Source organism: Marinilabilia rubra, from assembly GCF_003121985.1.
GTDB lineage: Bacteria > Bacteroidota > Bacteroidia > Bacteroidales > Marinilabiliaceae > Marinilabilia > Marinilabilia rubra.
Genome location: NZ_QEWP01000003.1, coordinates 346029 through 441690, shown reverse-complemented (window position 1 = coordinate 441690; position 95662 = coordinate 346029). Strand labels below are relative to the sequence as shown.

70 protein-coding genes (1 of these 70 running past the window's edge) are annotated in these 95662 nt (G+C 43.1%); 41 read left to right on the top strand and 29 right to left on the bottom strand.

The genetic code is table 11. The features are described from left to right. Positions 1 to 416: 416 nt before the first annotated feature. The 5 genes from DDZ16_RS06290 to DDZ16_RS06270 all read right to left on the bottom strand — a co-directional run bounded on the left by DDZ16_RS06290 (position 417) and on the right by DDZ16_RS06270 (position 6582). On the bottom strand, positions 417 to 1751 hold the full coding sequence (locus tag DDZ16_RS06290) for a TolC family protein (RefSeq protein ID WP_109263572.1): 1335 nt from the start codon (positions 1749 to 1751) through the stop codon (positions 417 to 419). 209 nt (positions 1752 to 1960) lie between these two features. Next, positions 1961 to 3043, bottom strand: a complete 1083-nt coding sequence (locus DDZ16_RS06285; RefSeq protein WP_109263571.1) for an efflux RND transporter periplasmic adaptor subunit — start codon at positions 3041 to 3043, stop codon at positions 1961 to 1963. Positions 3044 to 3139: 96 nt separating this feature from the next. Further along, positions 3140 to 4420, bottom strand: coding sequence for an ABC transporter permease (locus tag DDZ16_RS06280; RefSeq protein ID WP_109263570.1), 1281 nt, complete (start codon positions 4418 to 4420; stop codon positions 3140 to 3142). 65 nt (positions 4421 to 4485) lie between these two features. Next, positions 4486 to 5736, bottom strand: a complete 1251-nt coding sequence (locus DDZ16_RS06275; protein ID WP_109263569.1) for an ABC transporter permease — start codon at positions 5734 to 5736, stop codon at positions 4486 to 4488. Positions 5737 to 5850: 114 nt separating this feature from the next. Next, complete coding sequence (locus DDZ16_RS06270) at positions 5851 to 6582, bottom strand: ABC transporter ATP-binding protein (RefSeq protein WP_232526568.1); 732 nt, start codon at positions 6580 to 6582, stop codon at positions 5851 to 5853. Positions 6583 to 6915: 333 nt separating this feature from the next. Between DDZ16_RS06270 and DDZ16_RS06265 the strand changes: the two genes are divergently transcribed. The 3 genes from DDZ16_RS06265 to DDZ16_RS06255 all read left to right on the top strand — a co-directional run bounded on the left by DDZ16_RS06265 (position 6916) and on the right by DDZ16_RS06255 (position 10070). Further along, a complete protein-coding gene (locus DDZ16_RS06265; RefSeq protein WP_109263568.1) occupies positions 6916 to 7644 on the top strand; it encodes a M48 family metallopeptidase in 729 nt (242 codons plus the stop codon). Positions 7645 to 7655: 11 nt separating this feature from the next. Then, positions 7656 to 8987: a dGTP triphosphohydrolase gene (gene dgt, locus DDZ16_RS06260; RefSeq protein WP_109263597.1), complete on the top strand. Its 1332-nt coding sequence runs from the start codon at positions 7656 to 7658 to the stop codon at positions 8985 to 8987. 357 nt (positions 8988 to 9344) lie between these two features. Continuing rightward, positions 9345 to 10070 carry a DUF6261 family protein gene (locus tag DDZ16_RS06255; RefSeq protein ID WP_109263567.1) on the top strand — a complete coding sequence of 242 codons (726 nt, stop codon included), beginning with the start codon at positions 9345 to 9347 and terminating at the stop codon, positions 10068 to 10070. 80 nt (positions 10071 to 10150) lie between these two features. On the opposite strand, the gene DDZ16_RS06250 is transcribed toward DDZ16_RS06255, so the two are convergent. Continuing rightward, positions 10151 to 10954 (bottom strand): hypothetical protein, encoded by an 804-nt coding sequence (locus DDZ16_RS06250; protein ID WP_109263566.1) that lies wholly within the window; start codon positions 10952 to 10954, stop codon positions 10151 to 10153. A gap of 436 nt (positions 10955 to 11390) precedes the next feature. Between DDZ16_RS06250 and DDZ16_RS06245 the strand changes: the two genes are divergently transcribed. From DDZ16_RS06245 to DDZ16_RS06230, 4 genes are all read left to right on the top strand, one after another. Continuing rightward, positions 11391 to 12443 (top strand): glycosyltransferase, encoded by a 1053-nt coding sequence (locus DDZ16_RS06245; protein WP_109263565.1) that lies wholly within the window; start codon positions 11391 to 11393, stop codon positions 12441 to 12443. 27 nt (positions 12444 to 12470) lie between these two features. Continuing rightward, positions 12471 to 12809, top strand: coding sequence for a 30S ribosome-binding factor RbfA (gene rbfA / locus DDZ16_RS06240; RefSeq protein ID WP_109263564.1), 339 nt, complete (start codon positions 12471 to 12473; stop codon positions 12807 to 12809). A 65-nt stretch (positions 12810 to 12874) separates the two neighbouring features. Next, positions 12875 to 13708 carry a class I SAM-dependent methyltransferase gene (locus DDZ16_RS06235; RefSeq protein ID WP_109263563.1) on the top strand — a complete coding sequence of 278 codons (834 nt, stop codon included), beginning with the start codon at positions 12875 to 12877 and terminating at the stop codon, positions 13706 to 13708. A gap of 2 nt (positions 13709 to 13710) precedes the next feature. Beyond that, positions 13711 to 14949 carry an ABC transporter permease gene (locus tag DDZ16_RS06230; protein ID WP_109263562.1) on the top strand — a complete coding sequence of 413 codons (1239 nt, stop codon included), beginning with the start codon at positions 13711 to 13713 and terminating at the stop codon, positions 14947 to 14949. On the opposite strand, the gene dusB is transcribed toward DDZ16_RS06230, so the two are convergent. Continuing rightward, positions 14925 to 15923, bottom strand: coding sequence for a tRNA dihydrouridine synthase DusB (gene dusB / locus DDZ16_RS06225; RefSeq protein ID WP_109263596.1), 999 nt, complete (start codon positions 15921 to 15923; stop codon positions 14925 to 14927). The two genes, DDZ16_RS06230 and dusB, sit on opposite strands and share 25 nt — an antisense overlap. Before the next feature lie 181 nt (positions 15924 to 16104). Between dusB and DDZ16_RS06220 the strand changes: the two genes are divergently transcribed. Then, complete coding sequence (locus DDZ16_RS06220) at positions 16105 to 18117, top strand: tetratricopeptide repeat-containing sensor histidine kinase (protein WP_109263561.1); 2013 nt, start codon at positions 16105 to 16107, stop codon at positions 18115 to 18117. A gap of 75 nt (positions 18118 to 18192) precedes the next feature. Beyond that, positions 18193 to 18942 carry a LytR/AlgR family response regulator transcription factor gene (locus tag DDZ16_RS06215; RefSeq protein WP_109263560.1) on the top strand — a complete coding sequence of 250 codons (750 nt, stop codon included), beginning with the start codon at positions 18193 to 18195 and terminating at the stop codon, positions 18940 to 18942. A gap of 210 nt (positions 18943 to 19152) precedes the next feature. Here the strand turns inward: DDZ16_RS06215 and trpS are convergent, their stop codons facing one another. Next, a complete protein-coding gene (gene trpS, locus DDZ16_RS06210; RefSeq protein ID WP_109263559.1) occupies positions 19153 to 20142 on the bottom strand; it encodes a tryptophan--tRNA ligase in 990 nt (329 codons plus the stop codon). A 1017-nt stretch (positions 20143 to 21159) separates the two neighbouring features. Here trpS and DDZ16_RS06205 point away from each other — a divergent pair. The 5 genes from DDZ16_RS06205 to DDZ16_RS06185 all read left to right on the top strand — a co-directional run bounded on the left by DDZ16_RS06205 (position 21160) and on the right by DDZ16_RS06185 (position 27220). Further along, complete coding sequence (locus tag DDZ16_RS06205; protein ID WP_109263558.1) at positions 21160 to 23814, top strand: sensor histidine kinase; 2655 nt, start codon at positions 21160 to 21162, stop codon at positions 23812 to 23814. Between the two features lie 160 nt (positions 23815 to 23974). Beyond that, complete coding sequence (locus tag DDZ16_RS06200; protein WP_109263595.1) at positions 23975 to 24784, top strand: metallophosphoesterase family protein; 810 nt, start codon at positions 23975 to 23977, stop codon at positions 24782 to 24784. A gap of 213 nt (positions 24785 to 24997) precedes the next feature. Continuing rightward, positions 24998 to 25660, top strand: a complete 663-nt coding sequence (locus DDZ16_RS06195; RefSeq protein WP_232526567.1) for a hypothetical protein — start codon at positions 24998 to 25000, stop codon at positions 25658 to 25660. 102 nt (positions 25661 to 25762) lie between these two features. After that, entirely contained in the window at positions 25763 to 26470 is a 708-nt protein-coding gene (gene tsaB / locus DDZ16_RS06190) for a tRNA (adenosine(37)-N6)-threonylcarbamoyltransferase complex dimerization subunit type 1 TsaB (RefSeq protein ID WP_109263556.1), read from the top strand. A gap of 45 nt (positions 26471 to 26515) precedes the next feature. After that, complete coding sequence (locus tag DDZ16_RS06185) at positions 26516 to 27220, top strand: response regulator transcription factor (protein WP_232526566.1); 705 nt, start codon at positions 26516 to 26518, stop codon at positions 27218 to 27220. A 2-nt stretch (positions 27221 to 27222) separates the two neighbouring features. On the opposite strand, the gene DDZ16_RS06180 is transcribed toward DDZ16_RS06185, so the two are convergent. The 3 genes from DDZ16_RS06180 to DDZ16_RS06170 all read right to left on the bottom strand — a co-directional run bounded on the left by DDZ16_RS06180 (position 27223) and on the right by DDZ16_RS06170 (position 31465). After that, positions 27223 to 29286: a HelD family protein gene (locus DDZ16_RS06180; protein ID WP_109263554.1), complete on the bottom strand. Its 2064-nt coding sequence runs from the start codon at positions 29284 to 29286 to the stop codon at positions 27223 to 27225. Positions 29287 to 29927: 641 nt separating this feature from the next. After that, positions 29928 to 30341, bottom strand: a complete 414-nt coding sequence (locus DDZ16_RS06175; protein ID WP_109263553.1) for a GrpB family protein — start codon at positions 30339 to 30341, stop codon at positions 29928 to 29930. Between the two features lie 113 nt (positions 30342 to 30454). Beyond that, complete coding sequence (locus tag DDZ16_RS06170) at positions 30455 to 31465, bottom strand: aspartate-semialdehyde dehydrogenase (RefSeq protein ID WP_109263552.1); 1011 nt, start codon at positions 31463 to 31465, stop codon at positions 30455 to 30457. 259 nt (positions 31466 to 31724) lie between these two features. Here DDZ16_RS06170 and DDZ16_RS06165 point away from each other — a divergent pair, with 259 nt between their 5' ends. Further along, positions 31725 to 34571, top strand: a complete 2847-nt coding sequence (locus tag DDZ16_RS06165; protein ID WP_109263551.1) for a lamin tail domain-containing protein — start codon at positions 31725 to 31727, stop codon at positions 34569 to 34571. On the opposite strand, the gene amrS is transcribed toward DDZ16_RS06165, so the two are convergent. Continuing rightward, positions 34568 to 35578, bottom strand: coding sequence for an AmmeMemoRadiSam system radical SAM enzyme (amrS, locus tag DDZ16_RS06160; RefSeq protein ID WP_109263550.1), 1011 nt, complete (start codon positions 35576 to 35578; stop codon positions 34568 to 34570). The genes DDZ16_RS06165 and amrS overlap by 4 nt on opposite strands. Positions 35579 to 36542: 964 nt before the next feature. Between amrS and DDZ16_RS06150 the strand changes: the two genes are divergently transcribed. Then, complete coding sequence (locus DDZ16_RS06150; protein ID WP_109263549.1) at positions 36543 to 38063, top strand: TolB family protein; 1521 nt, start codon at positions 36543 to 36545, stop codon at positions 38061 to 38063. Positions 38064 to 38137: 74 nt separating this feature from the next. Here DDZ16_RS06150 and ccsA read toward each other — a convergent pair whose 3' ends face one another. Next, positions 38138 to 41227 (bottom strand): cytochrome c biogenesis protein CcsA, encoded by a 3090-nt coding sequence (ccsA, locus tag DDZ16_RS06145; protein WP_109263548.1) that lies wholly within the window; start codon positions 41225 to 41227, stop codon positions 38138 to 38140. A 438-nt stretch (positions 41228 to 41665) separates the two neighbouring features. Here ccsA and DDZ16_RS06140 point away from each other — a divergent pair, with 438 nt between their 5' ends. From DDZ16_RS06140 to DDZ16_RS06085, 11 genes are all read left to right on the top strand, one after another. Beyond that, a complete protein-coding gene (locus DDZ16_RS06140) occupies positions 41666 to 42853 on the top strand; it encodes a DcaP family trimeric outer membrane transporter (protein WP_109263547.1) in 1188 nt (395 codons plus the stop codon). 151 nt (positions 42854 to 43004) lie between these two features. Continuing rightward, complete coding sequence (locus DDZ16_RS20715; RefSeq protein WP_158275618.1) at positions 43005 to 43172, top strand: hypothetical protein; 168 nt, start codon at positions 43005 to 43007, stop codon at positions 43170 to 43172. Positions 43173 to 43187: 15 nt separating this feature from the next. Then, positions 43188 to 43643, top strand: a complete 456-nt coding sequence (locus tag DDZ16_RS06130; protein ID WP_109263545.1) for a DUF4268 domain-containing protein — start codon at positions 43188 to 43190, stop codon at positions 43641 to 43643. A gap of 138 nt (positions 43644 to 43781) precedes the next feature. Then, the gene (locus tag DDZ16_RS06125; protein WP_198416680.1) at positions 43782 to 44120 is read left to right on the top strand and encodes a TraR/DksA family transcriptional regulator; all 339 of its coding nucleotides are present in this window, start codon (positions 43782 to 43784) and stop codon (positions 44118 to 44120) included. A 9-nt stretch (positions 44121 to 44129) separates the two neighbouring features. Beyond that, positions 44130 to 44786, top strand: coding sequence for a class I SAM-dependent methyltransferase (locus tag DDZ16_RS06120; RefSeq protein WP_109263544.1), 657 nt, complete (start codon positions 44130 to 44132; stop codon positions 44784 to 44786). A gap of 202 nt (positions 44787 to 44988) precedes the next feature. Further along, positions 44989 to 45921, top strand: a complete 933-nt coding sequence (gene rsgA / locus DDZ16_RS06115) for a ribosome small subunit-dependent GTPase A (RefSeq protein WP_109263543.1) — start codon at positions 44989 to 44991, stop codon at positions 45919 to 45921. Between the two features lie 212 nt (positions 45922 to 46133). Continuing rightward, positions 46134 to 47285, top strand: a complete 1152-nt coding sequence (locus tag DDZ16_RS06110) for a sensor histidine kinase (protein WP_109263542.1) — start codon at positions 46134 to 46136, stop codon at positions 47283 to 47285. A 136-nt stretch (positions 47286 to 47421) separates the two neighbouring features. Then, positions 47422 to 47997 carry a YceD family protein gene (locus DDZ16_RS06105; protein ID WP_109263541.1) on the top strand — a complete coding sequence of 192 codons (576 nt, stop codon included), beginning with the start codon at positions 47422 to 47424 and terminating at the stop codon, positions 47995 to 47997. A 14-nt stretch (positions 47998 to 48011) separates the two neighbouring features. Next, positions 48012 to 48197, top strand: a complete 186-nt coding sequence (rpmF, locus tag DDZ16_RS06100) for a 50S ribosomal protein L32 (protein ID WP_109263540.1) — start codon at positions 48012 to 48014, stop codon at positions 48195 to 48197. 316 nt (positions 48198 to 48513) lie between these two features. Further along, positions 48514 to 49518, top strand: coding sequence for a beta-ketoacyl-ACP synthase III (locus tag DDZ16_RS06095; protein ID WP_109263539.1), 1005 nt, complete (start codon positions 48514 to 48516; stop codon positions 49516 to 49518). Positions 49519 to 50129: 611 nt separating this feature from the next. Then, positions 50130 to 50804 (top strand): hypothetical protein, encoded by a 675-nt coding sequence (locus DDZ16_RS06085; protein WP_109263537.1) that lies wholly within the window; start codon positions 50130 to 50132, stop codon positions 50802 to 50804. A gap of 524 nt (positions 50805 to 51328) precedes the next feature. Here the strand turns inward: DDZ16_RS06085 and DDZ16_RS06080 are convergent. Next, the gene (locus tag DDZ16_RS06080) at positions 51329 to 51967 is read right to left on the bottom strand and encodes a GDSL-type esterase/lipase family protein (protein WP_109263536.1); all 639 of its coding nucleotides are present in this window, start codon (positions 51965 to 51967) and stop codon (positions 51329 to 51331) included. A gap of 1379 nt (positions 51968 to 53346) precedes the next feature. Between DDZ16_RS06080 and DDZ16_RS20710 the strand changes: the two genes are divergently transcribed. From DDZ16_RS20710 to DDZ16_RS06055, 4 genes are all read left to right on the top strand, one after another. Beyond that, complete coding sequence (locus tag DDZ16_RS20710; RefSeq protein WP_158275617.1) at positions 53347 to 53505, top strand: hypothetical protein; 159 nt, start codon at positions 53347 to 53349, stop codon at positions 53503 to 53505. Between the two features lie 365 nt (positions 53506 to 53870). Further along, positions 53871 to 55427, top strand: coding sequence for a class I SAM-dependent DNA methyltransferase (locus DDZ16_RS06065; RefSeq protein ID WP_109263533.1), 1557 nt, complete (start codon positions 53871 to 53873; stop codon positions 55425 to 55427). Between the two features lie 194 nt (positions 55428 to 55621). Further along, entirely contained in the window at positions 55622 to 56746 is a 1125-nt protein-coding gene (locus tag DDZ16_RS06060; protein ID WP_109263532.1) for a restriction endonuclease subunit S, read from the top strand. Positions 56747 to 57652: 906 nt separating this feature from the next. Continuing rightward, positions 57653 to 61054 (top strand): DEAD/DEAH box helicase family protein, encoded by a 3402-nt coding sequence (locus DDZ16_RS06055; RefSeq protein ID WP_109263531.1) that lies wholly within the window; start codon positions 57653 to 57655, stop codon positions 61052 to 61054. A 438-nt stretch (positions 61055 to 61492) separates the two neighbouring features. On the opposite strand, the gene DDZ16_RS06050 is transcribed toward DDZ16_RS06055, so the two are convergent. Next, positions 61493 to 62185, bottom strand: a complete 693-nt coding sequence (locus tag DDZ16_RS06050) for a hypothetical protein (RefSeq protein WP_109263530.1) — start codon at positions 62183 to 62185, stop codon at positions 61493 to 61495. Positions 62186 to 63576: 1391 nt separating this feature from the next. Here DDZ16_RS06050 and DDZ16_RS06040 point away from each other — a divergent pair. Next, the gene (locus DDZ16_RS06040) at positions 63577 to 64095 is read left to right on the top strand and encodes a hypothetical protein (RefSeq protein WP_109263529.1); all 519 of its coding nucleotides are present in this window, start codon (positions 63577 to 63579) and stop codon (positions 64093 to 64095) included. Positions 64096 to 64910: 815 nt separating this feature from the next. Here DDZ16_RS06040 and DDZ16_RS06035 read toward each other — a convergent pair. The 3 genes from DDZ16_RS06035 to DDZ16_RS06020 all read right to left on the bottom strand — a co-directional run bounded on the left by DDZ16_RS06035 (position 64911) and on the right by DDZ16_RS06020 (position 71422). Next, positions 64911 to 65399, bottom strand: coding sequence for a DUF7004 family protein (locus tag DDZ16_RS06035; protein ID WP_109263528.1), 489 nt, complete (start codon positions 65397 to 65399; stop codon positions 64911 to 64913). A gap of 666 nt (positions 65400 to 66065) precedes the next feature. Beyond that, a complete protein-coding gene (locus DDZ16_RS06030; protein ID WP_109263527.1) occupies positions 66066 to 69581 on the bottom strand; it encodes a hypothetical protein in 3516 nt (1171 codons plus the stop codon). Between the two features lie 671 nt (positions 69582 to 70252). Next, positions 70253 to 71422, bottom strand: coding sequence for an ATP-binding protein (locus tag DDZ16_RS06020; protein WP_109263525.1), 1170 nt, complete (start codon positions 71420 to 71422; stop codon positions 70253 to 70255). Between the two features lie 1118 nt (positions 71423 to 72540). On the opposite strand from DDZ16_RS06020, the gene DDZ16_RS06010 reads away from it, so the two are divergent. The 4 genes from DDZ16_RS06010 to DDZ16_RS05995 all read left to right on the top strand — a co-directional run bounded on the left by DDZ16_RS06010 (position 72541) and on the right by DDZ16_RS05995 (position 77924). After that, positions 72541 to 74760: a PAS domain-containing sensor histidine kinase gene (locus DDZ16_RS06010; protein ID WP_109263523.1), complete on the top strand. Its 2220-nt coding sequence runs from the start codon at positions 72541 to 72543 to the stop codon at positions 74758 to 74760. Next, the gene (locus tag DDZ16_RS06005) at positions 74735 to 75376 is read left to right on the top strand and encodes a response regulator (protein ID WP_109263522.1); all 642 of its coding nucleotides are present in this window, start codon (positions 74735 to 74737) and stop codon (positions 75374 to 75376) included. Before DDZ16_RS06010 ends, DDZ16_RS06005 begins: the two co-directional genes overlap by 26 nt. 106 nt (positions 75377 to 75482) lie before the next feature. Next, a complete protein-coding gene (locus DDZ16_RS06000; protein WP_109263521.1) occupies positions 75483 to 77426 on the top strand; it encodes a response regulator in 1944 nt (647 codons plus the stop codon). Positions 77427 to 77525: 99 nt separating this feature from the next. After that, positions 77526 to 77924 (top strand): response regulator, encoded by a 399-nt coding sequence (locus tag DDZ16_RS05995; protein ID WP_146192200.1) that lies wholly within the window; start codon positions 77526 to 77528, stop codon positions 77922 to 77924. Positions 77925 to 78109: 185 nt separating this feature from the next. Here DDZ16_RS05995 and DDZ16_RS05990 read toward each other — a convergent pair whose 3' ends face one another. The 7 genes from DDZ16_RS05990 to thiS form a co-directional block, all read right to left on the bottom strand. Next, positions 78110 to 78823, bottom strand: coding sequence for a HesA/MoeB/ThiF family protein (locus tag DDZ16_RS05990; RefSeq protein ID WP_198416679.1), 714 nt, complete (start codon positions 78821 to 78823; stop codon positions 78110 to 78112). Beyond that, positions 78824 to 79936, bottom strand: coding sequence for a 2-iminoacetate synthase ThiH (thiH, locus tag DDZ16_RS05985; RefSeq protein ID WP_109263518.1), 1113 nt, complete (start codon positions 79934 to 79936; stop codon positions 78824 to 78826). A 152-nt stretch (positions 79937 to 80088) separates the two neighbouring features. Then, positions 80089 to 80868, bottom strand: coding sequence for a thiazole synthase (locus tag DDZ16_RS05980; protein ID WP_109263517.1), 780 nt, complete (start codon positions 80866 to 80868; stop codon positions 80089 to 80091). A gap of 284 nt (positions 80869 to 81152) precedes the next feature. Continuing rightward, positions 81153 to 81767 (bottom strand): thiamine phosphate synthase, encoded by a 615-nt coding sequence (locus DDZ16_RS05970; RefSeq protein WP_109263515.1) that lies wholly within the window; start codon positions 81765 to 81767, stop codon positions 81153 to 81155. Then, entirely contained in the window at positions 81764 to 82372 is a 609-nt protein-coding gene (locus DDZ16_RS05965; protein ID WP_109263514.1) for a thiamine phosphate synthase, read from the bottom strand. The genes DDZ16_RS05970 and DDZ16_RS05965 overlap by 4 nt, the downstream gene beginning before the upstream one ends. Before the next feature lie 2 nt (positions 82373 to 82374). Further along, the gene (gene thiC, locus DDZ16_RS05960; RefSeq protein WP_109263513.1) at positions 82375 to 84198 is read right to left on the bottom strand and encodes a phosphomethylpyrimidine synthase ThiC; all 1824 of its coding nucleotides are present in this window, start codon (positions 84196 to 84198) and stop codon (positions 82375 to 82377) included. Positions 84199 to 84315: 117 nt separating this feature from the next. Continuing rightward, positions 84316 to 84519 carry a sulfur carrier protein ThiS gene (gene thiS / locus DDZ16_RS05955; protein WP_109263593.1) on the bottom strand — a complete coding sequence of 68 codons (204 nt, stop codon included), beginning with the start codon at positions 84517 to 84519 and terminating at the stop codon, positions 84316 to 84318. A gap of 501 nt (positions 84520 to 85020) precedes the next feature. On the opposite strand from thiS, the gene DDZ16_RS05950 reads away from it, so the two are divergent. Further along, positions 85021 to 85809, top strand: coding sequence for a polysaccharide deacetylase family protein (locus DDZ16_RS05950; protein ID WP_109263512.1), 789 nt, complete (start codon positions 85021 to 85023; stop codon positions 85807 to 85809). A 648-nt stretch (positions 85810 to 86457) separates the two neighbouring features. On the opposite strand, the gene DDZ16_RS05945 is transcribed toward DDZ16_RS05950, so the two are convergent. Beyond that, positions 86458 to 87477, bottom strand: a complete 1020-nt coding sequence (locus tag DDZ16_RS05945) for a methyl-accepting chemotaxis protein (protein ID WP_109263511.1) — start codon at positions 87475 to 87477, stop codon at positions 86458 to 86460. A 263-nt stretch (positions 87478 to 87740) separates the two neighbouring features. On the opposite strand from DDZ16_RS05945, the gene DDZ16_RS05940 reads away from it, so the two are divergent. Continuing rightward, entirely contained in the window at positions 87741 to 89714 is a 1974-nt protein-coding gene (locus DDZ16_RS05940) for a tetratricopeptide repeat protein (protein ID WP_158275615.1), read from the top strand. On the opposite strand, the gene DDZ16_RS05935 is transcribed toward DDZ16_RS05940, so the two are convergent. Both DDZ16_RS05935 and DDZ16_RS05930 read right to left on the bottom strand, forming a co-directional pair. Next, complete coding sequence (locus DDZ16_RS05935) at positions 89715 to 90968, bottom strand: PorV/PorQ family protein (protein WP_232526564.1); 1254 nt, start codon at positions 90966 to 90968, stop codon at positions 89715 to 89717. Further along, positions 90955 to 92280 carry a DUF4270 family protein gene (locus tag DDZ16_RS05930; RefSeq protein ID WP_109263592.1) on the bottom strand — a complete coding sequence of 442 codons (1326 nt, stop codon included), beginning with the start codon at positions 92278 to 92280 and terminating at the stop codon, positions 90955 to 90957. Before DDZ16_RS05930 ends, DDZ16_RS05935 begins: the two co-directional genes overlap by 14 nt. 310 nt (positions 92281 to 92590) lie before the next feature. On the opposite strand from DDZ16_RS05930, the gene DDZ16_RS05925 reads away from it, so the two are divergent. From DDZ16_RS05925 to DDZ16_RS05915, 3 genes are read left to right on the top strand one after another with little or no spacing between them, the layout of a single operon-like run. After that, positions 92591 to 93622: a Kelch repeat-containing protein gene (locus DDZ16_RS05925; protein ID WP_109263508.1), complete on the top strand. Its 1032-nt coding sequence runs from the start codon at positions 92591 to 92593 to the stop codon at positions 93620 to 93622. Between the two features lie 36 nt (positions 93623 to 93658). After that, a complete protein-coding gene (locus DDZ16_RS05920; RefSeq protein ID WP_109263507.1) occupies positions 93659 to 94834 on the top strand; it encodes a sensor histidine kinase in 1176 nt (391 codons plus the stop codon). After that, positions 94831 to 95556: a LytR/AlgR family response regulator transcription factor gene (locus DDZ16_RS05915; RefSeq protein WP_109263506.1), complete on the top strand. Its 726-nt coding sequence runs from the start codon at positions 94831 to 94833 to the stop codon at positions 95554 to 95556. Before DDZ16_RS05920 ends, DDZ16_RS05915 begins: the two co-directional genes overlap by 4 nt. A gap of 59 nt (positions 95557 to 95615) precedes the next feature. Here the strand turns inward: DDZ16_RS05915 and DDZ16_RS05910 are convergent, their stop codons facing one another. After that, positions 95616 to 95662, bottom strand: partial view of a hypothetical protein gene (locus DDZ16_RS05910; protein ID WP_109263505.1) — the final stretch only. The gene runs 169 nt beyond the window's last position; the window shows 47 of its 216 coding nt (coding positions 170-216); the start codon falls outside the window, past its right edge — the gene reads right to left on this strand; its stop codon occupies positions 95616 to 95618.

Here is a 95662-nt window from a genome sequence, read left to right as displayed (position 1 = left end):
TAGAAGTTAGAAGCTGGAAACTTTCGAAGTTAAGAAATTTTGATTCTTTTTGCGGCATATTTAAAAAACTAAGAAAATTATAAAAAACACGTTTTAAATGGTTTATGACTTTACTTAGATAAAAGATTTAAGATAAACCATATAGCATTGATAATCTGGAATTTAAAGCAAATGCATCTTTGGTTCCAAATAATTGATTTATAGCTTTTTACAAAAGTATAACGGACTATTGTTAGTATAAACAATTGTTTAAATATAAATAACTGACTACAAGTGCCCTATGAAAGTTTAACGGAGTATTGTTTTTAGAGTTATACAATAATTTGAGTTATTACTTCACAGGGAAAGTAAAAGCCCGCATCCAAAATTTTGGATGCGGGCTTTTTACGGTTCAAATTCAGGTGTTATTATTGATCTTATTCAAGAATAAGCGGTTCTCCGGTATAGAAATCCAGTATTTTGGTCCGCAATACATACTCGTATTTGGCCTGCAAAAAGTCCGATTGGGCTCTTATGTAATCCGAACGGGCTACACTATAATCTACAGGGCTTACGAGTCCTACTGAAAATTTCTTTTCGGTATATCGTAAAGATTCTTCGTATGAATCAACCGCTACCCTTGCAGAGTTGTACTTTTGAAAAGCAGCCTCTGCATCAGCGTAAGCTTGTTGAATTTCTTTGCGAAGCACTTGTTTTTCTTTTTCAAGCTCAAACTTGGCACTACGAATACTGAGTTCCGAGTTTTTTACATTGTTACGAACCGAAAAATTATTGAAAACAGGAATATTAATAGTTACGCCAATAAATTGGTTTGCATTATTGCGGAAGCGGCTATTGAAATCGAAGTTTTGCTCATCCTTGTATTTGGATACACTTGTGTTCCATCCTGCATCAAGAGAAAGAGAAGGGTATAATCTTCCTCTGGCAGCTTTTAAAGCATATTCATCGCTTTCTAGGTTATAACGCGAAGCCTCTATTTCTGGCATAATTTCCACTGCGGTATTAAAAAGGGTTGACGGCAACATTAAATCTTGTTCTCTTAGTTCGGGCATATCAGGATAAACAATATTAAAATTCCCTGGATCTTCGAGGTCAAGAGCCTGAGCCAAATTAAGAAGCGAGAGGGTTAAATTATTTTCCATCTGGGTTACATTAAGTGCTTCTCTGGCAGCTTGCGCCTGTATCTCCATAAGATTTCCTTCAGCAACCCGGCCTGCCTCAACTAACTTTTGGGTATTTTCGACCTGCTCTAATGCTACCTTATGTTGTTCTTTTGCTACCTCTAAAAGCTCTTTGTCGAATAATACCTGCAGGTAATATGCAGTTATATTTAAAGCCAGATCGTTTTTTGCAGCTTCTAATTCATTTTGAGCCGCTCTCCAATTGGCTTCGTTTTGTTTTACCTGATTTTGCAGAGCAAACCCCTGGAATAAAGGGACAGATGCTCTTACTCCCATGCTCCCGTACTGAAATCTTTGATTTCGATACTCGTTTGCTGTTTTGTCTAAAGCTCGGCCAAAGCTCAACTGATAACCCACACTCCCGTTGAGGGAGGGAACCCGGTCCAGCTTCTTCTGCTCATAAAGATTTTGTTGATATTCAACATTTATGTTTTGTTGTTTTATGGAAAGATTGTTTTCCCTGGCATAGTCAATACAATCTTTCAGGCTCCATTTATTGTTTTCCTGTCCCATTACTCCGGCCGAGGCCATTAGGGCTGCAAACAGGAGTATGATTGTTTTGTTTCTCATGGTATTAAATGTGTGTCTTGTGTGAGTTGTTTCATTTTGGTACAAGTTATTCCCTGAGGGTTTCTCAAAAGTATATAACCCCAAAGGTTTGTCATGTTGAGCGTAGTCTAAACATCCGTTTTTCAAGTGAAAAGATTCTTCGACAAGCTCAGAATGACGTCAAAATTGGACTTTTGAGACAACCTCCAATTAAGAGACTTTAGTAATGATTATGATTTGGGAACCTTTACTTTGTCTTCTTTGGTGATACCATCTTTTATTTCAATGTTGATGCCATCAGAAAGACCGGTTTCAACCACTCTTTTTTCAAATATCTGGGGGGAGGTCATAACTTCAACGTATGTAGAGTCATCTTTGAAAGTTATTAGTTTCTCTTTGATGGCCAGAACACTGTCGCGACGGTCAAGTACAATATCTGCCGTAGCACTGTATCCTGCTCTTACAAAGCTTCCTTCCTGCAGCTTAACAGCGGCTTTAATCTCAAACTGAATGGCTCCGTTTTCTTCAACCCCTTTGGGGGAGATAAATTCCAGGTTTGCTTTGAACTCCTCTTCATCAAGAGCTCCAATGGTCAGCAAAAGATTCATGCCTTCTTTGATTTTGCCAACCTCTGTCTCATCTACTTTCCCTTCAAAGACCATTTCACCCATATCAGCGACTAAAGCGACAGTTGTACCATCATTAAAGGTGTTACTTTTAATAACAGAGTTGCCAACTTCTACCGGAATGTCCAACACCATCCCTGTAGTGGTAGCGCGAATGAGAGTGTTCGTTTGTGCACCTGCTCTTTTAATGACCCCTTCTTTAATCAGTTCGAGGTTGTTTTGGGCCGATTCCAGGTCTTTTTCATAGGTCTGAAAGCTTAGTTTGTCGGCCAGGAACTGCGATTCGGGAATGACTTTGTTATCATACAATTCCTTTGAGCGATTGAATTCAATCCTGGCGTTTTCATAGGCCAAACGTGCTTTGTCCAGCCTTGTTTCAGCCTCATTTACCTGTATCATCTCAGGAATTATCTGGATTTTAGCTATCAGGTCGCCTTGTGTTACCAGATTACCGGGCTCTAAATAAATTTCGGTGATGATGCCCGATTCCTGAGGTTTAATCGCAATCTCTTTGCGAGGAACAATTGATCCTGTAGCCACCGTCTTTTTAATAATACTAGTCACCTCAGCTTGTTCCGTTTCGTAAACAACCGGTGATTTCTTAGTCTGTTTGTAAAGGTAAAAAACTACCCAGCCTACAAGGGCTACCAAAACAACGACCATTAGGATTCTGAGAAACTTTTTCATTTTGATCAGGTTTTTAAAGGCATTTGATGAGTGCCTGTATTGTTTGTTATTTAGTTTTCGATTTATCTCGGATTGCCGTAAGGCAGACTTTAATACTTATTCATGGTGCAGGGCTTCGATGGGTTTAATCTTAACAGCTTTCATCGCGGGAATGAACCCGGCGAAAAGGCCTACCAGAATGAGCATTATTAAAGCTGAAATGGCCAACGGGAGCCCGACTTCCGGGTTCATGAAGAACGTCATCTCATCGGGCGGTGCCTGGGCTTGCGCCGCAGTGATCGCCATATCGGTGAGGTGCAAAACCAGCGTACCCATGGCAAGTCCCAGGAATCCGGCTACGGTTGTCAGAAAAACTGATTCGGTTAAAATTTGTCCGACAATCAAGGCCGGCCGGGCTCCGATGGCTCTTTGAATGCCTATTTCTTTGGTGCGTTCCTTAACGACCACCAGCATGATGTTACTGACGCCTACTGCGCCTGCAATCAGGGTTCCGATACCTACTACCCATATAAGGATGTTGATGCCCAGAAAAGTGTATTCCATGGTTTGCAGTTCACTTTGAACATTGAATCCACCAATGGCTTCTTCATCTTCGGGCGATATTTTATGCTGTTTCCTCACAATAGGTTTGATGCGATCAACCAGTCCCTGAACATTAACTCCGGGTTTGGCGGTAAAGCCAAAAAAGTGCACCTGGTCACCATAGTTAAAGGATTGCTGCATCGTTGTAAATGGCAGATAAATGGTCTCTTTTTTGTTACTGCCAATGTTGATATTTGGGTTGTTCGATTTAAAAACGCCTACTACCATAAAATAGACTCCATTGATGCGGATATTAATGCCTACAGGATCTTCTCCCTCATCAAACATCACCTCATATACTTTTTCACCAATTATGCAGACCTTACGTTTAAGATCAATGTCTTCTTTGTTGATGTATCTGCCCCAGGGCATGGTGCAGGGGTCAATCTTTCTGTATTGGGGATAATCGCCCATAACATTAAAAGCGGCAGCTCTTTCCCCTCTCACTACGTTTTGTCCTTCCCGCAGATTCCATCCCTGAAGGCGGGGAGATAAAACATCAATTTCAGGTACTTCCTCAGTAATAGTCTGCATATCTGCATTGGTCAGATTCCATTGACGCCCTCTGTCGTATCCCTGATAGGCAACGGTTGTCCGGTTGGCCCACATAAAGGCACTGTTGGTGGCAAAATCCTTGAATCCATGGGTGACACCGTTGATTAAGCCATTGCCTGAGCCGGTCATTACAACCAGCATAAAAATGGCCCAAAACACACCAAAGGCAGTCAGGATGCTGCGGAATTTATTTTGTTTTATGGCATTGAATATTTCTTGCCAGCGGTCCAGATCAAACACGGTATTTAGCTTTTAATTTAACTGATTCGATTTTGTTTTAGGCTTTTTTTAGGGCTCACCTAATGCTATTCATCATGCAGGGCTTCGATTGGCTTAATGCCTGAGGCCCTCCTTGCCGGCACATATCCGGCAATTAATCCAGCCACAATCAGCACTACCAGGGCCGAAACTGCCACCGAAAGGTCGGCTGTAGGGTTATAGAAACTTCTTTCGATACCCGGGTTCCCCTCTGCAATGTTTTGAAGTACCATCGATACTGCTGCCAGGAGCCCCATACCTGCTACCAGGCCAAAAAATCCTGAAAGAGTGGTTATAAACACGGATTCTGAAAGTACCAGGCGGATAACAGACCATGGCGTTGCACCTATAGCCTTGCGGATGCCAATCTCTTTGGTGCGTTCTTTTACCAATATTATCATGATATTACTGACACCAACAATTCCTGCAATGATGGTCATGATGCCAATGACCCATACGAAGATGCGAATGCCCATAAAAACACCTTGTGCTTGTTTGAAATGCTCAAGTGTATTCCATATTCCCAGGGCTTGTTTGTCCTCTGGGGCAATGCGATGTCGTTTCATCAGGGTGGAGCGGATGGCTTCTTCAACGCGTTTGTTTTCAGCTACGGTAAGTGCGTTGGTGGAAACGGCCAGCTGATTTAATCGGTTTCCGCCGTTAAATACACGTTGGGCTGTTTTTACAGGAATGTAAATTTGTTCATCGTCTCTTCTTTCGGGGTTGATGAAGGTACCTACAACCATAAAAGGAACTTTATCGATGTGGATGTATTTTCCAATAGGATCTTCTTCTTTGAAAAGGGCCTTTTTGACGGGCACAGAGATGATCGCTACTTTTCGGAACTGCTCCAAATCAATTTTGTTGAGGTACCGGCCTTGCTCCATATCCACAATCTGGATGTGTTGAAATTCCGGCATGACGCCTTCCAGATCATAATCTCCGTATTCGTTTTTGTAGGTCACAGTTCCACTTCCCCAAAGGCGAAATCTTCCTGATATATTCGAAAGGTCATCATTGAACTGGTTGACCAGCATGTCATAGTCTTCATCGGTGAATTGAATCCTCCGGCCTGCCTGCAGACCTTCATGCGCAACCTGTGTTTGCCGGCTCCATATCCATAGGGCATTTTTGGCGGTTCCGCGAAAATTGTTTTCCATCCCATGCTGAAGTCCATTTCCCGATCCCAGCAATAATATGAGCATGAAAATACCCCATGCCACACTGAAACCTGTCATGATGGCCCTGAGTTTATTCTGTTTGAGGGTCGAGAATATTTCCTGGAATGCGTTAAACATAGTCTTTGAATATTGATTTTTTATTGGCAGTTTATAGAGTGCATGGCATGGTGAAAAGGTGCGTCAAAAAAACCTTTATCATTGCATGTGCACCATTTGTGGCTGACAATATTTTTAAGTTGTGGAAAAAACTTCACTGGATGCAGCAGCTTGAAAATGTCCGTTCTTTTTGTTCATTTCAATAATGCCGTCGCGAAGTCTGATAATTCTTTGAGTGCGATGGGCGATGTCGTCCTCGTGAGTAACTATGATTACGGTAATGCCCATTTTATTGACTTCCTGAAGGATGTCCATTACTTCATAAGAAGTTTGAGTGTCAAGTGCTCCTGTAGGCTCATCGGCAAGAATTACCTTTGGCTCCGATATTAGTGCCCGTGCAATGGCAATTCTCTGTTTTTGACCACCGGAGAGTTCTGAAGGCAGGTGATTGGCCCACTCTTTAAGTCCAAGTCGTTCCAAATATTCCAATGCCTTCTGGTTACGTTTTTTGCGACTGATGTTTTTGTAATAAAGCGGCAGCGCAACGTTTTCCATGGCATTCTTGAAAGAAATAAGATTGAACGACTGAAAAATGAAACCAATGTAATTGTTTCGGAACCTGGCCGCCTGAGTTTCGTTCATCTTCTGAATCTTGATGTTATCGAGAAAGTAATCTCCCCGATCATGTCCGTCAAGAATTCCCAGTATATTCAAAAGAGTAGACTTACCAGAACCAGAGGACCCCATAATACTGACCATCTCCCCGGCCTTTATGTCCAAATCAATCCCTTTAAGAACGTGGAGTGCACTGGTTCCCATCCTGTAGGATTTGTGCAGGCCTTCAACTTTAATAATACTATTGCTCATGGTACCTGGTTTTGTGTGGTTTTGCTCTGATCTCATATCAATTGATTTGCCAAAGTCTTTAATGCTCAGAAATACAGTTGTTTGTGATTGTGGGGCTTTTCTTTTTAATATTTAAAACTGTCTGTTTTTGCGACAAGGGTTGTCCGTTATCGAACATTTTGATGATAAAACAATGCATGATTAATGTTTTTTTGGTAACAAATTGCTTAAATAGGTGATGTTTTTCTAAGAAAGAATAACTTCAGGTGCGACGCCTGAGTGGGGATAAACGTTACAGCAAAACCTGAAAAAGGTTGTTTGGGGGAAAAATGAAATACTTAACTTTGCGTTTAAATGGCGATAAAAACCTCACTTATAGAAATAGAAGGGCTGGGGCCTGTGCTTTTTAAATCGGACAGTCGTTGTAAGCGTCTCTCAATCCGGCTAAAGCCATTCGAGGGTATTACAGTGATGTTCCCACCCGGATTCTCTCCCAAAAAAGCGTTGGCTTTTGTAGAAGAAAAGCACCAATGGATATTAAAAAACCTGGAGAAAATCGAAAAACATGAAGGTCAGAAAACGATTTTTGATGAAAAATCTGTTTTCAGAACCAGTAGTTTTGAATTGAAAGTACAGAAGCATCAGGCTGAAACCATTCGCATGACGCTTAACAACGGAATACTGAGAGTTGCTTATCCCCATTTTGCAAATGTTGCCGATTCCAAAGTCCAGGATGCCATACGTGAAGGCATTGAAAGGGCCATGAGAATTGAGGCCAAACTTGTTCTTCCTCAGAAAGTGCATCAATTTGCCCACCGTCATAACTTCTCCTACAAAAAAGTATTTGTAAAAAATCTAAAATCAAGATGGGGGAGCTGTTCAGCAGTCAATAATATCAATCTGAATCTTCAATTGATGAGGTTGCCCGAATACCTGATTGATTACGTGGTGCTTCATGAACTGTGCCATACTGTGGAGAAAAACCATGGTCCGGGATTCTGGCGATTGATGGATAGAGTTACCGGAGGTAAAGCACGGGTATTGGCTTCAGAAATGAAAAAACATCGGACAACCATTTATTGAAAGTAAAAGATATGGATTGGAAAAACCTGTTATCAACCAAGCGAACCGGCCAGTCAGTAAGACCGGAGCATCATGATCGTACTCAGTTTCAACGTGACTATGACCGTTTGATTTTTTCCTCGCCTTTCAGAAGAATGCAGGATAAAACCCAGGTTTTTCCTTTACCCGGGAGTGTGTTTGTGCACAACCGGTTGACTCATAGCTTGGAAGTGGCCAGTGTTGGTCGCTCCCTGGGCAGCAATGTTGCCAGATTTTTGCACGATCTTTATGGAGGTGATCTTCCTCTGTCACAAGAACTTGGTTCTGTAGTAGCTGCTGCTTGTCTGGCCCATGATATGGGGAATCCTCCTTTTGGACACTCCGGGGAGAAAGGCATTTCAGATTTTTTCAAGCATGGAAAAGGGCAGTATCTGGAAAAGGAAGTGAATAATTCAGAAGTGTGGGACGACTTTTTGGATTTCGAAGGAAATGCCAATGCATTAAGGGTGCTTACTCATAAATTCTCGGGCCGTCGTAATGGAGGCTTTGCTTTAACCTATACCACTGTTGCTTCTATCGTAAAGTACCCTTATTCCTCAGGGAACGAAAATCTCAAGAAATACGGCTTTTTTCAGTCAGAAAAGGAAATGTATTTGGATATAGTTCGGGAATTGGGGCTTAAGGAATTATCCCCCGGTGTTTTTGCACGTCACCCGCTGGTTTATCTGGTGGAAGCTGCTGACGATATTTGCTATCAGATTATGGACATAGAAGATGCTCATAAACTGGGAATCTTGTCAACTGAAGAAACCAAAGACCTGCTGTTGTCTTTTTATGATTCTTCTGATGATCGTGATGCTTTAAGCAAGATTGAAGGGGTGAGCAGGGAAGTGACCGATACCAACGAGCAGATTGCTTATATCAGAGCAGGGATTATTGGTAAACTGGTAGGGGCTTGTACCGATATTTTCATTAAAAATCATGATGACATTTTAGCGGGTAAGTTTCATGGAGCTTTGACCGACAAACTGGATGGAGCCATGAATGTTGCTATGAAAAAATGTGCAAGGGTAGGATTTAAACGTATTTACAGAGATCCTTCGGTAGTTGAGATAGAAATCGCCGGTTTTAAAATTCTCGGTACCCTTCTGGATGAATTCATTAAAGCAGTTCTTGAGCCAAAGCATTATTATTCAGGATTATTGTTGCCTTTCATTCCTGATCAATATCGGGTTTCAGATGATGCCCCCGTACATCTTCGCATACAAACGGTGATTGATTTTATTTCAGGGATGACGGATGTTTATGCCCTTGATTTATTCCGGAAGATCAGTGGTACCGGCCTGGAAGGAAAGGGGTTCTAGTGCCAAGTCAAGCATAGTCTGACGGCCCAAGCCTTGCTCTTTCTACCTTGTGCTTCCCCAAAAAAAGACTCACGTAGCTACGGCTATGCTTACTTTTTTGTTGACTTGCACAAAGTGAAAAATAGCGGCGGCTTACCCGACATTCTACATTTGACTTGACACCAGTCGAATATCAACCATCCTTGGCAACACCTTTAATTATTATCTTTTTTAAGGGTTTTGTTTAACAATACTTTGTATTTTGAAACCTTTTTAGTCAATAATCGTAAAATTATGAGGTTTACAGCTTTTTCATCATTCGAAAAGGCTGATTTTTTCTGATTAGTATTAACGGTTTTATTCCTAAGCCCAACAATTATGCTAAAAGCCCTTAATTTTTCAAATCTTTTATCGTTTGATTTATACGACCTTGCAAGAATATCACTGCAGGTTTTTGATCACTGTCCGTCACATCGGTCAACCTTACTTCCTTTTGTTGAAGATGTGAGAGAGAGTTTGCAGACATATGAATTGACGTTTCAACGAAGAGTGATTAGTAGTGTGATGGAGCGAAAAACTTTACAAGCCAGTAAAAGGGATGAAGCTTACATTGCATTTGTTCGTTTTGTTGAAGCCTCCTGTCACCGGTTGTCGGGTAAACATAGTGTACTTGGAACAGAATTATTGTCGGTGCTTCAAAAGCATACCTGGCAGTCCAATAATGATGGCTATCAGAGACAAATCACAGGTCTGCCCCGTCTGATTAAGGAGTTGGATTTATATCATCTTGAGACGATTGAGCAACTTGGGGCTTCGGATTGGTTTGATGAATTGGTACGTGCCCAGAATGATTTTGACTCTCTTAGTGATGAAAAGAAAATAGGAGCTTTTAAAGAAATATCCGTTCGCGAAACCAGGCCGCTCCTCGAGAACGCCCTAAGGTCTCTCTTTTGGATAACCGACCGGCTTTATCAGTCGGCTCCGGATGAAGACCTGGGTAAATCTGTGGCAAGTCTGAATAGTGTTGTAAGAAAACTTACGACAAAGGTAGAACGGGAGATCTGTTCAGAGGTTTTTGGCAAAATGAGTGCAATGGGGAGTTGATCTGAAGCGTTCAATAGAATTGTATTCCTGTAGAAAAATCTGCAGGAACTTTTTTTGCTAATATCCGAACAAAAAAATGGCTACTGTTTTATCCCTTTTGTTTTTCTGGCTTTACTGATGCGTCGGTAAGTGGCTCCTGCAAAGCGCTCGCTTAATTCGTCAATGAGTGACGCATGCTTTTCTAATTTGAGGAGTCCCTCCCAGTCTTCCTCCTCTTCGAGCTGTTTCGAAAGAGCCGGAATTAATTTTTTTGAAAGACTGATGTCGAATTCGTTAAGTAAATCATATTTTTTGAAGACTTCAGATACCAACTGATGGTCATTCAGGATTTGCAGATAATCGTTTGATGCAATTTCCTCTTTTTCCAGTATTTTTTCTCTGTCTTCCAGTTTTCTCAGAGCGGTTAATATTTCTTCTGTTGCATTGTCAGATAAACCCACTGGAATAAAGGCAAATGTTTTCTGCTGAGAGTTGTCTACGTCGCCGCTTGTGGGAATCAATCCAAAGGCAAAAACAGCTCCGTTGTGCCACACAGTAATGGAATTGCTTAATCGGCGGTTTTTCTCAATATGACCAATTAAATCATTGTCATTTACGAAAATATCCACATTATATTTATCATGCTCGTCAGGTCTGACTTTTGCTTCTCCCCGGAAAAACCCCGATAACTTAATATCGTGATAAGCCTTTATTTCTACTTTTTTTATGCCTTTAGTTTTGTATAGAGTACTGGCCGGAATGTTGGGTTTGGCTGGAGACCTCTTGGGGCTTTTTTCAAAAAAAGGAGTCTTTTCGGCTCTGTTTCTTAAACGAAAAAAGGCAAACGCTGCAGCCGACAGTAATGTCCCTGCCACGGAGAGAAGAATAGGTGTCTTTTTGTTCATATGTTTAGAATTGTCATTTAACCTGATTAATTCAAGCGTAGAACTATTGAAAATTAAAAGAAATTAATTTTTCCCATTTTTCAGGATCTAACCTACCTTATTCACAAATAATCTATTCCGATGTCCATCTATCGGCAAAATACAACCGTCCTCAATAAAATGGATTTGAAAATAATCCATTATTTCCTGCATCCATTTTATTTGCGGTTGATTGTATTTCTTGATATTTGAACATCTCATAACGATAATTCATGAATAAAGCAGGCTAATTTTCCACAATAGTTTTTCTATCAGAAAATTTATTAATTATCAGTGTTATGTGCAAGTTATAAATTATTGATCGTAATAATTGATTATCGCTGATCTCTATTTCGGGGAATAGAGTGTTGTTTATATTTTTCAGTAGTTTTGATGAGCTTTTATAAGGAAAGATTTTATGAGAATATTGTTCATCTGTTCAGCAAAAGTTTGGGGTGGAAATGAAAAATGGGTCGCTAATACTATGGAGGGCCTGCAAAATCGCCATGACGTTTTTTTCCTGGGGAGAGCACCTCATTTACAAGAACAATTTGGAAGTAATATTCCATCTTTTTGGGCACCTTTCAGGTCTGTTTTTGATTGGGAAACCCGGAAGATCATTCAAGATATAGTGCAGGAAAATGAGATTGATGTTATTGTTTCAACCAAAAAAAAGGAATATTTTCTGGCGGGACTTGTTGCCCGGGGTATGAGGATAAGACATGTTTTGAGATTGGGGATTGTGCGGAAGATGCGAATTCCTTTCTGGAGCCGGTTGGTTTATCAAAGGTTAAACGATGGGATTATTGTCAATGCCGGAAAAATAAAAAATCAACTTCATAAATACAGATGGATGAAAAACCATCCCGTAAAAGTAATCTATAACGGTCTGGACGAAAGATGCCGTAAAGATAAGGCTACCAATGAAGAAGCAGGTGGTTTTCTGATTGTCTCGACCGGGATGCTGACCCGCCGAAAGGGCTTCAATGTTTTAATTGATGCTATTGCCGGGCTTCCCGAGCAATACCAAAGAAAGCTTCAGCTCCATATTTTAGGAGAGGGTCGGGAAAAAGAGAATCTTAAAAAACAAATTCAATTCAATAGATTGCAGGATGTGGTTTGCTTGGAAGGTTTTAATGACCCGTTCCCCTGGTTGAAACGTGCTGGTCTTTTTTGCCTGCTGAGCCGCAATGAAGGTGTTTCAAATGCACTATTGGAAGCGATGAGTTGTGGCGTTCCTGTGCTCACAACTGATGCAGGTGGCTCGGGCGAGTTTATAAATCATGGGGAAAATGGATTTTTAACTCCCGGGAAACCACATTTGGTTGCCGGACAATTAAAGCAGATCCTGGATATGCCCTCGGCAAAATTACTGAAGATTGGGAACAATGGAGAGCAAACTGTGAAGGCCTTGTTTAACCACAAAAGGATGGTAGAGGAGGTGGAATCGTTTTTGCATAATTTTGCCTAACTTCGTACAGTTAAAACAAAATAGAATATGGATACTACCCGTCAGAAGAAGATAGGAAGGCTCATTCAAAAAGATATGAGTGAAATGTTTCAGCGCGAAGTGAAGGAATTTTCGCTGGGGTCGCTGGTGTCGGTAACAGTGGTGCGGGTTACCCCCGATTTGGGAATTGCCAGGGTTTATTTGAGCATTTTCCCACCTGACAGAAAAGATGAAGTTTTCAACAACATTAAGCAACACGCTTCACAAATACGCTTTACCCTTGGTCAAAGGGCCGGCAAGCAATTGAGAGTAATCCCTGATTTGGAGTTCTACATTGACGACAGCCTGGATTATATTGACAATATTGATCGCCTTCTTAACGAATAATCAGGATAAATTTTCCCTTCGTTCAAGGTCTTTCACGACTTTGAGTTTAAACAGAATTAGCAGTTATGCAATATGATCCAATAAAACGTTCTCTTGGGCGTGTCTTCAATGCTACGCCTGGTTTGAGAGTGCTTTTTTACCGGCTTCTTAATCTTTTGTTGTTACGCTCCTGGTATATACGCCGGGAATTGAAGAAGTGGGCCCGATCTCAAGGTTCGATGGCAGACATACTGGATGCAGGCTCTGGATTTGGACAGTATTCATGGTTTATGTCAAAATTAGGCCGGGATTTCCGGATTCTGGGTGTGGATGTAAAAGAAGAACAGGTTGAGGATTGTAACAGGTTTTTCAAGTTGCTGGGCAACGGGAACAGAGTGACTTTTCAGGAAGCCGATCTGACCCGCTTTTCCAACCAGGCTTCTTACGATCTGGTTTTGTCGGTTGATGTAATGGAGCATATTGAGGAAGACCGGAAGGTTTTTTACAACTTTTTTGAAAGTTTAACTCCGGGGGGCATGCTGTTAATTTCAACCCCTTCCGATAAAGGTGGTTCTGATGCGCATCATGATCACGAAGGTGATGGTATTTCAGGGTTTATTGATGAACATGTTCGTGATGGCTATAGTCCTGAAGATATTTCAGAAAAACTTCAAGAGGCCGGGTTTGAAAATGTAGAGTGTCGATATTCATATGGAATTCCCGGACATATCTCATGGAAACTGACCATGAAAACGCCAATATTATTGCTCAATAAGAGCAAGGTGTTTTTTATTCTGCTACCCTTTTATTATTTGTTGGTTTGGCCTTTTGCCTACCTCCTGAATTTTATAGATGTGCGAGGCCATCATAAAGAAGGAACGGGATTGCTCGTTAAAGCATTTAAACCAGCTGCAAATTAGTTATGAAACTAGCCCTCAGGATAGCGCTCCGATATCTGTTTGCCAAAAAATCGCAAAATGTCATTAATGTCATTTCCATGATTTCGGTGACCGGCGTTTTAGTGGGCTCTCTGGCCTTAATTGTGGTGCTTTCTGTCTTTAACGGGCTTCATGGTCTTATAGGCTCTTTGTATGGTTCTTTCGATCCCGATTTGAAAATTACTCCGGAACAGGGCAAGGTCTTTAATATAGATTCTATTCCTTATGAACAGTTGGTAGAGATTGAAGGTGTAGAGACCATTTCACACGTTCTGGAAGACCATGCACTAATTAGATCCGATAACAGGCAGGTGCCTGCCATAGTTATGGGTGTAGACGACAGTTTTGCTGCTGTTTCCGGAATTGATTCCATAATAGTTGACGGGCGATACAGGCTTCGACAAAACAATCAGAACTACGGGGTAGTGGGGTATGTTTTGGCCGATCAGTTGGGGCTTAGACTTAATTTTGTTAAACCTCTGGTAATTTATGCTCCCAAACGCAAGGGACGGATAAATTTGATGCGCCCCGACCTTTCGTTTAAAAAAGAATATCTTCATCCGGCAGGTCTTTTTGCCGTGCGACAGCTCGAGTATGACTCAAAGTATTTGATTGTTGATATTGATCAGGCCAGGGGGCTGTTTGAATACAGCGACAGCGTAGTCTCTTCTCTTGGAATTGCCGTAAATAAAAAATTTGATACTGAGGATGTAAAACAGAATATTGAAACTCTGCTGAGCAATAGCTTCGAAGTAAAAGACCAACATGAACAGCATGCTACTTTTTACAAACTGATGAGGGTTGAGAAATTGATGGCTTACCTGATTTTGCTGTTTATTCTTGTGATCGCTCTTTTCAACGTTATTGGTACACTTTCACTTTTGATTTTTGAGAAAAAGCAAAGCATTGGCACTTTAAGAAGTATGGGTGCCGATCGCAGTCTGATCAATAAAGTGTTTTTGGTTGAGGGATGGCTGATTTCCCTGGCCGGGGTCACGGCCGGCGTTCTGCTCGGTGCTCTTCTAATCTGGCTTCAGCAGCAATTTGGTTTGCTCCGGTTTCAGGGAGGAGGCGCCTTCATTGTTGAAGCCTATCCTGTAGCGCTGGAATGGACTGATATGGTGTTGGTTTATTTTAGTGTTTCGTTAATAGGTTTTCTTGCTGCCCTGTATCCCGTTCGTGTAATCGTTCGTCGCTATTATTCTGAGCAGGGAGAAGAATGATCAGCCCATCTTTCTGCTATCTCGTCAAGAATGGCATTCAGATCTTCAATGCTTTCTGTTCTCAGCATTTTTATTTTTAAAGGCCTGAAATGATCCAGTCCCTTAAAAGTTATGGCCAGATGCCGGCGTGAATGAAGAATTCCTCTTCTTTCGCCAAGCCATTCCACTGATTTATTGACTTGTTCGCGGATCATTTCCACATGCCCGGGGATGGAGGGTGCCGGTAAAAGTTCACCGGTATCCAGGTAATGTCGTATCTCTTTAAAAATCCATGGCCGCCCAATGGAAGGCCGTCCCACCATTAACCCATCCACTCCATAATCATTGAGGTAACGCCGCGCTTTTTCAGGGGTTGATATGTCTCCGTTACCAATAATTGGAATGTTCATTCGTGGATTGTTTTTCACCTCACCAATTAATGTCCAGTCGGCCTCGCCTGTATACATTTGAGCTCTTGTGCGTCCGTGTATGGTGAGTGCCTGAATGCCTGTATCCTGAAGTTGCTCTGCCACCTCTACAATATTTTTGGAGTCTTCATCCCAGCCTAATCTTGTTTTCACGGTAACCGGAGCCTTCACAGCCTTAACAATTTCGCGGGTCATCTCAATCATTTTGGGGATGTCGCGGAGCATACCTGCCCCGGCCCCTTTGGTAGCAATTTTCTTAACAGGGCATCCGTAGTTGATGTCAATAATGTCAGGTTTGGCTTCCTCTGCAATCTTAGCAGCTTCCACCATGGCATCAATCTCTTTTCCGTAAATCTGTATGCCTACCGGACGTTCTGCGTCATCCAGTTTCATTTTCTTCATTGTTTTGTCCACCTCCCGCACCAGCGCATCTGATGAAACAAACTCCGTGTACATCAAATCGGCACCATACCGTTTGCAAAGCTTGCGGAACATTTGGTCTGTAACATCTTCCATCGGAGCAAGTAACAAAGGCTCCTTTCTGAGTTCTAAATTGCCTATCTTCACATCAACTGGTTTTAGCTTACAAAGATAACCCTTCATCAAAAAACAGAAACACTCTTTGTAAATTGGGTTTAAAAAATGCTTAACTTGTGCTGCAATAACCGGAAAACCCTACATGCAATGCCCTTGATTTCCATTGTAAAGGAGCCGATGGCATTGTATGTCGATTTAAAGTACAAGCATTATGATTCGTTACGCAGGATTGCTTTTAATCCTATTAACAGGCATAATTTCATGCAAGGGGCCAATGGCTGAAGAAGAATCTTCTCCCGGACGAACCGGAATGGACATTTCCGGTACCGACTCTCTTGTCGTTGAACAACTGATAGAGCGATCGAGAAGTCAATATGGGCAGGGTGGGGCAAATTTGGATATTACAGATAGCTATCTTGCCGAAGCAGAAGAGATTGCCAGTAAAAATGATAATGTTCGTCAACTCGCCAGAATCTATAATCTTCTTGGTAAAAGACACCGAAACAGGGCCCGGTATGGTGAAGCCATGAAGTATCACCAAAAGGCACTCGATTATGCAACTAAGGCCGGGGATAAGAATCTGCTTGCAAATGTATATCTTCAAATCGGGGTAGTTTACAGGCGGATTGATGACAATCCAATGGCCCTGGAAATGCATATTAAAGCTCTTTCGCTCGCCGAAGAGACCAAAGACACTTTACTTATCAGTTCCTCAATTAACAGCATAGGAAATGTAAATTACAACCTGGATCGTTTTGCTACCTCCATAGAGTATTTTAAGCGCTCCCTTGCCATGTCCCGGAAATCGGACAATAAACTTGGATTAGCAATCAATCATAATAACCTTGGGGAGTCCTTACTTAAACTCGGTGAAGTTGATTCTGCGTTGTTTCATTTTTTTACCTCTCTTGATTACAATTATCAAATTAACAGCAAGGTAGGGCAGTCTATCTGCTTCAATAGTATCGGTGGAGCTTACATTGAGCAGGGACGTCCGCACAAAGCCCTTGAATACCTTGAAAAAGCTCTTCACCTCAATGAAGATCTGGGTGACCTGATGCAGGTGGCCATTAGTTATACCAAAATAGGTGAAACATATCTGGACATAGGCGAGCAGGAACAAGCCGAATCTTATCTGTTTAAGGCGATTGATTTATCAAAAGAGATTGGAACACTATTCCAGATAGAACAAGCCTCAAGGCTATTGTCGGAACTATACGAAAACCAGGGAACCAATGGTAAGGCTCTTGATTATTTTAAGATGTCAGCAGCATACAGGGACAGCATCATCAATGAAAAAAATATTCATCACCTGGCTACACAACAGGCCATCTTTGAATCAGAAAGACAAAGGGCGCGAATTGAGGAACTCAATCAACAGACCCTTAAGCAGAAATCAATGCTTGACCGGCAACGGTTTTACCTGATTACAGTGCTGATATTAGTGGTGGCGGTTTCTTTTGCCATTATTATGGTAATCAGACAATCACAACTTCGAAACCGGTATAAGAATGTTCGCCATCAGCAACGCCTTTTGCGTTCTCAAATGAATCCGCATTTTATTTTTAATGCATTAAGTGCGATTCAGGTATACATACTCGAACATGATATTGAGAAATCATCGCGTTTCCTTACCGATTTTGCCCGGCTTATGCGTCAAGTATTGCGAAGTTCTACCCATGATTATATATCCCTTAAGGAGGAAGCACAAATTCTGGGCTACTATCTTGAATTACAAAGGTTGCGTTTTTCCGAGTCTTTTGAATATACTTTGCACGTTGATGAAAGCCTTGCCTCCGATGAGGTAATGGTGCCGCCAATGTTGACTCAGCCCTTTATTGAGAATGCCATTGAGCATGGCATAAAACCTGTGGATACAGATGGTCTCATAGAAGTAAAGTTTCGCAAGGATAAGAGTCAAATGGTAGTGGAGGTTACAGACAACGGAATTGGGATTAATGCATCAAAGAAGGCCAGTGAGAAAGAGAAGGGGCATGAATCTATGGCCATAAAAATCACTCGTGAGCGTCTTGATATGTTGCGACGAGATTCCGGAGGGAAAACCGACTTGGTAATTATGGACAAAAAGCAGATTAATCCCTTTGACAGGGGGACGGTTGTGAAAATCGTTTTGCCTGTTGTGGAGATGAATTCAGCCAAAAGAAAAACTGCCAGTCGTGATAGGAAATCCGTAGTACGAAAGAAAATTAATGTGATGGGGTGATGCTCTTTAGGGTAGATTGTTTTATCGTTTTGAAAGATGTTAGGTTGCTTATTATATAATTAAAACTGGAGTCCAATGAAAAAAATCCTGATTGTAGAAGATGATCGGGTAATGGTAAGAATTGTAGAGGAAATTGTCAGGCAGAATTTTTCGGAATTTGAAATTCTGGAGAGTGTTGGCACTATTGAGAATGCCCGAGCTGCAATTCATTCGGATAATCCGGATCTCGTGATTTTGGATATTAACCTTCCGGATGGAACAGCGTTTGATTTATTACGGAAGATTGAATTGCTTGATTTTAAGGTGGTTTTCATGTCAGGAAATGAAGATTATCAAAAGGAAGCCATTCAATTTTCGGCGGTGAGCTTTGTAATAAAGCCTTTCGATTACTCTGATTTGATTTTGGCTATTGACAAAGCCTGCGATGCCATCAGCGAATCGGATTATCAACGGAAACTGGAAATTCTTTTGTCTAACTACGACTTGCCTGCTTGTGCCAGATTGGTTGTTTTTCCCACCATGCCGGCGAGTGATGCTGTTCCTTTATCAGAGATAGAATATGGTGAAGCCATTCCGGGGGGATGCATAATTCATATCGAGGGGGAAAAAGATCTGTTTGTCCCACGTCCATTGCGCCGGTATGAGCAATTGTTTGATAATTATGCTTTTTTCCGTTGTCACCCTCAATATGTTGTCAACCTCAGAAAGGTGGAAAGTGTAGACGAATACCGGTCTGCTATTTATCTAAAAAGCGGGATAGAAATTCCACTCGACCCCAGGAAATATGAAGTTTTGAAAGAACGATACAACCAGGCATTGGCCTGATATCAGCATCGTTCTTTCAAAATATGTTTTTCAGTTCTGTTTTTAGTTAAATGGAACCTGAATGCAATAGATCGTTAGATTTAGGGAGTATTGTATAATGCTAATAGTCAGAGCCTTAAGGCAATTGTGCATATAATTTCAAAAAGTTGATTTATAGCTTTTTGCAAAAGTTTAACGGAGAATTGTGAACAGAGATCTTCTTATTCTCAATTAAAAGGGTTTGAAACCAATAATCTCCCTGACTTCTTTGAGGGTTTTGGCAGCATTTTCATGCGCTTTTTCGCGCCCCATTTCAGCTACTTTCCTTAAATAAGCATCATCTGCTGCGATGGCGTTTATTCGCTCGCGGATAGGAGCGGTGAAGTTGATGATGTCCTCAGCCAACTTCTTTTTCAAATCCCCGTAGCGGATCGTGCACTTTGCATAATCTTCCTTAAACTGATCCAGCACAGCCTGGTCAGAAACAACCTCCATCAATGTAAACAGGTTTTGGATGGGTTCGGTTACAGGGGAATTTGGTTCAGTGGGGCCACTGTCGGTAACGGCTTTCATTACCTTCTTTCGAATGGATTTGGGATCTTCAGCCAGATAGATTCCATTGCCTTCCGATTTACCCATTTTTCCGCTGCCATCCAGTCCCGGGATTTTGATAAGCGATTCACCAAAATTGAATGGTTGGGGAATGGTAAAATAATCTACCTCGTAGATTCTGTTGAAGCGATTGGCAAATTTCCGGGTCATTTCAAGGTTTTGCTCCTGATCTTTACCTACCGGCACTTTTGATGCCTGATGAATAATGATGTCGGATGCCATCAGGACCGGATAAGTAAGCAAGCCGGCGTTGACATTATCCGGTTGCTTACGTGCCTTTTCTTTGAAGGAAGTAGTTCTTTCAAGTTCCCCAAGGTAGGCATTCATGTTCAACAAAAGTGTGAGTTCGGCAACTTCTGGCAAATCACTCTGTATGTATATGGTAGATTTTTCAGGATCCAGTCCGGCTGCTAAATATTCGGCAAGTATCTGACGTACATTTCCATGCAAGTCAGCCGGATGGGGATGGGTCGTTAATGAATGATAATCGGCAATAAAAAAGTAGCAATTATAGTTTTCCTGCATTTTCAGGAAGTTTTTAACAGCTCCATAATAATTTCCCAAATGAAGATTTCCGGTAGGGCGAATTCCGCTAACAACAGTTTCCATAGTATTCTTTCTATCTTTTCAAAATCTGCAAAAACGCAGGCAAAAATAGTAAAAATAAAGGGTATTACAACGTTAGCGAACCATCCTAATTTGTGTGGGTCTATAAATTAAGCAAACAGTGTCAAAATTTATGTGCGTGTTCAGCAAGATTCATTTACAAAGCCTGCCCCGATTTTTCTTCGGGGGCTTGCGAAGCCCGAAAATACGCCGTCCCGATGCTTCGGGAGCTGGAGTGCAAAAAAGAAAATACTATTGTTTTACCGGACAACAGTGGCTTGAAAACATATTTGCTTTCGCATAAAATGCTGCTTCATTTTCGTTGCTGAAGTAGTAAGATACTTAAAAAAGGGGGCTGTAAAGAATAAAATCCTGGTTTCATTTGTTTGCAATTTAGCCAATCAATATCCTCAGAGGTGAAAATTTCTTTTTCGCTTTGTTTTTTGGGTCAATACTCCGTTAAGCTTGGCTTAAGTTTATTTTTGCGTGTTTTTTGGGATCGAACCTTACCAATGGAAGACCTATTTCGGTACTACCTTTTCAGGAGGACTAATGGTGCCCTTTTTATTTTAATATGGTGACTTTGTCCTTGCAAGGCCTTGCACTATTTAATCTCCAAGGGCAAAAACGCATTTTTAAACTACAGCCTTAAGCTTTTATAAAAGTCTAAAGATTAAGCTCTTGCGTGTGAATGAGCTTTCGTCTTAAAGCCCATATTATCAGTGTTATATGATTTATCTTAAATCTTATATCTATCCCGAAGCATCGGGACTAACGATCTATTGTTGAGTGGAGGTTTGTAAGGTGTTCGTTGTTGTGGCCTTTTGAATGTCGGTGTTTGGTTGTTGAATTTTCTGAGTTTAGTCTGGGGAAGATAAAAATTAGTGAGATATAATCGTAAGTTGACCAAATTATATGAGTGGTTACTCAATATTATAATCAGTTTTAAATAATTGTAATGAGTTTTTTCTTAATTTTAAAGATTATTGATAAACCCCGAATTCCCAAAAATAAGGCATTATGCATCATGTTCAAGGGTTTCCCCCTACAGCATTGGATACCTTAAAAATGCTTTCTTCTTTTACTGGTTCACATGTTATGTTGACTGTAGAGGTTGATGGATCTGTTAATTTTATTTGGTCAGCATCTCCAAATTCCAAAAAGTCTTTTACGGAATCCGACATTAAAAGGGTATTGGAGCAAACCGCCCCTTATGCAAAAGAATCTGCAGGAAGTGTCGAACTGGCAAACTCCGATTTGATAGAGCCTTTTCAGGCGGGTCTTTTTTTTAACTTAACATCTCGTTCCCTTTCCGGCTTTAACCGCCTCTGTCTGTTAAAAGATGATGCTTCGTCATGGGATGACATGCAAAAACTGCTTATTGATCAGACCAGGATGGCCATTGAAAAAAGTTTTGAAAACTTTTTCTTTGATGAAAAACCGCGTCCTCTTGAAGAAGAGGATCGGTTCAGGCTTCTGTTTGAATTCTCACCGGTTGGAATATTTTTTTACAGCACTCAGCTTAAGATTTCCTCGTTCAATGAACGATTGATATCCACATTAGGCGCTTCAACCGGCGATCTTTTAAATTTCGATCTTAATAACATACAAGATCCTTCTATCCTGCCTGCTTTAAAAGCCCCTTTAAATGGGGATGAAGGGTTTTATGAAGGCATTTATAATACAACGATCAGTAAAGAATCTGTCCATTTGGTGCTGAAAACCGCTCCTATTTTCAATCAATCGAAGGAAGTGACCGGGGGTATAGGGATAATTCACGACGATACAGAAAGAATAAAAACCCTGAGGGCGTTAAAGGAAAGTAAAGACCGTTTGAGAGTTTTAATCAATGCTACTCCGGATGTTATTTGTTTTAAAGATGCGGAAGGAAAATGGATGGAGGCCAATGAGTCTATTCAGCAACTTTTCAGGTTGAAGGATAAAGAATTTCTTTTTAAGGAGGAGGGCTATCTGGAGACTTTGGTCCCGGAATTAAAGGATGTTTTTCAACAGTGCGCCCTTTCAGATAAAGAAGCCTGGGAAAAAAGACAGCCGGTTATGGCAGAGGAATCTGTGCCATTACCGGATGGACGTGAATGTAAGTTAGATGTGATAAAAACACCGGTTTTTGATGATACCGGCAGGCGAAAAGGAATTGTAATTCTGGGAAGGGATATTACTGCCAGAAAAATAACTGAAGAACGACTCCGCGAAAGCGAAGAGCGATTTCGTATAGTGGCGACTCATACTAATGATATTATTTATGAATGGAATCCCACAACAGATAAAATGAGCTGGTTTGGCAAGTTCAGCTTTATTGGACCGTTCAAAGAACCCCCATCTACTTTTGAAGAATTTAGCGCCCGGATTCATGAAGAGGACCGGTTTCGGATTGTGAACTTTTGGACGAACCGGTTTCCCAAAAATGAGGAATGGTTTGATGAGTTTAGGGTGGAGATGGACAATAGGGCATTCCAATATTATAAGGGAAGTGGCATTATGATTTTTAAAGATGGCCTTCCTCAAAAGGTAATTGGAACATTCACCAATATTACTCAGGAAAAGAAATTAATATACAGTCTGCACGCAGCTGTTGATGAGGCTAATCAAAACCAGGCCCGCATTACAGGATTGCTCTCCGTTATTCCCGATTTGATATTTGTTTTTGATAAAGAAGGAGTCATAAAGGATTACCATGCAGAAAATGAGGAGGATTTGTATTTACCACCCAACTCCTTCATTGATCAAAAAATAGATAATATTTTTCCTGAGAACATAGCTAATCTGACTCATCAAAAAATTGCGGCCGTTCAACTCCACAAAAGTTTAGAAACTTATGAATATGAAATGGGCGAAGATGAAAACCTGGGGATTTTTGAATCCCGGATGGTTTATGTTAATGAGGATCGGTTTATGACTATTGTTCGCGATGTAACCCATGCACGGAAAGTAGAAAGGGATTTGATTGAGGCGAAAGAACAGGCAGAGAGAAGTGACCGGCTTAAGTCGGCCTTTCTGGCCAATATGAGTCATGAAATAAGAACTCCGATGAATGGAATTCTGGGTTTTTCAGAACTATTACGAACCAAAGATTTACCAGAGGAAGACCGGGACAACTGTGTGGATGTGATAGTAAAAAGCGGACAGCAATTGCTGGCCATCATCAATGATGTGCTTGAAGTTTCTCAACTGGAAACCGGACAAGTTAATTTTCTTCCCGATCGGGTGAACCTTAACCGGCTTACTCATGACCTGGCACGTTTCTTTGAGGTTGAGGCAGTGGAGCGCAACGTAGAATTAAGATATCATGTACCGGAGGATGACCTTTTTTGTTTGGTTGATGGGGGGAAAATCACTCAGGTTTTTAATAATCTGATCAGTAACGCTTTTAAATTTACTTCACCAGGGGGGCACGTTGTTTTTGGTTTTGAACCTGATGGGGACCGTGTTCGCTTTTTTGTCCATGACGATGGAATAGGAATTGCTGCCAAGCATCATAAAATTATCTTCGAACGCTTTGGGCAGGTCTTAAAAGTAGGCGCTCAGAATAGAGGAGGAACCGGTCTGGGGTTGTCTATATGTAAGAGCCTGGTTGAGCTTATGGAAGGCAACATATGGGTGGAGTCGGCTGCAGGTCATGGTGCAAGTTTCTTTTTTACTTTACCGGTTCAGTAATCTCCTTTATTATCACAATACTTTCAAAATTTTTGTAGTTGCCAACGGGTTGTCACCATTTTTGGGTGTTTCGCCCCGTTATTTTGGGTTTACATCCGAAATTCATTGCCTGCGGCTAGCAATCATTGTTCCTTTGTATAGGAAAAATGCCGCACTTGGAATGAAAAAGTTTTTATTAAGCATATTTGTGACACTGGTCCTGATTTCGATCGTTAGCAGTTGCGAAAACCTGATTGAGTACAGTCCTTACCAGGCGGGGGTAGGCTCGTATGGGAAGCAGGGAAATCTTCAATCCATCCGTGGTCTTGAGAATGGGAGTCATGCAGAGTTTAAGCCATTTAAAATTGCCCTTATCGGTGACTCCCATACTTTCTACGATGATTTTCAATTGCAGATAAAGGCTTTGAACAAAATGGACAGCATTGACTTTGTTGTTCACAATGGCGACATCACTTTAAGTGGAATATACCGCGAATTTGTTTGGTTTGAGGATATAACGAAAGACTTAAACCATCCTTTGATTACTCTTATCGGGAACCATGACTTCCTTTCTAACGGAGAGTACATCTACAAGGATATGTTTGGGCCGTTTAATTTCACCCTTGATTACAATAATTGCCGGTTTGTCTTTTTTGATGATACTATTTGGGAAAAAAACGTTGAGGATCCTGATTTTAAATGGCTGAAAAATGCCTGCAGTGTGGGAGATGATATTACCCATATTTTTGTTTTTGCCCATATTCCCCCATGGAGCAAACAGTTTAGTGTCGGCAATCACTATCTATACAATAAGATCATCGAAGATCAGAATGTTTCACTATCTGTGCATGGTCATACTCACAGTTATTTTTATGGAAAAAGGGAAGATTCTGATGTGCCGTTTTTAGTGACCGGCGACACAGAAGACAGGCAGATTGTTGTCCTTGATGTTCAGGCGGACACATTGATGGTTTCCCGTGAGTCTTTTTAGACAGTACAGAAAATGGCGAATTGTATTTCAACACAATGCTTCGTTAAGTTTTTGCAAGACCGTATAATTCAGTTGTTTGTCTTAGTGAGGTTTGTTGTGTTAAAGTTCAGAAAAGCAATAACATATGATATGTCTTAGATCTTAGATCTATCGTCAACAAACAGGCTCTTTTAAAATTCAGGAATTTTCATAGTTCCCAAGAATATATATGTAATGAAATATTGGTTGATAATGCTCTTGTTGCTAATGGGAATTGTGGCGGAAGGAGATGCGCAGTTTGCTTCCCGCCCAAGTCATCCTATGGCCCCTTTTATTGAAAGGATGTATGAGCCAAGATCAAAAGTGATAAAAGAAGACACTGTCCGAATAAAACCCCGTTGGTTTTTTCCTACGCATGGCAAAGTACAGTATGCCGGGAGTGTGGGCTTTTTATCGGTAGGTTTGGGATATCGGTTGTGGGAGATATACGAGCCAACTTTGATGTATGGTCACTTGTCCGAAAATTTTGGTGGTAGCAGTGTCGGGGTTCAGACCATTTCTTTAAAAAATAGTTTCTTTTTGACGAGGTCTCCATGGTTAAAGCATTTTTGGCCAAGGGCAGGCTTAATTGTAAACTGGGGAAATACCAATACTACCTTTAAAAGGCTTCCTCCACATTATCCCAAAGAATATTATTTTCAGAATAAGGTTCACCTTGCTCCTTTTTGGGGAGGGGAATGGCATATACCTGTGAAAGATAAACATTTAACGGGAGTGGGGCTCTATTTTGAGTTTTCGGCCCTGGATGCTTATCTGCTTGAAGCCATTCGTACGGACTATATTACCCTGAAGGATATATGGAGTCTCGGACTTGGCGTGAGTTTTTACTTTCAATGAAAAGACAGCGAAATAGGCATACATTGAAATATTGGCAAAAAACATTTAATTCCGGCTTTTGATCTTAAAGCTGATTCGCTACTTTTGCAAAAAGTTTTTGCGATGGCATATATTCTTTGTATAGAGACTTCAACAACAGTGTGTTCTGTGGCTTTGGCCAAGGATGGTAAGGTAGTGGCAGCCAGGCAGGAGAGCGAAGGAAATTCTCATGCCAATCGACTCACCGTATTAATACAACAGCTCTTTGAGGATTCAGGAGTTGCAATTGAGATAACTGATGTGGATGCTGTTGCTGTGAGTAGCGGACCGGGTTCTTATACCGGGTTACGAATAGGCGTTTCTACTGCCAAGGGTGTGTGCTTCGCGATGGATAAGCCTTTGATTTCTATTCCGTCCCTCTCTGTTTTGGCCTGGCCGGTGGTGAAAGGGAAATTATCTTTTAATCCCGACGAAGATAGTTGGTTTTGTCCTATGATTGATGCCCGAAGAATGGAGGTATATGCTGCCATGTTTGATACAAATATGACACAGCAGCGAAAAACTTCTGCCGACATCATAGATGAAACAAGTTACAGGGATGTTTTGGATCAAAGAAAAGTCTTTTTCTTTGGCAATGGAGCCGGAAAATGCAAGGAAGCACTAAACCACCCCAATGCCGTTTTCCCTGAGGATGAAGGGCCCCTCGCCCGCAATATGGCTGCATTGGCTTTCGAAGCCTGGAACCAAAAAGCTTTTGAAGATGTAGCTTATTTTGAACCGTTTTATCTGAAGGATTTTATTGCTACCACTCCTAAAAAAAAGGTGTTGTAACCACCTGCGTTAAACCCTCTATGTTTTGCTTTGTTTAATAAACTGATGGACTCTGGTTTACTAAACATTCTTTTGGTTGAGGATGATCAGGCTTTGGGAGCTGAAATCTCTTCTCTGCTGAAAAGTTTTGGTCACGAGGTGACTTATTGCATTGATGGAGATGAAGCCTTTGAGAACTTCTGCAATGGGCGACATGATTTTTGCATTTTCGATCTGATGTTGCCTGGTATTGATGGATTTACCCTGACTGAAAGAGTGCGAAGACGCGATAAGAACATTCCGGTATTTATTATTAGCAAACGGTCGCACAAAGATGATAAGCAAAAAGCTTTTGAACTGGAGGTGGATGATTATCTGGTTAAACCATTCGAGTTGGATGAATTAATATGGAGGATTAAGGCCATTACCAGACGATTAAACCGGACTGAAAATCAGGTCTCTGAGAAACCGGCTATTCCCGTTGGCAGTTTTGTCGTTGATTTTAGTAATCAGATGTTAAGAAACAATGATCATTCACATCGGTTGACCAAGCGTGAGTGTGAAGTTCTGAAAATGCTTACCGGTCGAAAAAATCAACTGGTTAAACGTGAAGAAATCCTGATGAATCTCTGGGGAGATGTGGATTATTTTCACGGGCGCAGCCTGGACGTTTTTATCAGCAAGCTCAGACGATATCTTAAGGACGACAAAAGTTTAAGGATTGACAATATACCAACAGTTGGGTATGTGTTACGTGAAGATAATCCTTAAGGTCAATTTCCTGGAAAGCGCAATAATTCACTCAATTCGCCGCAATGTGTCAGGTTTAACTGGTGCATGGCTCTTGTACATGCAATGTAAAGCATGCTTTTATCCACTTCGTTGTTGTAGTTCTTTTTATTTACATGAGGAACGATTACATTGTCAAACTCAAGTCCTTTAGCCATATGGGCTGTGGTAATGACAATTCCATTGACAAAGGCCACACTTTCGCTGTTGAGCAAATAGACATCATTATGATGTGGTTTCAGCTGCTCATGAATTGAATCGGCTTGTTCCTGATTTTTGCAAATAATTCCCAATGATTGATTGCTGGATTGTTGAAATTCTTCAATTAATCCGGATATTTTTCCCAGCTCATTCCCGGCTGTCTTAACACCTGTAATTTGTGGTTCTTTGCCATGCCGAATGATCGGATCCAGTTCGTCGTTGGGGGAGATGTTCTGTGCAAAACTGGTTATTTCGAAAGTTGACCGGTAGCTTTTGTTTAATTTCATGGTAACCGCATTGGGGAATACCCGGGAGATGTCTTCATGTTTGCTCGAACTGAAGGGGTTAACCGATTGATTGGCATCGCCCAGGATTGTTTTTCGGCATGGGTAGAGTTTACTCAATACAGCGTATTGCACAGGGGTGTAGTCTTGCATTTCGTCCACCAGAAGGTGTTTGATTTTCGAGGCACTTTGAGGGCCTTCGAACATTATTTTAAGATACACCATCGGAAATACATCAGCAAATTCGAGCCCTCCTTTCCGTTTTTTAAACATGTCAGGGCGTTGCAGCCAGTCGTAAAAATCTTTGTAAAGACTTTGCAGGTTAGTGATGCGGAACATTTTCTTTACCTGTGTTTCTGTCTTTTTAATTTCTGATTTTGGGATGTCCGTTTTTTGCATGATCTCGACTCTTCCCACAATATCTTTGGCTACCCTTTGGAATCTTTTTGCCAAAGGCACTCTGCTCCAGGCTCTGAAGCGTTCCTCGGCATAACCGGCAGGGATGAAAAAACGGTCTACTTTGACGTCATTAGCTTCAAAATAATGGTTTTCGATGTGAAGCAAATATTTTTTCAACAAGTTCAGAAATTCAAATGTGGCTTTAAAGCGAATTCGTTCAGAAAAAGCCTCATCTTTCTTGTGAACAAGATCCGAAACCTGCTCAAAGAAAGTCTGAAATTTGTACTTGTTGTTGAGTTGTTCCCTGGCAATGTCCTCCATTCCTGTTTCGAGGATTTTTTCCTCACCTAGTTCGGGCAAAACGTTGGCAATGTAATCACCAAAAACTTTGTTGGGCGAAATGATCAGGATGTTATCGGATGAAATAGTGTCCTTGAACCGGTAAAGCAAATATGCAATGCGGTGGAGGGCAATTGAGGTTTTGCCTGATCCGGCAACTCCTTGAATGATCAGCACAAAGGCGTCCTCGTCACGAATAATGGCGTTCTGTTCCCGCTGAATGGTGGCCACAATGTTTTTCATTTTCTCATCCGATGTGGCGCTTAATTCTTTTTGCAATACATCGTCATGGATGTTAAGCGAACTCTCGAGCATAAATTCCATCGTGCTTTTCCGAATGCGGTATTGCCTTTTGAGAGAGATTTCGCCTTCAACTTCACCATCAGGAACCTTGAAAACTGCAGGGCCCAGTTCGTAATCATAAAACATTCCTGAGATGGGTGCCCGCCAGTCGTGAATAAGGTTTTCACGGGTCTCAAAATCATAGAAAGAGTGAATGCCGATATAGATGGGCCAGGGTTGCTTTTGATCTTCCTCGGCAAAATCAATTCTGCCAAAATAAGGGATGTCTATAAGCTTCCGGATTCTTTTTTTGCGTTCAAGAGCTGATTCACCGGTCATGGCTGTTTGAGTGATGGACTGACGCACCGATACTTTTTCGGCATGATCCATGTCGGACATGTTGTTCCACAAATACTCCTTGAAATCCTGAACATCTTTGGAGTGCTCACTGATGGTCCCGTCAATTTTTCGAAGGGTGTATCTAAGTCGCTCCAGTATTTTCTGCAGGAATACTCTTTCTTCTTTCTCGCTGCCGTTGAACATCTTCCGCCTGTTTTCTCGTTAGGGCTGCAAAAATAGCAAAAGATGGTTAGGAGAAGAAAGTTACGGGGAGCTATTTCCTTTGAATCCGGTTTTCCAGTTGAATGTTAGATATTCGTTCAAACTCCTTTAGGTTCTCCGTGACCGTAGTTAGTGCCCGTCTATAAAGTCAGCTTTGAAACTAAGTAGTCATGTGTCTGGTCAGAAAGTTCCAGTTGCAAGGCCTGCGAAGCTCCCAAAAACGGAGTTTACTTGGGTAAATGAGTATTTTGGGAGCAAGCGTAACGACGCAAATGGTACTTTATGGACCGACACTAGTTAGTGTCGGTCTATAAACTCTCCAAAATTAATAAAAGTGTTTTATTGGTAATAGTCCGTTAAAGTTTTTCAAGAGTCTCTGAATCATTGGTTTATGATTAAAGCACATTTTGTGTTAAAGTGCAGATTTTCAATGTTTTAAGATTCATCCTAAATCTAATATCTATCCCGAAGCATCGGGACTAACGGTCTATTGATTGGTATTCAGAACTTTTAAAATAGTCCTTTGCCAAATCCAAAACTTTGTTCACAAAGGTTGTTTTAGCCTCAGTATATCCATCCCGGTCAAACTTGAAACTTTTTGCCAGGACTATCTTTAGGGCTTCCTATTTTTTGGCAATAGAAGGATGATGTAGCAAATAATCACTGAAGAGTATTTCATTCCAATGGTCTTTGTATCGTACATGAATATGGAAGCTTTTTCCACTAAATCCTTCAGTGGTATAGCCTTTAACAAACATCATATGTGGTGGAGGGTTGTCCGGTTGGGGAATGAATTCATAGCCAAGCGAAGTAATGTTATCAATCACCTTTTGATCCCCGGTTTCATGCGTGATTTGTAACAGGATATCGACGGTTGGTTTGGCCTTAATGCCGGAAATCGCTGTGCTACCAATGTGATCTATTTGTTCAATTTCCTCCTCTGAAAACAGGTGGATGATTCTGGCTTTTTCGGATTCAAATTGTGCACGCCACTCCGGATTTGGTTCTTCAAGAAAAATGGGGAACAACTGTCCCAATTCCTGAGGGGGTCATTTTGTGTAGATCTTTTGATAGCATGTTTTTTATAGTAAAAAAACGGAACAGTTAATAACTGTCCCGTTTCAAATATATTACAAATCAATAATATTTTTTACTTCACCATGCCTTCTTTTACCATGTATTCAGCAATTTGAACTGCGTTAAGAGCAGCTCCTTTGCGAATCTGGTCGGCTACGGCCCAGAACGTAAGTCCATTGGGGTTGGCCAGGTCGGCGCGGATACGTCCGACAAAAACTTCATCCTCACCTGAAAGGAAGAGAGGCATTGGATATTCGTTTTTGTCTGGGTTATCAATCACCTTTATACCCTCGGCTTTGCTGAAGGCCTCAGTGGCTTCTTCTACACTAACCGGACGTTCAGTCTCTACCCATATAGACTCCGAGTGAGCGCGCATAATCGGAATTCGCACACACATGGCACTCACCTGAACATCGGAGTGCATGATTTTTCGGGTTTCATTGAACATCTTCATCTCCTCTTTGGTGTATCCGTTGTCGGTAAATACATCCACGTGAGGAATGATATTCATGGCCAGCTGGTGCGTGAATTTCTCTACGTCGGGTTTTTCACCATTCACAATCTGCTTAAACTGGTTTTCCAGTTCGTCCATGCCAGTCGCACCGGCCCCGCTGGCTGCCTGGTAGGTAGAAACATGCACCCTGCGGATATGAGATATATCCTCAATGGCTTTCAGGGCAACAACCATCTGGATGGTGGTACAGTTGGGGTTGGCAATTACATTGCGCGGACGGTTGGCACAGTCAGCCGCATTTACTTCAGGTACTACCAAAGGCACATCATCATCCAGACGGAATGCGCTGGAGTTGTCAATCATGATGGTGCCATGTTTGGTAATGGTTTTTTCGAATTCTTTGGAAGTGCCTCCACCTGCACTGGTGAGGGCAATATCAATATCTTTAAAATCGTCGTTGTGTTGAAGCTCTTTGACTACCAGCTCTTTCCCCCTGAAGTTGTATTTTCGTCCTGCACTTCTGGCAGATCCGAATAATACGAGTTCATCCATTGGAAAATCTCTGTTCTCAAGAATGTTTAAAAACTCTTGTCCTACAGCACCGCTGGCTCCTACAATAGCTACTTTCATGTGTTTAATTTTGGTTAATAAATGGTCACATGGGGGCCTTATGTTTTAGAGGTTTTGTCCAAACCCGGAGATCTCCGGATTTCCAGAAAGCTCCATGTGATAATATTTCGTTTTTATTGACAAAAAAATTAATTACCTTGCATCAAGAATGGGTTTATTACAAAATAGGGATTGAATAATTTCATATTCCGCTTTGTTGGGTCTTTTTTTGACACAATCGACACAAAATTAATACTTTTAAGTAATAAACCCTAATCAAATGAAATCTATTCTTCGTTGCTTTCTTGTTGTTCTCTTGTGCTATCCCTTTCTCAGTCTGTCTTTTGGGGATTTCCTGAATCCGTTTCCTGAAGCGTGGACCGGTGATACTAATTTCTTTGTTTCTCCGGAGGAGGGCAATATTATTCAATTAAATGCGCCTGAAGTTTCGGGTGAGGCTTTTTTATTTACAAATTCCCAGGCATTTGAAAATGCTTCCTGGGAAATGGCCTTTCAACTTGATTTCAATCCCTCGTCATCCAATTATTTTCAAGTGTTCCTCGCAACTGATGGAAAGGAAAATTTCAAAAATGGTTTTTATCTGGTAGTGGGAACCTCAGATGACAATATATCACTATGGGAGCGGAGGAATGGAGAAGACCGCTTGCTTATTGAAGGACGAGAAGACCTGCTGGATATGGATCCGGTTATTGCTCAGGTGAGGGTTGAGCGGGAAAAAGGTGGAGAGTGGTTTCTGGAGACCAATGCCGGCTCAGGATGGCAGCAGGAAGGACAGACCAATAGTAAATTCGGTTTGGCTTCAAAATTTTTTGGTTTAAGCTGCCATTATACAAAAACCCGATTCGATAAATTTTGGTTTGGGCCGGTTTCTGTTACAGGGGAAGCTTATACCGATACTGTTGCTCCGGCGATGGTGGAGATGAATGTCGTTAATGGAACTGAGTTGGCATTCACATTTTCGGAAGAGATTTCCATTGAGCGTTCTCAACCTTCGCTGACACTTGAGAATTCTGGCACACTGGATATTTTCGAACTTAACTTCGGAGTAAATTCCAAAAAGATTATCCTGGGCCTCAAGGATAGATTGCCTGATTTTGAAAACGGCTTGCTGACCGTTTCAGGGTGGAGCGATGCTTCCGGAACCGCAATGGAGGATACCACTCTGCAAATATCCTATCTGCATCCTGCGGTTGAGAGGTTGACCGCTGAAAGTTACCACCAAATAAGGCTGGAATTCAACCAACCCTTTCCAATAGAAAACCTGACACCGGATAAGATTGTGTTTTCCGGCAAAGAGTGGCGGGTGGATGATATTGAAATGCTTAATGAGTCAATATGTGTTTTGCATCTTGATAATCCCCTTCCGGATGCTGAGGAAATTGAATTGTTAATTCAGGACCTTGCCTGGACCAACGGGGATACTTTAGCCAAAGGCCCTTATTCCATTTACTATCACGAAGCGGCTCCCTATGATATTGTGATTTCCGAAATCATGCATGATCCCACTCCATCTGTCTTTTTGCCCGAAGCAGAGTACCTGGAATTATACAATCGTTCAGACCTGCCGGTGAGTTTCAGTAATATGTCACTTATGGTTAACGCTAACCAGAAAGACTTGCCAGATTTTCTTCTGTTTCCCGGAGAATATGTTGTTTTGGTGCCTGATGAAGAAACTGGATTTGAAAATGCTCTTCACATGGAAGCCTGGTCGTCACTAACGAATGGGGGAGGGGAAATAATTCTTAGGAATCCTTCTGGTTTAGTTGTGGCTTCTTTTAGGTATCCCGGCCGATTGTCAGGAAAATCTTACAAACAAAGCGGTGGTTGGAGCTTGGAAGTGGTAGATACGGAAAACCTTTCCGGGCATTCATGGAATTGGACATATTGTCAGAATGAAGAGGGGGGAACACCCGGTTTTGAAAATTCGGTGGCCGGAGTAAATACTGATTTGTTTTCACCTTCACTTCAGGATGCATGGCTTGAAATTGATTCAGTATTAAAACTGGTTTTTGCCGAGCCACTGGATGTAAAATCAGTGGATTTTGAAGAATGGATATCTGAGAATGTCGGATTAAATATAGATTCCATAATTATGGATGAGGTTTTCAGAGATGTATTTACGGTTACATTTGGGAAGACGTTCAAGCCGAATGTGGTTGAAAGTTTTATAATGCATCAGAATATCAGGGATTTGGAGGGGAATTATCTGGCTGCGCCATATGAATTGCCGTTTGGTTTTCCGGGAAGGCTCGACAGCTTTGATGTGGTCATCAATGAACTGATGTTTGATCCACCATCAGAAGGTGCCGATTATGTGGAGATTTTCAACCGGTCTGATAAAATTATTTCTCTGGATAGTTTATGTCTGGCCCGCAATGACAAAAAAGGAGATCCCGAAGAGTTGGTCCTTTTGTCAGATCACATTCGTTGGCTCTTGCCCGGGCATTATCTGTGCCTGACTCAAGATGCCCATTGGTTAAAAAGTAACTACCCCGAGAACTCTGAAAATGCGATAAGAGAAATCGCGGATTTACCCAATTATGTGAATGAGGGGGGCACTGTTTTCCTGACGCGCCTAAACGGGCAGGTAATCGACCGCTTTGATTATGAGCCGGAACGGCATTTTGAATTATTGTCTCATACAAAAGGAGTAGCCCTTGAACGAACAAATTATGATGCCAAAACCAATAATCCGCTTATTTGGCATTCTGCTTCTTCAACTTCGGGTTATGGAACCCCGGGAGCTTCTAACTCCCAGTTGATAAATCAACGTGATGCAAGAACAGCTGCGTTATTTGAATTATCACCTGAAATTTTTACACCCAATCTTGATGGAACTGAGGATCAGTTAATCATCTCCTATGCTTTTGAAAAACCCGGGCAAAAAGGTTCCTTTTCGGTATTTGATGCCGAGGGTAACGAAATAAGAAGACTCGTAGACAACCAAACACTGGATACTTCCGGGCAAATCACCTGGGACGGCATCACTGATGACCACACACTGGCAGCACCGGGAATTTACATCATTTGGGGCCAGGTGTTCGACCTTAATGGCAATGTAAGGGCTCACAAAGATAGTTGTGTGCTGGGGGTTCGGAAGAACTAATCAACCACCGCAATTCTCGACCCGCATTCCGGACAAGTACCATTTTCAATTCGATTAGATAAAATGTTGTATCCTGATCGTTCTATCAAGGTGGCCTCACATCCCGGACAATGGGTGTTTTGCTCTGAGGAAAAAGGAACGTTGCCTACGTAGATGTAATTCATTCCCGCTTCTTTTCCGGCTTGCACGGCCTTGTCAATCGTATTCATAGGGGTGACAGGCACATCATTCATTTTATATCCGGGAAAAAACCGGCTGATGTGCCAGGGAACATCAACACCCAGTTCATCTGCAATAAAGTGGGCAATTTCATAAAGTTCGCTTCCTGAATCGTTAACTCCGGGAATGACCAGGGTAGTCACCTCAAGCCAGATATCCATTTCGATCACTTTCTTTAAGGCATTTAATACCGGTTGCAGATGTCCGCCCATGAGACGTTTGTAGGTTTCATCATGAAAGGCCTTCAGGTCAATGTTGATGGCGTCCAGATAAGGGCCGATGATATCCAGCATTTCCGGTGTCATATATCCATTGGACACAAAAATGTTTTTCAGGCCTGCTTCTCTGGCATGTTTGGCTATGTCGAGAGCGTATTCAAAAAAGATGGTGGGTTCGGTGTAGGTGTAAGCAATGCTTTTACAACCGGTCTTTATGGCTTCCTGAACCAGGTCCGTGGGTGAAGCTTTGTGTCCCGTCTCCAGTATTTCATCACTATCGACCTGGGATATTTCACAGTTCTGACAAAACGAACAATGGAAATTACAGCCCGGTGTACCAATCGAAAATGCACTCGATCCCGGATAGAAGTGATAAAGAGGTTTCTTTTCAATGGGGTCGACGTGTCGGGCGATGGTTCTTCCGTAAACCCGGGTATAAAGTGTGCCATCAATGTTCTCTCGAACTTTGCAGATGCCTGATTTTCCAGGTTTTATTTTGCAGTGATGCGCACACAGATTGCATTTTACGGTTTGATCGTCCAGTTTTTCGTAAAGCAGGGCTTCTTGCATACAGATTAGATTTTTAGATGTAAGATTTATAGATGGTTAGAATAAAAGCTGAAACGCAGAGAGATGACATAAGGTTTTTATTTTCAGGGTTTTCGGACAAGGGCGTTTTCATTTGATGGAAGCTCGGCTAAAATGAAAGTTGACCAGCATATAAAAAACTAACGTTTTGTTATTATTATCTTTAAAGGTAGGGCCTGCTGAAAAACAAATAAAGGACTAATAATAAATTAATTATAGCTAATAATCACATTTGAAGTGCAAGGTTCTTCAAGTAAATCTTTCAAAAAGTCTGCACCCGCGGTAATTAGTATTCAAAATGTTACTGTTCAAAAGAATGTTTTTAGGCTGAACGGCTTTTACTATTTGTAAGGCGCGGTGGCCTGTTCGTTTTCCGGGCCGGCGGACAGCGGGAAGCCAAAATGGGCGACTTTCAAGGCCTTGCGCTATGGCCGGAAATTTTGACTTTCGCGGGCGGATAGGTTTAAACGGACTAGTCCCGATATAGGTTTTGTAAAGTTTTTGTGAAAAAACTCACAAAAACCATAATCGGGATTTCGTTCTTTTTGGGGCAATGCCAAAAAGGACAATAAAAAATAAAATTAAAATAGGGCTGCTGACTTTTTCAGCAGACCCTAAAGGTAATATGATTAAAGCCTTCATGCAAGGCAATTTAAAATTGATGGTTGCATAAGGGCATTTGATGTTTCACATCCCTGTGAATGCTGGTTCTCATCTGCCCCTCGATTGTAACGAAGGGCCTTCTATCTCTCGTCTATGACGAGAAATATTAATATTCCATAGGTATGGTCGTCACAGACAACAGGAGATAAGCCTCTCGTTGTAAGCGAGTGGGAGGGCGGTTAATCCACCCGTTGAAAAAAGGGGAAGGTGGGGAGGAGTCATTTCAAGGTTTATGGCCTTATGACAACACTTTCTTATCTTTGAATAAACAACTAATAACACCATGAAAAATTCACACACAATTAAAACCGGAGTCATTCTTTTGTCTGGCTCGTTATTCATGAGCTTTATGACCAAAGCACAAACACCGGATACCGGCATCTTTACTGAGCACAATGATATTGGAGCTGTAGGAATTTCCGGGGAAGCAGATTACAGTTCAGACAATCAAACTTATGTTTTAACCGGAAGTGGTGAGAATATATGGTTCGATGAAGATGCTTTTCAGTTTGCCTGGCGCGAAGCTTCAGGCGATTTTATCCTCAGAGCCCGTATGAAGTTTAAAGGAGAGGGGCAACATTCGCATCGCAAGATGGGCTGGATGCTCAGAACCAATAAAACTCCCGGCTCACCACATTACAGTGCCGTCGTTCATGGGGATGGACTCACTGCCCTTCAATACCGTGCTGAGCAGGATGGAGAAACTCTGGAGATGCGATCGGAGGTTCAATCTCCCGATATTGTGCAGCTGGAACGCCGCGGTGATACGTTACTGATGTCGGTAGCCAAATATGGCGAAGTTTTTAACACTATTTCAATGCCTGTTGAGGATTTGCAGGATGAGGTATTGGCAGGTCTTTTTGTTTGTTCGCACGATAGTACCACTACCGAAAAGGCTGTTTTTAGTAATGTGAGATTGGTGAAGCCTGCACCTGATGATCTGGTGCCTTATCAGGATTTTCTGGGCAGTCACCTCGAGGTAATGAATATGGAAACCGGACATCGGGAAATTATTTTTACCTCACCAATTTCTATTCAGGCACCCAACTGGACTCCCGACAATCAAAGTTTGATCTATAACAGCGAAGGACTTCTTTTCAAAATTTCGGCTGATGGAGGCATTCCCAGTCAGATGAATACAGGATTTGCCACCAATAACAACAACGATCACGTGCTGACTTTCGACGGAAAAACAATGGGCATTAGTCACCATGCTGATGAAGATGACGGACAATCGGTGGTTTATAGTTTATCGATAGAAGGAGGTACCCCAAAACGAATTACCGCCAAAAGTCCTTCGTATCTGCATGGATGGTCGCCCGATAATCGGTATGTGATATATACGGCAGAACGCAACGGGCAGTACGATATTTACCGGATTCCTGCCGAAGGCGGAGAAGAGGTGCAACTAACCAATCAAAAAGCCCTGGACGATGGATCGGAGTATTCGCCTGATGGTGAGTATATTTATTTCAACTCAGCCCGCACCGGTACCATGCAGATTTGGAGAATGAAACCCGACGGCTCGGAACAGGAACAGCTGACTTTTGATGAATACAACGACTGGTTCCCACACATCTCACCCGATGGAAAACAGATTGTGTTTATATCATACATGCCTGAAGTAGATGCAGGGGATCATCCGTTTTACAAGCATGTTTACCTGCGGCAGATTCCCATAGATGGGGGCGATCCCAAAGTGGTGGCCTACCTTTACGGAGGACAGGGTACAATGAATGTGCCCAGCTGGTCCCCTTGCGGAAAATATATATCATTTGTTAGCAACAGTGGGGTTTGGTGGTAGGGGGTGCCCCCAACCCTCCCCCCAAGTGCCTCTTAAATCCCCCAAAGGGTGAGTAAGGCAGCATTCGAGATTCCTTAGCCTCCCCCTTTGGGGGAGGTTGGTGGGGGCACTCCCTTCTCCTTCCAATACGCATACCCTATCAACACGCTCACAATTACCACTGCATAATAAACTGCAGTAGGAATTGGCACCGGATCACCTCCTGCATAGGAGTGCATTCCTGCCAGGTAGTAATTGACACCCAGGTAAGTCATGATAACCGATGCAAAGGCCAGCAGTGACGCTGTGTTGAAAGCCAGTTTTCCGCGTAAGCCTGGGATCAAACGCATATGTACCACGAAGGCATAAATCAATATTGTAATGAGTGACCAGGTCTCTTTGGGATCCCAACCCCAGTACCGACCCCATGATTCGTTGGCCCAAACACCTCCCAGAAAGGAGCCGATGGTCATTAAATAGAGGCCAACAATCAGAGCCATTTCGTTGATGGCAGTTAATTCTTCGATGGTCAGTCCCAGTCGCAATTTGTTTTCCTTGGTTTTTAAGCCGGTGAGAAGCAGGTTCAGGAACCCTAATATGGCACCCAGGGCCATAAAGCCGTATCCGCCAATGATCACTGCCACGTGCAGGGTTAGCCAGTAAGATTTCAGAACCGGTACCAAATTGGTGATTTCAGGGTTCATCCAGCTTAGGTGCGATACCATTAGTACAATACCGGCGAAAAGGGCTGTAACGGACAATACCAGGGGTGACCTGCGACTAAAGACAAGGCCCGCCAGCAACAGCGCCCATCCGATAAAAATCATTGACTCGTAACCATTGCTCCAGGGGGCATGTCCCGAAACATACCACCTTAGTGCCAGACCAAATGTGTGGTAAAGAAAGCCACCCACAATCAGACCGGTGGAAAGTTTCAGTATCCATTTTTTTAGAACGGGGGGATAAACCAATCCAAGAATGTTGTAGATGACCAGGATGATACCAAAAGCAAAGAAGAACGTGGCCAGCCACATAAAGATGTTGAGCCGGTTGTACAATATCTCAGCCTTAAGTTTCGACTCAGAAGGTAATAATTTTCCACCATGAGCTTCCTGATACCCTGCTATGTCGTCCAGTATTTTGAGGGCTTTCCCCTGGTTGCCGTTTCTTACAGCCACAATAAATGAGGGCATCGCAGAGGTAACAAACAGACTGTCTTTGCCTGACAGACCCTTGGGTGGTTTGGAAGGCACCTGCCAGGGCATCTCGCGGTTGTTGTTGACCGGGAAAATGCGATGCCAGTCACCCGACTGAGCCATATAAAAGACGTTTACCTGCTCATCAACTTTGATAAGTTCCTGCTCCAGCTTGTTGCGGTTAGCAGGATTTTTCCGGTAAGCCGCATCCACCATTTTCTTGATTTTGTAGACCCTGCCCTGATCGAAGAAATCGGCAAAAGCAGCCTTTCGGCCACTGACACTCAACAGTCGTTTGAGTTCAGGATGTTTTACCGTTATGAGCGGCAACCTTTGCCAGTCTGCCGGCTGGAGAAGCATTCCCAAAAGCATCTGGTCGGGGTTGAATCCGTTGAAGTTGTTGTGCTTAACCAGTTTAACCATGATCTCCTGGTGCAGGCTGTTCAGGGGTTTTATGCGTCCCCCTTTGTCCTGCACCCATATTTTGCCCAATTGGCTGGCGACTTCTTTATCCGGCTTTGGCGGCATGTCTTTTCCCACTACCGAGACCGAAATAAGGATCAAAAAGACGGTTGCCAGCCCCTTGCGTTTTAGGTATATTTTGTTGGTTTTTTGCAATAGCTTGCGAAACCGGGTGTCTTTGGCAAACAGCGACCAGAGCATGCTTACGCTGAGCAGGAAATAACCGATGTAGGTAATCAGGGTTCCCCAGAGATCGTGATTGACAGAGAGGATGGTGCCTTTTTCATCGCGGTCGTACGATGATTGATAGAAGCGATATCCTCCGTAATTGAGGATGTTGTTCATGAAAATGCGATAATCCATCTTTTTGTTTTGGTCAGGATCGATCAGCGTTACTTCACTGGCATACGATGAAGGGCTTTCAGATCCCGGATAGCGTTCCAGTTGAAAATCGTTCAGCCTTATGGAAAAGGGCAGTTCCAGTGGAAGTGAGCCGTAACGAATCCTCATCATGCCTCCGTTGACAGCAACACTTTCAGGTTGACCAACATCTCCTTTTTTACCTTCTACAAAAACATCCCTGCCTTGGCTATTTCCTGAAATGCGGAAAGTAACCATATCCCGGCCGGGGCCTCCTCCTTGGCCCCCCATTGCTGCCGGTTTCAATTCGGCTTCCGGCCAAAAACGGCTCATGGCCAGTTTAATGCCTTGTACAGAATAAATGGTTCCGGGCTTTAAAGAAACAGGCGTGCCTCCGGGAATTGGAGCAGATTGCTGCGTCCCCATAGCCGATTGTTTCATCGGGTGTATCGACTGAATGATCAGCTGATTTGCCTCATTCATTGTGATGGCAACATCTACTGGTTGATCGGAATCAGGTGCAAAGGCCACGTTAAGGCCACCGGCATTGATTTGCTGTCCCGGCTTCAGAAACTCCTCCTGTCGCCCCGATGAAGACGAAGCCAGGATGCCCAACAGAGGGTCTCCGCCGCCCTTTTCAATCGGCCTCATCATGGCATTATAAGTATATCGGGTGCTTTTAACTGAAAAATCCTCACCATTGATAGTAACCTCTTTAGAAAACTCATGAGGTGTTTTACCTGATAAGAAAACCTTTTCATGAAAAATCCGGGACCCGGACTGATCGCTTACCTCCAGGGTGACATACCCATCAGTGGTATAAATGGTATTGGCCGTTTGTCCTTCCCGGATGGGCATGTTGCCCTCGTAGCCGATGTAACGGGTAATGGCGGCTCCCAAAATAATTACAAAAAATGCAAGGTGAAATAACAGAACCGGTGCTTTTCCCCAACGCCAGAGGTTGAATGCAAACAGGTTTCCAAACATGTTAATGCCCAGTAAAACGAAGATTAATTCGAACCACCAGGTATTGTAAACCATAGCACGGGATGCATTGAAACCAAAATCATTTTCCAGAAAAGTGGCCACTGCAAGTACAGCCGCTAGTAAAATAAAAAGAGCACCCATCAATTGACGGGAAGTGAGGAACTTCACGAAACGATCCATAAATTTATTTTTAAAGCTATTCTTAAAGTCAATACTCCGTTAAACTTTTATAAGGCACTTGTAGTCAGTTATTTATATTTAAACGACTGTTTGTACTAAGGTCCAGATTTTCAATATCATACGATTCATCTTATATCTAAAAATCTAACGATCTATTGTAAAGTTTTATATCAGGTTGATCTACTTTTTGATTTTCGAAGGGGGTGCAAGGCTCTGTTAATAGCTGATTCTTATCTTGAATCTATTAATCTCAAGATCTAACGATCTACATAAGTTGATTTGCTAAAATAAACACTTTAATGAACAATCCCCACACATCTCAGAATTTATTCCAACTTGCAGGGTTTGGGAACTTTTTGTTTTTTCGCACTTCTTTTTGAAACATGATCGTCTGTTTTTGAGTAAGATCAAAAATTAAAAAATAAATAATATCACAAAATGAAGAAGTTTTTACTGTTTTTTGTTGCAGGTCTAACCGTGGGGGCATCTGTGTCAGCCCAGGATTTTAAGGTTGATTTTCATGGTTATGTGGGCGTAGATGCTGCTGTGAATACCCGTGGTAGTGTAGAGGCAAGAAACCGGCATATCTATTTATATCCCAAAAATGAAGAACCAGGAGATGCAGGAGAGGATTTAAACGATTATCGCCAGTTTGATGTGGACGCCAGTCACAGCCGCTTTGGACTTCATGTGAGCGGACCCGAACTGAAAGGTTTTCAAACATCAGCTCTGATTGAAGGTGACTTTTTGGGGAAAGGCAATGGCGATAACAACTTCAGACTGCGTCATGCTTTTGTGAAATTTGCTAAAGAAACCTGGTCGCTTACAATAGGACAGACCTGGCATCCCTTGTTTTTGACTGAGAATTTTCCTCATACGGTCAACACCAATGCAGGAGCCCCTTTTCACCCACTGAACCGCACGCCTCAGATACGGTTGACATTCAATGCTTCTGAAAGCACTCAGTTGCTCTTCTTCCTTCTTGAGCAAAACAATTTCCGTACTTCCGGATTTGGATCTGATGGTACCGAAAGAGCCCTTTTGCCCGAGATGGATGCCCAGCTTAAGTGGAAAAGCGGAGGAGCCTGGGCAGCAATGACAGCAGGTTTTAAAACCCTGGCAGTGCCCAATACCGGAACATCTCCCGAGAAAGTTTCCTCATATCACATGAATGCTTCCTTCAAGTATAAATTCCCCAAATTTACCTTTAAAATGGAAGGCGTTTACGGGAGCAATATGTCGGAGCTGGTAATGCTTGGTGGTGTTGGTCAGTCGGTGGCTGATGATGATTACGTTGCGCTTGAAACAGGATCTGTCTGGACGGACATACACTCCAATAAAAGTGACGGACTGCAACCCGGACTTTTTGCCGGATACACTGCCAATATGGGAGCACCGGAAGAAGTTGTGGTAAATTCTGATCTTTCACTTAGCGAAGGAAAAGTCGCTTCTGTTTTGGCTATTGCCCCCCGTCTGAAATACATTATGGGCAAAGCATGGATTGGTGCTGAATGGATGATGACCCGGGCCGAATGGGGAAGCGACTTTGACAACTACGGCGTCCCTGCAGATACGGAAAACTTCGTTAACCACCGGCTTTTGCTATCTTTGCGTTACAATTTTTAGAAATAGTTGTTAAAAACGCAAAGTCGCCATGCCGCAAAGAGGTTAAATGGAGTAGAACAAATTGAAGATTGTTCGTGTTTGGGAGAATGGTGTTGAATTATTTAAACGCTACTAATCACTGGTGGCTATAACTAATGACTATTTTAAGCCTATGAAGACTAAGTTGGCGATTGTAGCCGTGTTTTTTATAATAGCCGGTTTCGGCATGATTCACGGAGGTTCCCAAGCCATGGAGCGGGTAGCCATCGGACTGATGGGAAGCGGCATCGTTTACCTGCTCTATTTGCTGCTTACATCCGGGAAAAAGAAGGAAGAATAAAAACCAAATACCACAATGTTTTCAAAAGAAGAAGCCAAAGAACTACGTCTCGAATTCTGGCAAAAACTGAGTAATAAGACGCGGCGATTGCCTGGTCAAAAAGGGCGCAAGCGTACATGGATCTTCGATAATACAGGTATTAAAGGCCTCGACCTGCGCTTTGATGTCAGCCGTGAGAAAATAATTGTGGCTTTGGAGATCAATATCAAAAAGGAAGAAGACCGGCTGGGGCTTTACGAGAAACTGGAAGCTGCCAAAGGGTTGTTTGAAGGGCAGTTTGGCGAACCTCTCATCTGGGATTTTGCCTATACTAAGCCCAATGGACGGGAAGTTTGCCGTGTGTATGTTGAACAGCCCGGAGATATGTATGTGCGTGAGAGCTGGACAGAAATATTTACCTTTATGATTGACAAGATGATTAGGATGGAACGAGCTTTCCTGGAGGTTAAGGATTATCTGAAATATATGTAACAGTCATGAATAACTCCGTGCCGGGAGATATTTCAGTTATTTCTTTGTAATGCTAAATGTTGTTCTTCTAAGGCATTCAAGGCCGTTTTTCTAATCTTCAGGCTTATCACTATCCACTATAACTAAAAACTAATTCCTATGCTGAAACCCGACGAGCGACAACATCTTAAATCTACCATAGAGCGGAAAATCACCAAAGCAAAACGTGAAATCGAGGAGCTTGAAGAGCTGACTAAGCCTATTGCCCCGGAGAACTCTATTGGAAGGGTTTCAAGGATGGATGCCATCAACAACAAAAGTGTCAATGAAGCTGCTTTGGGACAAACCCGCCAGAAATTGAAAAAATTGGAACGTGCACTCGAAAATGTTGACAAAGATGATTTTGGGACATGCTATAAATGTGGTCAGCCCATCCCCATGGGGCGGTTGGTTCTGGTTCCCGAAAGTACCCTCTGTATGCGATGTGCCTCGAGATAATCCTGATCTATGAATCAAAAATGTCCTCTTTGTCACAGCAACCCGGAGCATCACCACCCTGTTAAAGGGCCTCTTGAAAGACGATACCTTCACTGTCCTGTTTGCGATCTGGTATTTGTTGCTTGTCACAATCTTCTGCCTGTAAATGCTGAAAAGGAGCGTTACGAGCAACATGAAAACGATGTTGACGATCCGGGGTATCTTAAATTTTTAAACCAGGCAGTTGAACCAACCCTCCCTTTTCTAAGCACTGAAATGACCGGGCTGGATTACGGCTGCGGACCAGGTCCTGCCATATGCCAAATTTTGGCCAAACAGAGGATCGAGTGTCAAAATTACGATCCCATATTTGGACCGGCACTTCCTCAAGGCCCGTTCGATTTCATTTTCTCCACCGAAGTTTTTGAGCATTTTCATGATCCTGAAAAAGAATTGCGACAATTGGACGCATTGCTAAAACCCGGAGGAATTCTAACGGTAATGACCATGTTCCGACCTGCTCCCGGGGACTTTGAAAACTGGTTTTATGCTCGTGACGATACGCATGTTCTTTTTTATACAATGAAAACTTTTGAGTTTATTGCCAGCCGGTTTCGTTACGATATGATGTGGAATGACGAAACGCGGGTTGTGATACTGAAGAAAAGGAATGAAAATAAATTCTGAATCAATCATTTGCCGAGAGGTTTAAGTGCATGTTCTAATTGACCCATTCACAGTGCGTTGTGGTTTTTCAAAAAACAGAATGGGAAGTCGGTTTTTTAATCCCCGGGCATGTTCTTAAATCTAATCTCTAAAAATCTGACTATCTATAGTATGATGGGAAGTGATAAATCATTATTTTTGAGTTAAACAAAAATCGAATCGTTTGAAAGAAGGTGTTGTTATAAAATCTACAGGGAGTTGGTACAATGTAAAAACCGACGATGAGCCATCCGTGTCTTGTAAGATAAAAGGCCGGTTCCGGCTCGATGAGTTGAAGAGCACCAATCCCGTTGCTGTGGGTGACCGCGTGGCTTATTCTGTCGATGCGGCTACTGGAACAGGGGTTATTGAAGAAATTAAAGAGCGTCAGAATTTTATTGTCCGTCGTGCCTCCAATCTTTCAAAGCAAACTCAGATTTTGGCTGCCAATATTGATCAGGCCATTATTGTTGCTACCATCAATTATCCGGTTACAACACCGGTTTTTATCGATCGTTTTCTGGCAACTGCCGAAGCATACGATATTCCCACTACCATTATATTTAATAAAGTAGACCGTTACGATCATTTTCACAAAGACCAGTTGCATGAAATTGTGGAGATGTATGAAATGATCGGCTATAATGTGCTGACAACCTCCGCAAAGCATGATGACGATGAAAGTCTTGAGAAAGTGAAATCACTTCTTAACGACAAAGTGTCATTAGTGGCCGGTCATTCAGGTGTGGGTAAGAGTACACTTATTAACAGGGTGGAGCCTTCACTTAATTTGAAAACCGGACGTATTTCCGATCGGCATCATACCGGTCGTCACACCACTACCTTTGCTGAAATGCATCCACTCAGCTTTGGCGGATACATTATTGACACCCCCGGTATTCGCGGGTTCGGACTCTTTAATATTGAGAAAGAAGAATTGGCGCATTACTTCCGCGAAATCTTCAAAGCGGCTTCCAATTGTCGTTATTACAATTGTACTCACCTGCATGAGCCGGGTTGCGCAGTTAAGGAAGCTTTAGAAAGAGGCGAAATTGCCTCCTCACGCTACAACAGCTATGTGAGCATTTTTCTTAACCGGGATGAGAAGTACAGGTAGATACAATTATCAGTAATCAGTAATCAGTGGTCAGTAGTCGGTGGTCAGTTGTCAGTGATCAGTTGTCAGTGTTCAATGGGCGGTGGAGGGTAATCGGTGGTTGGTGAACAAAAAGCTTAAAGGAGATTGCAATAGATGGCGGTCTCCTTCGTTTTTTTAGAGAAACCCTGAACCCAAAGTCCGGAACTGAGAACACGTTATACCATTTCAAAATGGAACTATACAAAAGAAAACGTTGGTGGAAATTTTTCCTGATGATCGGCGCCCTGCTAATTGGTGCCGCATCTCTTTATTATACCAATCAGCTTACTTCGCAACTGCGACAGGAAGAGACCAGAAAAATGGAGCTATGGGCAAAGGCCAACCGGCAATTTGCCCGGCCCGATATTGATGATCAATCCCTCGAACTGGTTTTTGAAATTATTCAGAACAATACGACTGTACCACTAATCATTGCCGACGCCAATGATACCATTTATTTTCACCGTAATCTGGATTTGCCGTCAAAGGGAGAGAATGTCTTTTTGCAGCAAAAACTAAAAGAAATGAAGAGCGGACGGGAGCCCATTGTCATAGACCTGGGCGATAATCAACGTCAGTTCTTGTATTACTCCGATTCCACGATTCTCCAGAAACTAAGATGGTTTCCGGTTGTTCAACTGGTGGTTGTAGTGTTGTTTGTGTTGCTGGCCTACTGGGCTTTCAGCTCTGCCCGACGATGGGAACAAGACCAGGTTTGGGTAGGTATGGCCAAAGAAACAGCCCACCAGTTAGGTACGCCAACGTCTTCTCTGCTCGGATGGGTGGAAGTACTATCCATGAAAAATGTGGAAGCTTCTTTGGTTGAAGAGATGAAGCATGACATCCAAAGGCTTCAGATTATTACAGCCAGGTTTTCCAAGATAGGGTCACGCCCCGAGTTGAATAAGGTGGAAATTTTTGAAATGCTCCACGATGTGATCGGTTATCTTGAACGACGCATTTCCTCCGGGGTAAATATCCGGATGCAAGTTCCTGAATCGACCGGGGCATCTGAGATTTTTGTTAACCGGCCACTTTTTGAATGGGTGATTGAGAACATCTGTAAAAATGCGGCGGATGCTATGGAAGGAGAAGGTTCCATTATATTCTCCTGGGGAAAGCAGAAAAACCAAACCTTTATTGATATTACAGATACGGGGAAAGGCATTGCCAGAAACAAACAAAAAACCATTTTTAAACCGGGCTATACTACCAAAAAACGTGGATGGGGTCTTGGGCTTACGCTTGTTCGGCGCATCGTGGAGGATTATCACCACGGAAAAATATTTGTCAGGGAATCGGCTCCGGATAAAGGGACGACTTTCCGGATTCTGATTGGATAGTAGAGACGCACGATCGTGCGTCTTTACTATCTGTGTTAATAAGGGGTTTTTTCTGATGATTTCGTCACAAAAAACTTTTTCTGAAATTATTTTTTCCACACAATGAATATTTTATACCTTTGCGAAGTTTTTACGTATGGCAGCAGAGAAGAAAAGAAAAGACTACGACATTGCCTTTAAGGGACTTAAGGACGGCGAACACCTCTTTGAGTTCAAGTTAGGAAACACCTTTTTTGAGCTGTTTGAGCAGCCACAGGTAGAGACAGGTGACCTTTTGGCCACCGTAAAGCTCATTAAAAGTTCCCGAATGATGGAATTTCAGTTCCAAATTGAGGGAGAGGTTGGAACCACTTGCGACCGCTGTTTAAGTAATGTGGATGTTCCTATAGATTATGAAGGAACCATCTATGTGAATTTTGGCGACGAATACGACGAACCAACTGAGGAAATCGTGGTTTTACCCCACGAAGCACACACTTTTAATGTAGCCGAGTTTATGTACGAATTCATTGTTGTGAGTGTGCCCATCAGACATGTTCACCCCGACAATGAAGACGGTACACCGGGCTGTGATCCGGAAATGTTGGAAAAACTGAACGAGTATATGGTTGACGAAGACAGTTTTCCGGACAGCGAAGAAGAGACTGAAGACGAACCGATAGATCCCAGATGGGATGAGTTAAAGAAATTAATAAATAAAAACAACAAGTAAAAAGAGGTTATAAGATGGCACATCCAAAACGAAAAACATCGAAGACTAGAAGAGACAAGAGAAGAACTCACTACAAAGCCACCATGCCTGCTTTGGGTGTTTGCTCTAACTGTGGCGCTACAATCAAAATGCATACTGTATGCAACGAGTGTGGTCATTACAGAGGCAAACTGGCTGTTGAGAAGGAAGTTACAGCTTAGGTTGAGTTCGCTGAAATGCTCGTTTTCGGTGTAAACTCTATCCGTCAGTGGCGCGTTTTGTTTGCACGAAACGGTATCTGTAAGATAGTGGAAGAGCTGGTTAAACGAATTTCAGTGCAAATCGCAGGATTTGTAAAAGCTTGTGTATCTTATTAGTTTAAAAAATATGCCCCTGAGTGACTTGCTTTAGGGGCAATTTTATTTATCGGGCAATTCGTAAGTTTTGTCCGGCTTGTTTTTTACAAGGCCAGAACATGTCTCGCCACTAACTGTGACGCACCAAATTACTTCCGGCCATTAAATCGTTTCTGTTACGATGGAAAAAGTAAATGCAGTTATCACCGCAATCGGAGGATATGTTCCCGATTATGTCCTCACAAATGAGGAACTCAGTAAAATGGTCGATACCTCCGATGAATGGATCACGACCCGCGTAGGCATAAAAGAAAGAAGAATTCTGAAAGGTGAAGGAAAAGGCACCTCGGATATGGCCAAAGAGGCCGTTAACCAGGTGCTTGAAAAATCAGGAACCTCGCCTGATGAAGTGGATATGCTTATCTGTGCCACTGTTACCCCCGATCATATATTTCCGGCGACTGCCAATATTGTTTCTGATAAATGTGACATTCGCAATGCGCACAGCTTCGATATCAATGCCGGATGTTCAGGTTTCCTGTATGCACTGGATACAGCTGCACAGTTTATAAAAACAGGCAGCAAAAAGAAAGTCGTTGTGGTGGGTGCCGACAAAATGTCGTCAATAACCGACTATACAGATCGTACTACTTGCGTTCTTTTTGGTGATGGTGCCGGAGCGGTATTACTTGAACCAACCACCGAAGAAGAGGGGGTTGTGGACAGTAAGCTGCAAAGTGATGGTTTTGGTCGTGTATATCTTCACCAGAAGGCCGGTGGATCAGTTAAGCCCCCATCTCACGAAACCATCGATAACCGCGAACATTATATCTTCCAGGATGGCCGTCATGTATTCAAACATGCAGTTTCTAAAATGGCTGACGTGGCCGTGGAAGTTATGGAACGTAACAACATCACTTCTGATAATCTTAACTGGCTGGTGCCCCACCAGGCCAACATGCGTATCATTGAAGGTACTGCCAATCGCATGGGCATTGATAAAAGCCAGGTGATGATCAATATTCAGCGCTATGGAAACACCACTGCCGCTACTTTACCTCTTTGTCTGTGGGAGTGGGAAGAGCAGCTGAAAAAAGGTGACAATATCATTCTCGCCGCATTTGGTGCAGGATTTACCTGGGGAGCCCTCTACCTGAAATGGGGGTACAACGGCGACCAAAAATAATCTCTTTAACAACAAGACAACAGACGGATAAATAAACGCCCGGCATCGATTGGTTAATCAATTGTGCCGGGTTTTTTGTATGTCGTGATTATTTGGTGTTGTTTCGGTTTTTGGGTGTAGATGCGCAAAATTTTGCGTAGCTACGGATACAACAAATAAATGAATTCATTATTTTTAATTGTTGTAACCCCTGAAACAATGTAGTTTGTGTGGGGGTGCCAAGACGCACGGCCGTGCGTTTCTTCCGATAATACCGTTCCCAAGTATACTAATCAGGGAGATTCATTCCGCCTAAAACGTTCTCCAAGGTCTATCTCTTCTTTTGTTTCTGGATTCAAATCGGCTACTGTAAATGCGATAGACAACTTTATTGATAAGAAAGAACTGCCAGTCCAAAAGTTTAATCGACAAAAACCATTGTGGCATCCTAATTACCATGACCACATTATCAGGGATGAAGAATCGTATTGCACCATTAAAAACTACATCCGTACCAACCCCGCCAAATGGCATTCTGATAAATTTCGCAGGTTCCAGACCCTTTGATAAGAAATCCTTCACAACAATCCTTCATCTCATCGGTTACCCTTATGAACAGAAAAGTATAGTTTATGCAATTTCATGTTAAGATTAACGATGTAAAAACCACCGATGAACTGGAAGGAGCCTGGTCGCTTGACGATTACAAGGAACTGATGAACCGTTTTGAGGTGCCGGATGCTGAAACAGTAAAAGATGCTGAAGTCAAAGACTTTCTTTTTATGGCCATCAATGAGTTTGAGCCCAGAGAGGCTGCTGCCATTGTGCTGGATTACAAACTTTCAGATCATCTGACGGAAGGGCAGATCGATAACATCTCTCTCGAAATGTTGAGCGAAAAGATGGCCGAGAAATATACCGAGATTGATCTTCACAAACCATTATTTGAGGTCAACCAATTGTTGTATACAGCCTATAATGGCAAGTTTCCGCACATTCAGATCAACGTGATTGACCTGGAATTAACATCGAATGAAGAGGATTCTGAGGTCAATAAAGAAACCGTATTGAAATCTCTCAGTCAGGGCTTGTCGGACAATAACCTCCTTCTGCGTTTGTTTGGCGATCAACTGGACGGAAAGGTTCCTTTTCCCGAGGCCGATGGCATTATTTGGGAATTGAAGGAGAAAGGAAATAATCAATATGAGGTGATTACTTCGGAAAAATGGCTTACTAAAGACGAGGTGGTTAATACCGAATTTGATGCTTCTGTGGTAATGTACGATGAGAATACTGCCGAGGCTTAAGGTAAGTGGATGGAGCAGGGAGGAAGGAGGCCGAAGGTCTCCCATGTTTATAGAATATCGTGGGAATTGGTAAAACGACTCCGAAGGTGTCGAATGTAAAAATAACTCCCTGGAATTAAAGACTCCAGGGAGCTTTAAAAAATCCCACTCTGTGTCCTCTGTGGTAAGAAAAATCAACCGGCGCTGCCGGTTATTAATTAAAACCACAGAGAGCGCAGAGAGACGCAGAGGAGGGGAGAGCCGGAAGCCGGAGGAATGGAGCCAAGTGCAGAGAGCATGGACCAAGTGCAGAGAGCATTGAGAAGGTAGTCCCATCCCTACGGGACTTAACGGTCTTCTTTACACAACCTTTTCTACCAATATTTCAGCCCTGACGGGCCTTTTTTTCGGGCTATTTTAAATCCGTAAGATTATACCCCGTAACTCCAAAGTCCCGGAGGGACGGCATATCGGTAGAAAGATCCGGGAAAATACATCGTGAGTGCCGTAGGTACGGGATATTACTGTGGTTTATTGCAGATAACCTACAATATCTCCCCCGCAATAATCTCCGCCATGGCAGCAGCACCTTGTGCATCGGGGTGGATGCTGTCGAAAAACATCTCCCCTTTGTCCAGCATAGGCTCATACAAATCTATTACAGGTAAGTTGTTGCGCTCAGCAATCTTCTTCACAGTCGGAATCACACCATTAACCACTGTAGAATCATTGATGCCCCATTTGGTTTCAAAAACCGGTACCGGCAGACAAACAAAAATCTGTGGATTGGCAGGTATGGTATTAAAGGTGTCGATCATTGCCTGGTAACTGCTTTCGTACTTAGCGGCATCCCAGTTTTGTGGTTTGGTGTCGTTGGTCCCCAGTTTGATGATGATCACCTCCGGCTCATACGCAAAAACATTGGAAAATTCCTTGGCTGTCCAATACGGAAAATCGCCATCGCGAAGCATCGTGGTGGCGCTACGTCCCAGGTTCAAAACATTGTATTGGTCGCCCAGCAGACTGTCCAGAACTACCGGATAGGCCAGTTCGCTTTGTGGCCACACACCGGCCCCTTCGGTAATGCTGTCGCCCACGCAGGCTACTTTGGTTGGTTCGTTACAATTGCAGGCTGACAGGCTGATGAGAACAGCCGTTAAGCCGGCGAAAATCAGTTTTTTCATAGTTGGTTGTTTTAGTGAATGAGAAATTTTGTGGAGCTAAAGTTAGGAAAAAATGGGGCATGGGCAGAGAGGAAGGGGCATAGTGGCAGAAAGTAATTTAGTGATCAGTTGTCAGTATTCAGTGGGGGTAGTAGGGTGAGAGGGTATTTAAATGTAAATGCTCAATAGTTCATCATCTCATCAGCACATTAGTTGGTACAGCATGCGGCATGGGGCATAGAGCATTGAGACGGAGGCCGAAGGTCGCCTATGTTTATAGCATCTCCCAGGAATTGAAAAACGACGCCGAAGGTGTCGTATGTGAAATCACAGAGAGCACAGAGGGGCGCAGAGCAGGAGGCACGCGGGCTGAAAGCCCAACTAATCTTAGCCCAACGGCAACGCCTTGGGATTTTTTCGGGTTCGAGGTTTTAGCGCCCTGCATGGGCAGCTTAGAATTGGTAGATGCGAAGAAGCAAAAAGTTGAAAAACGACTCCGAAGGTGTCGTATGTAAAATCACATGTAACCAGTCAGCCCTGACCATGGCAATGCCATCCCTACGGGACTTAACGGTCTTCTTTACACAACCTTTTCTACCAATATTTCAGCCCTGACGGGCCTTTTTTTCGGGCTATTTTAAATCCGTAAGATTACACCCCGTAACTCCAAAGTCCCGGAGGGACGACATATCGGTAGAAAGTCCGGGAAAATACATCGTGAGTGCCGTAGGTACGCGATATTACTTTTCGCACATAAAAAGCACTACCAAGCCTTAAAAAAATCCCTCTCTGCGTTCCCCTGTGTCCTCTGTGGTTAAAACCAAACAACCGGCGTTGCCGGTTTAGGATAAAAAACCACAGGGAGCGCGGAGAAACGCAGGGGGGAGGCCAGGGGCAAAGAGCATGGTTTACTCGGGCCGGGCTGAAAGCCCAAATAATCTTAGCCCAACGGCAACGCCTTGGGATCTGGCGGTGGTAATGAGTTTGCGCCCTGTAAGGGCAGTTTAGAATCGGTAGATGCGAAGAAGCAAAAAGTTGCGTGGCCATTGATCATCTCATATGGGGAAAACAATGCGAATATATTTACCAAAAAGTCCCGGAGGGACGATATATTGGTAGTAGAAACGAACCTGGAAACTATAAATGAGTGCCGTAGGTACGGAATATTTCACACGTCTATGTAATCTACTGCCTTTAGAGGTCAATAAAATGGTTGCTCTTTTTATGGTTCATAGGTTCTAATGGTGAGATGATTAAGGGCGTTGGTTTATTTTTTTAGGAGCGGTGTTTTTGAGAATATCAGATGGAAAACATCTTTTTTATTTCCAGTGCAAAAACATTGCACCCACTTCCTTTAACATTGTACCGATAAATGATTTTTAAACCTAAATTTTTAAGTTATGACGAAGTATAATGTCAACAAAAATGCTCAGAGCAATGGTGATCATGAAGTGCATGCCCGGGGGTGTAATTATATGCCCTCAGATTCGAACCGTATTTATCTGGGAGAATTTTCCAGCTGTCAGGCTGCGGTGAATGCTGATCCGAAATCTCATTGATCAGGTCCTGCCGGTTCCATTTTCTTCCGGTATTACGCAGGCAATTGTTGATAACCCGGTAACGGAAACTTGCGAGTTTATTCTTAGGCATAGTGGTTTTTTGAGTAGTTTTATGCCCCATAGCCGGTTGAAAATAGCCTAAACGCAAAGGCACTATGACGCAAAGTTTTTATTATTATGGAATTGCGGCTTTTGATGCTTGCATGGTTCTTTTTGATTTGCTCCGACCCCAGAACCCCTAACCCCTAACCCCTAACCCTACGGTTACGATGTATTGATGTCGTGAATTTAAAAATTATTTTTGCAGACTGAAATAAAGGTACACTCTGCTTCTTTTGTATTGAAAAAAACAAACACATAAATAAATGCTCACAGGACAACAGCGCAACGACATTGACAAGATTTGGAAGGAATTCTGGCAAAACGGAATGACCGACCCGTTGAGTATCATTAAGCAAATTACCTATTTGCTGTTCATCCGCAGTCTGGATCGTCAACAGGAGTTGAAAGAAAAGCAGGCCAATAAACTGGGTATGGCGGTTCAGGACCCCATTTACAATGAGGATCAACGTGAACTGCGTTGGAATGTGTTTAAGACCAGGGACCCCAATCAGATGTACCACCTCTTTCGCAAAGAGGGCGGTGTGTTCGACTTTATCAAAAACATCGGTCGCAAAGGCGGTCTGTTTGCCGATACCATGCGGTATGCCAATTTCGACATCAACAGCTCTAAGTTACTGGACCGGGTGGTGCAACTGTTGGACAAGATAAAACTGGAGGACCGTGACACCAAAGGGGATGTATATGAATATTTGTTGTCCAAGCTGGCTTCTGCCGGTATTAACGGACAGTTTCGTACGCCCAAGCACATCATACGCATGATGGTTGACCTGATGCAACCGCAAACCGATGAGTGGGTGTGCGACCCGGCAGCAGGTACCGCCGGCTTCCTGGTAAGCGTTGTGGAGTATTTGCGCGACAATTATCCCGATGAATTCTACAAAAAGGAGTTCCGTGAGCATTTCAACAACGGTATGTTCAACGGGTTTGAGAGCGATAACACCATGGTGGGCATCAGTGCCATGAACCTGCAAATGCACGGCATTGACAATCCTAAGTTGCAATACAAGGATGCCCTTTCGGGCGACAATGAAGTGAGCGAAAAGTTCTCATTGATTATGGCCAATCCGCCTTTTACAGGCTCTGTGGATTACGATGGCATCGAGCTAAGTCTCAAGAAAGCACTAAACCTGGGCAAAACCGCCAAGAGTGCCAAAACGGAATTGCTGTTCCTGGCCCTGATGCTGCGTATGTTGCGCCCGGGTGGCCGTTGTGCCGTTATTGTGCCTGCCGGTGTGTTGTTTGGAAGCACCAAAAGCCACAAGGCCATTCGCCAGAAACTGATCGACGAAAACCAGTTGCAGGGGGTCATTTCCATGCCCTCAGGTGTGTTTAAACCCTATACGGGAGTGGCCACGGCCATTCTCATTTTTACCAAAACCGGAACCGGCGGTACCGACAAAGTGTGGTTCTACGACATGAAAGCCGATGGCTACAGTCTCGACGACAAACGCGAAATGCTGGGCAAGCCTGATGAAAACGAACCGGAGTTACCGTCGCTGAGGGCCTACAAACATGAAGAGAACAATATTCCCGACATCATCGAAAAGTTCCACCAAATAACCCACTCAGCTCCCGATGAGCTAAAGGACTTTGGTGCTGATCGCACCGCCCAGCACTTTTTTGTGCCGGCCGATGAAATAAGGAAAGAAAACTACAACCTCTCGTTTAATACCTACCAGGAGATTGTTTACGAAGAGGTGCAGTACGATGCACCCGGTGACATTATGGAGCGAATTAAAAAAATGGATAGCGAAAGGGATGATTTAATGAATGAATTAGATAAAATGCTGAATGATTGACCAATTTGTTGACCTCAACAAATTGGTCATTACTCGCTCGCATATGATATTAAATAATCAGGAATTTGTTTGCTAATAATTAATATTGTAATGAGAATTATGCCGTTTTGCCCTCTGTGGGCGTTTATGAAATATTTAGACTTCAAAGGGAGCGAACGCAATGAGCTAATGAATGAATTGGGAGGGTTGCTGGGATGAAATTAGTTAGCTTGACAGATATTTGCAGGCCAAAGCAATGGAAGACTATTTCGATGAAAGATTTTACCGAGAAAGGATATTCGGTTTATGGCGCAAATGGAAAAATTGGATGGTATTCTGAATTTAATCATAAAGAAGAAACCTTGTTGATAACCTGTAGAGGTGCCTCATGCGGGAGTGTTAATATTTCAGAGCCTTATTCTTATATCAATGGCAATGCAATGGCCTTGGATAGTCTCAGTAAGGATGTGTATATTAAATATCTATATTATTATCTGAAAAATACCAGTCTGAAAGATTGCATTTCTGGTTCAGCACAGCCACAGATAACAAAACTGGGATTAGACAGGGTTCAAATCCCCCTCCCCCCACTACCCGAACAAAAACGCATTGCCACCATATTAGACAAAGCCGATGCCCTGCGCCAAAAAAGCAAGCAGCAACTGGCTGCCTACGAGGAGCTGTTACAAGCTACCTTCCTGGATATGTTTGGCGATCCGGTGACCAATCCGAAGGGGTGGGAAGAAGTTAACTTGGGTGGGGTCATTGATGGAATCGAAAGTGGTTGGAGTCCAAAATGTGAAAGTAGCCCCAGAAAAGGCAATAATACTTGGGCAATACTTACTTTGTCTGCGGTTTCAGAAAGAAATTATTTAGATAATAAGAACAAGAAATTACCGGACTCATTATCTCCCAAAGAAAATATTGAAGTAAAACCAAATGACCTTTTGTTTTCAAGAAAGAATACCCGAGAGCTTGTTGGTGCTTGTGCTTATGTCTTTAAAACCCCTCCTAAATTGTTGCTTCCGGATACTATTTTTAGAATAAAATACCAGCCATTATTGTTAAATGGTATATTTACTTCCTTTCTTTTTAATGACAGGAATTTCAGAAGAAAAATCCAGAAGCTTGCTACAGGAAGTGCTGGTTCAATGCCAAATATATCAAAAGAAAAATTGAAGAATCTTTCTATACCACTACCACCGTTAAATCTCCAAAACCACTTCGCCCAAATCGTCCAAAACATAGAAGCCCAAAAGACATTGCTCAAACAAAGCATGCAGGAAAACGAAGATCTTTTTAATGCGTTGGTGCAAAAAGCTTTTAAGGGGGAGTTGTAGAGAGGTGTTAAAAGTGGCCTAAACGCAGAGGGGCTGTGACGAGAAGTTTCATTAGGTTGAGTCTGGTGGAAAAATGTCCTCCGGGGTTTAGCTACTATGCAACGTAGTTTTATTTCGAATACTGGTCATGCCCGTTTAAATTGTATTGTTATGGTTTAGTTACGACTCTGTCACCGCTCCGCGGTTTATCGGGGTTTTCGCGTTGGTCGTTTTACCGCTCAAGACACCGCTCCGCGGTTTTAGTTGCCAATAATCAGTAATTTATAGCCGCAGACCGGCCAGGGAACGGTAGTTCATATAGCGTGATCCTGCTTAAATCGTATTACCATGGTTTAGTTACAACTTTGTCACCGCTCTGCGGTTTATCGGGGTTTTCGCGGTGGTAGTTTTACCGCTCGAGACACCGCTCCGCGGTTTTAGTTGGCAATAACCAGTAATTTATAGCCGCAGACCGGCCAGGGAACGGTAGTTCATATAGCGTGATCCTGCTTAAATCGTATTACCATGGTTTAGTTACAACTCCGTCACCGCTCTGCGGTTTATCGGGGTTTTCGCGGTGGTAGTTTTACCGCTCAAGACACCGCTCCGCGGTTTTAGTTGCAAATAATCAGTAATTTATAGCCGCAGAGCGGCGAAGGAACGGTAGAGGAATTTAATGAATAAAGAAGAAAAGCTGCGGAGCTGCGGCAGAAACGTAATATATAAAAATAAATCAAAGGAAACGAGCATGCAATGGTTTGTCCATTGTCTATATCTTGTGGCAAATTGGTTACAACCTCTCCCAATAAAACATCTGCGCCTTTGCATCTCTGCGTTTAAACTATTTTTACGTCCCATCATTCCACCAAAAACGACAAAAATTACTATTTTGTTGAACTAAAATCGATTTAAACAAAAGCACCTTAGATGCCATCTAACTTTCTCTTTCTCCGGGACGAGTGGCCTGCTCTTATGAAACAGGCCATAGAAGCCGAAAAATCAGCCATTACAGCACCCGTTACGGCAGCTTTTTATGCGCGTTTGTGCCTGGAAAGCACGGTTAACTGGTTGTACGAAAACGAAGAGTACCTCAACCAACCCTACCAAACCAAACTGGCTGCCCGCATGGCCGAACCTTCTTTCAGAGAAATTATTCCACCTTCTGTTTTCAGCAATATAGAGTACATCCGTAAACAGGGAAACAACGCCGTTCATAATGGGAAAACAGACCGGAAAGTAAGCATGGCCACGGTTCGGTTTCTTTTCCGGTTTTTAAGCTGGACCGCCAAAATGTACAGCGAAACTCCTCCTGAAATTGGTGATTTTGATGAAAGCGTTATCCCCAAAGTGGGTGCCAAAGAGAAAAGCCTCCGGGAACTCAAACAGATGGAGGAACAGCTGTCGCAACAAATTGAGGTGGCTGCAGACGAGCGGAGGAAACGGCTCGAGGCTGAATCGGAAATTGAGAAACTAAAAGACCAGCTTTCAGAGATACAGGAGCGAAAGGAGCGAAATCAGCCCATCGAACTGCCTCCCGAACAATATTCGGAGCAACAAACCCGGGAATTGTACATCAATGCCATGCTCGAGGAAGCCGGATGGGACCCCAATGCCACTAATACAAAGGAATATCCTGTAACGGGGATGCCCGTTTCTGCAAATCCCAGCGGAAAAGGTTTTGCCGATTATGTTCTGTGGGGCAACAACGGACTGCCTTTAGCTGTGGTGGAGGCAAAGAAAGCTTCGCGAAACATTAACGAGGGCAAGCGGCAGGCCGAGCTGTATGCCAATTGTCTGGAGCAAATGACTGGTCAGCGTCCCGTTATTTACTATACCAACGGGTTTGATACCGAAATGTGGGACGACTGTTTTTATCCGCCACGCAAAGTACATGGTTTTTATACCCGGGATGAGCTTCAGGCTTTGGTTCATCGCCGCAAGGACAGGATTGATCCTCGACAGCAACCCATCAGCAATGAAATTACCAACCGGCCTTATCAAAAGCTGGCCATAGCCAGTGTGCTGGACAAATTTGTGAAAGAAACCCCGGACGGACTCCGGGGCGGCTCCAGGGCAGCCCTGGTGGTAATGGCCACCGGAACCGGTAAAACACGTACAGCCATCTCTTTTGTAGATGTTTTGTTTAAATCCGGTTGGATAGAACGGGTGCTCTTCCTGGCCGACAGAAATGCTCTGGTGACACAGGCCCAACGGAATTTCAATAAACTTTTGCCCCATTTGTCGTCCGTTAATCTCACCAAAGAGAAGGAAGAACCCAATACGCGCCTGGTCTTTTCCACTTACCCCACGATCATGAACAGCATCGACGGGGTGCGGTCGGGCGACGAACGCTTGTATTCCGTTGGACATTTCGATCTTATCATTGTCGATGAAGCCCACCGGTCGGTTTACCAGAAATACGGTGCCATCTTCCACTATTTCGATGCCCTGATGCTGGGGTTAACGGCCACACCAAAGGACGATGCCGACCATGATACCTACGAACTGTTTGAAGAGGAAACGGGCATTCCCACTTTCGATTACGAGTTGGCCGAAGCGGTTAAAGAAAATTATCTGAAACCCCATGTCCCCCTCGAAGTGAACCTGGGATTCATGACCCGCGGCATTAAGTACGATGATTTAAGTGAAGAGGAGAAAGAGCGGTATGAAGAGACCTTTCGGGATGAGTCGGGGTACTTTCCCAAGGAGATAGACAGCAGTGCCATCAACAACTGGTTATTCAATCAGGATACTGTCGATAAGGCTTTGGATTACCTCATGACCCATGGACTGAAAGTTGAGGGGGGAGACAAGCTGGGAAAGACCATCATTTTTGCCAATAGTCACCGGCATGCTGAATTTATTGAAGCGCGTTTTAATAAGATGTACCCCGAATACGGCAATAAATTTTTGCGCATCATTGATAATTACGAGAAGTATGCACAGGATTTACTGGACGATTTTTCCATCAAAGAGAAGCAGCCCCAAATTGCAGTTTCGGTAGATATGCTCGACACAGGGGTGGATGTTCCCGAAATTGTCAACCTCGTACTATTTAAGCCGGTTTACAGTAAATCCAAGTTTTGGCAGATGCTTGGGCGGGGTACCAGGTTGTGTGAAGACCTGTTTGCGCCGGGCAAAGACAAGAAATTTTTTAATGTTTTTGACCTCTGTCGTAATTTTAATTTTTTCAAACTCAATCCCGATGGCAGGAAACCTGGACGATCTGAGTCCCTTACCATTAAAATTTTTAAAACCACCATTCTGATTGCTGAAGCTTTTCGGGAAGAGCCCTATCATGACGATTACCATCAGGAGCAAAGAGAGCAGCTTCTGGATTGGTGTTTCAAGCGTGTGGAAAGTTTGAATAAAGAGAACTTCAGGGTTCGTATGGAGCTTAAATATGTAGAAACCTACAACAAGCGGGAAATTTGGAATCATCTGGATGACAAAGCCATCTTTGAGCTTTTCAATCATATTGCTCCCCTTGTTTACATTCCTGAAAAAGACGAAATGGCCAAACGTTTCGATTTGCTCATGCAAAACTTTCAACTGGCCGTAATTGAAGAGAAGCCGACCCAGGACAGATATGAAGATACGGTAAGAGGGATTGGCAAACAACTGATGAGGTTGCTTAACATTAATGATGTAGCCCGGCAACGCCCCATGATTGAGGCCATTCAGAACGACAATTTCTGGACCGAAAAATCTTACAATAAACTCGAATCCATCCGAAAAAGTCTGAGAGATCTTCTAAAATATCTCCCCAAAGAAGAAGCATTGACCTACAATACCGATTTTGCCGACGAAATAATCGAAGTAAAAGTGGTAAAAGACGGGCCCATTGGATACACCAAAAGTGAGTCGTACAAACTTAAGGTGGAAACCTATATTCGCGAAAATGAGGATCACCTGACCATTCAGAAACTGAAAAAGAATACCCCGCTTACTCCCGAAGAACTTGACGAACTGGAGCGTCTCATTTTTATTGATTCTCATATTGGTACCAGGGAAGACTACATTCGTTTTTTTGGTAACAAACCCTTGGGAGTATTTATTCGCAGCATCATTGGCATGGATCAGGAAGCCACTCAAAAAGCTTTCTCGGAGTTTATGGACTCAGGTAATTTGAGCGCAGATCAACTTCAGTTTGTAAAAATGATTGTCGAACATTTTACCCGGGTCGGCTTCCTTGAGCTGCCCGAGCTGGCCTATTCCTTCAAAAATGCTGACGATAATGGTCTCTTTGAGCTCTTTCCAAAGGATGAAGAACAGGATCACATCATCCGGGTAATTAAAGAAGTTAATGAAAATGCTATGATTGGGTGATTGAGCTGCGGTTTTCCACTTCCCTGCTCCTTACACCCCCTCCCGGCCCACAACATCCCCCTCCCTGCCGGCCACATATGCCTCAGGGCCCTTGCAACCCCTCCCGGGCGGATGCAATTTGGCTCCCGGGCGATTACAAATGCCCTCAGGCCGTTTGCAAGGCCTCCCGGGCGGCAACAAATTGGCTCAGGCCGGCTGCAGACCCCTTCCGGGCGGCTGACACCCCCTCGAGGTTGAGGTCCACCCCCTTCAGGCTGCAAACAATGCACCTCAGGGGCTTGAACCTTTGCTTCCTGCCGGTTGCAACCCCTCCCGGGGACATACAACACTCTTCCTGCTTGAGACAATCAGGCATATTGATTGGCGGCACTGCTGGACAAAAAAAGAGCCCGGCGCAAATACCGGACTCCTGTCTTCAACAGACTTTGAAACAAAACCCTAATTATACCTGGTATTAAAATCGTCCAAAGTGTCGGGGTCATCATGAAAAACAAACCGGGCACAATCACGCACTTCATCTGCCAGCTCTTTGGTCAGAGTATAAAAACGATCGCGAATCACACGTTCTTCATTAATCTCCGAGGTGCCGTTAGCTTTGGCCCTGAGGTTGAGCATTTCTTCCGACATTGCAGAAGCTTTTTCGAACTCCGAGGCCTCAACACCTATTTTGGCAAAAGCCTCAGGATTCTGACTTCCCATTACCGACAGGTCACTCAGGTCCTGAATCATATCCGCGTTGGTTCTGCCTTCGGCAATATAGGCTACCGTTTTAAGTTTGTTGTCATCTTTACGGAAGGCGTACCTGGCAGCACTCAGGAGATAGTCCCTAAACTTGTAGGCAGCCGGTGATTTTTTCTTCCACTCTTCCACTGCCGCCTCCTGATCGTGTCGTTCCTGCGCCCATTGGGATTCGGCATGAATAGTGGCATTGTTAAGCACCTCCATATCGGCCAATATGGATTCCCGGAGGCCTGCCTCTAAAAGCTTTTCTTTATGAGCCAGGGCTTTTACAGCGAGTGATTCAGTGTCCTCGAAAAATTCCTTCATTGTCATGTAAGGCGATTGAATTTGTTCCTTCTTCAACGCCTGTGCTTCGGCTAATTTAGCCTCGTAATCTTGTCTTTGCGACATAACTAAATAGTTTTAAAAAAAGAAACCTCAGCCCCCGGCGACGCATCGCCACAGGACTGAGGTTGTATATCTTCAGCCATGTCTGTTGCATAATTTTGGAAATGGGCCAGTGGCATTTCGGGTTCTTTTTGGTTAGTAATTAAAAATTATCGTTGTGCAATTAAGCGCGGATGAGGGTGAATGTCAATTTTGTTTTGGTGAACGACCGGGGTGTTTTGATGAATGGGATAATTGTAAGCGACAGTCAGTCAATTGGTTAATTAGGTAGTTGAATGCGTAAATGAAGGGGGTGAAAGGGTGGAAGGGTGAGAGGTTGGGAAGGTGGAAGGGTATCTAAATATCTTAGATCTAACCATCTGATGTCTTTCATAGGGCATGGAGGCTGGAGCAAGGAGGCCGAAGGTCTCCCATGTCTATAGAAATTCTCGGGAATTAGATAAACGACGCTGAAGGTGTCGTATGTAAAGCCAGGACTTTCAGTGACCTATACGACCGCCTTCGGAGTCGGGGGGCATCAGCCGGCTTTTCTTAATTGTGGCAATGCCATCCCTACGGGACTTAACTGACCTCTTTACACATCCTTTTCTACCAATATTTCAGCCCTGACGGGCCTCTTGCCATTTGAAGAAATATAGCTGGTAAGATTACACCCCGTAACTCCAAAGTCCCGGAGGGACGACATATCGGCAGAAAACCCCGGGTGAAAACTTTTACAAAATTTCAAAAAGAAGTTATAAGGAAGTATAATGATTAATTTTTAAATAGGGCTTGCTGAGAAACAAATAAAGAACTAATAATGAATTAATTATAGCTAATAATCACATTCAAAGTGCAAGGTTCTTCAAGTAAATCTTTCAAAAAGTCTGCACCCGCGGTAATTAGTATTCAAAATGTTACTGTTCAAAAGAATGTTTTTAGGCTGAACGGCTTTTACTATTTAAACGGCGCGGTGGCCTGTTCGTTTTCCGGGCCAGCGGACAGCGGGAAGCCAAAATGGGCGACTTTCAAGGCCTTGCGCTATGGCCGGAAATTTTGACTTTCGCGGGCGGATAGGTTTAAACGGACTAGTCCCGATATAGGTTTTGTAAAGTTTTTGTGAAAAAACTCACAAAAACCATAATCGGGATTTCGTTCTTTTTGGGGCAATGCCAAAAAGGACAATAAAAAATACAATTAAAATAGGGCTGCTGACTTTTTCAGCAGACCCTAAATAATCCTTATTTTTATCAGAACTAGTGATTGTATAATGTTTTGTAAATTAAAAAGGTTACTTTTGAGTGTAATTAAAGTATAATAATCCATTATTTATATCTCAATATGTTACTGGTCGATTATATAAAACTATTTTAATATTTTTAAATATAACATCTAACTATTCAAAATTTAATCAAATGAAAACAAGTAGAATTATTCTGTCATTGGCATTGGTGTTTATCGCTGCAAGTTGTAGCTACAGGGTAATGGATTTTACCTTAATCTCATCCAAGAATGTTGAACTCTCTAAGTTTCCTACCTATGAGCGTGGAGGTGAGCGCATTGAAGGTGAAGACACAAAATCAATAATTATTATAATCCCGACTGGTCGTCCTGATGGGAAAGAAGCCATCGACAATGCCATTGAAAGTACTCCCGGTGCTGTTGCATTGGTCGATGGTGTGCTGACGTACAAGTATTTTTACATTCCCTATATCTATGGTGAATACACTTACATTATAGAAGGAACTCCACTGATCGACCCTGCCCTGGCAAGTGCTGAGGAACTTCAGAAAGTGAGTGATTATTCGGTATGCATTCTTGATAAAGAAGGTGAATTGGTGAAAACCATTGAGATGGAAGAAGAGGAGTATTATTCTTTCAGGGAAGAAGCTTTGAACGCTCCCAGAAAAACCTATCGGAAGATGAAGAACTAAGTTATTCTAATTTCCCGTTTTATAGAGGCCGTCAGTTAATCTAAAAAGGTTTGCTGACGGCCTTTTCTTAGTTTAATGAGTTATCTTCCGTAACGGCTTTCGGGGGGGGAGAAGGGTAGAATGGGGAAATGGTAGAAAGGTGGAAGGGTGAGAGGTTGGGAAGGTGGAAGGGTATCTAAAAATCTTAGATCTAATTATCTAATATCTTTCATAGGGCATGGAGCATGGAAGGGTAGAAGGGTGGAAGGATATCTAAATATCTTAAATCTAACCATCTAATATCTTTCAGCTGCAGGGAGGGCATAGAGGACGGGGCAGCTGATGTTAAGGTTGGACGGTAGAATGGTTGAAAGGTGGGAGAGGGCTTGCGATTACTCCCGGAGGCCGAAGGTCTCCTATGTTTATAGAATATCGAGGTAATTGTAAAGCGACGCTGAAGGCGTCGAATGTAAATAATTCAACATATTCCTTACTGAAGGGCCAATAAATGGCAGCTCAACGGCAACCCCACGAGAATCTTATGCGTACCCGTCGAAGGTTACATAGGTCATTATCGCATGCTAATGATCTCATTATGTCTGCTGTTGGTATAGTGTGAGGAAAATACTCCCGGAACAACAAACCCCAAAGAAGAAAAATAAATCCATCTTGGGGGTCACCCTGTTAACTGCTCTCAAACTATATCCGGCAGAGCACTTTCATTAAAATGGTTCCATGAATACCCTTCGTCCTTCGGGAGCATTTGAGAATGCGTCCGTTTTATTGACGGTATACTATTTCAGGGATAAGCAAAAGAAAGGTGATGAAGGAAGGGTTTAAAATTCAAGGGTGTTCAAGGTGCTTTCCAGATCTGAGTCGGTTTTGCCATTGCAGAAACCGGCAGCTTTGGAAGCAGGCATCCGCAGGATCAACACCTGATAAATAGCAAGTCGTATTTTTCGTTTTAAGGAAACTGCATTTTTCTCGTTCTCTGATGCGATAATTTCGGCACACATCACCGAAAACCACTGTTCCACCAACATCTGATCGCCATGCAAATAGGAAGGCGTAATGGTGTCAATCAAGCTTAAAGCACTTGTCAGGTTTGAGTACGAAGTATGGTTGTAGATTTCCACAAAGTCATCATACACCTTGTGCGCAACATAGGTTTTTGAAATTTTAAAAAGATCGGCAAGGCATTGCTGAGGGGTAGGTACTTTTCTGGTGCCGTCAGCCTCTATTATCCAGACGCGTCTGCTGGTATTGGGTTGCTGGTCATAAACGATCTTTCGGTTGTTTTTCAGTTGTTTTAGCAGTTTACTCATAGTTGTTTTTAGCATTGTATTGGGGGGAATGAATTACGGGGGGCCTGTTGTGCCGGGAGGTTGAATTATGAAGTGGATTTTCGGTACGTTGAACAGCTCAAATGTAGTTTATTTTCCTGAAAGTTCGGGATTTTGCATTGAAGTGATTTTGTTTCGTCCTGCAATTTTTGTTTGGGCGATGATACTGCGAAGGCATCACCCCAAAGCAATCTCTAATAAAAAACGCTATTGAAAGTTAAAGTCTGATTTTATACTGATGAATAGCTGATAAGCACTCGATAGGCCCTTAAAAGAAAGAAGACATCTTGCAGAGGCGCAGAAGGGGCAGAAAAAATTCCCTCGCTACCAGCCTCCGTGACAATTCACGTCCTGCTTAATCATTATTTTCCATCCCTTCGGGACTAAATTATCCTCGTTTCACCTCATTTTCTACCAATATTTCAGCCCTAACGGGCCTCTTTTCTTTGGCTCAATGTAAAATCCTAAGATTGAACCCCCTATTTTTAAAGTCCCGGAGGGACGGCATATCGGTAGAAAGATCAGGGAAAATACATCGTGAGTGCCGTAGGTACGGGATAATAAAGAAAAATCCCTGACAGGATCGAGAACCCTGTCAGGGATGTTAATAAAACCAATTATGAAACCAAAAAGCAAGGCCCCCTTTTTCTAGTAAGCTTCAATATCCGACCAGGTTTTTCGCCAGCCTTTCATCTGCATCACTCTGCCTCCCAGTCCGCCATTGGGTGAAATCTCATAAACTTCGGCTGTGCCCGTCTTTTGTTCGTAGAACAGCATCAGATCCTTTCCGTTGGCGCGGTAATATTCAATGTCCGACCATGTGGCTCTCCATCCTTTAGTCATGGCTACCCTTTTCCCCAGGGTGCCATTTTCTTTCAATTCAAACATCGCCCCCATACCGCCATCGGCTTGTTGGTAAAACAGCATCATGTCTTTATCTCCGGCGCGGTAGTATTCAATATCCGACCATTTAGAGAGCCAGCTACTTGTTGTTGCTATTCTACCACCCAGGGTACCATCGGCATTTATCCGGTACATTTCGGCACGCCCTCCTCCGGCTTGTTCATAAAACAGCATCAAATCCTTACCTCCGGCCCGGTAATATTCAATGTCTGTCCATGTGGATTTCCATCCATTGGTCTGAGCCACTCTTGAACCGTAAGACCCATAGGCACCTACCGTATACATTTCGGCATATCCGCCGTCCTTTTGTTGGTAGAATAAGATCATATCCTTACCTCCGGCCTTGTAATATTCAACCTCCGACCAGGTCTTTCTCCATCCATCGGTTTCGGTTATTTGAGCGCCCAGACTTCCATTTGAGTTAACGCCATGTAAAACGCCTGTTCCGGATGTATTTTCATAAAATAAAAGTGAGGAAAGACTCATTTTGGCACTGAGCGATCTCCAATTGTTTTTCAACCAGCTAATTTGTTGGTCGATGGAGTTGAGGTTACCCGGCTCAATATCGTTCCAGGATTTATCCCAGTTGTTAAAGGACATTACTCTTGATCCCACTCCGCCATTGGGGGTGATTTCATAGACCTCTCCGGTGCCGGACTTCTTTTCGTAGAAGAGCATCAGATCTTTTCCACCCATCTGGAAATATTCAATATCCGACCATGTGGACCTCCATCCTTTAGTAGCAGCAACTCTGCCACCCAGGGTGCCATTCGAATTGATGCTGTACATTTCGGCAGCTCCGCCATTGGCCTGTTCGTAAAAAAGCATAAAATCTTTTCCTTTGGCGCTGTAATATTCAATGTCTGACCAGGTGCCTTTCCACCCTTTGGTCATGGCTACCCTTTTGCCTAAGGTACCATTGGCTTTAAGTTCATACATTGCTCCCATGCCACCATCGGCTTGTTGGTAAAACAGCAACATGTCTTTGTCACCGGCACGGTAGTGTTCAATATCAGACCATGTAGAGAGCCAGCTGCTTGTTGACGCAATCCTTCCACCCAAAGTGCCATCATCTTTTACTTTGTACATCTCGGCGACTCCACCGTTGGCTTGATCGTAGAACAACACCAGGTTCTGGCCATTGGCAGAGTAATATTCGATTTCCGACCAGGTAGTTCTCCAACCATCAGTAGATGCAAATTTGGTTCCCAGGCTTCCATCCAAATTCATTTTATAGAACTCGCCCGATCCTGCCGAAGCTTCATAAAACACCCAGGAGGGCAGAGTGCTTTTATCGGTCATCATTTTTTGGAAAAGGAACTTCCGGAATTTTTGGTGTTCGGTTCTTTGTTCACGTATCAGACGCCTGTATATCTTGCCGCCGTTGGTTGCGCTGCTTGGCTTGATATAAAACCTGATGTATGTTTTGTCATAAATAATACTTTTCCAGTCTTCATCAATCTTTTCGGTTAGTTTGTTCCATTTATCCCAAATCAGATCTTTTCTGAGATTCAAAGTTTCTGCAGGGCTGCTTCCTTCGATTAGGGTCAACTCAGGATAAACATCGCGGTAAAAGGAGAGAACCGCGTCGTTGTTTCCCTCCAGCATTGGACGAGCCATGTTGCGGGCCAGATTGGGCACACACTCTTCATCACATTTGGTCTTGCTTTTATTTTCCCAGCTAATGTCTCCGTTTTTAACCGCATTTGTGATGAGACTTCCAACACTCTTTGCCGCCTCTTTCCCATGTGTGTGACGGGCTACGGTTCCCAATTCTTTACGGGCATTATTAAAAGCATTGCTGGCAATGCCATAAGCTTTTTGCGATGCATCGCCAACGGTACCTGCAATTTTTCCGGCTATTTCCATAACCTTACCTTGTTCCTTCACCTTGCTGATGATCGCATCAATAATGTCTTTGGGTTTTAAAGTGGCTTGCATATCAAAAGAGTGGCTTTTCCCAAAAACATCGAATGCCACGGCAGTACTACCCGACATATCCAGGTCCATGCCGGCTTCAAGATGGGTGTGTACTTTGCGCAGCTGGAAAGTGCTCAGGACTTTGTCCATGACAGGTTCTAGAGGCTTCACTTTCCTGAGTTCTTTCATTAACGCCTCTTTCAGGTCTGCTTCAATTCTGTAATCCATGAAGAAGCCCTCTTCAAGGTTGGCAAAATAATGGATTTGAGCGGTTGCTGCATCCAGAATATTGGCTTTTCCCTTAAGGATGAACCCCTGCTGAACCTCAAATTCTCCTACTTCACCACCTGTGGGCGAGTATAGAATTACTACATCTTTTATGTATACATTGTCGGGGAATAAATCAGGCACTTTCAGTCCGAAACCGTTGCGCAGAATGCGTGAAAAGTCATTCATTGTAATCTGGTTTCTTTCGGCCTGAATAGCAATCTTCTTGTCGGTAGGGGTCATGGCAAGAAAGGCTCCGAATTCCAGGTCGAAAAATTTGGCTTTTCCCACGGTGAATCCAAATCCTGAAGGAGCCGGGGCACCTACCGGCCAGTCGAGGGCTGCAGCCACGTTGCTGAATTCTACCGAATTAGGCTTCAATAGTTCGCTCAGGAGCATGGGGTTGCTCCAGGTATCAGTCATAGAGGCAGCCGCTGATAATTCGTTGGTGGTAAGGTTGTATGAAAACTCGGTGACCGACTGAATATCGGGATCCCATTGGGTAGGCTTCCAGCGGGTTTGAACGGCAAAGCCCAGGCTCAATTCGGCATTGCCTTCTCCTGCTTCTGCGGTAGCCTCCACGCCCAAATTTTCGAGTGTGAAGCGGGAGAAATCGGGCACCACATTAATGATGATGGGGTCGTCTTCAAAATCCAGTTCCCCTTCCAGTTTAAACTTTGTCTTGCTTACGGCGATGCTCACACCCATTTGGGGATTGGGGATTTTGAGCATTTTGCAAAGATCCCCGAAATTCTTTTTGGTATCCAGGCTGGCATCAATCGTTAAGCCGTTTTGCCCGATATTCAGCTCTATCTCCTGGAGGTCCAGTTTTTCATAAAGCTTGTATCCGGGAAATTCCCGAAGGTTTTCAATTGTAGTTTCAATTTTAACAGCCAAAGGATCGAGGGTTCCGGTGGCAATAAAGTTGCCGTATTTGTTCAAGTCTAATTCGTACTGGTTGTCAGCTTTCTTTGTGGCTGAAATCTCTCCAAATCCTTTGATGTTTACTTTCTGTGTTTGTGCAAACGTGGCCGATGCCAGCACAAGCAGTAGCAAGGTAATCTTTAGTCTCATAGTCTGGTTTTTTGTGATGCAATTTGTTTTTAGGTTGGAATTTAGGGTAGTATTTAGTTGTATCGAAACAGGGATTTTGAAAGAAAAAGGAGAAATTTTTGAGAAGGACAGGATGCATGGGAGAGAGGGCATAGAACCTGGTGTCCTCGGGCTGAAAGCCCAAATTATCTTAGCCCAACGGCATCGCCTTGGGTTTATGAATAAGGGATGGATATTTTTCGCCCTGTAAGGGCAGGTAAGGTTTGGGCATAGAGCATGGAGCAGGTAGTCCCATCCCTTCGGGACTTAACTGTCTTCTTTATACATCCTTTTCTACGAATATTTCAGCCCTGACGGGCCTCTTTTTTTCGGATCAAAGTATAAACTCCTAAGATTGAAACCCCTATTGTTAAAGTCCCGGAGGGACGCCATATTGGTAGAAAACCCCGTGGAAATACATCGTGAGTGCCGTAGGTACGGGATATTGCTTTAGGCACAAAAAAGAATTCTAAAAAAACCTTCTCTGCCCTCCACTGCGACCTCTGTGGTAAAAACCAATCAACCGGTGTTGCCGGTTAATGATTAAAACCATAGAGGGGCACAGAGAGGCCCAGAGAGCAAAGAAAAACTCCGTCTCCTCCAGAGGTCGAAGGTCTGCAATGTCAAAATGTCTCCTGAAAATAGTCTTTTTCTTAATAATTCAATCCAAATGCCCAAAGAGGTATAACATTTAAGTAACCAAATTCAATATCATCTTTTACCACAAATGATTTTCCGTCTTTCTCTATTTGATTTTGTTTCTTGTTCTTTCCACCTACCTCAAATGTGTAGTCATCAACAACAAAATCTGCGTTCTTTGAGGAGATAACTTTATTTTTCACCCGCATTTGATTGAAGAAAAAGGTTTCCCTTAAATTTCCTAAGTTGGATTGATCTCCCACAAGATTAAATATGATATTTGTGTTATCTAAATATACTTTATCAACTTTCCCTAATCCGCGAATGCCACTTGTTTCATTTCTTAACCGGGCTATAAGTCCTGCTTTTTCCATGTATGAAAAATAATCGTCCAGAGAGTTCCGACTCACATTAATTAGTTCTGCTATTTTAGAGAAATTGGGTTTAAAGGGAACACTCTCAGCGATAATTGATAATAACCTTTTTAATTTGTGACCAGTGCTTACATTAAAATTGGCATATTGAGGAATGTCTGTCTCCAAAGTTTGGACAATGATTTGTCCCAGTCTTAAATTCATTTCACTTTCTATTCCGAAAGGATAATAACCGTAAGTTAGATAGTCATTAAATAAAGGGAGCGGATGTTTTATGTCCGGGAGTTTTACTTCATTATCAATTATTTGTTTTAGCGAATAAACAGCTACATCGTAATTATGAAAGAACTTCAAATATTCCCGGAATGAAAGACCCTGAAGCTTATAAATTATTGCACGGCGACTTAAATCTGAAGAGCCTTTAAGGATGTCCAGAACTGAAGACCCTGTGAATACAACTTTCAGTGTAGGGAATGAATCGTAAATGTTCTTTAATTCGCGAGACCAGTCTGCGTATTTGTGAATCTCATCAATAAATAAATATTCTCCGGCATTTTTATAGAATTCGTCTGCCAAATCAATAAGCCTGTTTTTACCAAAGTAAATATCATCAGCTGAAATATATAGCGCTTTTTTAGTATCCAGGTTTTCTTTGATATGTTGCAAAATCATTGTTGTTTTTCCAACACCACGAGCGCCAATTATTCCGACCATACGGCTTTCCCAAGAGACCTTTTCGTACAAATAACGCTTAAAGTCTGTGGTCGTATTTTGCAAAAGCGTTTCAAATTTTTGGTATAGTGTTCTCATATTTTTAAAATCTGTTTTTGTAAAGATATAAAATGCACAGTAGAATCAACAAATTATTTTTAAATTGCTCAACGAACAGTGCAATTCGTTTAATTTGGTGTTGCCTCCTGGCATAAAAAGCACTAACAAGCTCTAAAAAATCCTTCTCTGCGCTCCTCTGCGACCTCTGTGGTAAAAACCAATCAACCGGTGTTGCCGGTTAATGATTAAAACCACAGAGAGGCACAGAGGGGAGAGAGGGCATAGAACCTGGTATCCTCGGGCTGAAAGCCCAAATTATCTTAGCCCAACGGCATCGCCTTGGGTTTATGAATAAGGGATGGATATTTTTCGCCCTGTAAGGGCAGGAAAGGTTTGGGCATAGAGCATGGAGCAGGTAGTCCCATCCCTTCGGGACTTAACGGTCTTCTTTATACATTCTTTTCTACCCATATTTCAGCCCTGACGGGCCTCTTTTTTTCGGCTCAATGTAAAATCCTAAGATTGAACCCCCTATTGTTAAAGTCCCGGAGGGACGGCATATCGGTAGAAAGACTTGATTATTTCCGGAATGCCAACCATCTGTTATATTTTTGAGGAAATGAAAAAATACCGTACATTAATTGATTAAAAACTATGTAGTCTCTGTCCATAAACTAAGCGTTTTTCACGTGTTTGAACTAGAAAGTTCAAATTCAAGGCGTGTGAAAAATCTAAACCGCAGTCCCGAAGTAGCTTTTGCAAGGTTTTTTGAACAAAAAACCAACAAAAAGCACAATCGGGATGAGGATTTAGATTTTGAGCAACAACGCAGAAGTTGGACTTTATAGACAAACACTATGTAGCCCTCTGGTTTGTTTTACAGGAAGGAAAATTTAACCGGATTCTGCTGAAGACCCTTGCCGGTTTTTTGCTCCCTTTATCTGTCCTCATTACAAAAGAAAGGAATATGCGAAAATCGTGGTTAATCATCACTGCTTTATTGCTCATCGTTTTGACAGTTGTAATGGTAGGCCATATGCATCCCCAAAAAAAGAAAGACATCCGTTTAAAATATTCCCAATTACCTCAATCTGACAGCCCGCAGCCCTAAGCGGGAGGTTTCTCCCCAAATGGTAACGCTCATAAAATAAGTCATTATGACGATACGAAAATTATTATTCCGCTATTCTTTATTGATCACTGCTTTGCTGGGATTGGCCATTGCCGGCCAGTTGATTTTAGATCGGGTGCAGAATAAGGAGCTTCAAACCAAGGCGGTGTCGGATCAAATAGCGCACGAAGTGGCTGCATTGGTTTTACTCACCAGTGAGTGGCCGGTTTTTCACTACGAGAGAATTTATCAGCAATGGGAAATCAAAAACAACCAGGTAAAGGAACTGATAAATCAAAACAACCCCGACTACAATGTATTAAGAGAAGATCTTGCAGTCCTTGAGGCGAGGTTTAAAGAGCTAATGGAAACAAGGGGTGACTTGGGTAAGGATTTCCCGATTGACCAAATGCACCTTCTAACCGAAAAACAGGAGAGGCTGGTGACACAAAACCAGGTCGTTTCGCAGGGCATTATCGATAAAACCTTTGAGATTTCGGAAAACGCCATGGCACGTTTTGAGAAACTTCAGGATCTTAGCTCCCTTGGATTAATTCTTTTTTTACTGCTGGTCGCTGTGGTCATTTTTAACGCTTCAGGCAAGCTGATCAAACGAATTACGGTCCCTATTGAAAAGCTCCAGAGCCGGGTGCTTGAGTTTGAAAAAAGAGATTACAAAAATGGGATTAACCATGAAGAGGAACAAAACTATCTGAAGAACACCACGGATACCCTTATTCTGGGGCGGGCGATTAATTCCATGCTTCAAGCCATTCAAAGCAGCGTGGCTGAACTTCGAACGCAAAACACGTATATAAGAACCATCCTTGATAATATTCCACTGGGTGTAGCTGTTAATAAGTTAGACGGAGCAGGCGAGGTAACTTACATCAATCAGCAATTTCAAAATATTTACGGATGGCCCGGAGAAGTTTTGACTGATCAGGCGGTTTTCTTTGAGAAAGTGTACCCCGATCCCAATTATCGTCATCATATAAAGGAACGGATATTGAATGACATTGGAAGCCGGGACCCGGAAAAAATGCGGTGGGGAAATGTTGAAATTACAACCCAAGACGGGGTCAAAAGAAGAGTGGATGCACAAAATATTCCCTTGTTTGAACAAAACCTGATGATCTCAACGGTTTTGGATGTAACCAAACAAAAGCAGGCGGAACATCAGTTGATTCATAGCGAGCAGCGCTACCGAAACCTGTTTATGAACTCGCCTGATGCCATCTTCATTAATTTGAATGATAAAATTGTTTTGGCCAACAAGGCCTTTCTGTATCTTATGAAGGCCCAAAACATGAAGGAAGTCATCGGTAAAACCCCTTATGATGTTTTTCACCCGGGGTGTCATGAAAAAATAAAGGATAGAATCTATGCTGTCCGTGAACTGGGTGAAAAGATTCCCTATTTTGAAGAAAAAATCGTTAACCTGGAAGGAGAGGCAACAGATGTTGAAGTCCACAGGTCGGGGTTTTTAATGGAAGAAGACAAGGCTATTCATGTCATTTTGCATGATGTCACCGAACGAATTAACCGGGAAAGAGAGATAGAAAAAAATCAGACTTCTCTGAAACAATTGACTACCGAACTAACGCTGATTGAAGAAAAACAACGCAAGGAAATTGCCGGCAATATCCACGACCACCTGAGTCAGTCTCTGGTGATTTCCAAAATGAAACTGAATGATTTGATTATGGATCCCTCAACGAAATCTGATACTCAGAAATTGGAGTCCATAAAGAATCACATTTCCGATGCTCTTGAAAACTCCAGAAACATCACCTACGATTTAAGTCCGCCCATTCTTTATGAGCTGGGCCTTGTGGAAACGATGTACTGGCTCATCGAAAAAACCGAAAGGGAACACGATCTGGCAATTGATTTTCAAACTGACTTTGAGAAAACAGATTTGCCCGAAACCGACTTGATTCTGGTTTACCGTTCAGTTCAGGAGGTCATTTACAACATCATTAAGCATGCCCGGGCAACTGAAGTGAATGTTTTGTTTCAGAATAAAAACGGAGGCGTGAATATTGTCATTCGTGACAACGGGAGGGGCTTTGATGTGACTTATTTGAAAGCCAAACAAGAAAGAGGAAAGAGCTTTGGCCTGTTTGCCGTACAAGAACGCATCGAGAATATGGGCGGACAATTCACGCTTGATTCAAAGCCAGGCAGTGGTACAACAGTAGAATTTTTACTACCTTTTGCTATAAATTCAGATGCTGATGGCAATAAAAATATTACTGGCTGATGACCATAAAATCCTCCGCGACGGACTGCGCAACGTCATAGAAAAAAATGTGGCCATGGAAGTGGTTGGTGAAGCAACCAATGGGCGGGAGGCCATAAAATTGTGTGAGAAACTGAATCCTGATGTGGTCATTATGGACGTGGGCATGAAAGAGCTGAACGGAGTGGAAGCCACCAGGCAAATTACTCAGACCAATCCCGAGATAAAGGTCATTGGACTCTCCATGCATTCCAATAAACGGTTTATTCTGGGCATGTTTAAAGCGGGTGCTTATGGTTATCTGCTGAAAGATTCCGACTCGGATGAACTTATCAAGGCCATTCAGACAGTAGCGGCCAATAAAAAGTACATCAGTCACGATATTTCGGCAACCATTCTTCAGGAATTAATATCACCCGGCGAAGAGACAGAAATTGAGCTTAGTAACCGGGAGAAAGAGATTCTTCAGCTCATCGCCGAGGGAAAGTCCTCAAAAGAAATTGGGGACCTTCTGTTTCTCAGCTCCAAAACCGTTGATGCCCATCGTAAAAACATTATGGACAAACTGCAATTGTTTACCATTCCCGATTTGACCAAATACGCCATCAAAACCGGGCTTACATCACTTGGTGAGTAGGATTTAGGAATCCTTAAGCAAATCACTCACTTCATTTACGCAATATTCCTATTTCACCACTTTTTGATTGTCATCACCTTTGTGCCGTATCAAAAAGGAATTGGTGATGAAAGATTTGAAGAACGTTGTACAGCTCAATATTGAAAGGGCCAAAAAGGAGTTTTTCTCTTTTATGGATGCCCTGCCATATGGGGTTTTTCTGATCGACATGAATCGGGAGATTTATTTTGCCAATACTCTGGCAAAGAAGATGACCGGAAACTCCAATCTAAAACAAGTACATTGCTCCGATATTTTCACCAGCATTGAAGGAGATGACTTTTCTTTTCCGGAAGTTGGGAAAACCCATGTTTCGAGGACCAATATTCGCCACAAAGGCCGCTGTTTAATACCGGTTCTGAAAACCTCCCAGTCCATCGTGTTTAACTTCAAAAATTATTTTCTGGATGTAGTTACAGATAACCGGGAACAGGTTGCTACCGAAAAAGCTCTGTTGGAAAAAACCCGGGAATTAAATAATATCATCGCAGAGAAACAGGAGGCTGAACAAAAAACCCGGCAGGAAGCCCAAAAATTTGAAACGCTCTTTGAAGAAGTGCCCGATGCGGTGATGGTGAATGATTTTGACGGACGCTTTCTGAGAGTGAACTCCAAAGCTTGCCAAAGACTTGGTTACTCTAAGGATGAGTTGGAAGCGATGAATTTGTCGCAAGTCATTTCGAAGGAGGATCAGGAGCAGAAAGAAAACCTGCTACATCAACTAATGAAGGGGAATAGTATGTTGTTTGAAGCGGTCAATATATCAAAGTCAGGAGAAAGAATTCCTGTTGAGGTTTTTGCAAAAAAGATTGACTTTGATGACCAACCGGCTATCCTCAGCAGTGTGCGGAATATCGCCGACCGCAAACAATACGAAAAAGAGTTGATCGATGCCAAAAGAAAAGCCGAAGAAGCCGACCGATTGAAAACGCAGTTTCTTCACAATATCAGTCATGAAATACGAACACCCCTGAATGGGATTGTTGGGTTTTTAGACTTATTGGCAGACGATCAGTTGCCCATGGATCAAAGAATGGAAATTCTTGGCATCATGCGTCAAAGCAGTGACCGGTTGATTGAGACCGTTACTGACATTGTGGAAATGTCTAAAATTCAGGCTTGCCGGCCGGATCTGAACAGCGACCGGTTTAAAATCATTGACGAACTGGTGGCCTTAGAGAAGGAAGCCCGGTCATTATTTGCTGCCGGGGAAGTTAATCTTTCCTGGGCTTATTCCCCTCACCTTGAAGACTATCAAGTCGAAACTGACCGGGAGTACTTCAGGCAGATAATCAGTCAGTTAATGAGTAACGCATTCAAGTTTACCTCTGAAGGCTCTGTTAAGCTCGATGCTTCCGTTGAAGGAGACAATCTGGCCATAACTGTATCTGATACCGGTATTGGAATTGAGAAAAGTGAAATAGGGAAGATTTTCAAACCGTTTCATAAAACTGAGGACACCATAAAAGAAGCAATAGATGGCAACGGTCTGGGATTGACATTGGCAAAGAACAGGGCTATGGCTATGGGTGGTGATGTTGAGGTTGCTTCCCAATACGGTGAGGGTTCTGTGTTTAGGTTTATTTTGCCAGGCTTATCGAAAAAAGAAATACCACCTTCTAAGGACCCCCTTTCTGAAAAAGATCTAAAAGATAAAACCATTCTGATTGTTGAAGATGCTGAATCCAACTACCTCTACCTCGAAGCAGTTTTAAAAAAGAAAGGGTGCAAAGTCCTGCACGCCTTAAATGGTGCGCAGGCAGTAAAAATGGGCTTAAACGGTCACCAAATTGACCTTATAATCATGGACCTGAGTATGCCTGTAATGGACGGTTTTAAGGCCACCCAAAAGATCAGGGAAAAGAACAAGGATGTCCCCATCATTGCGCATTCTGCATTTGTGTTAAACAATGAGAAAGCTTTCGCGCTTCAGTCAGGCTGTAATGATTTTCTGGCCAAGCCGGTAAAGCAGGAGGATCTGATTGCCGTTATGCTTAAACTCCTAACCTGAATAATTTGATTGCCAGGTTTTAATCAGCACTTTTTAAGCAAAGAATCTGGTGTAATTAAGCATTTTGCTTATTTGAACCAAACGAAGAAGGAGGTAACTATGCAGAAGTCGAACGATTTTTATGATGTTATGATCTGCCAGCACAATATATTACTGATTGAAGACGATGCCCGGATAGGATCGTGGATCAGTCAGAAGTTAAATAAGCTTGATAATATCGGCTCTTTAAAATGGACTTCCACCCTTGCCGAAAGTCTGGAAGCTCTGGATAGTCAAATGCCCGATGTTGTGATTCTGGATTTAAAGCTGCCTGATGGCAACGGAACAGATGTGCTTAAAAAAATCCGGAACGAGAATTTGCCGGTCAAGGTTTTGGTATTTTCTATGAATGCGGGTATGAAAAGCGTCTGTCGCCGGCTTGGAGCTTATCGATTTTTTGATAAAGCAAGTGACGGAGAAGAATTGATTAAATATTTATCGGATTTTTGTGGTGAGTAGTCTGTCCGGCAACGCTTCCAATTCTCTGGCGTCCAGGATTTACCCTCCATCTTCTAACTTCTGACCTCTAACCTCTACCTTCCAGTATTCACCCTCCATCTTCTATCTTCCAGCCTCTAACCTCTAACCTCTATCTTCCAGCCTCTAACCTCTAACCTCCAGCCTCTAACCTCTACCTTCTAACCCTAGCCTCCAAAATCCAATACATTCACCGACGCCTCCATAGCATTATATACCAGTAATTTCCCCGATAAAACTTCGCCCTCCCCAAGAATAATCTTGATGACTTCGCCTGCTTGCATGCTGCCTAATATTCCGGGCAATACACCCATTACACCGAGTGGCAAATTTTTCTCATCCGGGGTTTCGGAAAACAAATCGCTGTATGAGGGGCCTCCCTGGTAATTGAAAACAGACAGTTGGCCTTCAAACTCTCCGATGGAAGCATGGACGAAGGGTTTTCGCTGCTTTCGGGTCTCTGCATCGATGCATTGGCGGGAGTGGAAATTATCAGTGGCCCCCACCACAATGTCGAATTGCGAGACAATTTCTTCCGCATTGGATTCGTCAAGTATAAAGGGGAAGGTGGGGATGTCTATATCGGAGTTTAGCTTTTGCAGGGTTTCTTTAGCCATCTCCACTTTCGGTAGACCAACCTGATCTTCCCGGTAAAGAATTTGGCGTTGAAGATTTGACAGGCTTACTTCGTCGTCGTCAACTATGCCAATGGTGCCAACGCCTGCAGCTGCAAGGTACTGCAAAACGGGCGATCCCAGTCCCCCGGCACCCACTACCAGTACTTTGGCGTTGAGAAGTTTTTGCTGACCGGCTTCTCCAATCTGTGGAAGAATGATGTGCCGGTTGTATCGTTCTTGCTGTTGCTGGTTCATCTTTTTCATTTATTTCTGCATATAGCTGTCCCAATCCTTCCACACTACTTCATAGCCCTGTTCTTTGATGACCGATGCGATTTCGGCCGGGGAGCGGTCGTCGTGTACCGAAAATTGCTCCGTGGTTTCTTCGTTTCCCGAGTAACCACCGGGATTGGTCTTTGAGCCCGCACTGTAAGCGGTAACCCCCAGTTTCAACATATTGTCTCTGAACTTAGGCTCCTCGCGGGTGGAGAGAGACAACTCCACATGTTCGTTAAAGAGTCGATAAGCACAGATGATTTGCAGCAGATCGCGATGACTTGTTTTGTAGTTGGGTTCGAAAGTGCCCAGGTGTGGTCTCAGGCGTGGGAAGGAGATCGAGTATTTGGTTCTCCAGTATTTGTTTTCGAGATATTGCAGATGCAGGGCCGTGAAGAAAGAATCTACTCTCCAGTCTTCAAGGCCAATCAGGCATCCCAGTCCTACTTTATGAACCCCGGCCTCTCCTAGTCGGTCAGGTGTTTCTAAGCGATATTGGTAATTAGATTTCTTCCCTGCCGGATGGTATTTTCTATAATTGCTTTCGTTATAAGTTTCCTGATACACATAGACGGTGTTCAGTCCGTGCTTTGTTAGCCTTTTGTACTCCTCCGTTTTGAGCGGTTGAATTTCAATGGAAATTAATGAGAATTTATCCGACAGGGCTGCCATCATTTCTTCGAAGTATTCAACCCCACAGTCTTTGCTTGATTCGCCCGATACCAGGAGAAGATGCTCAAAACCTTCTTCGCGCAATTTTCGGGCTTCAGCCAGCACCTGCTGTTTGGTCAGAATGGTTTTGTCAAACTGGTTGTTGAGATTGAAACCACAATAGACACAGCTGTTGGTGCAGGCATTGGAAACATACATAGGCACGTAAAACTGGATGGTCTTCCCAAATCGCTTTTGAGTGAGCTGCATACTTTTCTGTGCCATCAGTTCCAGATATGGTTTGGCAGCAGGTGAGATCAAGGCCTGAAAATCGTTTATGGTCAACTTATCCTTACCGAGGGCGCGTTTTACGTCGTCGGCGGTCTTTTTGTAAATCCGGGTTGTGATCTCTTCCCAGTTGTATTTTTTTATTTCGTCGTAAAAACTCATCTGTTTGTTGTTCGGTATTGTTTGAAAATCCTCTGCGTTTCTCCGTGTCCTCCACGGTTAAACCAATTTTCCGGTATCACCAGGGAAACCTTAAATGGTTCACTAACACTTCTGCCTAAACCCCTCTACTCACTATAACTATAAACTATCCACTAACCTTCAAGCTCCTCTAAAAAAGATGTCAACGGACTACTTGCTTCCGCTTTGATAGATTTCCCGGCCAGCTTTGCTTCAAAAGCCATCCGCCCCGACTGAACCGCCAGTTTAAAAGCTTCTGCCATCTGCACCGGTTTTGGAGAGACCGCTATGGCTGTGTTGACCAATACCGCATCCGCGCCAATTTCCATGGCCCGGGCGGCATGCGATGGTGCGCCAATGCCCGCATCCACAACTACAGGCACGTTACTTTGCTCAATGATGATTTCCAGAAAATCCAATGTTCGCAAACCATTATTTGACCCAATGGGAGAGCCCAGGGGCATGACTGCTGCCGTGCCTGCCTCTTCCAGTTTCTTACACAAAACCGGGTCGGCCTGTACATACGGCAATACTGTGAAGCCAAGTTTTACCAGTTCTTTGGCGGCTTTCAGGGTTTCTTCCCCGTCGGGCAATAGGTATTTGGGATCGGGATGGATCTCCAGTTTGATGATGTTGGTCCCCAGAGCCTCACGTGCTAACTGGGCTGCAAAAACAGCCTCTTCGGCTGTGCGAACTCCCGATGTGTTGGGCAGGAGATTTACTCCGGGGATGTCCAGATGCTTCAGCATGTCATCGTCGTCATCGTTGATGTCCACACGCTTGAGGGCAACGGTTACCAATTCGCTTCCGGAAGCCTTCACTGCTTGTTGCATCTCCTCATTTGAACTGAATTTGCCGGTTCCCACAAATAAGCGGGATGAGAAATTGTAGTCGCCTGTTTTTAATGTACTCATGGTTTACAGGATAGATTGTTAGATTTTAAGATATAAGATGATTTCTATTTACAAGGCACTTGAATTGCACCTTGCCTGCCTTATGACCATCCCCCTTCTGAGCGGCTTCTCCAATTAATAAAGAGGCACTAAGCGGATATGGCAGAATTACCCTGTCCCCGGAGGGGGCAAATTTGAATAACCCCGGGTCCACAACCCGGGGTGAGCTGAGCAAAGTGGGTGGGTCCCTGAAGGGGGCCAACTTCTACTAGAATGTCTTTGTTGCATAAATCTGTCATAGGTAGTTAATCGGGACAACGGGCTGTTGGACCTATGATCTTGCTGAACAAAGCTCCCGAAATAGCCACACCATGAATCCCGGTGCTTTTGATCGGTTCAATGTCCGATTCCAGCAGTCCTCCTACAGCTACAATGGGGGTTGAAATATTTAATTCTCTCAGCTGGCCCATAATTTTTTGGTATCCATCGAGACCTATAACCGGACTCAGGTTTTCTTTGGTGCTGGTAAAGCGGAAAGGTCCCAGTCCCACGTAATCGGCTCCCTTCGAAACTTGTCGCCGAATATCTTCAAGCGTATTGGCGGTTCCCCCGATAATTATCCCATTGCCCAGAATTTCCCGGGCTTCATTCACCGGCGTGTCTTTTAATCCCAGGTGGAGGCCGTGAGCACTCACTTTTTGGGCAATGCTTACGGAGTCGTTAATAATCAAGCGGCCATTAAGGGCTCCCGCATAATCCATGGCCTTTTCGGCTTCTGCCAGGATTTCTGCTTCAGAGGCCTTTTTCATACGAATCTGAACCCACTTTATACCATTCTGAAACATCAGTCTGGCCTGCTCTGAGTGGCTGCATGCCGTGTCGTCGCGGGTGATGTATTGTATGTCGGGTATCTCTTTCATTGCTCTGCTTTTTTTACGCTGTTGTAGACTTTATAAAAACGCTCATGAATCCGGGTGTCCGTTTCCGAATGATTCCCCCAGACTTTCCCGAGCACAGCTGCTCCGTCGAATCCGGTCTTTTGCAGGAGGGATATGCTTATCTCTGTGACTCCGCCAAGGGCAACAATCTTGCTTTCCCTTGGCTTTTGCAGATATGATTTCACGGCATTCAAATCCAGTTTACACGAGTATCCCGGTTTGGAAATACTGGGGAATACAGGACTCAGAAACTGGTAGTCGAAAAGCTTATCCAGTTTTGCCACTTCTACCAGACTGTGCGCTGAGGTGCTGTTTATGTGCCCCCGAAAGGTTGATCGTAATTGCCTGTTCCGGGTTGAAAAGTGAAGACCTTTTAAACCAAATTCCTGCGACAGAGGGTAGGCGTCGTGGAGCATTATCTTATGATGCATCTCTGACGGAATCCTGGATAGGAAACCCTTGTATGCATCCATAGTGGCACCAGGCTTTCGAAGGTGAAACGTAAAATCATATCCAGCCAAAAGCTCCGTCACGATTTCGGTCTCGCCTTCAAAAAACTGTTCATGTGAAATCAGGTAAAGTTCCATAGCTACAGGTATATTTCATTGCCTTTTTGGGCAAACTCCCTTTTCTTCTGGTCGGCTTTTTCGGCAAGCTCACGCACTTCCATTGAAGCCCGCATAGAACAGAAATTCTCTCCGCACATGGAACAGAAGTGGGTAGATTTGTAACCTTCATCAGGCAATGTCTCATCGTGAAACTGCATGGCTTTTTCGCTGTCCAGAGCCAATGAGAACTGGTCTTTCCAGCGAAACTCGAAGCGCGCTTTGCTCATGGCATCGTCGCGGTATTGAGCGCCCGGAAAACCTTTGGCCAGATCGGCAGCATGGGCAGCCAGTTTGTAGGTTATCACTCCTTCTTTAACATCGTTCTTGTCGGGGAGCCCCAGATGCTCTTTCTGAGTGACATAGCACAACATGGCTGTGCCGTAGGCTGCAATCATTGCACCTCCTATGGCCGAGGAGATGTGGTCGTAACCCGGCGAAATGTCCGTCACCAAAGGACCCAGGGTGTAGAAGGGGGCATCGTCGCAATACTTTTGCTGAAGCTCCATGTTATCTTTTACCAGATGCATGGGTACATGCCCGGGGCCTTCAATAATGGCCTGAACATGTTTTTTGCGGGCAATTTGTGTTAACTCACCCAGCGCTTTAAGCTCACCCAGCTGACTCTTGTCGTTGGCATCGGACTGAGAACCGGGACGCAGCCCGTCGCCAAGCGACACCGCCACATCGTATGCGGCCAGAATGTCGCAGATATCTTCAAAGTGAGTGTAAAGGAAGTTTTCCTGATGGTGAATCAGAATCCACTTGGCCATGATGGACCCACCGCGTGAAACGATTCCGGTTGTCCGGTGAATGGTGTGGGGAATGTGTTCCCAAAGCAATCCGGCATGAATGGTGAAGTAATCCACTCCCTGCTCGCATTGCTCAATTAGGGTGTCTTTGTAGATTTCCCAGGTAAGATCGGCCACATTGCCATTGACTTTTTCCAGCGCCTGGTATAGAGGTACGGTTCCTACAGGTACAGGACTGTTGCGGATGATCCATTCGCGTGTTTCGTGGATGTTGGCCCCGGTAGACAAATCCATGATGGTATCGGCGCCCCAGCGGAATGCCCATACGGCTTTTTCCACTTCCTCATCAATGCTTGATGTGGTGGGAGAGTTGCCAATATTGGCATTGATCTTAACCAGGAAGTTTTTCCCAATAATCATGGGTTCCGACTCGGGATGATTGATATTTGCCGGCAGAATGGCCCTGCCGGCCGCTATTTCATCCCTTACAAACCCGGGAGTGATGTGCGTGGAGGGTATGCGGTAAAATTTTTCGCAACCTTCCTTATATTTGTATTTCTGTTTTAGCTCATCAATACGCTGATTTTCCCGAATCGCCACATATTCCATTTCAGGAGTGATGATGCCTTGTTTGGCATAATAGTATTGCGAAACGGATTTTCCTGATTGGGCTTTAGATGGTGTTGTGTTGTAGTGTGCAAAACGGATACTGTCAAGTGACTGGTCGTTCAGGCGGCCCCGTCCGTACTCCGAGGAGAGGCCGTCCAGTTTCTGCACATCACCTCTTGCTTCAATCCAGGACTCACGCAGACGGGGAAGACCTTTTTCGATATCCACTTCAATGTCGTTATCGGTGTAAGGGCCCGATGTATCATATACCGTAACGGGATCGTTTTTCAAGACATTTCCCTGCCGGTCTTTTGTGTCGGACAAATGAATTTCGCGCATGGCTACTTTAATGTCGTGCAATTTCCCGGGCACATATATCTTTTTGGAACTGGGAAAGCTTTCCTGGGTGATGCCTTTTACCCCCTTGTTTTCTGATGAGTTTTGCATTCGAGTATGGTGTTATTAAAGAACAGACCTTTAAATAGATCTTTAGATTTATAGATGCTTAGTCGTAAGATGTTCCGGATGCTGCCGCTTTGATGATTTTAAGCAAATCGGATCAGTTCAACCACCTTTCGTGGCCGAGATGACAAGGACTTTATCGTTTTCCGAAAGTTGTTTGGATGCCCATTCGGAGGCTCTTATGACTTTATTGTTGACAGCAACAGCAATCCCTTTCTTCTTATCAATGCCTTTTTCTTCCAAAAGAGCATGCAAAGAAGCCTCGTCGCTGAGTACAACTTGTTCGTTGTTCAGGTAGACAAACATATGATCTGAAAATTGTGGGAGTACAAAAAGTGGAAAGTCATACAGTCCCTTAACAGCATTACCTGTTCAGGTTCCTAGGGTATGATCTCAGCCGGTAAATTGGCACCCCCTGATTAAACATTGAGACAACAAAGGAATAGAAAAAAACGATAGGGTCAAAATTTATTGTGGTTAGTTTCTATTTGCTAATTTTTTAGAAATTAAGCAGTAGAGACGCACGGCCGTGCGTCTTTGCTTTCAGAACAAAACTCCATTACCTGAAAACAATCCCAAAGTAAACACACCCCTTAATAATCTATTTTTTCGGCTCTTAGGTGTAGCTCGGTGGTTTTTGTCCCATCCGGCCAATGTATCATGCCCCATGCTTTAATTCCCATTCCCCCTTTCCACCGTCTTACCCTTCTACCATTCCACCATCTTACCATTCCACCCTTTCCTGTTCTTTTCTATTCTTTATTGTTATTTTAGTCCCCTTAAATTTTTACAGATAAAATCGCGACTATGAAATCCTTATTGCTAACTATAGTTTTAATTTCCTTTTCATTTTTATCCCCCATGGGTGTCACTGCACAGGAATCGGAGAAAGTCTGGAACGGCCACAAATGTGCCGTGGTCTTAACTTACGATGATGCTCTGAATGTACATCTCGACAATGTGGTGCCGGCATTGGATGCAGCAGACATAAATGGGACGTTTTATGTTCCCTGTAATGCATTACCTCTGATAGAGCGAATGGACGAATGGCGGGAAATAGCCCGAAACGGTCATGAGCTGGGCAATCATACTATATTTCATCCCTGCGATGGCAGTTTGGCCGGGCGCGAATGGGTAAGTGCCGATCAGGATCTTTCCACTTATTCTTTTTTCCGGCTGATGGAAGAAATTCGGGTAGGAAACGCAATGTTGAAAGCCATTGACGGAAAAGAGCATCGAACTTTTGCTTATACTTGTGGTGACAAATCTGTGGAAGACTCCTCCTTTGTAGAAGCTATTTCAAAATGGTTCCCGGCTGCACGTGATGTTATGTTTCGTATAGAGCATCAGGATGAGGTCAATCCAATGGAAGTAGGATCTTTTTTTGTGATGAATAACACCGGTGAAGAACTCATTGCCCAGGTGGAAAAAGCCCGAATGGAGGGAGGCCTGTTGGTGTTTCTTTTTCACGGGGTAGGAGGCGAACATGCCCTCAACGTTTCGCTTGAGGCTCATAATAAATTAGTGGAATACCTTCAGACCAATAAAGAATATATCTGGGTGGCCCCATTGGTTGAAGTGGCAGATTATTTCTAACTAAGAGATTATTGCAATAGGCCCTTAAAATAAAACTAAACGCAGACACTGTGACGCAAAGTTTTTATTATGAGTGAGTCGAATGTCTTTGTGTCATTTGCATAAACAATTAATTATTAAATACTCCAATAGTTTTACTGGTATAGTGTTGTTGGTAATCCTAATTAAAAGGCTAACCCTATTTTCACACTCAAACCGACCCTTACACGGCACCGACTCGCGCCTTCGTCACGTCAAAAGACTTCCAGGGCGTTGCCCTTGAGATAAGTTCACTTGGGCCTTCAGCCCGGAATCAAAAAAAATATCAGAACACCTGGGAGGGAATACCCTGGATGAAAACTCCTTTTTTATATACGACACCTTCGGCGTCCTTCTTCTATACAGGTATATCTATAAATATTGGAGACCTTCGGCCTCCTCAGGGTGGTTTACTCATGCTCAATGCTGTAATAACTGATTTGCTTCTCAGTACCCTCTCACCCATTCACCGTTCTGCCCTCACTGAATACTGACCACCAATTACTTAAAAACTTGTTACCACCCCTTTCTGCGCCATGCTCCTTGCCCCATGCAATGCTGGCTGAGGAGTTTGCAATCTAATATGCGATCAGGAATGTGAAGTCCCCCAACCTTCCACCGTTTTTCTTTCTACTCATTCAACGTCTCAGCCACCTCTTCCACTTTGAGAAGGCCATCTTCAAGCAAGCTTATGTTTTCAAGATACTTATGAGTGGCAGATTCCACATCCTTTTTGCCATGGGCTATGATGTCGAAAGAACTGGACAGGCGGCCCACCACGTTGCCGATTTCAGCCGATTGTTTTTTCGTTTCTTCTGACATTTTTATGATTTCGCCTGACAACACGCGAAACCCTGCTCCGGCTCCTTTGTTTTTACCATTGTATCCGATGCCTGCAGCTTCAATGGAAGCGTTGAGCCCCATGATTTTGATACGGTCCGCAACCTCATTAATGAATCCAACGATTTGATGTGTTGCTTCCACTTCCCGGCCTGATTTTTCCTGGTTGGTAAGCAATTCCGAGATTACACCTGTAACTTTTTCCTGGTGGATAGCCAACAGGTTCAGTCTTTCACGCAGCAGTGATAACTCATTGAGCAGAACATCAGCAGCTGTCTTTCTTCTGTGGATGTCGGTATCGATGGTGGCCAGGTAAATAACTTCTCCCTCGTCGTTGAAAATGGGTGTCAGCGTGGTGTGCGTCCATATCTCCCGGCCATCACGGGTAGTATTGGGGGCATCATAGAAAACCGGCTCGCCGGATGTTTTGCATCTGCGCAGGCGCTCATCGATAATTCCACTGAAGCTTGTTTGGCGGATGTTGCTCCCCCTGGTAGCAATGAATTCTTCATAAGTGTAACCGTACATGCGGGTAAAGCCATCATTGAGCCACTCAATGTTTCCTTCAGTATCCATGATCATAATGGCATTTTCGGTTTGAGTGGCAACAATGGATAGCAGCTCCATTTGTTTCTGGCTTGCATCCGAAGGTGTGGTTTCCGTTTTTGCTGCTGCTTTTTGCTTTAAAACCTCAATTTCAGCTTGCTGTTTTTGAAGTTTTTTACTGAGCTTTTTCGATTTCTTCTTTTGAGTGAAATACCCCCAGGCAAAAGGGGGTATTAGGCATAAAATTAAAAAATAGTACAACATAAGGTAAGTTCGGTGATGGTTAGTCGATGCAAAACTATTAAAAAAATGAATAACCCCCTTTTGTTGAGTGGTTCTTTGTGCTTTGTTTTTTGTTTTTTAACATATTGACTCTTGACTTTTTCCAAATCTCTGAAAATGGCTTGTTTGTCTTGTGAAATCCGCCTTTGGTCAAAAATAAAAAGCCTTTTATCTTGAAAAACAATCTTTTACAATTTCATGGCGTACAAACTAATCCATAACATTTGCAGGGAAAGATTATGAACATGAGGTCGTTACATATTAATAGCAGGATGATTACCATCATTTTCTTTTTGATGGTATCTATGTCCGTATTTGGGGGAAGAGATAATGGCCGGTTCCGTACATTTAAGAAGGCCATGGCAGCAGCTGAAAATAAAGACTTTGAAACTGCCATGGCGTTGTACTCCGAGATATTGTCTCAAAATCCCGGTCATGTGGATGCCCTGACCCAGTTGGGTGTGTGCATGGTAACAGCGAATCAGTCTCTTGATTCTGCATTGGTACTATTTAACAAAGCGCTTAATATAATCCCACGGGAGGACCGGTTTTCTCCTTTTGGATTTGAACTTCAGCGGACAATTGCCCGCACACACAACCTGAATGCGCACCCCAAAAAGGCACTTGCCATTTTAAAGACGCTTAAGGATTCTGTGGAAAATACTCAACTGAAAAATGAACTTCGAACCGAGATTTTGCAGACCAGAAATGCTGCGGTATTGTTGAAGAACCCCGTGCCATTAAAGATTACCAATCTGGGTGATCAGTTCAACTCCGGTTTTGATGATCACAGTCCCCTGGTGTCACTTACGGGGAATCGTATCTTCTTCACCTCCAGGAGGCCTGCAGGAAGAGACAAGGAGCTTTCGGACGGGCAGTATTCGGAAAAAGTATTTTTTGCAGAGCACAATGGTTATGAATGGGAACAGCCTAGACCAATGGGCCGTTTTTTTTCGCGTTCAGAGCATAAATCCATTTTGTCGCTTTCTCCGGATGGAAACCGAATCTTTTTATTTAAGAATGATCGTGAAGGCAAAAGCATCTATGTGAGTAATTACCGCAATGATGAATGGCAGGAACCAGAAAAATTGCCGCACCCAATTAATTCGGAGTGGGCTGAAACCCATGCCAGCCTTTCGCCCGACCAAAGTACTTTGTTTTTCACAAGTGATCGCCCCGGAGGATATGGAGGTCTTGATATTTACATGGTGAAACTGAATGAATACGGAAAATGGGGAGAACCCGTAAATATGGGTCCGGAGATTAATTCGGAGAAAGATGAAGAAACACCAATGTTACATCCTGATGGCAGGACTTTGTATTTTGCCTCTGAAGGGCACTCTTCAATGGGGCGCTTTGATGTGTTTTTTAGTCAGCTGGAAGAAGATGGCAGTTGGGCTGAACCCGTTAATATGGGGCACCCCATCAATACTCCCGACGATGACTTCTTTTTTGTTCCAACACTTGATAAAAGCCAGGCTTATTATGCATCCTATCGCTTTAAAGAGAATGTGGGGCGATCCGACATTTATAAAGTAGAGTTTGATTCTCTTTACAATGGCTCACTGGCCGTGATTGAGGGAACCATTCAAAACTCAAAGAACTTACCTGCTGAGCATATTCGGATTCTGGTTTCCCGCGATTCGGATAATAAGAGGGTTGGCGATTATCGTCCAAATCCTGAAACCGGTCGCTATCTGCTTTTTCTTGAAGCCGGTGAAAGTTACACCATAAAGGAGATGTCGCCTGAAAAAGAAGAGGAAGAGCAGGTTATTAATGTCCCCGAGCAACTGGCCTTTGATAATTCCGAGCAGGTTCTGATGGTTCAGGATCCCAGAATGCTGCCACCACTTAAGCCGGAGCAGGAGTCTTTTGGGGTTGATACCCGTAAGCTGGCAGAAAATAATCAGAAATCTGCCATGGAGAGGATCAATGACCAGGAAAGAGATACCACTTATACTATCCAGCTGATTGCTTTAAAACACTATCCCAAGGTTGGGCTGTGGTTTTTTAACGGATTGAATCTGGAGACTGTAAAAGCAATGGAAGGCCGCGATGGTTACCTTCGCTATGTTGCCGGTCATTTTGATTCCCGCGAGGAAGCCATTCGGTACCGTAGTAAAATACAACGCGAAGGTCATTTCGCCGATGCCTGGATCAGACCGTGGGAGCCTTTGAAGGAGCTCTCGAAAGGCCAGACGTTGCTGGCAGAGCGATAATTAATAGAATTTCTGCTTGGTGAACCATCTTTCAATCCAGGAAAAACTGATTTTTATGGTGTGATAATTTTCTTCTATCAAACCATTGTTTTCAGTGCCCTTTACAGAATGCTGGTAGGCGAGATGCAGGCGGTTTCCCAAATTGTTTAAGGGCAACGAAAACCCAGCACTGATGCCTTTTTCTTCAATTCTTGTGCCATTTACACTGAGGTATCCGTCAGAATAAAACAGGCCTGCTTCCCAGGACATACTGTTGATGAGTTTGTGCTTGTTTTTGGGGTGGGAATATGAAAACCCTGCCCCAAATGTTTGTGAATCGTGAAAGGTGCCATTTAATGTCTGACTGCCATTCAGTGTCGACCATTCGGAGAAGGAATAATCGGCTGAAAATTGCCATCCCGACTGCCAATGTTTTGCAAGTCCCGCTGTAAACATATTCGGGAGCCAGACATCTTCAGCCGATTGGTCCTCATTATAATAGGTGGTACTTTCGTCCTGCAGAATGGTTTGATTGGATGTGGCGTAGATATTGGTCTCGGGCTGCCAGGTAGCACCGGCATAAATATTCCCGTTATTTGTTTTGCCTTTGTATTGTAAACCGTATTTAAGATAAAGGTTGTTAAAATACCACTTTTTGCTGCTGCTGATGGTTATGCCGCTCAGATCCGAGTAATCGGCCGTTTCCATTATATCTGACGATCCCCAAAGGAAAGTGGCATCCACGCCGGCAGAGAAATTTTTTGTCAGTTTAATGCCATTGGATAATGTAACTCTTGACAGACCTCCGCTGCCTTCATATACCATGGGGTAATCCGATGTTGACCCTATAATATCATTGTTGGCATTGATTTCATAGCCTACACTTGAAAATGGATACAGCCCCAGAGACATGCCCCACCAGGGAGTTACCCTGAACCCCATGGACAGGATATCAAAATTGCTGTCAAAATTTGTTTGCTCTTTTCCGCCCATCGAAAACTTATTGATGGTGCCTTGCCCCTGCAGGTTGAAGTAAAATGACAGGGAATCAAGATGGCTTAGAGAAGCAGGGTTCAGTGTATTGAGATAACCATCTGAGGGCATTGCTACACCACTGTTTCCCATTGCTGCATTTTTAGCATGGGCAGGGGTCTCCAATATGCCAAAACCAAAAACAGAATAAGGCGATGAGGTATTGTTCTGTGCATCCAAATTCCCGGTAGAGGTTATCAGGATTAAGGCAATTAGCAATATTTTTAAATTATTCTTTGTCATAGTTGTAATAAAAAACATTTAATCTGGTTTCTGCAGAAGAGTCTGTATAGCCCTTAAATTTTAATTTGGTCACGCTTCCTTCAAGATCATCCTGTGACAAAGCCACGACAATACCTGTCCCGTCCGATATTACTTCCTCGTTAATTAAAGCATTCAGAAAATAGGTAATGTCGAAGCTATAAACCCAGGTCTCTTCATACAGAGATGTGGCTTGGGTAAGTGTACCCGTAACTGTGCTGCCTGAGCTGTCCACGATATAAGATGATAGTTGATTGATGTTATCCGCTTCCAGCAAAAAAAGTGATGAGGGAGGATTCTGTGTCTGGTTTTGTTCTTTATGGACTCCTATCAAAAGGTTGGCCTTTACTATCCGGCCTTTGTTTTCAAGGGCCTTCATTGAGGAAAGTCCTTCAATGTCAATTCGTGTGAAAAATCCGGTTCCACCCTGCAATACAGCCGAATGGTCGAGTTGTGTTTCCGAAACTGTTTGCTTGTAAGAGGTAAGCCCTTGCAGCAATGGTTCCTCAGAGATGCTTTCTATGTGGTTGAATTGATAGCTGGTCGATGTTAAGGGAAAATTATGTGTGATTTCAATTTCTTCAAGTTCTGTCAGATGTGTATATAGCCTGATATTAATGCTGCCTTCAGAGGCATTATACCCCATTATGGCATCAGATCCCTCCTTATCAGGAGTCAGAGCCACCCCTTTGATGATCTCCTCAAAATCAGCGGATGTCAGGAAACTGTTGCGTTGAAGTGTGTCTAAAAGCATTTTTCCCAGGTCATCAGATAATCTGATGGACAACTCCCTTTCGGCATTGGGCTCCGGATAATAATGAGAGCTGCCTGCAGGAACAGGTGAATAATCAAACCAGTCGTCATTACAGATAGTCCCTGATTTATTGGTAGTAATCTCTTCATCCAGTAAATGTACGTCCAGTCCAAATAATTTGGTCGTGTCGCCTAAATAATAGCCGGAATGATTCATCACCAGGCAAAGCGAATCAAATTGTTCTTTATCATCCACCCTACTTGTGGGAACTCCTATCCTGAAGAATGCTGTGGAGCTGGTTTCATGTGTTTCACTGTATCCGCATAATGCTACACCTGTAGCGGATGTTTCCACCGTGTCCATTCTGAAGGTGGATAAATCCAACGCAAATGTGTCTGTGATGGCTGTATAAGTATCCGAGGTTACAAAGTCATCTCCAATAGAAAAATCCCCCTCAGAACAGGAAGATGCGAGGGGGATCAGGATGAAAAGGAGGACCTGAAAAAGCAGATTAATTCCTTTTACCTTTTTGTTTTGCATGTTGCATTTAGTTTTCAGTTTTAAACCTTTGGCGAAAGTATGTCTCTGAAGCCGGCATCCCATTAATTTTCAACCATCGTGATAAACTTTATTACCAAATACCAAAACGATTCAACCAACCCAATAAAAGGCTGGATGTAGAGAATAAATCAAGGTTTGTATGATAAGAACCTGTTTTGGTAGAAAAAACATGGTTCTTATTCGGGTTATTTGTCCTTTTGTCGTCAAAGCGCTCGCCTGCCTTCAGATAAGGTCGTGCCGGGAGTGGCTTTTGAAATAATCAGGTTGAATTTTTAAACAGTTATATTTTATGCAACTTTCCAAAACATGGTGGTACTTTTTAATGGCCACAATATTTGTCTTTACTGCATGTGACGATGATGATGACGATGAAGATCTTAATGGCAACTGGGTTGAACTGGGGGCATTTGAGGGGATACCACGCACCGATGCAGTGGCTTTTGTAATAGGTGACTACGCATATGTAGGGACCGGCTACAATGGCGAAGAGGATGAGCGTCTGAGAGATTTCTGGCGGTATGATGCTGTTAACGATACCTGGCGAGAGGTAGCATCACTACCGGCTGAGGCTGCTGCCAGAAATGGTGCCGTGGCCTTCTCATCAAACGGTAAAGGTTATGTAGGTACCGGCTATGATGGTGAAAACAAATTAAAAGATTTCTGGGAGTTTAATCCGGCAGAGGGCGGGGATGGTCAGTGGACCAGAATTGATGATTTTCCCGGAACCGCCCGTTATTCAGCCATTGCTTTTGGCCTGGAACAAAATGGTTATGTAGGTACCGGGTATGATGGTAACCGGTTGAAGGATTTTTACAAGTATGATGCAGCTTCTGGCAGTTGGTCCCAAATAATGAGTATTGGTGGATCCAAGAGACGTGATGCCGCTGTTTTTGTTATTGATGGTAAAGCCTATGTATTTACCGGGGTTGATAACAGTGAATACGTTACAGATGCATGGATGTACGACCCGCAGGCGGATACCTGGACTGAAAAACGGGAAATCACCAGTGGAACCAATGATGATGAATCATATGATGATGATTATAGTCTGGCAGGAACCAACGTGGTTGCTTTTTCCATGGGCGGACTTGGCTATATTTCCACCGGTGGTCAGGGATATGCCGGTAATACAACCTGGGAATACAACCCGATCACCGATTTTTGGGAAGAAAAGTCTAACTTTGAAGGATCATCGCGAAGTGATGCCGTGGCTTTTGCGATCAATAACACGCCTTATGTGGCCACAGGTAATAGTTCGGGTTATTATTTCGATGATGTTTGGACATTTTATCCCGATGAGGAGCAAAATGATAACGATTAATTGTTTTAAGCTGCAGGGAAAATCCGGATAGCATTTATGAACCGTGAAAAACACAGAATAAATTTAAGAAGAGCATGGGCCGTTGTCTCATCCGAATTTAAAAAATTAGGGTGGCTGCACATCATTTTGTGGGTTGGATATTCATTCGTTTTCTTTTATGGCCCTAATCTGATTTTCGATACGGAAACGGCCATTCTAATCACCCTTCGAACGCTGGCTATTAACGCCCTGATTTTCTATGTCAATATTCTGGTATTATTGCCGCTTCTGATGGGACGAAACCGGGTAAAGACGTATATTTTCTCTCTGGTTGTTCTTCTGGCAGTTGTTGCTGTCTTTCATCAGGTTACAGATCCTGTAAAGCCGGAGATATGGGTTCAATTGAGAGAACGAAGGGAAGATACCCGGGTTAACAATCCTCTTCTCAGGGAAAATTCTTCTGTCCCTGAGAGACGACATACCCGCCCTTTGACACCTTCCGGGCGATCAAAATCGGTAAAACAAATTCTACCCCGTCATTTTCTTGCTGGTTTACTTCCTCCTTTAGGAATGCTTTTCCTGAGTACGTTGTTCTGGATTGTTTTGGAATCAAAGCGTAAAGAGAAAGAACAACTATCACTGACTAATCAAAGCCTGGAAACGGAGATGAAATTTTTGAAGTCTCAAATGAATCCGCATTTCCTTTTTAATGCTCTGAATAATATATATTCCCTTTCTCAGCAGGGGAGTTCCAAAACTTCACAATTGATATTGAAACTGTCCTCTATGCTGAGGTTTATTGTTTACGAAACTGACGAAATGAAAATTCTCATAGGCTGCGAAGTTGATTATATTAGGGATTACGTGGAATTTCAGAAGATTAAATTAGAAGAAAAACCCAATCTTGATATTGATTTCAGCGCAATAGACCGTGAAATCCGTATCGAACCCATGCTTATTTTTCCCTTTGTAGAAAATGCCTTTAAGCACGGCAGTATTGACGACACTAAAACCGGATGGATTAAAATGGGATTGAAGGCCCTGGATGGTCACATTTTGTTTTTTTCACAAAACAGTAAGCCTTCGCGGTATGTTTCAAAGGACCGGTCGAAAGGGATTGGCATTGAGAATGTAAAAAAACGCCTTTCCTATCTGTATAAAGGGCGATACCGTTTAGATGTTATAGACCGAAAGGATGTTTTTGAAGTACAACTGGAAATTGATACGATATGAAGATACGTTGTGTCATTATTGACGATGAATTCCCTGCCCGGGCATTACTGAAAGATTTCATTGAGCGCTTTCCACACCTCGAACTTGCCGGGGCTTTTAAATCTCCTCTCGAGGCTTTGCCACTGCTTCAAAGTGGGAAGGCAAATTTGGTTTTTCTGGATATTCAGATGCCTGAAATATCAGGCATGGAATTCCTGAAAGCTTTTAATTTGAGAGATATTCTGGTTGTCATAACCTCAGCTTATCCTGAATATGCACTGGAAGGTTATCAGCTTGATGTTATTGATTACCTGCTGAAGCCATTTTCGTTTGAGCGTTTTGTGCAATCGGTGCAAAAAGCCGGCAGCCGCCTGCAAAAAAGTAATCCGGCTGAAATAAAAGGTGGTGCCGTCTCTGATCCTTCCAATGAATATGTTATAGTGAAAGCAGATTATAAATCCTATCGGGTGAAGATTTCAGACATACTTTTCATAGAAGGCATGCGGGAATATGTCACCTTTCATTGTGTTAACCAAAAACTGGTCTCCCTCGAATCTCTGAAGAATCTAATGGAGTCGCTGCCCGCAAATGTTTTTATGAGAATTCATAAATCCTTTATTGTTAATCGTAACCAGGTGAAAGCATTGTACGGAAACCAGCTTCAACTGTTGAATACAGAAAAAACAGTCCCCATTGGACAATCTTATAGGGAAGAAGTAAAAAAAAATCTTTTTAATTCATGACCAGCAAAAAAGCCCGGAGCATAACGCCCCGGGCTTTTCGTTTTAAAGCAAATTGAAGATTATTCTTTATCCTTTTCGCATTCTTTTTTCTTTTTGTCACACTCTT

Coding starts and splice junctions, on each gene's coding strand:
- DDZ16_RS06290 (WP_109263572.1), bottom strand. CDS start 1,751: ATGAGAAACAAAACAATCATACTCCTGTTTGCAGCCCTAATGGCCTCG.
- DDZ16_RS06285 (WP_109263571.1), bottom strand. CDS start 3,043: ATGAAAAAGTTTCTCAGAATCCTAATGGTCGTTGTTTTGGTAGCCCTT.
- DDZ16_RS06275 (WP_109263569.1), bottom strand. CDS start 5,736: ATGTTTAACGCATTCCAGGAAATATTCTCGACCCTCAAACAGAATAAA.
- DDZ16_RS06270 (WP_232526568.1), bottom strand. CDS start 6,582: ATGAGCAATAGTATTATTAAAGTTGAAGGCCTGCACAAATCCTACAGG.
- DDZ16_RS06265 (WP_109263568.1), top strand. CDS start 6,916: ATGGCGATAAAAACCTCACTTATAGAAATAGAAGGGCTGGGGCCTGTG.
- dgt (WP_109263597.1), top strand. CDS start 7,656: ATGGATTGGAAAAACCTGTTATCAACCAAGCGAACCGGCCAGTCAGTA.
- DDZ16_RS06255 (WP_109263567.1), top strand. CDS start 9,345: ATGCTAAAAGCCCTTAATTTTTCAAATCTTTTATCGTTTGATTTATAC.
- DDZ16_RS06250 (WP_109263566.1), bottom strand. CDS start 10,954: ATGAACAAAAAGACACCTATTCTTCTCTCCGTGGCAGGGACATTACTG.
- DDZ16_RS06245 (WP_109263565.1), top strand. CDS start 11,391: ATGAGAATATTGTTCATCTGTTCAGCAAAAGTTTGGGGTGGAAATGAA.
- rbfA (WP_109263564.1), top strand. CDS start 12,471: ATGGATACTACCCGTCAGAAGAAGATAGGAAGGCTCATTCAAAAAGAT.
- DDZ16_RS06235 (WP_109263563.1), top strand. CDS start 12,875: ATGCAATATGATCCAATAAAACGTTCTCTTGGGCGTGTCTTCAATGCT.
- DDZ16_RS06230 (WP_109263562.1), top strand. CDS start 13,711: ATGAAACTAGCCCTCAGGATAGCGCTCCGATATCTGTTTGCCAAAAAA.
- DDZ16_RS06220 (WP_109263561.1), top strand. CDS start 16,105: ATGATTCGTTACGCAGGATTGCTTTTAATCCTATTAACAGGCATAATT.
- DDZ16_RS06215 (WP_109263560.1), top strand. CDS start 18,193: ATGAAAAAAATCCTGATTGTAGAAGATGATCGGGTAATGGTAAGAATT.
- trpS (WP_109263559.1), bottom strand. CDS start 20,142: ATGGAAACTGTTGTTAGCGGAATTCGCCCTACCGGAAATCTTCATTTG.
- DDZ16_RS06205 (WP_109263558.1), top strand. CDS start 21,160: ATGCATCATGTTCAAGGGTTTCCCCCTACAGCATTGGATACCTTAAAA.
- DDZ16_RS06200 (WP_109263595.1), top strand. CDS start 23,975: ATGAAAAAGTTTTTATTAAGCATATTTGTGACACTGGTCCTGATTTCG.
- DDZ16_RS06195 (WP_232526567.1), top strand. CDS start 24,998: ATGAAATATTGGTTGATAATGCTCTTGTTGCTAATGGGAATTGTGGCG.
- tsaB (WP_109263556.1), top strand. CDS start 25,763: ATGGCATATATTCTTTGTATAGAGACTTCAACAACAGTGTGTTCTGTG.
- DDZ16_RS06185 (WP_232526566.1), top strand. CDS start 26,516: ATGGACTCTGGTTTACTAAACATTCTTTTGGTTGAGGATGATCAGGCT.
- DDZ16_RS06180 (WP_109263554.1), bottom strand. CDS start 29,286: ATGTTCAACGGCAGCGAGAAAGAAGAAAGAGTATTCCTGCAGAAAATA.
- DDZ16_RS06170 (WP_109263552.1), bottom strand. CDS start 31,465: ATGAAAGTAGCTATTGTAGGAGCCAGCGGTGCTGTAGGACAAGAGTTT.
- DDZ16_RS06165 (WP_109263551.1), top strand. CDS start 31,725: ATGAAATCTATTCTTCGTTGCTTTCTTGTTGTTCTCTTGTGCTATCCC.
- amrS (WP_109263550.1), bottom strand. CDS start 35,578: ATGCAAGAAGCCCTGCTTTACGAAAAACTGGACGATCAAACCGTAAAA.
- DDZ16_RS06150 (WP_109263549.1), top strand. CDS start 36,543: ATGAAAAATTCACACACAATTAAAACCGGAGTCATTCTTTTGTCTGGC.
- ccsA (WP_109263548.1), bottom strand. CDS start 41,227: ATGGATCGTTTCGTGAAGTTCCTCACTTCCCGTCAATTGATGGGTGCT.
- DDZ16_RS06140 (WP_109263547.1), top strand. CDS start 41,666: ATGAAGAAGTTTTTACTGTTTTTTGTTGCAGGTCTAACCGTGGGGGCA.
- DDZ16_RS20715 (WP_158275618.1), top strand. CDS start 43,005: ATGAAGACTAAGTTGGCGATTGTAGCCGTGTTTTTTATAATAGCCGGT.
- DDZ16_RS06130 (WP_109263545.1), top strand. CDS start 43,188: ATGTTTTCAAAAGAAGAAGCCAAAGAACTACGTCTCGAATTCTGGCAA.
- DDZ16_RS06125 (WP_198416680.1), top strand. CDS start 43,782: ATGCTGAAACCCGACGAGCGACAACATCTTAAATCTACCATAGAGCGG.
- DDZ16_RS06120 (WP_109263544.1), top strand. CDS start 44,130: ATGAATCAAAAATGTCCTCTTTGTCACAGCAACCCGGAGCATCACCAC.
- DDZ16_RS06110 (WP_109263542.1), top strand. CDS start 46,134: ATGGAACTATACAAAAGAAAACGTTGGTGGAAATTTTTCCTGATGATC.
- DDZ16_RS06105 (WP_109263541.1), top strand. CDS start 47,422: ATGGCAGCAGAGAAGAAAAGAAAAGACTACGACATTGCCTTTAAGGGA.
- rpmF (WP_109263540.1), top strand. CDS start 48,012: ATGGCACATCCAAAACGAAAAACATCGAAGACTAGAAGAGACAAGAGA.
- DDZ16_RS06095 (WP_109263539.1), top strand. CDS start 48,514: ATGGAAAAAGTAAATGCAGTTATCACCGCAATCGGAGGATATGTTCCC.
- DDZ16_RS06085 (WP_109263537.1), top strand. CDS start 50,130: ATGCAATTTCATGTTAAGATTAACGATGTAAAAACCACCGATGAACTG.
- DDZ16_RS06080 (WP_109263536.1), bottom strand. CDS start 51,967: ATGAAAAAACTGATTTTCGCCGGCTTAACGGCTGTTCTCATCAGCCTG.
- DDZ16_RS20710 (WP_158275617.1), top strand. CDS start 53,347: ATGACGAAGTATAATGTCAACAAAAATGCTCAGAGCAATGGTGATCAT.
- DDZ16_RS06065 (WP_109263533.1), top strand. CDS start 53,871: ATGCTCACAGGACAACAGCGCAACGACATTGACAAGATTTGGAAGGAA.
- DDZ16_RS06060 (WP_109263532.1), top strand. CDS start 55,622: ATGAAATTAGTTAGCTTGACAGATATTTGCAGGCCAAAGCAATGGAAG.
- DDZ16_RS06055 (WP_109263531.1), top strand. CDS start 57,653: ATGCCATCTAACTTTCTCTTTCTCCGGGACGAGTGGCCTGCTCTTATG.
- DDZ16_RS06050 (WP_109263530.1), bottom strand. CDS start 62,185: ATGTCGCAAAGACAAGATTACGAGGCTAAATTAGCCGAAGCACAGGCG.
- DDZ16_RS06040 (WP_109263529.1), top strand. CDS start 63,577: ATGAAAACAAGTAGAATTATTCTGTCATTGGCATTGGTGTTTATCGCT.
- DDZ16_RS06035 (WP_109263528.1), bottom strand. CDS start 65,399: ATGAGTAAACTGCTAAAACAACTGAAAAACAACCGAAAGATCGTTTAT.
- DDZ16_RS06030 (WP_109263527.1), bottom strand. CDS start 69,581: ATGAGACTAAAGATTACCTTGCTACTGCTTGTGCTGGCATCGGCCACG.
- DDZ16_RS06020 (WP_109263525.1), bottom strand. CDS start 71,422: ATGAGAACACTATACCAAAAATTTGAAACGCTTTTGCAAAATACGACC.
- DDZ16_RS06010 (WP_109263523.1), top strand. CDS start 72,541: ATGACGATACGAAAATTATTATTCCGCTATTCTTTATTGATCACTGCT.
- DDZ16_RS06005 (WP_109263522.1), top strand. CDS start 74,735: ATGGCAATAAAAATATTACTGGCTGATGACCATAAAATCCTCCGCGAC.
- DDZ16_RS06000 (WP_109263521.1), top strand. CDS start 75,483: ATGAAAGATTTGAAGAACGTTGTACAGCTCAATATTGAAAGGGCCAAA.
- DDZ16_RS05995 (WP_146192200.1), top strand. CDS start 77,526: ATGCAGAAGTCGAACGATTTTTATGATGTTATGATCTGCCAGCACAAT.
- DDZ16_RS05990 (WP_198416679.1), bottom strand. CDS start 78,823: ATGAAAAAGATGAACCAGCAACAGCAAGAACGATACAACCGGCACATC.
- thiH (WP_109263518.1), bottom strand. CDS start 79,936: ATGAGTTTTTACGACGAAATAAAAAAATACAACTGGGAAGAGATCACA.
- DDZ16_RS05980 (WP_109263517.1), bottom strand. CDS start 80,868: ATGAGTACATTAAAAACAGGCGACTACAATTTCTCATCCCGCTTATTT.
- DDZ16_RS05970 (WP_109263515.1), bottom strand. CDS start 81,767: ATGAAAGAGATACCCGACATACAATACATCACCCGCGACGACACGGCA.
- DDZ16_RS05965 (WP_109263514.1), bottom strand. CDS start 82,372: ATGGAACTTTACCTGATTTCACATGAACAGTTTTTTGAAGGCGAGACC.
- thiC (WP_109263513.1), bottom strand. CDS start 84,198: ATGCAAAACTCATCAGAAAACAAGGGGGTAAAAGGCATCACCCAGGAA.
- thiS (WP_109263593.1), bottom strand. CDS start 84,519: ATGTTTGTCTACCTGAACAACGAACAAGTTGTACTCAGCGACGAGGCT.
- DDZ16_RS05950 (WP_109263512.1), top strand. CDS start 85,021: ATGAAATCCTTATTGCTAACTATAGTTTTAATTTCCTTTTCATTTTTA.
- DDZ16_RS05945 (WP_109263511.1), bottom strand. CDS start 87,477: ATGTTGTACTATTTTTTAATTTTATGCCTAATACCCCCTTTTGCCTGG.
- DDZ16_RS05940 (WP_158275615.1), top strand. CDS start 87,741: ATGAGGTCGTTACATATTAATAGCAGGATGATTACCATCATTTTCTTT.
- DDZ16_RS05935 (WP_232526564.1), bottom strand. CDS start 90,968: ATGACAAAGAATAATTTAAAAATATTGCTAATTGCCTTAATCCTGATA.
- DDZ16_RS05930 (WP_109263592.1), bottom strand. CDS start 92,280: ATGCAAAACAAAAAGGTAAAAGGAATTAATCTGCTTTTTCAGGTCCTC.
- DDZ16_RS05925 (WP_109263508.1), top strand. CDS start 92,591: ATGCAACTTTCCAAAACATGGTGGTACTTTTTAATGGCCACAATATTT.
- DDZ16_RS05920 (WP_109263507.1), top strand. CDS start 93,659: ATGAACCGTGAAAAACACAGAATAAATTTAAGAAGAGCATGGGCCGTT.
- DDZ16_RS05915 (WP_109263506.1), top strand. CDS start 94,831: ATGAAGATACGTTGTGTCATTATTGACGATGAATTCCCTGCCCGGGCA.